Consider the following 115,343-nt stretch of genomic DNA (forward strand, 5'->3'; position numbering starts at 1 on the left):
ATTTCAAACAAGAACTTGAAGATTATATCCATTATTATAATCACCGACGAATCAAAGTGAAATTAAAAGGCATGAGCCCAGTAGATTACCGGGTTTATGCCCTCAAGGTTTCCTAATTAAATAAAGTGTCTAACTTTTTGGGTTCACTTCAAACACCCTTAATGGATGGTTGAGTCTCTTTTTGCATGTACAGAAAAAGGGTGCCCATGTATTTAATGAGCACCCCTTTTCCTGTATTATTTGCTGAATACGTCCGTTAAGACCGGCACGATTTGTTTTTTACGCGATACAACGCCTTCCAAGACGGCGATGTTGTTGTTCAATGAAACGTCGTATGCTTTTTCCACTGCATAAGCCGCTTTACCAAGAGCCAAGGCAACGGAATCATTAGTCAAGATATCCGTTACGACGAATAGGAACAAGTCCAATTCCTTCACAGCAATGACCGCTTCAATCGCGGCTTCCAATTCCGCTTGCTTAGCAAGAACTTCGTTCGGATCAACAGCATTGACCTGTGCTATCTCCACTTTAGCCATTCCCATGGAGAATTCCTTTGCATCAAGAGTGATAAGCTGGGCAATCGTTTTATCGCTCAAGTCAGCTCCCGCCTTCAACATTTCCAAGCCATATGTTTCGGCGTCAACTCCCGCAATGGCAGCCAATTCCATTGCTGCTGCAACGTCTTGCTCCGTGCAAGTCGGTGATTTGAACAATAAAGAATCGGAAATGATGGCAGACAGCATAAGACCTGCGATTGCTTTAGGAACTTCAATGCCGTTTTCTTTATAAATTTTATTTAAAATGGTTGCCGTACAGCCAACTGGTTCCGCACGGTAATATAAAGGATCGCTTGTTTCAAAGTTAGCGATACGGTGATGGTCGATAACTTCCAGCACACGGACTTGGTCAATATCTTCAGCACTTTGCTGGCGTTCGTTATGATCGACCAGGATTACGCCGTCAGCTTCCCCTGCAACTTTTTCCACAAGACGGGGAGCGTCGAATTTGAATTGGTCCAATGCATATTGAGTTTCACCATTCACTTCACCCAGACGAACTGGTTCAGCGTTGATACCTAACTGCTTTTTCAGATCCGCATAAGCGATTGCCGAACAGATTGTGTCTGTATCCGGGTTTTTATGTCCAAAAACTAATACTTTTTCCAAGATTTTATCCCCTTTTTCATAAATATTTTTCCGCGAATCCCCTCACCGCAATAAGGGAGAGCCACCTTTACTAGACACTTTATTTTAACACAAAATCCCGTAAAATCAGCGCTTGAATTATCCTTTCCCCAATAAAATCTTTCATTCCTTGACTCTCTGCCATCACTTTGTCAATAGATAAGGGTTGGTTTTTTTCAAATATATTAGTTGAATTATCATCGTATATGGCTTACGATAATATAAGCAGAAATACTAGATATTGATTACATAAACAATACCAATAACTATATATAGAATTTATTATAATCCAAGGTGCCAGTGATGGCTGAAAAGGGAATCCGGTGCAAACCCGGAACTGTCCCCGCAACTGTAAATGTGACGAAATGAGAAAACCACTGTATAGCTCTTTATACGGGAAGGACTCAAAGTAGGATGATCATGAGTCAGGAGACCTGCCTTGAATTTTTCACGTTTCTTATTCTTCGGGGATTGAGATGATGAAACGATAGTATAACGGCCATTTTTTCATGGCTCTTTTATTCTATCGTTTGATCCGCCTCAATTCTTTGGGCGGTTTTTTTTTATTTTAGCGGAAGTTACCAAGGAGGATTATTAATGACTCAAACATATAACTCTACCATAAGTGAAAATGACACAGAAACGAAATCCATCCAGCTTGAGACGTTATCGAAGGAATTCGAAGGCCGTCTCGATATGGAAAAGTTCAAAAAGCGTTTTACAAAATGGCTTGATCGCAAAAGTGACTCAACCGAAGAACAGGCATCAAAAAAACTGATTCAGCTCGCTCTTGAAGGTGTGGATATCGATGCTCCGGATTGGACGTTCGTTGCTGCAGCAGAACTGTTGAATACAATGTATAGGGATGCACAAGCCAATCGAGGTTATGAAGGCAAGAGTTATGGCCCATTCTATGAGCTGATCACGGAACTTTCCCAGCTTTCGGAAGGTCAGCGTTATCCCATTTATAAACCAGAACTGCTATCTTCATATACGAAAGCGGAAATTGAGGAATTGGGTTCGGTGATCGACCCGGAAAAAGATAAATTATTCTCTTACATAGGCATCTACTTATTGAACGACCGCTATCTAGCCCGCCCAAAAAAGGACAAGGTCTACGAACTTCCACAAGAACGTTTCATGATCATCGCAATGGAAATCATGCGAATGGAAAAAACGGAGCATCGCCTGCAACTTATAAAAGAAGCATACTGGGCCATGTCCAACCTTTATATGACCGTTGCGACTCCTACACTCTCCAATGCAGGTAAAACACATGGGCAGTTAAGCTCTTGCTTTATCGACGCAATTGAAGATTCCATTGACGGAATTTACCTATCAAACTACGATGCGGCAAAAGTATCTAAATTCGGCGGCGGTGTCGGCCTTTACGTTGGTAAGGTCCGCTCACTTGGTTCTGATATCCGGGGTTTCTCTGGAAACAGTTCCGGTACGACGCCCTGGATTCGACTATTCAACCAGACAGCTGTAAGTGTCGATCAATTGGGTCAACGTAAAGGTGCCATCGCGATTTACTTGGATGCCTGGCATAAAGATATCATGAGCTTCCTCGATTTGAAGACACAAAACGGGGATGACAGATTAAAAGCCCATGACATTTTTACAGGTGTTTGCATTCCCGATTTATTCATGGAGGCTGTACGCGACAGAAAAGAATGGTATCTTTTCGATCCGCATACCGTTAAGCAAACCCTTGGATTTTCACTTGAAGATCTTTATGACGAGAAGAAAGGCGAAGGAAGCTTCAGGAATCATTATGCACTTGCAGTCGAGGCCGCAGAAAATGGCACACTTCCAAACTATAGCTTTGAAAAAATCAATGCGATGGACATCATGAAAAGCATCATGATTTCTCAATTAGAAGAAGGCGTACCGTATATGTTCTACCGCGATGAGGTGAATAGGAAGAATCCGAATAAACATAAAGGTATGATTTATTGTTCTAACCTTTGCACGGAGATTGCCCAAAACCTAAGCCCTTCGACGATCACGGATGAATATGAAACAGAAGATGGAGATGTTGTTGTCGTTCGTAAAAGCGGCGATTTCGTTGTCTGCAATCTTTCATCCATTAACTTGCCCCGAGCGGTGGGCAGCGATGTTTTGGAAAGATTGATTCCCATTCAGATCCGTATGCTGGACAATGTCATTGATGTGAATAATCTTCCTGTCAAACAAGCATCCATCTCGAACAAGCGTTACCGGGCAATTGGTTTAGGAACGTTTGGATGGCATCATTTACTTGCCACAGAGAATATTTATTGGGAATCCGATGAGGCTGTTCACTATGCAGATGCTTTATACGAAAAGATCGCTTACTTAACAATCAAGGCATCCAACGAATTGGCCAAGGAAAAAGGATCTTACCCATATTTTGAAGGTTCAGATTGGCATACAGGGGACTATTTCGAACTGCGTGACTATACAGATCAAAAATGGCTGGATTTAAAAGCAGACGTGCAGGAGCACGGGACCCGTAATGGATATTTAATGGCGATTGCCCCCAATTCATCGACAGCCAAAATCGGTAATTCAACGGATGGAATCGATCCTTTGTATGAAATTGAATTTTACGAAGAAAAGAAAAACTTCAAATTCAAGGTGACCGCACCAGGCTTGACGCCAAATACGTATGAATATTATAAAAAGACGCGATTCAATTTGGACCAACTGGAAAGCATCAGGCAAAATGCGGCCCGCCAACGCCATATTGACCAAGCAATCAGCTTTAATCTGTATGTACACAATACAATCAAAGCGAAGGTTCTCTTGGATATCCATTTAACGGCATGGGAAAGCGGGTTGAAATCGACGTATTATGTTCGTTCGACTTCTTCCGAATATGACAATGCCTGCGAAAGCTGTTCAAGTTAACGACAATCATGACCCAGTAATCTATTCTTAAAGGAGTTTTCACGAATGACCAATCATATCAAAAAAATTCGGATGCTCGAACCGACGCATCCAACCAAGGCAACCGGTGTTTTCAAAGGAGAAGCTTCAGGCTTCCTCCTTTGGAACGATATTCAGTATGAAAAATTCTATGATACCTATACACAGCTCATCAATAACTTTTGGAAGCCTTCGAGCGTGAACATGATTCAGGATAAAAAGCAGTGGGGCGAATTGGATGAAGATATCCAGGATGCTTTTCTCGATATCCTTACGATGATTGCTGGAATGGACAGTCTTCAAACGCCCACTTTAGTAGAAATTCTTCGGTACATCAAAGATCCGGCGGCAAAAGCTATCCTGGCCAACATGGCTCAGCAGGAATCGATCCATAATGAGTCTTATTCCTATATCCTTGCTTCCTTGATTCCGGTAGGTAAGCAAAAACAGCTTTTCGACCGCATCAAAGAACATCCTGAAGTGATTAAGCGTAACCAACCGATCGTTGATGCTTATCAAACGTTCGTGGACGATCCCAGCCCTCAGCATTTATTCGAGGCACTGATCCATTCAACGAACCTTGAAGGGATTTATTTCTATCTGGCTTTCGCCTTTTATTATAATTTAGGACGCCAAAATCTAATGACCGGTTCCGCTACGATGATATCCTATATTCATCGCGATGAAATGGTCCATTTCGATTTCATTGGTATGCTCATTCAAATCTTGATGTATGAATATCCTGAGTTAAATAATGAAGATAACACGAAGTTCATCTATACAACGATTGAAAAAGCAGTCGATCTCGAAAAAGAATGGTCTGAATATATGCTCGAAGATATCCAAACGAAAGCCGATCTCGATTTGGAAGAATTCAATGAGTACATTGAATATATCGCCAATAAACGGTTACGTATGCTGGGCCTTGATAATTTGTATAAAGAGTATGGCGAAAACCCGATGCCATGGATCAAAACATTCGATGATGAATCCATCGGTCTTACCAAAACCGATTTCTTCGAACAGAAGTCCAGGACATACAGTCAAGTAAATGCCAGCAATGGGTTCGATGAGCTGTAAAGTTGCCATTGTCTATCATTCTGCCGGCGGCAATACAAAAGCGCTTGCTGAAGCCCTGGCTTCCCTTTTACCTGCAGCAGGACTATATCGAACGAATGAATTCGATTTATGTACATTGCCGGATTACGATGCATTGATCGTCGGCACCTATACATGGGGCAATGGGGAGCTTCCCGCTAAATCAGCAGCCCTTTATAAAGAACTGGAACAGTTGCCTATTGCTCACCTGAAAACGGGAGTCTTCGGCACTGGTGAAACCAACTATAATCATTTTTGTGGGGCGGTCGATCATTTCCGGGACATGTTATTTGCCAAGAGCCAGTTATTGGTTACATTGAAGATAGAACAGATGTATCAAGAATCAGACCTGCCCAGACTTCAAAAGTTCGCCTCGCTATTCCAGAACTGACTGAAAGGGGATATGCGTTTTCGCATATCCCCTTTCAGTACTTTTAATAAAAATTGGCTCCCTCTATCATGGCAGCGGTAAGCATGAAGTATAATGGAAGAAAAAAGGAGATGATATCCAATGACTGAGAATATAACCCAGTTCCTGCCTATCCTTTTTATGCTAGTGCTTGTCGCATTCGTTATATTCATCGTGTTTTTCCTGTCAGGGCATTTTAATCGTTCTAAAAGGATCGAAGAAAAATTGGACAAAGCATTAAAGGAAATCGCCGAAAAAAAAGAAAAATAAAAAGACTCCAAAATAGGAGTCTTTTTTTATATGCGTTCAATTATTTTTGAACGTTAGCAGCTTGTGGTCCACGAGCGCCTTGCTCGATTTCGAAAGAAACTTCTTGGCCTTCTTCAAGCGTTTTGAAGCCTTCACCTTGGATAGCTGAGAAATGTACGAATACATCGTCTTGGCCTTCAACTTCGATGAAACCGAAACCTTTTTCTGCGTTAAACCATTTTACTTTACCTTGTACCATGATAGTTCCTCCTGTGTTTGGAAAAATCCATTTTATTACTATTTTTGGTTCTGGATAATGTTTCAAGAGGAATCCTATTACAGTAAATCCTTCTTTCAAACTTTTCCGAACAAAAATAATTACTCATATTATATCATGGAAAATCCTAAAAAAACAAGATTATCGCAGTAAATCAACCGACAAATTATCCTAAAATTCTACATATTCCTCTTCTTGCTTTGTCGGAAGCCTTCGTCCAATAAGTAGCGCTCCGCCTCTACCGGACTTTCGAAACATTCCTCAAGATTCGACCCTGAATAAACATTCCAAAGCAGGTCTTCCCTTTCAAGTGTAAGCTCTTGCTTTTCAGGGCCAATCCATGCCCCTTCCAACCTAGCGAACTCGTTTACCTCTTCTTCGAATTCAGCCGGAGGTTCAGATAGGTAGTCCACGCTTCTTTGAATCAATTCTTTTAATTCCGCTTCATTATAGTCACGTATATTGATAAACCCTTTACGGTCAGTGTCTTTTTTTCTCATATGCCCTGCATAAACGAATCCATTTCCATTGGGATGCAAGTGCTGAACGACGATTTTTTTCTCCTGGACGCTATCTGGATAATGGAAGTTCACACGTCCCAATGAAACGTCTTTTCGCTGTAATTCCGGAAAAGTTTCAATGATGCTCAATTTTTCTTCAAATGTTAACAAATTTCTTCCTCATTTCATTAGTTCATATTGTTTGTCGATTATAACACAGACTGATTAGAAACAATAATCTCCCTCTTCCATTATTATGTACGGAAAGGGAGAAGCAGCATTCATTTTATGTATGTCACAATAAAAAGCATAATGAATGAAATGACAATGATTACGGCAACCCATAGCCAGGCTAATGTCATATTCCCGGAGTCCATGGCGATATATATCGCGGTCGGTATGGTTTGTGTCTGTCCGGGAATGTTTCCGGCAAACATGAGTGTGGCCCCGAATTCCCCCAATGCACGCGCAGAACTCATAATGGCACCTGTGACGATGGATTTGACCGCCAATGGAAGGGATACAAACAGGAACAATTTCCATTCGCCCGCCCCGTCAACCCTTGCTGCATTTTCAATTTCCTCATCTATACCTTCAAAGCCCGTTTTAGCGGATTGGTACATAAGCGGAAAAGCCACCACGGTAGATGCAATGACTGCCGCCCACCACGTGAACATCAGGGGCTGATCAAAAACCCTTTCAATGAATTGTCCCGGCATTCCATTCTTGCCAAAAATCACAATCAATAAAAAACCAACGACGGACGGCGGCAAAACAAGTGGCAATAAAAACACTGTTTCCAACAGGACTTTTCCCCTGAATTGCTTTTTAGCCATCATTCGCGCCAGGATAATTCCTAAAATGAAAACAAGGAGACCCGATAGTCCCGCCACTTGTATCGATAGCCTGACTGGTGACCAAAAATCCCCTGTCATGATACCACTCTCACATCACTGTTAAATATCGGCATTTGCATGTCCTTATTCGGCATCTTTACCCAAATGGTTTCTTTTTCATTAAAGGCAGATTTCATTTCATTTTCTCCCTTTCTTTTAAAATAACATTTAAGTTTATTTTTCTTGACATCTTGCTGACACAAAGAAACGTTAAAGTAAGAGTATCACAAATATAAAAATAATTTCATTCCAATAAACTTGAAAACTTTGAAGGAGTCGATTTTAATGGTAACAATTTATACTACTCCAAGCAGTTTAGCCTGTCGTAAAGCAAAAGCTTGGCTTAAGAAGAACGAAATTTCCTTTAATGAACGTAACCTATATTCGCAACCTCTTTCTATAGAAGAAATAAAAGAGATTTTACGTAAAACGGAAGGCGGGACAGATGAAATCATCTCAACCCGCTCCAAGAAATTCAAAAGCCTGAATATCGATATAAATAATACACCGCTTAATGATCTTTGCAAGCTTATTCAAGATAACCCGGATTTACTTCGCCGGCCAATCATTTTCGACCATAAGAACTTGCATGCAGGATATAATGAAGAGGAAATGGGACGCTTCCTTCCAAGGAAGGTCCGTCATGTACAATTATGGCGTGCAATCAGCCAATTAGCTTAATTAGTTAGCATTCTGCATAATGAGAGGGTTGTCCATTACAACGGACAACCCTTTAGTTTGTCGACCATGATTAAAATACCCTCGGTCATACTCCATAATTTTTCACTGTTTTATAATTAGGATGAAACTTTTCTTGATTGACACTCCAGGGGACTCGCTTTCTGCGGGCGTTCTCGCGCCTGTGGGGTCTCCCTTGGATACGCTTTTCTTAGCAGGAGTCTCGAACACCCCACCAATCAACTGGATTGTTTTTTCAAATAAAAAACTGTAGGCAAACCGGCTTTTCTCCGAGTTTGCCTACAGTCTGGAGGGTTGTCCATTACATCAGACAACCCTTTTTTATATTTGATCCGCTTTCTCTATGACAATCGTGAAGGTGGTGCCTTGTTCATCACTATCCTTAAGCACAAGATCTCCCTTTTGCGCTTTTGCGAGCATCTTACTGAATGGCAGTCCCAAACCTAAACCACGTACCTTCAACTTTTTGTTTTCGCCTCGATAAAATGGTTCGAACACATATTGTTGTTCATGTTTTGGAATCCCCCGCCCGCTGTCCAGAACATCAATGCAAATTCGTTCTTCATCCTTTTCATAAAGGTGAATCGCTATTTTCCCTTTGCCGTCAAGTGCATGTCTGGCATTATTCAAAAGGTTAATGACGATTTGCTGCATCCGCAAAGAATCAATTTGACCGAAGACTGGTTCATCAGGAACTTTTATCTCAAAAGCGAACGCTTGATCATCATCCTGGGTCACCTGCCAGCGATAGGCGATTTCCTTGATGAATATATTGATATTCTCTTTTTGCACCCGGATTTTAAAAGCGCCTGCCGATATGGCATTATAATTGAGTAAATCCTCTATCATACCTTGTAAACGCTGAGTTTCCTTTAAGGAAATATCGAGGAATTCCTTACTTTGCTCTCCCTTAACGACATCATCCTTCACCGCTTGTATCAGTCCGCTAATGGAAGTGACTGGCGTTTTCAAATCATGGGTTACGCCTGCAAGCAATTCCGCCCGCAACTTCTCCATGACCTTCAATCGATTGGTCATTTCCTTAAATGATTCTATCAATTCATAAATTTCTTCTTCCTTGATTTCCTCTTCCTCTTTGAAATGGATATCATAGTTGCCTTCACGAACCTGGACCGCGGCGTTAGCTACGTCTTGGATGGGGCGCGAAATCTGCCTGGAAAGAAAATAAATGACTCCCGTTCCCAGAATCAGAAGCCCTCCAATCATGATCGCCAACAAGCCATGATCTTGGTTGATTTCCTTTAATGCCCCTTCTTCCTGGGCAATGACCACCCAGCCTCTCGTCTCATCATTGAACGTAATGGGGGATTTGACGACATATACTTTATTGTCGGAGATCTTGACCTTCTGGACCAACTCCGTATTTTTCATGATGACGTCCGGGAGTTTATTTTCATCCGGATCGATATACAACTGTGGCATCGTATATATGATGGTGGCATCGGGATCGACGATATAGATGATTGGCTGTTGATTCAGATGGAGGATTTTCTCCCTTTCCTCAACAATTTCCGAAAGGATCGGGCCAACGACAATCTGGCCATTCTCCTTAATCGCCCGATCGGATGTTTCGTCCGCTAAGTACTTAAGAAGGCTGAGCCTATATTCCAAAGCCGTTTTTTCCATCCACCATAAGGAAAAAACAGACAATAATATCAAACCGGAAATCAAGGTCAATACGTATCTCTTTGTCCAATAGCGTTGTAAAGTGGTTCTTTTTTTAGTTTTCATAGACACTTAATTGATACCCCAATCCACGCAATGTTTTTATTTCCCCTTCAGTTACAGGCCATGCATCTATCGCCTTCCTGATTCGCTTGATCGCCAGGTCCACTGCACGGTCACTGCCGTCATAATCCATGCCCCACACTTGGTCGAGCAGCTGTTCCCTCGTGAAAATTTGATTAGGGTGTTTAGCGAAAAAAACGAGCAGGGACAAATCACGCGGCGTCAAGTTTATCTCTTCGCCATTCAAATGCACCATATAAGAAAGATCATCGATGGTTAAACTCCCAAACTCATGTACATGACCATCTTCCGTAACAACCGATGATGATCTTCTTAAAACGGCATGAACCCGGGCCACGACTTCTTCAGCAACGAAGGGTTTCGAGATGTAATCATCCGCACCTGACTTAAATCCCGATAATCTGTAATCGACATCTGTCAACGCAGTCAACATGATAACCGGACATGTATCGTCATCCCGGATTTCCTTCAATATATCCCAGCCTTCCTTTCCCGGCAGCATGACATCAAGCAGGACAAGGTCTGGCTTCGTTTCTTCAAACACCGGAATGGCCTTTAGCCCATCGTACACTTGGACTACATCAAAACCTTCCCGCTCCAAATATGCTTTCAATACCATCGATATGGCGATTTCATCTTCTACTACAAGAATTTTCTTCATATATGGACTCCTCCTCCCTGAATTATAGTGGAATCATTTTGTATATGCTAACTATTAAAAAACACCAAGCATTTTCCCTCAATCTTACCCTTTTTATGTGTCAGGATTATGTTCGCAGTAAAATTAATCGATGTTTTCACTTAGTAACTTTGTGTAAGTGATCTCGATTCATTTTAACAGGAATGCCGCTACATGATCGTAAAAATCATGCAGAAAAAACTATGATCAGCTTATTACACTCTTAAGAGGCTGGCTCTAAACTGAGCCAGCCCTTTTCAATTACATGTCTCGTGTGGATTGGGACAGCCCGCTTCCTGTCTTTCCACTTGGATCGTGCTATGTTCAATTCCAAACTGATCATGAAGAAGTTTTTGCGCTTCTGCTAAAACGGAATCGTGATCACCACTCTCATCTATAACAACATGGCAGCTCATTGTCAAAAAACCAGAGGTGATCGTCCAGATATGGAGATCATGGACATCGGATACACCGTCCAATTCCAGCATGGATGCTTTCACTTCATCCATATCGACTTGGTCTGGTGTGCCCTCCATCAAGATATGGAAAGAATCCCTCACTACCCTAATACCGCTGATGATAATTAAAATCGCGACTATGACGCTCGCAATCGGATCTGCAATTCCCCAATCGAAAAAATAAATCAAGAGTGCGGCCGCAATGGCACCCACAGATCCAAGCATATCACCGATAACATGTAAAAAAGCACTTCGTACATTCAGATTGTCTTCCTTATCTCCGCTCATTAATATCCAGGCTGCAATGACATTAACAAGTAACCCGATGATTGAAATCATTAGCATTCCCATGCTTTGAACCTCAGGAGGATCCAGGAATCTCTTAATTGCTTCTACGAAAATGAATACGGATATGACGATCAAGGTCATTCCATTCAAACAAGCAGCAATGATCTCAAACCGTTTATATCCAAACGATTTGGATGATGTCGCTTTCCTTTCCCCCAACCTTATCGCTGTATAACTAAGTCCTAAAGCTGCCGCATCGCTAAGCATGTGACCTGCATCCGACAGTAAAGCCAGACTATTTGTCAAGAATCCACCAATGACCTCGACTATCATAAACGTGGAGATTAATAAGAAAGATGCCAACAATGCTTTTTTATTGTTAGAATGATGGTGGTGTCCGTGCCCATGATCATGGGAGTGACCATGATGATGTCCCATGCCATCCCTCCTCTCGTATTGAAACTTATATATAGTATGGGATAAATCCAGAATGGTTTCAAATGATTCACTCCCGGGATTCACTGACTGTAAAAAGTATGATGAAACGGGAAGCACGTGATCTTTTACAAAAAACCAAAATTATGCCTTCAACCATTTCAAAGTAAAAATAAACGCTACAGACATTTCCTGCAGCGTTTTTCCCGTTTATTTCTCCTCTTGCATCGTATCATCGACAATGGCGTACAGATCCTTATTAAACAATTCATCATTACAGACAAGACTGTGCCGTTCCATCTCTTCCTGCTCTTGAAATACCTGTTCATTTTCCTTCATGACCTACCTCCAGCTTCATGATGTTTGCCTATTAGCGTATCCGCAGGCATGTACCTTTATGCTCAACATTTCCCCATACTTCATCTTTTATAAATGTCTTAGGCCTGCTGGCCGCCATGGAAGGCACGTATAATAAATTCATGCTCTGGAACTTGTAAGCTTTGATACGATGACAAGAACGATGTATTATCATAGGCGACTTTTTCAAGCTTTACCTGAATACCCGCATTTTCGATTGAAACAATGGCATAAGGAGCAACTGGTTCACCAGTACAGCCAAGAGAACCAGGGTTCAGGAATATCGTTCGGTCATTTTTAAAAAAGTGGATAGGATGATGATGTCCAAAGCCTATTAAATCGTGATGCTGATCATTGAAAAGCATTTCCAAGTTATTTAAACTCGGTTCAACGATTTTACTATATGGATTTTGGCTTATGTGCTCATCCAATTTCTTCGATTCCATGTGATAATGGGTGAAGTAAACGGAGTGATCATTAATGATATGATGTATGGTTCGAGGCAATTTTCCCAATTCACTTATGAATTTCCGGTGCATCCTTTCAGCTATCCACTCATGATGTTCCTTAACATGAATATGACCGTCCGGATGCGGCTCCCCGTTAATGATGGCCAGGACAGCTTCATCATGATTTCCAGTTATCATCGATAAATCATTTCTTGAAAATAAAAGTTCAAGGACTTCATTTGTATCCGGGCCAATTCCAACCATATCTCCCAAACAATAGAGACGATCTATTTCTTCCCTTTGATCAATATCCCTAAGGACGGCTTTTAGCGCTGAAGCATTACCATGCACATCCGTTATAATGGCAACTTTCATGACTTAGTTCAGCTCCCTTCCTCCACAATCCACATGGTATATTATAACATTTAAAACGAAATCAAAAAAATATTCGGGCTTAATCCCTTGATTTGCCCACGCCCATTTTTTATGAATAAGCAAACACTTCGGCCTAGAATACATAGTATGAAGTATTCCCGGTAAAGATGTTTTGCTAGGTATGTAATTCATAATATATATAAGGAGGAAATCAAATGGGTGGAATTGGTAACGAATGTTGCGGCGGCGGTTTCGATAACGGATTCGCATTGCTGATCGTATTATTCATCTTGTTGATCATCATTGGATGCAGTTGGGGATTCGGCGGCGGCTTCGGCGGATGTTGCTAATAATGATATAAATCAAAAAGGCGCCTAATCATGGCGCCTTTTTTGTTATGGATTGACTTTTATAGTTTTTACTTTTCCAAAAAGGCTTTCCCTTTTCAAACTTTTATTAAAAATGGGGCTTCCAGATTGAATCCATTAAAAAAACGATTTTCAAAACACGCACATTATTCCATGAATCCATATTGTTGTATGAGGAATGATCAAATAATTTGATGTTAACCAAGGGAATACCTTCTTCTTTACTTGAACGGATGGCAAGATTGGTACCTGCCGCACTCAAATCATAAAAGGGGCAGAAAGCCTGCTCAATCCATCCTCCATGTGTTTTTTCGCATCTTTCATCATGCCATCGAGTAATTCCTTTACCGTGGGAATATCGTCAATCAATCCGGCAACCTGGCCGCTGTTCATAAATCCATTGGTAACATCCCCGTTCATCGCCCCATTTATATGATGTACTTCAGAGGTCATTTCACGATAATTCATTGGAGAAAGTCCCTGTTTCTCCAAATCCAGCACTTTCTCCGTATAGGGGTCCTTCAATACCCTTCTGACCTGTCCAAATGATCTGCCCAAAATTACCGTATCATTACCCATCGCTTCGATTAGTTTCTGCTTATATGACGGATGGAACGGTGCTTCTTGTGTAGCAATCAGCCTGGTTCCCAATTGGACTCCTGAAGCCCCCAGCATCAATGCAGCTGCCAACCCCTGCCCATTGCCTATTCCGCCAGCGGCCAAAACGGGAAGCGTCACATGCTTGCTGATTTGCGGAATGAGTGTAAACGTCGTCATTTCCAAGTTCGAGTTAATGCCGGCAGCTTCAAACCCTTCTGCGACCAACACATCTGCCCCTGCATCTTGCGCTTTTTGTGCGTGCTTGACCGACGCAACGATGGCAATCACTTTTATATTCTTTTTTTGCAATAGTGGAATGAAAGGGGCAGGATTTCCTGCAGATAAGGAAACTGCAGGTATATCATGCTTCAGGACAAGATTCACTAACTCATCTGTATATGGACTAACGTTTATTGGAATGTTCAACGCAAAATTGTTATTGGTTTTATCTTTGGTTTCGAGAATGATGGCTTCTACCTGTTCAGGAGTCATGGTACCGCACCCTATTGTTCCCAGGCCTCCTGCATTGGATACTGCAGCCGCAAGACTTGCATTGCTTATATTCCCCATGCCGCCTTGAATAATTGGATATTTTATCGTAAAAAGTTCACAAATATATTTCACTTTCATCCCTCCCTGTCAATTTAATGTTATACTATATTCATTAGAAAAACAATTCAGACTTTTTGAAAAAGGAGCGAGACTATGATTATTCCGTACAATAATAAAAAACCATCCATTGATGATACCGTTTTCGTCGCACCTGGTGCTCATTTAATCGGTGATATTTCGATTGGGAAAGACTCGACCATTTGGTTTAATGCGGTACTGCGCGGTGATGAAGATTCAATTACAATAGGGGAAAAATGCAGTATTCAAGATAACTCCACCATTCATTTATTTGAAGGATGCCCGGTTGTCATTGAAGATGAAGTGACGGTTGGTCACAATGTCATCCTGCATGGTTGTAAAATAGGCAAACGATCCATTATTGGTATGGGTTCCACGATATTGGATAATGTAGAGATCGGCGAAGAATGCATCGTCGGAGCGAACACATTGATTTCCTCTGGCAAAATCATACCTCCACGTTCACTGGTTATTGGTTCCCCGGGGAAAGTCGTTCGCCGATTGAATAATAAAGATCTTGAATTGATCCAACTTTCCATCGATACATATGTTCAAAAAGGGAAAGACTTCAAAGGGATACTTGATTAATTATTGCAAGGAATTTGAAAAGAGCTTCGGCAAGTCGTCATTAACGGCTGGCTGAAGCTCTTTTTCACTTAATGATAAGTGGATGGTCCTTGGCATCATAGGTTTCATCTTTCCGGCATAAATCATTGTTTTCCTGAAATACGCTTTCAAAGAAACGGCTTGCTGGTTCAGCCAAGACTTGATAATACTGGCTAAATAAAAGAGCAGCATGATTCCCATTCCACTTAGAAGGAAGAAGTTCCTTTGGCAGGCCCGGATCGATAAATAAAAATTTACGGTATTCATGCACCAAGTTCGTGCGTTCCACAAAACAATCAGCATCGGACATTTCGCCCCTGCTAATGATGCTTTGATGAACGATGAATTGTTTGCTGTATTTCTCGATGAATTCTTCATATTTATTTTCAATCTCTTCTAAATGCCAGCTCTTCTCTACAAGCGATTGGTTTTCTTTTGGACCTTTGTACTCCGAAATGAAAAAATCGACATATTCATCTATGTCATATTTCTCGATCAAGCGATTGATTTGTTTCTCCAAATCATTGGGGGAAATCCAGCAACCACTAGAAAAACTGCCAAACCCGCTCCATAATAATTCTTTACGGAGATCATCCCGTAATTGCCGCTTATCTTCAGGGATCGTGTACATTAAGATACGCCATTTACCGTCCCATTCATTCGGTTTCATCTTATATATGCGATTGGCCGCTTCATCCATTCTCTGCACACCGCGATCAGTCAAAAAATAATAGCTTTTATTTCCCTGCTTCTCTGACTGAATCCACCCTTGCTTGACCATTCGTGAAACGGCTACACGAACGCCCTGCTCATTATGGCCGAATTCCTTTAACAAACGAATTAAACTGCCTATCCAGATTTTATTTCCATAGTTACGGATATAATCGCCGTATATCGTAAAAATCATGGATTGTGTATTAGTACCTATCTTTCTCACCTCGTCCTAACATTGTTACTATTTTCACACGGAAGACATAATAATTATTATATCTTTTTCAAATGAAAGCGCAATATTATTCACCAATAAATCGTGCTTTTCTCCGTTCACTAAATGCTAGGAGCGCTTCCGATCTATCTTGAGTCGGGATGGTCAATTCATAGGCTTTTCCTTCTATGGCCATTCCGGTTTGCAAGTCCGTATTTATTCCTTGGTTAATCGCATATTTGGCTTGTTTGACTGCAATCGGCCCGTTTTTCATGATATTGGCTGCCAATTCCTCACAGGCTGGCATTAGTTGATCCCTTGGCACGACCTTCAAAAGAATCCCTAATTGACATGCCTCTTCTGCAGTCAATTTTTTAGCGGTGAAAATCAATTCCTTCGCTTTCATTTCCCCAATCAATCTCGGCAGCCGCTGTGTCCCGCCTGCCCCAGGAATAATGGCCCAGCTAGTTTCGGTGAGCCCCAAAGAAACACCTTCCGCAGCAATTGCAAAGTCACATGAAAGCAGCCATTCAAACCCTCCCCCCAATGCATATCCATTGACGGCAGCTATTGTCGGCTGCGGAAGCCCTGCGATACTATTAAAAACATCGCGAATCGCCTTAACGTTCCTTCTTACTTCGGCATCATTCAAAGACTTCCTTTCTTTCAAATCAGCTCCCGCGCTGAATGCTTTTTCCCCTGCACCGGTGAAAATGACGACACGGATATCGCCGTCATAATAAACTGCATCGATGACTTCCTGCAGTTCATATAGTGTCTCATAGTCGAAGCAGTTCAATACGTCGGGCCGATTCACTGTTATATAGCCGATTTGATTTATCACTTTATAAATAACCTTGGACATGAGTCTCCTCCCCTTTTTGAAAAAATGACCCTTATGCAGATAAAATCAATAAGGGCCATGCCCATAATCAATCTTTTTCAATATTTTCTATAATGGCGGATATGCCTTGGCCGACACCCACACACATTGTCGCAAGACCATAACGTACTTTCCGCTTTTTCATTTCGTGGACAAGTGTCGTTAAAATACGCGCCCCGCTTGCACCGAGTGGATGGCCAAACGCTATTGCACCGCCGTTGACATTCACTTTCTCCTGATCCAATTTCAATTGGCGGATGCACTCCAAGGATTGGGAAGCGAATGCTTCATTCAATTCCACTAGCCCGATGTCTTCAATCGTCAGACTTGCCCTTTCCAATGCTTTTTTAGTGGCATGAATCGGACCAAGGCCCATAATGGACGGTTCCAAGCCGGCTACCGCCCCTACAACATATTTGGCCAGAGGCTTCAATCCAAGCTCCCGTGCTTTTTGTGCACTCATCAAAAGTAATGCCGAGGCTCCATCATTTACACCTGAAGCATTACCGGCGGTTACAGTGCCGCCTTTAAAGATTGGTTTGAGTTTTTCCAGCTTTTCGATGGTCGTGTCAGGACGTGGGTGTTCATCTTTATCGAAAATGACCTCATTCCCTTTACGATCCGTATATCGAACAGGTACGATCTCATTAATGAAACGCTCATTTTCCACTGCGTTTTTCGCCTTTTGCTGGCTTTGATACGCGAATTGATCTTGGTCCTCCCTTGAAACCGAAAAACGCCGGGCGACGTTTTCAGCCGTTTGAGGCATGGAATCCGTGCCATACATTTCTTTAAGTTTCTCATTCGTGAAGCGCCATCCGATCGTAGTATCCTGAAGCTCCATTGAACCCCGTGGGAATTCACTCTCAGGTTTGGCCATGACGTACGGCGCCCTTGTCATGCTTTCAGTACCGCCCGCGATATAAATATCGCCTTCACCAACAGCAATGGAGCGTGCAGCATACATAACGGCATCCAGTCCGGATCCACATAAACGATTTATTGTCGTACCAGCTACATTTACCGGAAGACCAGCTAAAAGAGCGGACATCCGGGCCACATCGCGATTATCCTCCCCTGCTTGATTTGCATTCCCGAAAATGACATCCTCAATTTGATCAGCCGGCAGCTCTGGATTGCGATCTATCAGCGCCTTGATTACAATTGCACCGAGGTCATCCGGGCGAACGCTTTTCAATGCGCCTTTATATCTTCCGATTGGTGTTCTCACAGCATCAATGATCACAACATCCTTCATTTCCTCACCAGCTCGCCATCTTTTGTATAATCGTACACACCTTTCCCTGACTTACGGCCGAGCCTGCCAGCTTTAACATACTGTTCAAGAAGGGGAGCAGGGCGGTATTTCTCACCAAGTTTACTATGTAGGTATTTTAAATTATTCAAACGGGCATCCAATCCCACCAAATCGCCTAGCTCAAACGGTCCCATTGGGTAATTCAGCCCTAACTTTATTGCCTTATCGATTTCTTCTGGTGTTCCTAATCCTTCTTGAAGCATAAAGAACGCTTCATTACCTACCAAACAGCTGATCCTGCTGGTTACAAACCCAGGGAATTCATTTATGACTACAGTTTCTTTCCCCATTTTTTGGGCTACCTCTTTTATTATGGCTGCCGTTTCATCGCTTGTTTCAAGACCACGTACAATTTCAACGAGCGGCATCTTTTGTACAGGATTGAAAAAATGCATGGCAATCGTTTTTTCGGGGCGCTTTCCATAAGAAGCAATTTCTGTCGGACTCATCGTGGAAGTATTGGTTGCAAAGTAACAATCTTCTTTTGCATGGACTTCAATCGTTTCAAAGACTGCCCTCTTAATTTCCGCCTTTTCCGGAACTGCCTCTATGATCAAGTCGGCATATGCTGCCGATTCTTTCAAATTGGTAGAATAGGTAAATCTGCTTTTTGCATCTGCCGCTTCTTCTTCGGTGATTTTTTGGTAGCGCACACCCTTCTCAAAAATGGAATCGATCTCGTTTCTTGCACTTTCCAAAGCATCCTGATTTACATCCACCAATACTACATTAAAGCCTCCTATTGCCCCTACATAAGCTATTCCCCTGCCCATGACACCAGATCCGACAATCACTAGATTACTAATCATTCGTTCATTCCTCCTTCAAAAATAAATAGGGCTGGCTGCGGATGAATCAGATCAGCATTCAACCATACCTGAATTACTTTTCCGACATACCGTTCAGCCAGCCGCCTATTTTTTTGTTTTATTGAATTCCAAAGGGATTTAAGGGACGGCTTCCATGATAGGAAATGATGCTTTTCGTTTCTGTATAAAGATCAAGTGTTTCAATGCAAAGTTCCCTGCCGAATCCTGATTGTTTATACCCTCCGAAAGGTGTTCCAGGAAATGCGGAGAATGGGCAATTCACCATGACGATTCCCGCTTCTATTTGATTGGCCACTCTAGTCGCACGCCCGCCATCTTTTGTCCATAGGGCTGAACCCAAACCGAATTCCGTATCATTCGCGAGCCTCACAGCTTCTTTTTCATCTTTGAATTTCATTATGACAACGACCGGCCCGAATATTTCCTCTTTCACTACATCCATTTCATGATTGACATTCGCTATGACCGTCGGCTCATACCAATAACCGTTTTCGAAACCTTCAATGACCGCTGGCTTTCCTCCTGTCAGGATCTTTGCTCCATCAGTAATGGCAGATTGTACATAATTGTCGATGACATCCAATTGACCTTGATCTATGACTGCACCGACGTGAGTTTCTTTGTCGAGCGGATTGCCCAATTTCAATTTTTTCGTTTTTTCTACGAATCTGGCAACGAACTCATCGTATATGTCTTCGTGAACGTATAAACGGGATCTAGCTTCGCAAGACTGCCCAGTATTATAGAAAATTCCATACAATGATCCATCGATGGCCGCTTCAAGGTCTGCATCTTCAAAAACAATATTAGGGGACTTACCGCCAAGCTCCAATGTGACCCTTTTTAATGTCTGTGAAGCCTTGCCCATAAGATCCCTGCCGATTGGCGTAGAACCCGTGAAGGCGACCTTATTCACTTTCGGATGCTGAACAAGGTAATTCCCCACGTCCGATCCAGGACCTGGAATGATATTGACCACGCCTGAAGGGACACCGGCTTCTAAACAGATTTCCCCTAATAGAATGGCCGTCAGCGGCGTTAACGAAGCTGGCTTAACAATGACTGAACAGCCAACTGCGATTGCAGGTGCAATTTTCCACGCTGCCATCATCATAGGGTAATTCCATGGGATGATTTGGGCACAAACACCTACTGGCTCTTTTTCCGTATAGTTATGGAATTGACCAGGCACATTATTTACAGATCCGCGGTGTGCAACTATAGCTCCTGCATAAAACTCGAAATCTTCAATTGCCTGCATGACTTGGCCTTGCGCTGCAGAAATGGATTTGCCGCTGTTCAGTACCTCCAATTCAACCAATTCATTAAAGCGTGAACGCATGATTGCTGCAATTTTGTTCAAAACACGTGAACGTTTATTAATCGGAGTCCTCTTCCATTTCCCATTATCAAATGCTTCACGTGCAGCTTGAACAGCTTTTTCTGCATCTTCCTTGGTCGCCTTTGCTACCTTGGCAATGATTTCACCAGTCGCAGGATTGTACGCATCAATTGTGGAACCATCAGAGCTTTCCACTCTTTCTCCATTTATGATCAGATGATAATAATCCCGCTTCATTTCCGCTTTTTCAAATGCCGCCTCCTGTACTCTAACCATGTAATCCCACTCCCTTTTCTATATTATTTGCCTATGAATTGAGCTTTCCTTTTTTCAGTGAATGCTGCCACACCTTCTGCATAATCCTTCGTTAAGCCAGCAATGCGCTGACCCTCCGCTTCTTCTTTTAAGTATTCTTCCAATGAAAGATGATAGGACGCCTCTAAGTATCTTTTGATTAATCCGATTGCCTTCGTTGGTTTGTTTGCGATATTCTCTGCAAAGGCTTTCAATTGCTCGTTCCATTCATCCACACCGATCACTTTTGTAGCGAGGCCGATATTTTTCGCCTCGCTAGCCGGAACCTTTTCCCCCAATATAGATAATTCCAAGGCCTTCGCATGACCAACGATTCGCGAAAGGTAATACAGATTCCCCGAATCAGGAATCAATCCGATATTGACAAAGGCATTTAAAAAACTGGCTTTTTCAGAAACAAGCCGAAAATCGCATGCCAGCGCCAGGCTGAAACCAGCTCCTGCAGCCACTCCATTGACTGCTGCAATGATCGGTTTTTCACAGTTTGCTAATTGCTCCATCATCGGACCGTAGTCATCAAGCAGCATCTGGCCTAAATTCATGTCCTCGTCAACATCCGATAAATCCTGCCCCGAACAAAAGGCCCTGCCTTCCCCTGTAATGATTATGGCCCGCACTTCATCTGACCCCGCAGATATTTTGATCGCTTTCCGTATTTCCTTATTCATTTGAGACGTAAAGGCATTAAGTTTATCAGGGCGGTTCAAAGTAAGCCAAGCCACTCCATTTTCAACCCTATATTTGATCGTTTCGTACATAGAGCACCCCTTATCGGCCTGTAAATTTCGGCTCCCTTTTTTCAACAAATGCATTCATTCCTTCTTTTTGGTCCTCAGATGCGAAAAGGATATAGAAGTTCTTCCGTTCAAATTGCATGCCCTCATTTAAGGAATAATCAACGGCCTTATTGATGGATTCTTTGATCAGCCTCACTGCCAACGGGGGTTGCATTGCTATCTTTCTAGCAAAATCAATCGATTCTTCCATCAACAATTCAGGTGCCACGATCTTATTGATGAAACCATATTGCAGGGCTGTCTTTGCCTTTATCCTTTCAGCCGTCAATATCCATTCAAGTGCCTTCGTCTTGCCTACCAATTTCGTCAACCTTTGGGTTCCTCCTGCCCCAGGCATGACCCCTAGTGTCACTTCGGGAAAAGAAAACTGGGTATCACTGGCGGCAATCAGGAAATCACAGGATAAAGCAAGTTCAAAACCACCACCGAATACAAAACTTTTAACAGCACCAATCACAGGCTTCTTGACTAGGCTTATTCGGTCCCAATCGGCAAATTGGTTCGTCAACTCCATACTGATTGGGTCATCGTTCACCATCTCGTCAATATCAGCTCCAGCGGAAAATGCTTTTCCATTGCCCGATAGCAAGATCACCTTCACTTGTGGGTCCCGGTCGAACTCTTCCATGGTTGAAACTATTTCCCTAACCATTTTCCTGTTAAGCGCATTCAGTTGCTTCGGCCGATTTAAGAAGATATAGCCAATGCCTTCCGCGATTGACGTTTCAATGAATTGAAGCGCATTCATTTCATTTCTTCGCCGATCATCATCGTTACAAGTTTCCCGGCAAAGCCCATTAGGTCCTTCCCTGATGCTTTTCCTTCCGGCGAACGCATTCCTTGCTGCAATGCTTCGTGGTCTTCATAATACATTTCACAAAGAATGTAATACTCGGAGTCTTTACCCATTGGGGTCCCTACAATTTTAGTGACCTCCATTTTTTGAAGACCTGGAATTTTTTCCGTTATCGGACCATGTACATTGAAATAGTGCTCATCGAACTCTTCCTTGTTTTCAGGTTGTTTGTATAGGGCGATTAACTTTACCATTTTATAACCTCCATTTTATTAGATTATTTTTATCATCGGTTTCATCGCTTCGAACGGATTTTTGCATGCTTTACAATATAAAATGCTGCGGCAGGCAGTAGGACCGAAGATATTTTCCATCGTGACATATGTCGATTCACAATATGGGCAATCCACATGCCATGATCCATCACTTTTCATTTGTCGAGGAGGAGGGGAGATTCCAAAAACCTTCAATCCAGCTTTCCCCTTTTCCGTAATTCGATCGGATGTCCAGGAAGGGGAACGTAAAAATTCCACACTTACATTTTTTACGGCAGGAAGCTGTCGAAGGGCTGATTCCACATTTTTTTGAATGATCGACAATGCCGGGCACCCTAGAAAAGTTGGCAGCATTTTTACCGAGACGTCCTGGCCCGAAACCGTCACGTCTTCAACCATCCCTAAATCCAGAATACTTACTGTATCGATTTCGGGATCTTTAACGTCTTCCAGGAGCTTATATATTTCTTCTGTGTTTAACTGTACGGTCGCCATGGTACCCCTCCCCTTTCTATTGATTCACCATGAAGCTACTTTATCTGTTGCGTACACTTCACTTAACGTTTTTAGCGCCTTTTCCAAATCTTCCGTATGCTGGCCATTACGGCCATCACCTCTTGCCATTCCTATTTCAATAGTTGTTGCCAAGCCTACACTTTCAAAAATTGGGGTGATAGCCTCGATCCATTTTTTCTGTAAGTCAGCTTCGCTCTCTATCAAGCCGAGCTCAATCATTTCCTCCCCATATTGCCCCAGTGAAAATATTCCAGCAAAATCCGGCATTGTTTTCCCAATAGCCGCTTTCATTCTCGAAACCGCTTCCAAGTGGCCAGATCCCAACAATTGGACGAACCATGTTTTCCAGTGCATCAAATGATAGTAAAGTTCCATTTGTACCTTTTGGGCCACTTCAGCAAGCGGTTCATATGAACATGAATGAAGGGATTGAACCTTAATCGCTTTGGCTTGGGTATAAAAATAATTCCGCACTACCGCAAACGCCCAATCATAATCCGGGTCTTTCATATAGTTACCAGGGCCATTGACCAATTCGAGAATGATCGCATTGCGCCGTTCCTTGGCGGGACGGTCGTGAGCCAGCTTATCAGCATCCCCTTCACCGAGTTCTTCAAGTAACTTATAATAAATGGCTGCATGCCCCATCGTGTCTTGAGAGATCGAAGCGGATGCAACATCTTCTTCGATATGCGGTGCGAGTCCAAGCCATTCTGCACCACGGTATGAATGGATGAAGTCATCGTCCGCTAGTTGTAGCAGTAATTCCTTGATTGCGATGTTCTTCAATGATTCATTCTTCATTTTTCACACCTCCAGCCCAAGACATTATCTCTTTTTCATCGAGCATTCCCTGCTCATACTTCCGCCATTTTTTCTTTAAATACCCGTACCCTTTTGTGGTCCTGTAATCTTTATTATCAATACGCTGAAGCGTTTTCTTTTCCTCGACCGTCATTTTCCGTATATTCTGTCTTTTAACGACCCAAATATCATCAACCGCTTCACGTCTCATGAAGTTTTCTTGTGCCATCATGATGGCAATATCCTCATTTGGGGCCAGCAGGCTGAAGTGGTATTGAACGGGTGATGATTGCGTTTTACGGCTGAATACTTCAAATTCTTCAAAGTAATTTCCTTGCCTAGTTTCCATATCGTCCTTCCCCCTCCCTTAGATGACCTTTGGCGCCAATGCCTCACGTACCCATTTATTATTTTCATAAGAAATTCTCCGAAGACTTAAGCGATCCTGCGAACGGGGACCTTCATTCCTTGCGAATACCTTCAATTTCCCCCAATCGGGTTGTTGATAAATCCAGGTTTCAGATGCTTTATCAAACCTAAGCGTTTCATCTGGAATGCTAAATCCGAGTGAAAGGATCCGCTTCACATATTTAGAAAAAAAGGCTTGTCGAAGCTCTTCGTTCGTACTGGTTCTAATTCTGTACTTAATCGTTATATCCTGTTTGGATGTGCCCACTTCATTCTTGCTGGGAGGTCCAAAAAAGAGTAATAAAGATTCCCACCAATAATTGATGGAGTCTTGAACCAATTTCCTTTGTTCTTCCGTCCCTTCAGCCAAAGCCATGATTATCGCTTCACCATGCTGGGCGTGAAAAACTTCCTCCGCGCAAATCCTCTGTAATGCCCGGGCATAAGGTCCGTATGAGGCTCCAAGCATATTCGTCTGGGAAATGATCGCTGCACCATCAACCAACCAGCCAATCAATCCAGCATCGCCCCAGGATTTGGCTTCCATATGGAAAACATTATGAAACTTTAAATCTCCTTTAAATAAATCTTGCATTAGGTCATCCCGTTTTTTACTGTATGGCTTTAGCAAATCCTCGGCGACTCGAAGCAATAATTGTCCATGTCCCATTTCATCCTGCACCTTTGCCATGATTCCAAGTTTTCTGTTTAAGGTCGGGGCTTTAGGTACCCATTCCTTTTCTGGAAGTGCCCCCATGATTTCACTGATTCCATGCATCGATATTAACTTGATTAACGTTCCCCGGTATTCTTCCGGCATCCAATCATCCGCTTCTATCTTTTCTCCTGCTTCGATTCTGGCAATGAATTGATTTAGCTTTTCTTCTCCTGCCATATCATTTAAAAGAACGTTCATTCAAATCACCTCTTTTTATAATGTAACGTTTATATAACGTTATTATATTTTATTGTTATATTTAATGCAAGACTATTCTGTCTTTTTCAAAATAAAAGGAAATTATCAGGGAATTTCACGAATCTTTTAATCCACTAAAACTTTAATGGGCGAAGTTTCCACTTTAATTGAATCTGTCGGACAACCTTCCACTGCATCATCCAGATCATCAAATAAACCTTCCGCGACCTCTGCCGTTCCTTCATTTTCATCCAGGATGACGAATGCCACTCCCTCATCATTGTAATCAAATATTTCCGGCGCAGCGGCACCGCATGCACCGCAAGCACCGCAAGCAATGCAAGTTTCTTGATCCACAACTGTATATTTAGCCATGATGCCTCCTCCTTCTCTATTGCATGATTGGATCCATCTTCTCTTCCTTTAAGAGAAAAAACCATAGTTAACAGCGACCGCATCCTCTTTATGTATCGCGTTTTCTTGTTCGATTTCTTCAACTCCGCTTATTTCAATCGGGACATAAGCAAAAAAAGCTTTGTTCATGGTCACGGAATTTATAAACGAATGACTTCATCCTTCCGCTTATCAACGACACGAATGGCTTTTCCTTCTGAACGAGGAATGCTTTTTGGGATGTTGACAACTATATCCATCGTGACAAGACATGCGGATTTCAAATGATGCTGAATCGTTTTCCTTAATATCTCTACATTCCCATGCGTTAAGTCTTCTTCAATCTCCTTGTAGAAACCGCTTTCAATTTCAATGTGCAGTTCAACACCGTCCATTTTCCCCTTCTTCACGAGATGAATCTGATAATGAGGGACAATTCCCTCCATTTGGAATAACACACGCTCTATTTCCGATGGAAATACATTCACTCCCCTGACTATGATCATATCATCCGTTCTGCCTTTAACACGGGACATTCTAGTTGTGGTACGACCGCATTTACACGGTTCATGGGTAATTGAGGCGATATCACCTGTACGGTAACGAATGATTGGGAGCGCTTCCTTTGTAAGGCTGGTAAAGACAAGTTCCCCATCTACGCCGTCCTCAACTGGTTCCAGCGTGTCCGGGTTAATGACCTCAACAAGAAAATGGTCTTCTGCGATATGCAGTCCATCCTGTGCTTCATGGCATTCTATTGCAACTCCCGGCCCCATGATTTCACTTAAGCCGTAAATATCGATGGCTTTCAATTTCAGTTTTCTCTCAAGTGTTGCCCTCATTGCCTCTGACCATGGCTCAGCTCCGAAAATCCCATACTCAAGCCCGTTATCAGCAGGATCAATTCCCATCTCTTCCATCTTTTCAGCGATATTCAAAATATAGGTAGGCGTTCCACAAATGCCGCGCGGTTTAAAATCATTAATGATCGTAATCTGCCGCTCGGTATTCCCCCCTGAAATGGGTACTGTCGCAACTCCCAGCTTTTCTGCACCGCAATGCAGACCTAGGCCCCCTGTAAATAGACCATATCCATATGCGTTATGGAAAATGTCCGACTTGCGACCTCCTGCAGCTACAATTCCACGTGCGACAATTGTTGCCCAGTTTTCCAAATCATTTTTCGTGTACCCGACAATTGTAGGCTTTCCGCTTGTTCCGGAAGAACCATGAATGCGTGTAACGTCCTCCATCGGAACGGCGAATAAACCGAATGGATACTGATCGCGAAGAGTCTGTTTTTTTGTAAAGGGAAGCTTTATCACATCGTTTAGAGTTTGAATATCTTCTGGTTCCAAGCCCATCTCTCTAAATTTCTCTCTGTAATAAGGTACATTTTCATATACATGGCTTATCGTTTTTTTTAGGCGTGCCATTTGTAAACTCTCCATTTCAGCACGCGAAGCCGTTTCAACTTCCGGATTGTACATTTTTTTCAGTCCCCCTCAATTTTACTATTGTCCCACCGACATACATAACGGTAATAAAACGGATATTAGATTATTGTTATGATTCATTTTAAGATTAATACGTCATTTTTACGTTGTCAATCATGTTTTTATAATTAAGCACAAATGACCGTACAAACAAAATATTAATTTACTAAATTTTCAGACTATGTTAATTTTAAAAATGATATATCACTTTATCAAACATTCGTTTTAAAAACGTACCACATCAACAAGGGGCATACTATGGAATCAACAGCTAAAAGCAGGCATTCATCATCAGGACATGACAGCGGAAATAAGTATCGTAAATTAATTGAAACGGAAGAATTCAAGCATTTGCTTCAAAAGAAAAAGGCTTTCATCGTACCTGTCACTCTCTTCTTTCTTGCTTTTTATTTTGTTCTTCCTATTTTAGCTGCTTATAGCCAAGTGTTGAAAGGTGAAGCTTTTTTCAATATTACTTGGGCTTGGGTATATGCGCTTCTCCAATTCGCCGTCGTTTGGTTAGGGGGAATTGTCTATATTAAAAAAGCAGCGAAGTACGATAAGATGGCTAAAAATATCTTGAATAAATATGAGAAGGAGCTTGGCGAATGAGCATTTTATCCCTCACGCTTTTTTTGGGCATCATTTTATTAACGCTTACAATAACCTATTATTCTTCCAAGAAAACGAAAAATGCCAGTGATTTTTATACTGCCGGCGGTGGATTGACAGCATGGCAGAATGGATTGGCCGTAGCAGGTGACTTTATGTCAGCCGCTTCTTTCCTGGGAATTACGGGTGCAATCGCACTGATTGGTTTTGATGGCTTTTACATGAGCATCGGGAACCTTGTTGCCTTTCTTGTCTTATTGTATCTTGTGTCGGAACCACTTCGCAATCTAGGTAAGTTTACGCTGGCAGACATGATTTCAGCACGCTTCAAATCAAAAAAAGTCCGAGGGATAGCTGCGGCTAACACACTTGTCATTTCAATCTTTTACATGATTGCCCAACTTGTCGGTGCAGGAGGATTAATTAAACTGCTGCTCGGCATCGATTATTGGCTATCCGTTCTTCTTGTCGGTGTACTGATGACGATTTATGTGATTTTCGGCGGGATGAGAGCGACAAGCTGGGTGCAGATCACCAAAGCTGTTCTCTTACTAGGAGGTTCCGCCGTGTTGACGTTCATCGTGTTTTCGTGTTTTCGCGTTTTAATTTCAACATCTCAGAGATGTTCCATCATGTCCAAACTGCAACACCGCTCGGAAGGGGTTTTTTGAATCCTGGAAATAAATACACCGATGGACTTGACATGATTTCATTTAATATGTCGCTTGTCCTCAGGGCAGCAGGCCTCCCGCATTTACTCGTCCGCTTCTTTACAGTAAAGGATGCAGCTACTGCAAGGAAATCCGTCGTTTATTCCACATGGTTTATAGGGATATTTTTCATCATGACGATTTTCCTCGGTTTCGGAGCTGCATCTTTCGTCGGGTTTGAGCGGATCGTCGAAGCAAACCCGGCTGGAAACATGGCCGCACCCCTTCTTGCATTAACCATGGGCGGTGAATTTTTATTCGCCTTCGTTTCTGCTGTGGCATTTGCCACGATTTTAGCGGTTGTATCCGGTCTTGTTTTAACGTCGGCATCCGCTTTTGCACATGATATATACGGTGAAATCATCAAGGATGGAAATATTACGGAAAAACAGCAAGTGCTCGTTGCCCGATTGGCTTCTGTTGGCGTAGCGGTCATTTCGATTCTACTTGCTTTATTTGCACAATCAATGAATGTCGCTTTTCTTTCAGTCCTCGCGCTTGGAATTGCTGCCAGTGCCAATTTACCGATCATCCTTTGCACAATATATTGGAAACGCTTCAACGCAACTGGAGCAATCACAGGAATGTCATTCGGATTACTTAGCTCCATCATACTGGTGATGCTCAGCCCCAATGTATGGAATCCGGAACCTGGAATGGGTATTTTCACAGGCGATCCCCTCTTCACGATGAGCAACCCTACCATTTTCACCGTACCGCTCGGCTTTATTGGAGCTTATTTAGGTACAATCTTGTCAAAGGCAAAAGATGAGGAAAATAGTTTTCCTGAAGTACTGTTCAAATCTAACACCGGATACGGGATAAGTTCCGCAAAAGACCATTAAAGAAGGGGGATTTCCATGACCACACATTTAGATCAGGATATTCACGAATTGCATTATGATCAAATCAAACAAGTACTGGTCGACGAACCATATGCCTCTTTTCTCGGGATGAGATTGACGAAACTCGGTCCCGGCACAGCGGAAGCAGAATTGATTCCAAGTGACCACATGCTAAATAGCCACGGAACGGTTCATGGTGCCATTATCTTTTCACTTGCTGATTACGTGTTCGCAGCAGCCAGCAATTCATATGGCAAAATAGCGGTCGGGGTTTCAAACAACATCAACTTCTTATCAGCTGGCAAACGCGGTGAGACTTTAACTGCCAGAGCGGAAGAGATCAAGAAAAACCATAAACTGGCATGGTATAAAATAGAGGTGTTAAATGAAAGGGAACTGATTGCAACCATGGAAGCGATGGTATTCAGGAAAAATCAATATTTTGTCGACCAAGGTGAATAAGTAACGTTTGAAACCGGACAAGCAATCCACTTGTCCGGTTTCTTTTTTGGCCCATGATACCTACTCAGAGCAGTTAAAGGGGGGGATTTCCGGTCCGGAATCCCCCTCCTTAAAATGAATTCAATTGCTCCAAACCGGATAGGCCTTCTTCTTAGTTATTGACCGCAATACGGGAATCTATCACTTTAACCACTCCCCACGCTCACTTTCACTTATCCCATCAGTCTGATAAACGATTTTCCTCTATGCCTTCCCAATGAGCGCGGTTAGGTTCGCTGAAATGCACATGGACATCAATTAATCAAAGAGATCCTCCTGATGCTACCATTTTCTCCTTCTTTCCTGCATATACATCCAGCGCAGCCTGCAAAGCCTCTCCCCGATTAACTTGGAACCCCAGGCGCAAAAGGACAGCTTCCAAGGAGGCCAATACAAACAGGATGTTTTCTTTCCTGCAACTGAATCCCATGGTCCCAATCCTCCAGATTTTCCCGTGAAGCGGACCAAACGAGGAAGCGATTTCGATACCAAATTCATTCAACAGCATGGCTCTTACAGCTTCTCCATCGATTCCTTTTGGAATTTCGATGCAAGTTACACACGGAAGTTTGTTTTTCCCATCCCCGAATAACGTAAGTCCCATTGCCTTGATCCCTTCAACGAGAGCAGCTTCATGGAGTTCATGACGGGCAAAGCGTGTTTCCAAACCTTCTTCGAGCACAAGGCGCAATCCTTCACGTAACGCATAAATCATGGAAGTAGCTTCTGTATGGTGATTCAAACGGCGCGGTCCCCAATAATCCTGCAGCATGCTTAAATCGAAATAATTACTGGTGATCTGACGGCTGAGCGAAACCTTTTGATTGTCTTCATCCGTCGCAATACCACGTTCCACCTTTTTACGGGACTGGATGATTTCTTCTATTCGCTCATTATACGTAATCGGTGCCATACCGGAAGGAACGGACAAGCATTTTTGTGTCCCTCCTATCAATCCATCAATGCACCATTCATCCACCTTAACATCGGTGCCCCCGATGGAGGCAACCGCATCCACCACAAGCAGGACACCCAATTCACGGCAGGCCCATCCGATTTCCTTCAAAGGCTGCATACAACCAGTGGAGGTTTCCCTATGGACGATTGCTGTTATTTTAGGGGAGACTTTCTTGATTTCCGCAATGACTGCTTGCGGTTCGAACACCTCTCCCCAAGGACATTCCATCGTATGGACTTCAGCTCCGTATCGCTCACAAATTTCCACCAATAAATGACCGAACCTTCCGAATATAGGAACCAGGACCTTATCCCCCGGCTCAATGATGCTGCATAGAATCGCTTCATTACCGGATCTTGAGGTGCCATCAATCGGGAACGCCCATTTATTTTTCGTTTGAAAAACCAATCGCAGCATTTCCATCACTTCATTCATGATAGTGGTGAATGCAGGATCGAATTGCCCTAATATCGGTGTGCTCATCGCCCTTAAAACACGCGGGTCAACTTCGACAGGCCCTGGTGTCATGATCGTTCTCATCGGTGCATTCAATTCTGAATATGCCATTTTAACCAACTCCTTCAATAGGCTAATTTATAAGGTATTTCACTTAAAACTTCGATTCCCTTTTTCATATCCGCAACACTCGTAAACTTCTTAGGTGAATGGCTGATCCCCCCTTACTTGGAACGAACAGCAAGCAAGTCGGACAAAACGAACAAAATACCTGTGCATCATGGCCGGCTCCGCTGACCATATCTTGGTATGGCCAACTGTCGCAACTAAACCCGGTCCATGCCTTTCGCTTTTTTCTTTAAAAAAGAAATGAATTCCGAAGCAGAACCGACAGCATCCTTCTCGTATGACACGGGAGTGGTGCCTGCATGATAACTCTCACCAATGAATTTCACCCTGTAACGTCACTGCCCGACAATATGGCTGACGACCCCATATGCGACGTCATATTCCCCCCATCCTTGACCGTGTCTATATGAATGATTCCACCGGAGGGATCCATTCCCTTATGCCTGCCAAACAAGTTGCCTACACTTTAAAAATATGTATAAGGTTTTCTTTTTCTATCTCAGCTTTCATTGCCTGCTGAGCGCTCATCCATTCCTTGAAATATAATAACCGGGTCACCCCATAACTCTCTGTTGACCCGAAAGCAGTCTATCATCGAACGCAACATCATCCTTTTCATCAATGAATTTTTCGTTTTGATTGACCATCACATCGCTTCCCTCCACAATACCCATTCACGGTAAGAATATTCACAAAATTTTTGTCATCTATTATTTTACTTGCTTTCGCATTTAACTTCATTGACAATTCTGTTAGTATTTCAGTGTTTTTTTGTGCAAAATAACCAACTGAAAGCAAAACAATAATGTGTATAATATACAGATTTCTATGATCAAAAGAAGTGGTACTTATTGTTAAGTTAGCACCTTATCATATTTCACGGCTATTTTTTGATAAATTAAGATACTAGTTCTACTTATGCGATCCAAATTAAATTCTGATGGTCTGCGAACCTAAAAAGGTGAATTAATCTTGTTACATCTAATTCACATATGTATACTTAGCTTCTTTCTTTTTATAAAAAATCAGACCAAAATGGGGAACAAGTAATCTTGATCACTTGTTCCCCATTTTATCGAATAATCACTTATTTTGACCCAAATTTCTTATGTTGACTTTAAAAACATTTTATTATGATTAATGATTCAACATCTTGATTTTAGTTCAGGCTTTATCGTAACTTTATTGCGGGATACCCCAACACTTTAACCTAAAACCCTAACTAAATAAATAGAATGAGACAATTATTTTTTCCTACGCAAAGCTTTATGAATGTAATAACACTGCATCCCGGTTGGTCTGAACGCCCCAGAAATCACTTATTGTTACAACTTGTTTTTCTTCGCTTCAATGCGTCGTCGATGCAGGATAGGCTCAGTATACCCACTTGGTTGGTTATAGCCTTGAAACACTAGGTCGCATGCCGCTTGAAACGCCACTGAGCTGTCGTAGTTTTCCGCGATACATTGATATGCTGAATCTCCAGTGTTTTGTTCATCCACTACTTTAGCCATTCGGTGTAAAGTCTCCAAAACCTGTCCTTTTGTACAAATTCCGTGGTGAAGCCAGTTAGCGATATGCTGACTCGAAATTCTTAGTGTGGCACGATCTTCCATCAAACCTACATTGTTGATATCGGGTACTTTAGAACAACCAATTCCTTGTTCTACCCAACGTACAACATAACCGAGGATACCTTGAGCATTGTTATCTAGCTCTTGCTGAATTTCTTCCGGACTCCATTCGGGCTTTTGAGCCACTGGGATTTCTAAAATATCATCAAGTAAATTTTCTGGATTCTTTTTCAACTCTTCTTGTACCTTTTTTACATCCACTTGATGATAATGAAGAGCATGCAATGTCGCTGCAGTTGGTGAAGGCACCCATGCTGTATTCGCTCCTGCTTTCAGATGGCCAATCTTTTGCGTTAGCATTTCCGCCATCATATCAGGTATTGCCCACATTCCTTTACCAATTTGAGCTCGACCTTGAAAACCGGTTGCTAGACCTACATTGACATTCGATTTTTCATAACCTTGTAGCCATTTTGATCTTTTCATGTTATTTTTGAGAATCATAGGTCCCGCTTCCATAGAAGTATGAATTTCGTCTCCCGTTCGATCTAAGAATCCGGTATTAATAAATGCCACTCTTTCTTTAACTTGGCGGATACAAGCTTTCAAGTTTAATGAAGTTCGGCGTTCTTCGTCCATAACACCAATTTTCAGTGTATTTCGCTGTAGACCAAGCATGTCTTCCACACGATCAAAGAGTTCATTGGCAAAAGCCACCTCTTTGGATCCATGCATTTTTGGCTTAACGATATAGACTGATCCTTTAGATGAATTTTGATATTTACCATTCCCCAACAGGGAATGTTTGGCAAGTAAACTAGTCATGACTGTATCCATAATCCCTTCAGGAATTTCCTCACCATTTGCATCTAGGACAGCGTTTGTAGTCATTAAGTGTCCCACGTTACGGACAAACATAAGTGAACGACCAGGCAAAGAGAATTCTTCTCCATCTGGTGCTCTGTATAAACGATCCGGGTTCATTGTACGTGTCATCTTTTTATTATCCTTTTTGAAAGTTACAGTCAGATCACCCCTCATAAGCCCTAACCAATTTCGATATACCAGGACTTTATCATCGGCATCCACTGCGGCAACAGAATCCTCACAATCCATTATGGTCGTAAGAGTAGATTCCATTAGAATGTCCTTAACGCCTGCTTTATCTACTTTACCGATCAGGTGGCTTCGATCAATCTGAATTTCAAAATGCAACCCATTATTTTTTAATAATATAGCCGATGGCTTTTCATATTCACCTTGAATGCCAACTAGCTTTGATTCCTCTTCTAAACTCGTAATTTCTCCATCTTTGAGTGTAACAGCTAATTTCCCATCTACTACTGCATATTTCACAGCATCTTTATGTGAATGATCCTTTAAAGGAGTTACTTGATCAAGAAAATCCTTTGCAAATGAAATGACTTCTCCACCGCGTACTTCATTGTAGCTCCCTTCTCGGTAGGCTCCTCCTTTTTCGCTAATAACATCTGTTCCATAAAGGGCATTATAAAGGCTTCCCCACCTTGCATTTGAAGCGTTAATAGCATAACGAGCATTATCAACCGGAACAACTAGCTGCGGCCCAGCTTGGAAGGCTATTTCATCATCTACCCCTTCTGTCGTAATATGAAAGTCTTCTACTTCAGGTTCGAGATAGCCAATTTCTTGTAAAAATGATTTATATTTAGCAAAGTCAATCTCTTTATTTTCTCTATGCCATGTATTGATTTTGGTTTGAATTTCATCACGACGAGCTAACAATTTTTTATTTTTTGGAGACATGTCATGCACCAATTTTTCAAAATCAACCCAAAATTGTTCCTGATTCAGTTGGCTTCCAGATAGCCCATCTTTATTGATAAATTCAAAAAGGACCGGAGCCACTTGAAGATTACCAACTTTTACATATTCCCCCATGGTGTATTCCTCCTTTAAAAATTAGTTTGACACCCGGCATACGCCGAGAAGAATTTTCTTAAACCAGGTGATCTCTTCTACATTTGAATGGGTTCAATACTTAATTTGTTATCGATTAATCAAGTTTTCAATTTATCGTTTTGTTTTCTTATAATCAATTTCAAGTTTATCGTTAGAAAGTTAAACATCGCCTTCAACACATGTCCATTTTTTAATAATCACCTTTTGTTGTTGCTCATTATCCATTTTCAGGTAGATAAATCGGTCACTGTCCGACTTCCAATTTATTTGTTAACTTATTCCAATCAATAAGTTTTTCCAAAAAGATCGATAGAATGACACCCATAATGAGACCATTTGTAATGAAAGGCTGCAAGAGGACAGGAATACTGCCGAATAATGCTGGAGGGATATTCATAATGCTAACTCCAACTAGGACTGGTCCAGCTAAACGGAGTATCGTTTCAGAGTTGAATAACGTTCCTTTTAGGCTGTTTAATGCTGTCCCAAACAATTGTAGGTATGCGACAAATAAAACAGCGTTACCTATTGTTAGTGGTATCGTTCCTAAGAATCTCCCTAATGGCGGAATAACTCCAAGGAGAGTAAACAAGAATCCGCTTATAATGAATGGCTCTCGTTTAAATAATTTGGTACTTTGTAAAAACCCTATTGTAGATGTAAATGGTGTAAAAGGGACCAAGCCAAAAATTGAAGTGATAAACGCAAAAATACCTGTTACAAAAATAGATCTCCTGTATTGACTATGTTCCACCTTTTCCTTGTAAACATCTGCAACAGCTTGAATGGAAGCGAAAGAATTCGTTAAATTCAAAAGGACCGCAAAAAAGGAGACAAAAATAATACCAATATTCAAGTTTGGAGTTCCAAGGGGAAAGAAAGTGAATGCCATACCTGAAGAGCTAGCCGTCTGAAGATCTGAAGGGAAAATAATTCGATATAATGACCATCCTACGATAATTCCGATTAGGATTGAGAAATTGCTTAGTATTTTCCCTCCTTTAATCCTTAAAAAGCCAACGAATATGACAATCAAGATTGAAAACAAACTGACAGGGAGATCAAGTGTTCCACTTTCGGTTATTTTAAACATACCTTTGAAGAAAATAAAGATGAGCTGAAAGGTTAGCAAGAATATATAAACACTTATCACCATCGGCTTAATTACTTTCTGTATGATATAAATCAGGTTAAATGCCGCAAGCAGTACGGTTACAGCTCCAGCTAGCAAAATGCCTGTTGCAATTCCTCCTCCTACGGTTGCAAAATCCAATCCGAGTGCAGATGCAGAGATGCCCATATTTATCATCAGACCCCACATTAGCCCCGAATGGCTATCCAATAATGGATAACGATGCCCAATCCATGCCTGCAGAATACAGGCTATTCCTGTAAAGATAAAGGAGCACCTTATCGTCATTTCAATTGTTTCTGCAGGAAGCTGGAATGCTGCCCCTACAGAAATTGGTACGACAACCGTATTGGCAAAAATAAAAAAAAGCCACTGTAAAGAGGACAATAATGTTACAGTAACTCCTTGCTGTGTCATCTTAATCATCACCATTTCCGATTTCTGGATTTTTTATAAAATCTGTTTGCGAGAATTCTTAAAAGTATTGATTTCCTTTGGAATCCATAGTTTCTTCGTAAAAATTACAAATCATCTCTTTTATAAATAAAAATATAAGCGAAGCGCTGTTTTCATTACAATCGCTTCGCCTTAATCACTTTTTTTGTTTTTTGAAAGAAGAAACTTTTATTTTGTAATTATTTAATAACCTTAGCCTTTTTCTAATATCTTGTTATATCCATAGGCAATGCCCCTGCAGCAAAGCCTACAAACATGAATCGACTGTTTCCTGTATTACGCATTCCATGGATTTGATTAGGCTTGGCCAATACTACCATTCCTTTTCTGATCGTAATCTCATTCTCTAGATCAGGAAAGTATGTTCCTTCCCCCTCAATGCAAACCCAAATATCATCAACATTCGAATGAGAATGTAAAAATACTTCCTGCTCAGGTTCAAGACACCAAACTGCCCCAACAGTTTTATCCGTTTCATAGAAATAATTTTTTTGTGGTGCATTAGAATCGAATTTTGCTATTTTATCGATTTCAAAAACTCTTTCCTCTATTATCGACTTTTTGTTCGAAATTACATTCTGGTCCATATCTCAGCACCTCTTTCATATTTAATGGTTTTGAATTACACTTACCAGATCTCCCTAAAATACAATTCTGCCCGCATTAAATCTCTTGAAGTTGGCATTTACGCATTCCTTCTAATTGATGTGACCTTTTACAAGGATGCATCACGATTACAATCTTTAGAGTAAACATATGTTAAATTTTCTCTGCCTACCGCATAGGCTGCTTGATGTACATATGGACCCATAAAAATGTAATCTCCTTTCTTTACAGGAACCCACTGATTATCCAGATTATACATCCCTTCTCCCGAGAGTAAGTAGGCGCCATGTTCTTGCACATGTGTTTCGATGAATGGATGAGATGCAGCAGGATCAAAGGAAAGAATATGAAAATTCATATCAAAATCTATATCAGCAGGCAATAGATCCTTAAGATGGACATTATGCATATCATCATAAATCCTAAATTCAATTTTGTTCGCATGGTTTGAATAAACCCATGGCCTCCGTCCTTCAAGTGGACGATACTTTTGCTTATATAGGAATAGTTTAGAATCTCCATCCAATTGGTTTTCTAAATACATCTTTGTTCCTGGCGGACAGTATAAATAACCGCTTTCATCGAGGACAAACTCTTGTTCACCTGCAGCAGCTTTTATTTTTCCTTCAATAACATAGACAAATGTCTCTACATCTTCTTGTCCACCAAACCCCTCGCTGTTCTTTCCTTCCTTTTGCATTGTCACAATGTAATCGACAAAGCTTGCTCCAAGCTTTGGAGAACCCAAAATGGAAATGATACAATTCTCAAATCCTGGAACAACATTATTAACCAATCCTTCAGGTGCAATTAAAGCATATTTACCGTGCTCAATTATTGATCTGCTTGCTAATAAATCTTTAGGATAACCCATCTTTTAAACTCTCCTTTTAATCGTATTTTGTGAGCTAATTCATATGACACCAATCAACGTTCATAAGCAGGCGCCATTTGAAAATATGTGAATCATGGTGTGCCCTGTCCCCGCTATAGATTAATTATAATTGAAGCTTCTTTTCATATATTATTAGCTTGTGTTAGAAACAATTAAGTCTCTTATATAAATATTAACCGCTTTCATTTAATTAGTCTTTATGCCTAATCGATAAAAACGTTTTATATTTTTGTTTATTATAGATAAAGCATATTATCTTCTTATTTCTTCATCTATGTTTTTCTCTTTTAGGTACTCAGGTCCAAGTTCCTTACAGGCTTCTTTTGCTTTTAAGATTGTGTATGCCTAAAATAAATGACTGAAAGCGACTCATCCATAATAAGCTAATAAAATCAATTAAGATTTTCTCAGTCCTTTATTGCTTAACAATCCTAGATTTTAATTTTTTCCACAGTGGTAATGCTTCCATTTTCAAAAACAATTGCCCCATTGACGATCGTTGTCGTTACTTGCCCTTTGAATGTCCTGCCAACATAAGGCGACTGTTGATGGCGGTAGAACAAATCTTCCTTTTTCAGCTCGAAGCTTCTGTTCAGATCAACTATCGCCAGATCAGCGTCGCTATCAACGGCTATTATCCCTTTATGGGGATAAAGGCCAAATAACTTAGCTGGATTCGTTGATGTTAATTCAACAATTTTCCCCAGAGGAAGATTACGGTTAAAATGCCCCTCTGTCAACATAATATTGAGCGTAGATTGGGCACCGGAAATCCCACCCCAGGCACTGAAAAAGTCTTCATTTATTACTTCTTTCATAGATGCAGGTGCTGGTGAATGGTCGGATGCTATTACGTCAATTTCACCGTTTGCTACAGCTTCCCATAATTGTTCTACTTCTTCATCATCACGCAGTGGAGGGCAGCATTTTGCCAATCCGCCTTTTTCCTCTAAGTCTTTTAATGTCAAAGATAAATAATGAGGGCATGTTTCTACCGTAATATCTAGGCCTCTTTGCTTTGCCTGATTGATGACATCCACTACTTTCCGGCTGCTCGCATGAACAATATGCAGTTTACAACCTGTAGCTTCAGCATATGAAATTATTCTTCTTACCGCTTCAATCTCGGAAATTATCGGTCTTGATTCGACGAAGTCTTTTGCAGTCGTCTTATTTTGTCTTTGTTTTTCTTGTGCAAGCTGTTCACAAATGACTGTACTTTCAGCATGAACGGCTAAAAGTGAACCTACAGAGGCAATTTCTCTCATCCCTTTAAAAATCGTAATATCATCGACATGATTGAAATCGACAATTCCGCTCGGTGACATAAAAGCTTTAAATCCAATTACTCCATTTTCATCAAGTTCCTTAATATTCTCAATATTTTCTGGTATAAGTCCACCCCAAAAGCGGCAATTGACTACCGACTTTTCTTCGGAGCAAGCTCTCTTTAATGCCAAATATTCTTTATTGATTGTTGGCGGTGTACTGTTCAATGGCATATCAAAATAGGTTGTTACCCCACCTGCCGCTAAACTTCTGCTACCAGTTTGAACACCTTCCCACTCAGTTCTGCCTGGCTCGTTGAAATGAACATGAGTATCAATTAATCCTGGGAGGATGTGCTGCCCCTCAGCATTAATTTCTCTTGTTGCTATAGCTTCAATATTTTTTCCGATAGACACTTCTTTAATTTTCCCTTCCTTAATTGCAATATCTCCTTGAACAATCGAATCAAACATTACAAGATTTCCATTTCTAATGAGTAAATCATATGTAGCCATAGGTTCATTCCTTTCTTCAGAAATCAAATTTTATAATTACTATTAATACCAATCCGTTCCATGATGAAGAAACGAACATTTTGCTTTGGGCTGTTGTAATCGTAAAATATTCGGAACAAGATACAACCATTACATTCTGAACATCGTTTTGAGAATTAATAGCTCTCTAAAACTTCTATCAAGCTAATCTGTAATGAACCTTACAATCCATTTCCCCAACTTAATCGCATTTTTTTAGACATCCACCTTTATGGAAACAGGAATCGAGATGCGCAACTTTAGCCTTGGCTGTTATCTTGTTTTGTATGGCATTTTCTCACCAAGACGGTCAATAATGAGTACTTTTCTTCAAAACGTTTATTCATGCTAAAGTGATTTTTGAATATTCACACCATTTAACTTTCCCATCAATTAATTCCCTTTAACCACATCCTCTCGTTTCCACTTTTCTTGAAGTGTATAATACCTGTCCAACCGATAGTCCTAGCGCAAAAAAAAACACCAATTGTAACGTAGGATGGAACATTATGAACAGAACCCATCCCTATAGAAAATAGTTCCCTACTTTCCAATTTCCATCTTCGGGTTTTGTTGCCAATAAGTCTCTGCTAAATTCTGTTTCTGCTCCAATGGAGCTTTAGTTTGTTCCAAAAGGTTTCCTCCTCAGCAGTGATAGCGCTTACTATCCACCGAAATACAAACTGGAAATATATAAAGGTTTAAAAGGTCTGTTAAGATCTTAGGTGTTAAAACCCGGCTTCGCTATAGTAACCATTGCAAAAAAACGTATGATGCTATGCGCTTCTAAATATAAATATAGTTGCTAAATATAATAAAAACTTGAGATTTATGGAATGTAAAAAAAATCTTAAAAACAGTTTCCTTAATTTTCAATCCTCTATACAATTGATTATAAGCGGAGTAATTCACAAAATCATTATGCAATGTAAACAATTCCCATTTAAATTTTTGTCCAAATTTAACAACATTCGTTTGCTTCCCTTTCTAGAAATAAAAACTGACAAAATGCAGAATTAGAAGGTGTATGATGAAAAAAGTAGAAGATTTATTTATCGTTGATGTGTTTCGAGAAGCCAAAATTATTGCTGGACATGCCGGACTTAAAAGGAAAGTGGAATCAATTGAGATTTCAGAAACTCCAGATGCCATCCATTTTTTAGCTGAGAACTCCCTATTATTGACAACAGGATACGCTTTTAAAGACGATCCTCATGCATTATGTAATCTCATTTCCCAAATTAATGAACTTCCATGTGCAGGGATTGCCATTAAACTTAAAAGATTCATTGATAAGATACCGCCGGATGTAATCGAATTAGCTGACTCATTAGAATTTCCAATTATTCAAATTCCAGAGACATTAACATTAGGTGCGGTTGCTCATCAATTATTAAGCTTTATATGGGATAACCAAATTGAAGAGTTATTTTATGCGATGCATATACACAAGGAATTTACCAATATGATGATAAAAGGTTACAGTCTGAATTCTTTAATTGAAAATCTTGGCTCCCTATTAAAATGTCCTGTTCTCCTACTTGATCCTATTGGTGATGTGACATCCTTTTCTCATCATTTTCGTACAGGAAATATGAAAATCGTTATGAAAAATGTTCAGGAATACATTAAAAGTGATATAGAAACATACCTAGAAAAAAACCAGCTCACAATCGACATCCAAAATACTGACATTTCTATAAAATTGTTTCGGGTGAAAACAATGCGTCCCTATCCATATTTACTAATAATTCTTCATCCTGAGAAGCTTTCATACCCCTCTTCCCAATTAGCTATTGAGCAAGCATCAACAGTCATTTCATTCACGCTGCTTAAAAACGAGGCTATTAGAGAAAACAGTCGTTTGTTAGAAAATAACTTTTTTGCATCCCTTGTTGATGGAAAGATTTCTAACAAACAAGAAATTATTCATAGGGGAAAACAGCATGGCTTAATCGACAATATGAAATACGCATGCATTGTATGTAAGATTGATGATGATGAACAAAACGCTTTACAAAAAAGTGCAGAAATAATGAATAGATTATACGACTATTTATATAAATTTTTACATAAATCATTTTTAAAAATAGATACTAACAACATCGTTTTTATGAAAGATGGTTATTTTGTTATTTTGATACAATCTCCTCTGAATATTAATGATTCGATTAAAGGCATAATAGAAGAAAGGCTGAAGGAATTCCAGAATGAGGTATATTCAAATCTAAAAATTTCGTTGTCGTTTGGAGTTGGTAACTTTTCTAATGACCTAACCTATATCAACCTATCATACGAAGAAGCAGTGGAAGCATGGACACATGGGTCTAAACTGTTTCAAAATAAATTTATAAACTTTTACGAGACCAAACAATTAATCGAACTGATTCGGTTAATTCCCGAAAAAGATTTAAAAAAATTTTATGAAAATACATTACGTTCTCTATCCTATCCGAAAAATAAAGATGAAAAAGACTTAGTTAATACCTTATTGGTATATTTGGATAATAATTGTGAACTTGCGATTACATCCAGGAAACTGTTTGTTCACCGTAATACCGTTAAATACCGAATTGCCAAATGTGAGGACATTTTGAATTATTCCGTCCATGATTCAAAAAACTCACTTCATTTACGTATAGCTTTACTCATGGGTTCAATTTTCAGAGATATCAGTGATTAATAAAAATTATAATTACTACTAAAGCAGGTATTGACTGAATGTAAACTGCCCACACAGACAGAGATCAATATGAAGAGTAAATCTCGACTTTATTTTCTGGAAGTGACGGTACAGAATCCTTCGATTATGGAGGAATCCAGGAATTTCAGTGGCTTTTTTATGAACATGTTAAAGAGTCCGACAGAACTCCCTTTGTAACCATTGGATCTGAGTCGATACGCATGACTGTTTCATCGCATGAAGGATACCTGTCTTTAATATACTTTTTATCTAATGAGCTTTTCGAAGGATTCAATCTTATAGAAAAATGCTTCTGATAACAGTTGACTGATTTGTTCAAGAGGTACTAATTGAAATGTATTCATTTTGAAAAAACTCGTGATCCGATACAGGCGGATCACGAGTTTTTTTGTATGTTCTCTTTTAGTCGATAGTCTTATATTCTCTATAAAATCTTTTATGTCACTCAATATTGTTTTGTGGCTATTTTAATTACTGTAGAGTAAAGAACTCTAGCTCCTACACCCATATCTTCTACAGTAACGAATTCATCAGGGTGATGACTAAGACCATCTTTACAACGAACGAAAATCATTGCAACATTCGTTACATCCGCCATAGCCATTGCATCGTGACCAGCACCACTTACAAGACTGATAACGCTACCATCCACTTCGATAATGGACTCTTCGATTACTTTAATCAATTGTTCATCACAGTATACAGGATCGGCTTCCATGACTTGTTCAAAATGAATTTGGAGTCCTCTAGCTTTTGCTACCCTTTCACTTTCAGTTAATATGGCTTCAATAGCTTTTTTCTTACGATCAACATTTAAATCGCGGATATCCAGCGTCCCTGTTACAAGGCCAGGTATTACATTACTAGCACCCGGACTTACAGTAAGTTTACCGATAGTCGCTACTAATGGTTCATTTTGGATAGCGATGTTCTCAATGTAGGAAATAAGATCACTAGCTCCTAAAAGTGCATCTTGTCTAAGGGCAACAGGAACTGTCCCTGCATGTCCAGGTTTCCCGATAATTTCAAAATAAAATCTTGTAGCACCAGCAATCCCACGAACTATTCCGACAGGTTCATTCTCCTTCTCAAGCACTGGCCCCTGTTCGATATGAAGTTCCAAATAGGCGAGAAGTTCTTCTGGAGTTCGACTAGCGTTACTAAAAGCATATGGGTCAGCAATACCAATTCCTTTTAACGCTTCAGCAATTGTTATTCCTTGTTCATCTGCTCTTTCTAAATCTTCAGCAGTAAAAGTTCCTGCAATCGCTTTACTACCGAGGAAAGTTGAGTGAAACCGTACTCCTTCCTCATCACAAAAACCCACCACTTCGATTGGATTATATAATATAATGCCATTATCCTTAAGAGTCTGAACAACTTCTATTCCAGTTATAACTCCTAAAATACCGTCATATTTACCTGCTTCAATCACGCTATCTAAATGTGAACCAATCATTAAAACTGGAGCTGTAGGATCTTTCCCTTCATAACGTCCGATTATATTGTTAAGTGCATCTTTTCTTACCGTCATCCCAGCTGCTTTCATCCACTCTTCAACTAGTCTTTCTGCCTTTAAACTTTCCACTGTGAAAGGTAGTCTAGTGACACCAACAGATGTAGATGAACAAGCAGCAAGTTCTTCGGTTCTAGTGTTGATTCTTATAGCATCAACATCCTTCTGAAGTTTAACCAATCGATCACTTCCTTGCCAATTTAATCTCTAAGAAAATTTGTTATTTATTACAAAATCCAGTTTTTTAATGCAAAGTCATATTAACACCTTATTTAGTCGTTGCTCAATAGGAATCCTGCATGATAAGCTAATTAAATCTTAGATTAAACGGTGACAAGCAAAAGTGCTTGTCACCGTTTAATACTTATAGTTATAGACAGGTTAACCAACTAAACGCCCTTTTTTTGAATGTAATAATGACCATGCATCAATGAGGGTACGTTTTGACTGTGCAATTACAATATCTGATGATTCTGTACCTACAGGTTTCACTTCAAAAGCGACTATATTCTTTATACCTTCACCGATGTAACCAATTTCTAATAAAGATCGTAAATACTCCGCTAATTCAGGAACATCAACTTCACTTCCTGGATATCCGAAACGGGGATGCTGATCTCCGTAAGCAGGATCAGAAGTATCTTTAATATAGCAATTTCCGATATGGGCATGGTTAATATAATCACGAGCAACCGTTAATGCATCAGAAGATGTTTCACGTTGCATTGGTAAATGACTTAAATCAAGCATTAAACCGAAAGTGGGATCTACTTTACGAACTTCTTTTGCAACTTCAACAGCAAGTTTATTCGAACCGATTAGACATTTCTTATCAGTCTCATCATCAAATGTTTCAAGTGAGAGTACTAAATCACCTTTAGATTTTGCATAATCGCATAATTCTTTGATAGAATTCGTGAGTAATTGTAAGGCAACATCTTGTTGAGTATCTGGTTTAGCCCCACTTAAGAAACCAAGTTTAGCAGCATTCACTTCGTAAGCCTGGTCAATTCCGCCTTTAACTAAATCGATAGCCCGTCTACGCTCAGCTTCATCAAAAGAATTAAGGTTTCCCTTGTTTCTTAATAAAATCGGTTGTGCACCAAAACCTACAGTCATTCCACCAGATTGTAAAATTTGACTAGCCTCTTTACGTTCTTCAGGATTGTTAATAGATGTAATTTCAATTCCAGAGAAAAAATCATCTTGTACAATTTTCTTAATTGTTTCAACAGCTGGGCCATCTCCACCCATTGTTTCCGGATAAGCCATAAAGTGAACAATTCCGACTTTCATAGAATTATGAAGATTTGCTGACATTGTTTCGCCGATTATTCGGCTTCCCTCCTTTTATGTTTTTTGAAGCAATAGGTTATATCCCATTGCTTCAAAAAAATCACTTCGATCAAGAGTAGCGATTATTTGGAATAATCAATTTTTTCAGAGTATTTGAAGCCGTTAAGTGCACCGTTATTAGAGAATTCGCATGCGTTCTTTGGATCTGGATCAACTATAACTTCGATTAAATATGGTTTACCTGAGTCAACTGCACGTTGCAGAGCTGGTTTGATATCATCATAATGTGTTACAACCTCACCACGAACACCCATACCTTCAGCCGTTTTAACAAAGTCGATTCCTCGCTCTTCATTATCACATAATTCATTTTTGTAAATTAAGTCCGTAGAAATTTGACGTCCATTATAGAACCAGTTTTGTTGTTGACGAATTAATCCCATTAATGAGTTATTCATACAGAAAATAATGACCGGAATATCATGCTTTGCAGCTGTAGCAATATCTTGCAATGACATCCCTAAGCTTCCATCACCAAGGATGTTTACACTTTGTCTTTCAGGAAATGCAAGTTTCGCTGCCATTGCTGCACCAAGGCCCCAACCCATTGTCCCCGCACCACCAGTTAATAAGTAGGTTCTTGGTACATACGTTTCAAATAATTGAGAGGACCAGATTTGGCTGATACCGCAGTCATGTGATACGAAGGCATCGCGATCCAAGAATTCACGAAGTTCTCGCAATGCACGCTCTTGTCTGATTGGAAGTGTTGTGTAATCGGTTTTACGTGCCCATTTCTTACGCTCTTCAGTTAAGTCAACTTTAGTACCTACTTCGGCAGTTGCAGCTACATGAGCACCAAGTGCTTTATGGGCTTCTGCAAGTTTAACCATGAATGTTTTAACATCAGAAACAATACCTAAAACCGTTGGTACAACTTTACCAATTTCCTTATTATCAAGATTTACATGGATGATTTTCTTACCGTTTTGTGTGAATACCGAAACATTACCAGTTGAACGATCAGCGAAACGTCCGGCTAGGTTGATTACTAAGTCGGCTTCAACAATTGTTTTGTTACCGAATGGAGTATCAAGCATCGTTCCCATACGTCCAGCGAATAAAGGGTGATCATTAGGGAATGTATCCATCCCCATGCCAGAAGTTACTACAGGGATTTGCAGTTCTTCAGCTAACGCTTTCAATTCAGAAGTAGCGTTTGCAATGTTGACCCCTCCACCAGAAAGTAAGACCGGTCTTTTAGCATCTTTTAATAATTCCAATGTTTTCTCTATATCAGCGTCAGAAGCTTGTGGTAAGTTATCGACTGGAGTAGAACCGATAAGCACATCTAAGTCGACTTCTATTTCAACTTTTTGTTGATCAACTGGTAAATCAAGAAGAACTGGACCTTTTCTGCCAGTAGTAGCTGTTACCCATGCTTCATGGATAAATTCAGCAGCTTTCGAACCGTCAGTTAAACGGTATGCAGCTTTCGTTACAGGCTTTGCCATTTCAACGATAGGCGCTTCTTGGAATTGCATGGTTCCAATTAAACTATTTTTTTGTTGACCGGTAATGGCTATCATTGGAATGGAATCCATCCATGCACCGTAAAGTCCAGTTAAGAAATTGGTTCCACCAGGACCTGATGTGGCTGCACATACGCCCACTTCACCAGTTGCTCTTGAATAACCATCAGCCATGAAAGCACCCGTTTGTTCGTGACGAACAATATATGATTCAATTTTAGTTAATTCTTTTACTGCATCATAGAATGGTAAAATTGCAGCACCCGGTACACCATAAACATGTTTCACCCCTCTTTTTTCTAAATACAAGGCAATTAACTCAGCAGCTGTCATTTTTTGTTTAGCCATTTATATCTCTCCCTTTTGATCCTTTTTTATATTTTCAAAGATTTGAGCAATTGAATCTTTATCCCCAACGTTGCCTGGAAATACGATATAAGGTGTATCTTTGAACTTAGCTTCACTTCCGGTTAACCATACTGGGACACCGGCGATCGCTTGCCCTAAAATTTTTGCATATTTTATATCTAAGCCGTCAGTTGCCACATCACTCGAAGTTATACCACCTTTTGCAATGATAAATTTCGGCTTTACTTTTAGTGAGCGAATAACTTTAACTAAAGAACTTGAAACAGTTTGACTAATTTTTAAGTTTTCTTCCTTATCTTTCGCACTAATTAAATCCCTACTTGTATAAACAAGCGTATCGCGATTAGAAGAAATATTATGGTCAACTAATTGACATACTCGTGTTAGCTCTTCATTTCTTGTTTCTTTATTTAGAACTTTCACAACATTCATTTCGATTTGTTCAATCGGGTATTTATTCATTAGTTCCTTAATTTGTTCCGTAGTTTTATTCGTGTGGGAACCTACTATAATAAATCCACCATTGTTTTGGTTTTCATCATTTGAAACAATCTCATTAGCTGATAAATATGGACGATCCTGAATTCCCGCAATCGATTTTACAATAGATGCTGCAGTTCTAAACAAGAATTGCTTGCCAGAATCAATTGCTTTAAGGACAGCTAATGATACGATGTCTAAATCATAGTAAGATTTAGCATTTACTATAATAGGAGTATTATTGTTAGCAGATAGTAAAATCTCATAAACTTTATCAATGCCACCATTATGAATATCTTCAAGTGAAATGATCAAAGCCGACTCTGAAGCTACACTTCCATTTGTCTTCTCTTCAATCCATTTCGGCAAATTAGCAGTATTGAAACCGAAAACGGAATCATTCGCAAATTCTGTTTCATTTACTGGGACAAGCTGACCATCCATACCTAAATAATGAATATTATCTATGGTGTAACGATGTGCTTCAAAAAAAGCCGGTATGATTAAATGACCTGAAATTTGTACATCAGCAGTTTTTAATAATTCATCTTGGAGCACATTAATTTCAAGTGGATAATGCCCTCTTAATGTTGAGTCACTTCTACTGATAATTGAATAATTAATGCCCATTTCCTTAGTAACGCCAACAATGTTTTGGACAATCTCTCTATTGATGTTTTCCGTTTTTTCTGCATTATAACTTCTTGTGTTTGTTAAAATATAAAGTACACTTCTCTCATCAGATAATCCTTTTTTAATCCAGTCTTTTCCCCAGTCCGTGATGACAAAAATATCATGTACCGTTTGGACACCAGTTGGATCATCATCTAAAACGATAAACTTATGTTTTGTTTGTTTTAAATGAGCTTGGATTTTAGCACGAAGGCTATCATCCGATTTAGAGAAGAGGTCTAAAGTATCCTTTAAACTTAGATATTGGGTTGCGTTTGACAAAAACCCTCCCCCTTTCATTATCTAAAAATGTGATTAACTAGTTACTCTATGCCCTAATAATTCATTTGCAGTAGAAACAATACGGTGTGCTCTTAATTCAAATAAATCAAGTAATTCATCCATTTTTCCTGAAACCCCAAAACGGTCATTTGTACCGATTCTTCTTAATTTAGCTGGTTGGCTTTCTGATAATACTTCAGCAACAGCACTACCTAATCCACCTATAATTGAATGCTCCTCAACTGTGATAACATGTTTTGTTTTCGCAGCAGATGCAATAATGGCTTCTTTATCAATAGGTTTAATTGTATGAATGTGTAAAAGTTCAGCGCTAACACCTTGCTTTTCCAATTCACCTACTGCTTTTAGTGATTCATCAAGCATTATTCCAGTACTGATGATTGTAATATCAGACCCTTCACGGTATTTAATTGCTTTACCTATTTTGAATGGTTCTTCTTTTTTTGTAACGATTGGTACTGGTAATTTGCCAACACGCAGGTAAATTGGTCCGTCATGGTAATAAGCAGCTTCTACTGCTTTTTCCATTTCAACCGCATCAGCTGGAACAATTACAGTCATACGTGGAAGTGAGCGCATTAAAGAAATATCTTCAAGCGGTAAATGTGTTGCACCTTCTTGAGCAGCTGATGTACCAGCGTTATGACCGACAATTTTCACATTGTTATTTGAATAACATACAGAAATTCTCATTTGATCAAATGCACGCCCAGTAAGGAAGTTTGCATAAGCATTCGCAAATGGTACTTTACCTGCTACTGCCATACCAGCTGCAGTACCTACTAAATCACATTCAGAAATACCGATGTTGAAAAAGCGTTCTGGAAATCTATTTTTATATAGATTTGTCATATTTGATTTTGCACAGTCCGCGTCAAGTACCACTAAATTATCATGTTTTTCTCCAAGTCTAATTAGTGCATCAGCAAAACCTTTACGTGGTGCTTCTTGATTTGCCATCTTAAGCCAACTCCTTTAAAGCGATTTCTAATTGCTCATCATTCGGAGCCATTCCATGCCAATCATGTGTATCTTCCATAAATGAAACTCCCTTGCCTTTAACCGTATGAGCTAGAATTGCAGTAGGTCTGCCTTTAGTGCGTTTAGCTTCTTTATACGCTTCATTAACTGCATTAATATCATGACCATCAATTTCAACAACGTGCCAACCGAAAGCTCTAAATTTATCACCAAGATTTTTTACACCTTTTACATTTTCAACAAAATCATCAAGTTGAATTTTGTTCCAGTCGATAATCGCACAAACGTTATCAAGATTGTAATGTGCAGTTGTCATTGCTGCTTCCCATACTTGACCTTCTTGTAATTCTCCATCACCAATCATGCAATATGATCTTCTATTGCTACCATCTAGTTTTGCAATTAATCCAACACCATTAGCTACTGATAATCCTTGACCAAGTGATCCTGAAGATATGTCTACACCTGGAATATGCTCTCCACATGGATGTCCATGTAACCTGCCGTCAACATCCCTGAATGTCATTAACTCTTCAACTGGGAAGAAACCTTTTTCAGCTAATACTGAATAAAATACAGGTGTACAATGACCCTTAGATAGGAAGAAACAATCTCGGTCTTGCCAATCTGGGTTTTTAGGATCAACATTCATGTGTTCAAAAAATAGGACGGACATTAGTTCAGTTGCTGATAAAGAACCACCGGGATGACCACTTCCAGCATGGTTCGTCATTTTAACTATGTGCCGGCGAATTGTTTTCGTTAGATTATTATAAAATTTGCTTTTCTCTTTAGAAAAATCCACTATTACTCCTCCTTTTAGTCGCGCAATAAGCAACGTAGTTTCATTAAATAATTAAAAAAATAAGCATTTCGTTGCTTATTAACTAACCTTGTTTCTTATTTTGATATTATCACCGTTTTTTGAATATTTCAAGTATTTTCGCCATTAAATTTTTTATAAATATTTTTGAAGGACAAAATGTCAGAGTGCCTATTCGAAGATAAACTTGAATCAATGAATTTCTACAAAAAAAGAACTGGTCTTATACCAATTCTTTCAGACTGTAGACAATTCGAACGTTGCCTCCAGGCACTGGCTTTCCGAGGGCGGTCCGCCCTCGGCGCCTTCGCGCCTAAGGGGTCTCCCCTGAACTCGCTTTTCCCGCAGGAGTCTCGCACCCTCCGTTCCAAGGCAACTTTGTTTTAACTTTTAGAAACCCTTTTTGCCTAAAGTCTCCATTACTACACATGTGAAAGCGAGTGCGAATAAACGGTAATTAAAAAAGAAAATCGTTCGTAAGGAAACAAGAGCTTATCAAGGACGCCTTCAAGATGAAATAAATCAAGATCGGACAAACCATGGAAAAAAGCCTTTTCCACCTGATAAATTTGATAAGGAAGAAAAATTCCTAACCCCTTTTGTCTACAAAAAAAAGAACTGGCCTTATACCAATTCTTTTTTTCACATTATTTAATTGTCTGTGTAACCAAGCCTTTTGGAAATCTTTTTACCAATATCCATTATAATTGGTTTAATTTCAGTTAATCTTTCTTCAGTCATTCGGATGCTTGGTCCTGATATACTGACAGCAGCTGTAATTTTCTTCCGATTATCAAAAATTGGCGCTGCAATACAGGTGATTCCTTGTTCATTTTCTTCAACTTCCCTACCAATACCTTCGTTCCTGATTTTTCCCAATTCTTTAAAAAAAGATTCCTTATCTATAATCGTATGTTCAGTATGTTTTGGTAAACCATGCTTGTCAATTATATCTACGATCTCATTTAATGGCAGATGGGCTAAGATTACCTTCCCAACTGCCGTACAATGCATTGGGGCCCGTCTTCCTACTTGCGAATGTGTTCTAAGGGTTTCACTTCCCTCAAGTTTTTCAATATAGATTACCTCTCCTTGATCATATACGGTCAAGTGGATCACTTCATTAATATGTGATTCTAACTCTTCCAGAAAAGGTTTAGCCTGAGTTCTCAAGTCAATAGATTCAAGTAGCATCGAACTTAATTCTAAATATTTATAGCCTAATCTATATTTTTTAGTTTCAGGATTTTGTTCGATGAATCCATGATCTACAAGAGTACTTAATAATCTGAATATAGAGCTTTTATTTAAATCTAGGTTGGAGGCCAGCTCAGTAACCCCAATCCCTTCTTTACGCTTGCTCACTAATGAAATAATTGTTAACGCCCTATCTACTGACTTAACCATTTATATTAACCTCCGATTAAATCCTAAATTACTGATCCTGTTTCTTTATCTTACCACAAGAGCAATCCACAGACATAATACCATTCAAAAAATAAAACAAAAAGAAGGTATGACGCCATTAAGAGCAACTTAAGTGCCCTTTTAGGTCAACCTTCTTTAAATAACTTTATGCTTGTACGAAACTACTTTTTGCCGAAATGAACTTCCCGATTGGATGACTTACTATCCCTTGCTCAAAATCAAATACCAGTTGTCCTCTTACAAACGTTTTCGTCACTCGACAGTTAATTTTCCTTCCAACATAAGGGCTTTGTTGATGACGGTAATACAAGTCTTCTGGCTGAATGGTGTATGATTTATTTGGATCAAGGAGAATGATATCAGCGTCATAGGAAACTTTAATGCTTCCTTTATTTCTTAAGTTAAATATTTCTGCAGGTTTTGTCGCAATCATCTTTGAAAATTCACTTACAGAAACCCCACGTTTCTTAACAGCCTCGTCAAACATTAAATCAACATTATTTTGGCAGCCACTAATCCCTCCCCACACATCAAACATATTATTGCTGTTGCTCTGCTTCATTTCTGGAGGACATGGGGAATGGTCTGAGGCCAGGATATCAATTTTCCCCTCCTTAAGAGCTTCCCATAATTTATCTTGTTCTGTTTTAGTACGAAGCGGTGGGGCGCATTTCGCAACAGGTCCTACCCTTTCAAAGGTTTCAATATCTAACGTGAAATAGTGAGGACACGATTCTATCGTAACCTCTTGGCCTAGTTTACGTGCTTTAAGGATTTCTTCAACAGCCTCTTCACTGCTTATATGAACAAAATGTAATTTACATCCAGTCTCTTTACCTAATAACAAAGCACGTTTTACAGCATCAACCTCAGTAAATATGGGGCGGGACTCAGCATAATCTTTTGCTGTTGTCTTCCCTTGTTTTTTCTTTTCAATTGCCAGTTTATCAGTAAGCTCTGCATTCTCAGCATGTATAGATAAAATATGCCCCAATTCCGATAGTTTTTTCATACCTTGATATAGAGTAAAATCATCAACATTTTTAAAATCTCCAATTTCCTCACTACCACATGTTGCCATAAAACATTTGAAGGCCACAACACCTTCGTTAGAAAGGTCTTCTAAATCTTCGAGATTATCAGGAACTAATCCACCATACAAAGCATAATCAACGTACGCCTTATTTTCAGCAGATTTTAATTTTAAATGCAGTGAACTCTTTGTAGTCGTTGCCGGCAAAGCGTTTAATGGCATATCAACAAATGATGTTGTTCCTCCTGCAGCTAGTGCTTGAGTTCCTGTTACAAACCCTTCCCACTCCGTTCTGCCTGGCTCGCAAATATGGACATGGGCATCTATCATCCCAGGCATGACATATTGATGAGAGGCATCTATAATTTCAGCAGATTCCCCGACTATTTCTTTTGAAATTTCTGCAATTTCACCATTAAGTATACCGATATCCAGTTGTTCTACTGTATTTTCAATTACTACATTTCCGTTCTTTATAACTAAATCAAACTTCATTCTCCCAACCCCTTTTTTGAAATTTTCTGTATATTGGCATTACTCAACTGCCTTGTTTATTTCATCCTCAGATTGCATCAATCCATTATAAATAGATCGAGAGAATAACCCCAGGAAACATAGAAATACAGGTTTACTTTTCAAAAATAGTACCCTTTTTGAATTTTGAATTTTTAAATGCAAATTTCATCAAAAGCAAATATGCAATACCTGCCACAACAACGCCGATAATCCATGCCAGCTCCACTTTCACACACGCTGCACCGGCGCCGATAAGCAATGCAAGAACCGCTGCTGGATTATACCCGGCAAATGGACCGTCTTCCTTATACAAGTCTGCAACATTTACCTTTTGCTTTCTTAATATATAATATTCCACTAATAATATAGAAACAATCGGTCCTAGAAATGCGGAATATATAAGAATGAAGATTCCAAGACCCTTTGCCGAAGAATCCTGCACAAGAACCCAAGGGAATGAGCAAAATGCAAGCAGTCCGGTTATGGTAACTGCAGGTTTATATTTCATTTTTGTAAGCAATGTAATAACATAGGTTGGCGGAATAATATTGGCAACCATGTTTACTGCAACCGCACCCAAAACAATAAATGCGGATACAAAGAGTGTAATGTAAGAGTTATCCACCACGACTGCAAACGCTTTCACAGGATTATTGATGCCGGTTGCGGAAGCAAGCATTCCACCGATTGTAAGTGTCAAGCCGTACGCCATTAAAATAGGAAGAAAGTACAAAAACCCGCGTTTTGTGTCGCTAATACCAGACTTTAGCTCTCTTGAATAGTCCGCTGCACTTAAAAAGATAGCCGCATAATTTCCCATAAACATCATGATCAATGCAAAGAAAGGCAAGCCCCATGATCCTTCTGCATGAACCCATGTTTCTGCAATAACATCGCTATAGGAAGTTAGTAGAACGCCAAATACATAGAGAAGCGCTAGTACAATAACAATAGACGCAAGCGTTTCCACCCATTTAATGGCATGGAATCCATACAGCGAAAGCCCAATTTGCACCAACTGTAGCACTACAAAGCAAATGGCAACATTATCAAAGGCGCCGCCCGTAATAATCTTCGCAATTTCATTTAAGGCAGTACCGCCAATCCAACTTTGAAAACCGTACCAAACGATGGCGGGAATACCGCGCATCAGTGATGATATTACGGAACCTTTAAGCCCAAAGGACATTCTAAGCTGTACAACATATGGTATTCCCGTTCTGTATCCGAGCCTGTCATTTAAAGCAAAAACAGTTGAAATGATACCAATTGCCATGATAGCTGCGGCAAATGTCTGAAAGATATTTAACGTAGCGATTCCCGCTACAATCATACTGGCTCCAAGCGTCATATTACCTAGATTAACACCGTCACCAACCCACATGAAAATATAGTCTAACGGACTTACCGTCCTACCCTCCTCGGTTTTTGGATTAAGTGATTCATCCACACCCGTATCATGTTGGATCTGCGTTTCTTGTGGAACGTAATTTTCTAAATTTGTAGACATGATACATCCAACCCCTTTTTTATGGTTTGCCGCATTTTAAAGCATTGGTTAACAGGTTAGGTCTTAGATGTTTGCCGAGGCTATAATATGATACAATCTTTCTTCTAAGTGTTCTTTTCTGTTCTTCATTCAAAGGAAATAAAATGCGAATTTGTTTTGTTAAAAGTACTATTTCCCATCGATCCTCCACCATCTTAATGTGTTTGAATCGAGGTATTGTCGCGCATTAAGCAACAACGTTCCTTAAAAATCACAAAAAAAACAGCATGACAACTACATTTAATTTGGAAAATGATTTCGATGGATTGTATCACCTCCTTAAAACCCCCATCAGTAAGCGCTTTCAGTGAATCGTATATCAATTTACATTAAAGAAATATATCTGACCAGGAAGACGAGATTTGTAATTCCTCATTAAAATGAAGATTCGACTCAATTTCCCTAAGATGAATGAGAGATAAGCGTTCTGCAAGGTCACCATCCCTTTGCTTAATAGCATTAAAAATTTGAAAATGATCTTGATAACCACATGTCCCCATTCCCCCTCTTCCATAGATTGCTATAATCACATAAGTTAGGGAAATTAAGTCTTCGAGATATTGATAAAAATACGAATTTCCTGCGATTTCAGCTATTTTCAAATGAAAATCCCCAGATATTTTTAAAGATTCATAAAAATCCCGACTATCATAAATATGTCGTTCTTCTTCAACTAGAGTCTCTAGTTCTTGTAATTGTTCCTCGTTAAAGAGTCTGCATGCTCTTCGCACTGCTTCCCCTTCTAAGATTCTCCTCATTTCAAATACTTCTTTTGCTTCTTCAATTGTTGAACAAGAGACAAAGGTACCTTTATGCTCTTTAATTTTCACCAATTTTTCATATTCCAATCTGCGCAGAACATTACGGACAGGGGTACGGCTAACGCCAAACGATTCAGCAAGATCCTTTTCTATTAATTGCATATTGGGCCGAAGCCTTTGCTGGATAATAGCTTGCTTGATTTTTTTATAGATATCTATTTCTAAACTATTCAAAACTTTATACCTCCTCTCAATGAAGAATTCAAAATTGAATGCAGTATTGTATACAATACAGGATAAAAAAAATTTGAATGGGATCATTATTTGATACTTAATTTTATACAATCTGGTTCATTTAAATTAAGTTGTTTAAAATACTTCATCTATCTGTTTTCAAATATCATTGCCAAAATTCAAAAAGTTTGTCACTTCTTTAGGTTTCTCAATAAGCAACATTGTTTCTATTAATGAGAAAAATATAACATTTAATCCCATAATTAATAAATTCTTCACATTTTTATAATATCACCCCTAATTTAGTTTTCCAACAAAAAAATATAAAATTCAGAATATTTCTGACACCTTATTAAGAAAAATCAAATATTACTATTATCACCCTATTCCTTTAAGGTAATAAAAACTTTTTTGTCTCAATGTTTGCACCTCACTACCCCATTATTAAAACCATATAGAAGAAGAGGCTGACCTTTTGTGAGGCAGCCTTTTTATTTTGAGATTAGGATATAATAAACTGAGAAAACAAGATTTTAATACGTAATGCGTTCTTTAAAACATAGGTGTATATTGCTTATTTATATCACTTTTTAACTTTTATAAATGACTTAATTGCTTTTATAGCTGCTTCATAATTCGGATGTTCCGTAATTTCCGAAACGTATTCAACATACTGTACGACATCTTTTTCATCCACAACGAATACTGCACGGCATTCTAAACGATGTTCCTTTATATATGTGCCATAAGCTGTTCCAAATGACATCTTAAAATGATCTGAAAGGGTTTGGGCTTGTTCTATTCCTGCTGCTCCACACCATCTTTTTTGTGTAAATGGAAGATCTACACTAATTGTTAACACTTCCACGTCATTTCCTAGATTGCTAGCTAATTGGTTAAATTTCCGTGTTTGTGCGTCACATACCCCTGTATCAAGAGAGGGAACACATGAAATAAGTCGGACTTTCCCTTTTGAATCTTCAAGTGTAACTTTTGAGAGATCATTTGCTAATACTTCAAAATTTGGCGCTTTATCACCAACACGAATTTCACTACCAATCAACGTAACTGGCTTACCAGCAAAGGTTACTATACTAGATCTTTCTAAAGACATATTATTTTCCTCCTATTACCTTAGCAATTCTTCTAAAAATAGTTATCTTCGACGATAAATTGTATAGCCATCTAATATGTGGTTATAGGGTTTATCTTATGTGTCTATAATAAGGCGGTACCCGTTCAAAGTTAGTATAATATTACTTCTTAAACATAATAAGAAGCGCTATCGCTACTTATTAAAAAATTTTCAATTTTTTCTTTTACTACGTTCTGAACTGCGTTTTGGACTAAAGTTAATGTTTCAGTTGGCAGTTCCGACCACTCTTTTTCTGTAACATAATTTTCTCGATTAAGAGTTTTTATCATCATCTGTTCTAAATCTGTTGCAATATTCACTTTACTAATTCCACCATTAGGAATTTGAATTGCATTTTTAATCATCTCTGAAGGAGTGCCGGAACCGCCATGTAACACTAAGGGGACCGATGTTAATGTACGAATTTCTATTAAACGTTCAATATCAATTTTTGGATTTTTAACAAGATAAACCCCATGTGAAGTTCCGACAGAAACCGCTAATGCATCAATACATGTCTCTTCAACAAACTGTTTTGCTTCTTTAGGCTCTGTAAATAGCTCTTCATCAACGTCGGTTTCAATAAAGTCGGTAGTCCCTATCTTGCCTAGTTCAGCTTCAACAGTTACGCCTCTTGAATGTGCATACTCAACAACCTTTTTTGTTATCTCAATATTTTTCTTAAATGGTTGCTCTGATGCATCAATCATAACGGATGTAAAACCAACTTCGATGGCTTCAGCAATTACATTGAAATCCTTCGTATGATCTAAATGTAACACAGCAGGGATCGTAATATTCTCCTCTCGGATCACACGATAAAACTCTCGGCTAAATTCCGCTAAATTGATGCCATATCGTTCCTGCTCCCTCTCAGAAGTTTGGACAATGACCGCAGATTTCTTTTCTTGGGCCGCTCTAAGTATAGGAGCTACCATCTTTGTAGCTCTAGGAGTAAACGAACCGACAGCAAATTGATTTTGCGTAGCTACTGCAAGTACCTTTGTTAATGAACTAACATTGTTTGGTTTTAAATTTACTTTCATTCATTCAAACTCCCTTAAAGATGATTTAACTTATTTCGTTCATTCATACTCTTTCCGTTACCCAATAAGCAACGATGTTCCTTTATAATTCTAATTTATTTTCTGAGAATTACAACACTTTCCCCCGTCTTTCTTACCCACTACTCTAAAAAAGGCGTCTGCATTTCTATGTACGAGGATTCGTTATCTGACAGCCGCTTTTATTACCATGTAAAAACATTCGCATCATTTTTACAATATTACTATTCTCAACAAAGATAAATGAACCCATTTAATTACTGATAAATTTGCAATTCATCTTAAGCTTCTACTATTGCTTCTGAATTTAATAAAATTTTCTTTTTCGGTATTATTGCCAATCGTAAGGGCAATGATTGCTGCTACAATTATTGCTGCAATCATTAATATGAAAATTGAATTGTAAGCATTAAACAAAAACCTCCTGAATGATTTCATCTCTATCATGTAAAGTTTTGCCTTTTCTAAACTAGTTACGATGTTACAGTCTAAAACACAGGACATTACCAACGGATAACTTTTATACAAGCGCTTACATTTCTTCCATTCAAAAAATAAATCATTAGATTTACATCGACATAACTTTTATTGGTGTTTTAAGCTAATTCTTTTAAATATTATTTCCCGTCAAATTTTCTATAGTTTGATTTCAATGACGCGCTTTCAATTCATCTTTCTCACTCCCTTGTAGATAGATTTGAAGAATATTAAAACTGAAGATGTTTAATCAACAACTCAAAGTTTCTTAATAAACAACATTGTTTCTTTCTATTACCAAAAATCTGTATAAAAAGAATGATTAGTTATGTCAATATATATAACAATCATTGTACTGATTTTTGATGTTTTAATGTAATAGGCAAGAAGGCATCGTTTAATGTTTCCAACCCCCGTAGACTTTATTTCCTATATGGATTCTTTAGTCCTTCCTTGCGGTTTTTGTTGCCTATTAAGAAACCGAGTTTCACCAAAATTCCAATATCAGCTTATTTATAATACTCTTTCCTGAAATGAATTTTAACATGTGCATGAATCACTTTCAAGAAAATTCTGAATTTTGTATTTTTACCCACTAAAGTTTTTACACAGCTTTTCTCTTTTACTAGTCATGTAATAGTAAGTGATATTTGATTTTATAAGAGCAGAAGAACTTATTAAACACCAGCATTTTCAAGCTACCTATTTTACAAAGAAATCATAACGGCTTTACCCTATACACGTCCTCGAACAAAAGAGGGGTTCTTTCGCAAACATGACCATGAATACGCTGAACATTTTGATTGTTACCTTTGCCTTCTGGCGAGCCATTAAAGTACTTAACAACAAATAAAGAGGGCTATCGCGAGTATAAATCGCCAAAACACATCCGTGCAACAAGCCGAGTTATCCTATTAATAAAAAATAACCTCTTAAAACACATGACAAAACCCCACCTGTTCCCATAGCAACTGGTGGGGTTTCTAACTGGCTTCTACATCTACATCAACCGGGAGGTCCATCTTGTACAATCACGTCCTTTCGTTTAAACGGCTAATTTACTGTATTCATCCAACTGATCTTTAGTTAAATTTTTGATGAAATGGTCGATGTTTATCGACTCGATTTCATACCTTTCACAAATCTTTAAATAACTTTCATAAGCTTTATCATAAATGTTCATCATCTAGGGTCCCTCCTTCTGTTATATAACAATAAATTTAGCTTATTAATAATATATAACAATCGTATTTTCCCGTCAATGTATTTTGCTGAAAATTCGGTAAGAATTTCATTCTCTTAGTATTTCCCATATTGTTCTTTGCTAACCGTCATATAAAGAAAAAGCTTCCTTAGCGACAGCGCCGATCAAAAGCTAATTCACCCGTTATTTCTCTGAAGCAAGAAATAAAATGCCTGGTTACATTAATGACCATTTGAATAGCGTAAAAAACCAACTTTCCATAATAGGAAAATTGGTTTTTCATTTCAGATGAAACCCTGAATAGATTGAAGAAATTTCCGACACTCCTGCCGATAAACTGGCTAGCCGAGACCCCACAGACACTTTTTGGCGAGGAGGCTTGGCAGACGGTCGGCGGAAAGCTAGTGCCTGGCAATAATGATTTCGGCAAACCCGATCATGATAAGGTTTGTCTATTCCTTTTAATGATTAACTAAACAGCGCTTTGTTTGTTCCCTTTTTTGAAGGGGATGGAGTCGGGAGTATTTCTTTTTGTAATATAGGGCTGTATGTATCGACACGACGGTCTCTAAAGAATTGCAGGATTTTTCTAGTTTCTTCTATTTCTTTTAAATCAATTTCTTGCACAATAATTCCTTCTTCATCATCAAGTGAAGCTAAAATATTCCCGAATGTATCGCTAATGAATGTACCTCCATAAAAATTCATGTCCTTTTCCTGGCCCACTCGATTTGTCGCAGCAACAAATACACCATTAGAAATGCCATGAGCGGAAATTGCCTTTTCCCAGGATGATCTTGTTGATATCTCGGGATGATCTGGCTCTGAACCAATAGCAGAAGGATAGAATAATATTTCTGCCCCTTGTAAGCTCAAAATTCGGGCAACTTCTGGATACCACTCGTCCCAACAAATCCCAACTCCTATTTTTCCATAAGCCGTTTCATAGACAGGATATCCAGTATTGCCTGGAACGAAATAATATTTTTCATGATACTGGGGGCCATCCGGAATATGATTTTTTCTTGTAATCCCTAAACATTCCCCATCAGCATCAAATACAGCTGCACTATTAAAATAAATCCCGGCACCTGCTCTTTCGTAAAAAGGTACAATCAAGACAATGGCTAATTCCTTTGCTAATTCACCCATTTCGGCCAATGTACCGCTATCTACATCTTCAGCTAATTCATAATTTTTCACACTCACCGTTTGTGGAAAATATTGCGAAGAAAATAATTCCTGTAAACAAACGATTTGTGCACCATTATTTACTGTTTCTTTTATTTTCTCTATCGTTTTTTGAATATTTTCCTCAATGAATTCCCCGCAATGAATTTGAATAAGACCAACTTTTACTTTTGACATTTTTTCACTACCTTCCTTTTATATTTATTATCTTATACAGTTTGGACGATCTGGTTTTCATATACTATCTTTCCATCCATAATCGTCATCTTCACTTCTGTTTCAAGAATTTCCTCTGTTGATATGCTGAATAAATTTTTATTTAATACTGCGATATCCGCTATCTTCCCTGCTTCCAATGTGCCTAATTCCTTTTCCCTGAAAGAACCGAATGCCGGTGTAGCCGTGTAATATTTCAACGCTTGTGCCAATGGTACTCCTTCCGACTCTTGCCACGCCTTCCCGGTTAAATCTTTTCTCGTGATTGCCTGGTAAATGCCCATCATGGGATTTAAGGGCACTACAGGAAAATCTGTACCAAAGGCAATTTTTGCACCAGTATCCACTAGTGTTTTGATTGGATAATAGAGAGGTTGTTGTTTTTCACTGATTCTGGCTGTGTATGCCTCACTTTCCATTAATTCGATATGTTTAGGTTGAAATGAGGCGATTACATCTAATTCCTTAAAGCGATGAACATCGTCTGGATGCAATACCTCCACATGTTCAATGACATGTCTGGCATCTCTTACTCCATTTACGTTTCTCGCTTCTTCAAATGCATCCAATGCTAAGCGGACAGCACCGTTACCAATCGCATGGAAACGAATTTGAAATTTTTCCTTATCTGCCTGTTTAACTAATTGTTTAATTGTTTCAGACGGATAAGTGGTTCCGCCTTTTGTTTCAGGACGGTCTTTGTAATGATCCAATAAAAAAGCAGTATGACTTGTCACAACACCATCTATAAATTGTTTTAATCCAGAAAAAGTGAGCTTGTCTGACTGATAATTTTTTTGTAATTCCTTGGCGGCAGCTAAATCCATTTTTAACTCCGGCGAAAAGTGAATTCTGGTTGTTAGTAATCCTTCTCTCTCAAATTCCTTAAAAATTTCAAGATCGTCTAATGGATTCGGGGCAATTTTAGCTCCGTATAAGTCATTAACGGATGTAATTCCCAACCTTTTTGTTTCATTAAGAAAACCTTGGAATAGGTTTACACGTTTTTCTTTCGGTAATTTGTATGCATGTTCTGATGCATACCCAATTGCCTGTTCAAATAGAAGGCCTGTCAGTTCCCCATTTTCATCTTTCCCAATTTCTCCATATTCCGGATCTGGGGTATCCTTCGTTAATTGAATCATTTCCATAGCTTTACTATTGATCCATGCGTAATGCACTTCTGCATTAAATAATAAAACAGGACGATCACAAATATATTTATCTAGTGTTGTTCTATGTGGCAGCACTTTGTTCTTCCAATTGGTATGGTCCCAACCAATACCAAATATCCACTCATCATTTGGTCTCGTTGCTGCAAATTCAGCTACGATTTTGGCTGCAACTTCTTCTGAATCTGCATCAAATAATTTGGCACTATCCTTCTGTAAAATGCTTCCCATCATAATGTGCATATGAAAATCATGAAATCCCGGAATAATCAGTCCCTCTTCGATGTCATACACTTTTGTTTGTTCCCCAAGGAATGACATGATATCTTCTTTAGAACCGATTTTAATAATTTTATTATCTTTAATGGCGATAGCTGCTTTTATTGGCTCATCTTGTAACCCAGTAAAAACATGTTGACCAGAAAGAATGACGTCTGCACTTACCATTTTTATCCTCCTTGATGAATATAGCTTTTATGCTTGAATTTCTTTTTCAATCGCACTATCAATAGAAAGCTCTGGCGGCCGCTTACTAAACATTTTCGTATTTGAAAGCAGCATGATGACACCAATTCCGAACCATCCCAGTCCGAGTAAGAGTGCCTTTGAATCAAGACTGGTCCATAACCAAATTGTGAAACTCGTACCAATCAGCGGCAATATTAGGTATTTTAATGTGTCAATTCCGCTTCGCTGTTTTTCTCTAATAAAATAATGGGAAATAACAGAAAGATTGACAAATGTAAATGCAACAAGCGCCCCAAAGTTAATAAAGGATGATGCTGTCACTAAATCAACAAATAAAGCAGATAAAGCAAAAATACCCACCAAGATGATGTTGTGTGTTGGAGTTTGAAATTTTGGGTGAATATGACCAAATATTTTCTTTGGAAGGACTCCATCTCTCCCCATCGCATACAAAAGCCGCGAAACACTTGCATGAGCTGATAAACCAGATGCCAGTCCCCCGGTAATGTATCCTGCTAGAAAAATAGATTGAAATAAATTACCCCCGATGTACATAGCAATTTCCAAGGAAGCGGAATCTGGATCTTTAAAAGCTTGGAAATTCGGGTAAACAAGGTGACTGATGTATGAGATGGTGACAAACAGACCTCCTCCTATTAATGCGACGAGGAAAATGGCCTTTGGTATTATTTTTTTCGGATTAATGGTCTCTTCCGAGAATGTGGTAACTGCATCAAATCCTAAAAAAGATAAACATAAAACAGAAGATCCTGCTAATACTAAAGATAGCGGTATATCGCCATTAACGAATGGAGAACTCATGAATAGTGTTCCTGAACCCATTCCGTTTAGTAGCCCTTTAATCGAGAGGAATGCAAATATGACTATTATTAAGAATTGAAAGGCAACTAATAATAGATTTATTTTTGTTGCTATTTTCACTCCAATTATATTTACAGCAGTGATTAAAATGACAAAGGCAATTAACCAGACGGAAAAAGGAACGGATGGAAAATATGCGTTTAAGTAAATGGCTATCAATAATCCATTGATCATTGGCAAGAATAAATAGTCCAATAGGATGACCCAGCCCACTAAGAATCCAAGGTGAGGATTAAGGGCCTTTTGAGTAAATGTATATGCTGAACCGGCAACAGGGTAGGCCTTGACCATTTGACCATAACTATAGGCTGTAAACAACATACCAACCAAAGCTATGATATAAGCAGCAGGTACCATCCCTTTCGTTATTTCCGCAACAACCCCATAAGTAGAAAAAACTGTTGTAGGTGCCATATAAGCCAATCCAAATAGCACTAAAGGAAAAACTGTTAACGAACGTCTTAATTTTGCATTCTCCATGTATCACTCCACCCTTATTCGTGATTAATTAACTTATATGCAAATACCATACCAAGCGGAGATTGATTATTTAACGGTTTAATTATCGGTATATTCCTAACAATTAAAATATATGGACTATTTAATGGATCACTAGTTTTATGCAATATTGCATCAATTAATTATGATTGCATAATAGTCGTTGGCTACGAAGATGTCTCACCATGTATCTGGTTCATACGGATATGGTTCGAAAAAAGCTACGTGCCGGAATGGCGTCATCGATAAATTGTATCTGGTATGACACGCAAATCCCGCGATTATTTAAGATGCGATTAATGCATATTGCACATTTTCCTTATAGCCCTAAGAAGGACGATTCGAATTATTAGATTTTAATTTCCCGAATTCCCTTTCCAATCTCCGTTGAAGGTATATTAAATGGCACCCTGCGCTCTTTCAAATAGTTATGATGTTGTCTGCTTTCATGAACAAGCGACAAGTCAATGGATGCTGATAATACTTCTTCTTCACGTCCCGCTTCAGCAATTACCCTTCCATATGGATCAACAATAACGCTCTCTCCACAAAACGCAGCTTCCTCTAGCTGTCCAACTCGATTTGCCATAGCGACAAACATTTGATTCTCTTGAGCTCTGGCTTTAATGGCAAGGCGGTGTACCGGACCATCCCAATTCCCATCTGTCAACACCAATAGCTCTGTTCCCATACCGGCAACTGCACGTGCCGTTTCTGGAAATTCTATATCGTAGCAAATGAGCAGTCCGATTTTTGTTCCTTGCCAGCTGCAGCTCCGGTAATAATTTCCGGCTTCAACGGCTGAAGATTCGCCTGCCCATAAATGGGTTTTACGGTAAGAAAGCAATAATCCTGTCGGTCCAACCAAAACAGTTGTGTTATAAAGGTTTTCTTCCTCCTTTTCGTATAAACCAACAACGATTGAGGTATTAGATTTCTTCGCTTGACGTTCTAAATGCTTAACAATTGGTCCATTTAATGGCTCGGCTAATGTACGGCAAACCTTCGGTGAAAGAAATCCCGTTATAAATGTCTCAGGAAACACAATGAGGTCATGAGAATGCCCATATTCATCAATGACATTATCCAAACGGGTGAGATTGTTCTCAACTCTCCCTTCTTCACAACTGAGTTGTGCCAAAGCGATATTGACCTTTTTCATTATAAAAGCCACCCTTTATTCGATGATTAAAAAACTCACCTAGAATAATACAATTATTGTGCCAATATTGAAAAAATAATTAAGATAGTTCCAATCTATAGCTTCTTTCAAGCCTATGTTCACCCTCACTCTTAACATTTGCTGTCATGTATGTTTACGGCAATACCTGTAAAAGATACTCGATGAAGCTCTGCGTTTAATATAGCGACCCAACAATCTTGCTAAAGCTTTCCCTAAAATATTGTTTAAATCCCCTGATGCCTACGACCATAACCCAAAATGGAAATCGGTGAAGCAGTTCCTTAAAAGATTGAGACTGTGTATTTAGTGGCTTATTCGAATCATCTCTTCCTTTCTTTTTTACCCTAGTATTCAAATTTTTATAGGAACTAAAAAAAAATTTGACATTGAACCATTTAATCCACTTGAAATACTAAAAATTCATTGGCAATTGCTCAGTTGTATTTAGTAAAGAGGTATCTGGTTTCACAAACACCCACAATATAGTTGCAATAAACACAGGGATTACTGTTACTCCTAAAGTGATATTCCAACCAAAGTTTTCTGCTAACCATCCACATAATAACGGTGATACAAATGCTCCTAAATTCCCCCATAAGTTCATCCAACCTGAAACTGATCCAGAAAAGTTTCTCCCTAAGTCTGTAGCTGCGGCCCAAGAACACACTACTGTGAATCCGAGTGAGCCCAAGCATAATGATAACCACAAAACATTCATATATGGTGATTCTGTCATAACAGCCAGGTACATTGAAATAATAAATACTAATAAGCCTGATATTGCTAAAGAGGATCTAGATATTTGTTTTGAAAATCCTTTATGCACTAAGTAGTCAGAAAGAATACCACCAGACATTACAGTTATCAGAATTGCCAACCATGGTAGACTTGCAGCAAATCCCATTTTACTTAATGAGAATCCCCTATCTTCCAATAGATAAGTAGGTAACCAAACTAAAAAGAAAGTAATAATATATAAAACAACAAAATACTGCACTCCTAACGCCCAAAATTGAGAGTTTTTCAGAAAATTACTCCAAGGAGCCCTTACTTTAGCAGTTTCAACAATTTCTCTGTTTTCAAGTATATATTCTTTTTCTTGTTCATTAACTAATTTGTGAATTTCAGGATAGTCCCTGGCTATAACGTACCATACAGCTGCAATCATTATTCCTAAAATTCCAAAAATGTAAAATACAGCTTGCCAGCCAAAGTATTGATAGATATAAACCGTAACGATAGGGGCTATAACTGGTCCAAAATATGAACCTGCCAATAAGGCACTAGAAGCTCTAGCTTTTTCATCTTTTCTAAACCAGTTTGTATTAAATACGGCGTTAGATGGAAACATTGGTCCTTCACCTATTCCAAATAAGAATCTCACTACATACAAAAGACCGTGAGATTTCACTAAACCTGTAAGACCTGTAAATACTGACCACCAAATAAGAGAAAATGCAATCATTTTCCTTGGCCCAAATTTTTCCGCCAATAGTCCAGCTGGAATTTGAACTAACGCGTAACCTAATGAGAATAATGATGCAAGCATACCAAACTGAACTTTATCCAATCCTAAATCATCCATCATAGGCTTTGCTATTATAGAAATATTTGACCTATTCATGTAAGCGATTACACCGATGATAAAGAAAAAAAGTGCAAGTCCCCATCTAACCCTTGTTGGTTTCTTTTTCAAAATCTCCCTCCTTAATTGATAATAGAATCATGATATTTAATTTTTTCTGCTTAACTTCGAGATTTCAATTTCATACTCAAAGTTTTCACCAACGATCTCCCAGTAGAAAACAATCCATCACCCACCTATTGGATTTTCTGAATCCTTTTAGTCGATTGTTCTACTTTCAGAGAGAGGAATACTGTTACTTTGACTATTTCGGACAAATAATACTGAAATAAGAGAGGCGATGCAAAGAAATACTAAAAATAATGCTAGCGGAATCCAAGAATTATTGTAAGCGCCGACTAATATAGTCGCAATTATTGGAGCAGTTCCGCCAAATAATGCAGAGCCAGTTTGATAACCGAGTGTTATTCCTGTATAGCCAACATTCGTACTAAACATTTCAGTAAACATTGTCCCAATAGTCGCCGCAATTGGAGGCCATAGAATTCCTAAGCCTACTATTGAAATAACGTATAACCAAGGAGTGGATTGTAAGGAAAACAAATAAAAGTATGGAAAGGCAAAAAGAGTTATCCCGATTGTCCCCATAAGAAAAACACGCTTACGGCCAATTTTATCAGACAACATTCCCATAAATGGCATGCAAATTGCTGTAACAATTGTTGCTGCAGTAACTACATTTAAAGCTGTAGTCCTTGAAAAACCTTGTGTTTCCGTAGCATATGATATAAAAAATGTGGAAAATAAGTAGAATGGGCCCACTTCAACACATTTTGCACCTAAAGAAATCAATACAGCTTTCCAATGATATCGCAGTGTCTCAATGAGTGGAATTTTTACGACGTTTCCTTTTTCTTTCTCTTCTTGGAATGCCGATGTTTCCTCAATACCTCTCCTTATCCAAATACCGATAACCACCAAAATCGCACTTAGTACAAATGGCACTCTCCATCCCCATGATAGAAATTGGGATTCTGGAAGTAAACTCATTAATGAAATGGAGAATGTCCCAAGTAACATCCCAAGAGGGATACCCATTGCGGGAAAGCTTCCAAAAAAGCCACGCCTTTCTTTAGGTGCAGATTCAACCGCTAGGAGTATTGCTCCTCCCCATTCTCCGCCAAGCCCGATACCTTGAACGAGACGAAAGAAAACAAGGAGGATTGGTGCCCAAAGCCCTATCATGCTATATGTTGGAAGGAGTCCAATACACACAGTAGAAACTCCCATTAATAAAAGTGAAAGCACGAGCGTATTCTTCCTGCCAAACTTGTCTCCCAAATGACTAAATACAAGCCCGCCAAGAGGTCGTATAAAAAAAGTAATGCCAAATGATGCATAAGCAAGCAATAAACTTACAAACGGATCATCATTAGGAAAATACAGTTTATTAAATACAAGTGCAGCAACGGTTCCATAAAGAAAGAAATCATAAAATTCAATAGTACTGCCAAGTAAACTCGCAAACAATATCTTTTTTGATTTCTTGTCCAGTTTCTTTTTCCCACTCAATTTAACACACCTCCGAATTAGTTATATTTCTGGATGTGGTTTCTTAGATGTTGAAGAATTATCAAGATGGCCTTCCGATAATTCTTCCACATTTTCTTTAATAGATGGTAAAAGGTGCAACATCATTAATAACGAACTACTCCCCCGATAAAGAGAGTCTGACTCTTACCTCTCGTATTGCTTTCCCATCCGTAATCATCTTGAACATGCAGTTAATGAGCTTTTAATTCAATATGTATTATGTATAATGCATTGTGTATACACAATATATTATTGAAATACAGTCAATAAAGATAAAAATCGTTCTCGTGAAAAAGCTTAAAGACAATCGCCATTTGTTCTCAAGCGTGGACATATTGATATATCAGCCTAAGCAAAGATGTTTATCGGTATATCCAAAATTCCGTGATATCTCGAGTGCTGCACACTTAACCTTTTTAACCAATGGAGGCAACAACTCCTTTTCGTAGTTCACCTCAAGACCTGCAACACTAATGCCCGCTATGATATAACCTTTATAATCAAAAATAGGAGCGGCTACCGCAGATATATAATTTTCAAGTTCCGAGTGACTGACCGTAAATCCCGTTTTTCGAGACTCTTCTAGAAGAATACGAAGTCTCTCTTTAACAGTAATCGTTCCAGATGCAATCGGCTTCAGTTCGGTTTGTTCTAAGTATTGTTCCTGTTCATACTTCACCTGAAAAGCGAGAATAACACGTGAACACGCTCCGGCATATAGCGGCATTCTCCGGCCAATTGCCGCATTAAGCCTTACACACTGTTTTGTATCCAGTTTTTCGATGCAGATTGCCTCATTGCCATCTTGTACGATGAGATTAACAGCTTCCCCGACCTCATCATGAAGTTTATGCATGACCGGCAAAGCGACCTTCCGAATATCGAGGCGTTCGGCTACTAAATGGCCAAACCGAAGAAATAACAGCCCAAGTGAATACTTTCCATTTCTATCTTTATCGAGAAGACCCATCTCTTCAAGTGACATTACCATTCGAAAAACAGATGTTTTAGGTATCCCTGAAAAATGCACGATTTCATTAAAACTTAGCTTTGAATGCGTTAAGAAAAGAGTAAGGATATCCATTGATCTGACGACTGTCTTATTTTTGCTTTGCATGAGTTTCCCCTCCTTAACCACAACAAAAGCGCTTTTTAGAAAGCTCACACAATTTTAACCATCAAACTTAAACAATAATCCTGCCATAAGTTTAGCTGAGTATTTTACCGTATTTCCCTTCATAGAAGGCTAGTGGTGCCCCTTCGCTAATGACGAGTTCAGTTACTTCTCCAATAAAGAGTGTATGGTCCCCAGCTATTTGTTTACTATGGACCTTACATACGATGTTTGCTAAAGCATTTTTTATTACTGGAAGTTCATTTATCCAGCCAAATTCAATCTGGCGATTATCTTTAATCTGCCCCGCAAAATGCATGGATAACTCTTTTTGGGCATCTGACAATATATTTACAGCAAATTTTCCAGATTCATTAATTTTATCTAGCATTCTGGCATTTTCGCCTATGGATATTAAGACCAACCTTGGGTTAAGGGAAACTGACATAAATGCATTCGCCGTCATACCGTGTGCTTCATCTTCTAAAAGTGTCGTGATCACTGTTACTCCTGTAGCAAATTTCCCCATCGCATTTCTAAAATTTCTATCATCCATCATTTTATAACCTCCTTAAAATTTGTACTGCACTGAGACTTTGACTCAAAAGGTATCTGTTTTAAAAATTTAACCGTCACTTCTTCCACAACACCTCCCTTCAGCATTTCTATAACTTGACCGCTTATTTCATCATTTTTCCTGCTGGACCCATTTCTTATAAATAACCCATGACAAGTTTTGTTCCAGGTTTTGATTTCTACACGATATACACCTGGTGCTGGCAGGATATACTTATTTTCGGTATGGAACTCCATATTTTTCTTTTTCTCGTGTTTATGTCTATTTGAACTATAAACGATCCCTTTAATTTCAAAATGATGTCCCATATAGTAAGGAACAAGGTGGACATCTCCGTCCCTTACTATTTTCCTGATTATGGTTGAACTTATTTTTTCGCCATTATGTACTTGTTTTGAAATGACGGTTACATCAAAAGGGTTGTTTTTGCTCATTTTTTGCAAATAATCAGCAGTCCCCTGAGCTTTATTACCAAAGGTAAAGTCAAATCCCACAACTAAGTGTTTAGCTTGAAGACCTAAAACATATTGTTTAATAAAATCAGATGGCAAAAGGGAAGCAAATGATAAATTAAACTTTATGACAAAAAGTTTATCCACTCCAATGGCAGCCATTCTTTCAATCTTTAAAGCCAGGGGAGTTATATATCTCCAGTCTTTCTCCAATTTGATTACTTCATTTGGATGTGGATCGAAGGTCATCGCCGAGAATTTAAGATTGTTCTTTTCAGCTATTTTCTTGGTTTGCATTAACAGAGATTGATGACCTAAATGAACACCGTCAAAAAAACCTAATGCCATTACGTGAGGCTCCCTTGGATATAGGGATCCCTTTAGTGGATGTGTTAAATGGTAAACTTCCAACTTGCTTCACCTTCTCCGTCATCAAGATAATGACTTTTAAAATGTTTAGTGTAATGCCAAAAACCTGTATCCATTTGGTACTAAGGAGCATGTTTCGTGCCCAGTCGATAATCAACCATTAATGAGGTACATTTTAAGTCAACTTGAACTATGAATATGCACTGCACTCCATTTCTTAAAGATTCCAGGTACAACTGGTAAGCACTTATTTCGGGCAAGGAAAACAAATTCTTATCCTTCAACTCATCTAGACAATTACATCCCTTAACCTTTTCCGTGTAATGAACTCTGTATACACAATTAATTACACAGAAAATTCAGATACTCACTTCCTGAAATCATCCAATCCCATCAATTTGAGCATTCAGCACTTAGTCCCTGTGGAAGAATATATCAGAGATAAAAGGCTCCTCGTTGTTTGATGTCACGAGAAGCCATTTGATGGATTGCCATATTCCTATAGGAAAGCAGGATCTTATTTTTTCAAACATGCCTGTTTATTGTTCCTTGGAGTAGTAACGGACCTCGAAAATCTTACAGCCATCTGGTGATTTCCACGGTCCATGCTCCATCCCAGGAGGACGGCAAGCTACCATTCCTGCTGTAAATTCCTCATTTAGACGTAAATCGATTAAAGATCCTTCGATAATATATAATTCTTCCCAAAAATCATGGACTTGCACGCCATTAGGAGAGGTATCTGTCCCGGGACCGTTATGAAGAATTCTTGTAGCAACTCCTGTAGTAGGGTCAGAAGCAATGATTCTTTCAGAAAGGCTCTTAACCTTACTAAAAGGCTGCGCTTCAAAAGTGGTATGATCGACAAATTCATGTTCTTCTTTTTTCTGATCTGCATAATAGCGAACTTCAAAAATCCTGCAACCATTAGGTGATTTCCATGGTCCATGCTCCATCCCAGGAGGACGGCAAGCAACCATTCCTGCTGTAAATTCCTCATTTAGACGTAAATCAATTAAGGATCCTTCAATAATATATAATTCTTCCCAAAAATCATGCACTTGCACGCCATCTGGGGATGTATCAGTACCTGCCTCCAGTTCAAGAATGCGAGTTGCTACATTAGTATCCGGAATCTGCGCAATAATTCGTTGGGATGCACCTTCAACAGTTTTTGAAGGAACAGCCTCAAAGGTTTTATACTCAATAAATTCAATTTCTGGTTTTCTATCAATTTTAATTTTTGGTTTTCTATCAATTTTAATTTTTGGTTTTTCCATGTCAAACTACCTCCGCATCCGTTAAAATATGAACCTGATAATTCAATTGAATTTTGTTATCTGTTAAACGATCATATAATTCTGCTGAAAATGCTTCCCCATAAATAAATTCACCATTTTTAATCGGTAATGTTCCGCAAAACACAATCATATCCTCACTATCATAGCCGCGTTCCTCGATAATTTTGAGCAATTCTTCTGGATGCAGGAATTCTCCTAGTTTGCCTGTTTGGTACTCTTTTTTCACCCCGTCAACAATCATCCAGCTTCTCATTTCAATGTCATCCCATCGATCTTTTACGTCATCCAAGGACCAAAATTGTGTTGAAATAGGCTTGCTGCATACTTGTTTGGATTTCTGAATAGACACTTTTTCAAGCCCGCGGTCCGTGTGGTCACTGCCTAGTCCTAAATACCATTTCCCTTCAATTTTCATGATGACAACTTCCGCTTCCCCACTGCTGCTTTCTTGAATAACTGAAATTGACTTATTTGTCGTAATAAGATTTGTTGAAAGATCATAAATCATCGGGACTTGTGGAGGCGCTGGAACACCGATCTCCTTCAATTCATCAATATGTTTTTTTACAGATTCCTGGTCTTTTCCCGTATAGCCGGCAATAAGCAATCGTTTTGGGTCTGCGACAATATTTCTTCCACGAACATTAATGTTTATCAACTGAATTCCTCCTGTCTATCTAAGACTCGATGCTTCAAATTAGGGAATACATCGCGAATTTTAGTAACCTGAGATGGATCAATCTCAGTTTTAATAATCGTTTCTTCATCTCCTCCAGCAGCCACAACAATCCCCCATGGATCAACCACTTGACTATGGCCAGCTAAAAGGACGTCATTAGTATTTCCAACACAATTACTCGAAATCAAGAAACACTGGTTTTCCAATGCTCGAACTGAATTGAATAATTTCCAATGCTCAAGCCTTCTATGCGGCCAAGCAGATGTAACAAGAAGTAACTCTGCTCCTAAATCCACTTCTGCACGGTACAATTCAGGGAATCGCAAATCATAACAAGTTGATAAGCCAACTTTCCCGAATTCTGTATCTACTACAGTTGTTTCATTTCCTCTCGTCAATATTTGACCTTCTTTTGAACCATAACGAAATAAATGCATTTTTCGGTAGGTTCCTATAAGTGTCCCATCAGGAGCAAATAGAACACTTGTGTTATAGTATTTTCCATTATTTTTTTCTATAAAACTACCTGCAAAAATATATGAATGAACTTCTTTGGCCTTTGAGGAGAAACGTTGTACAAAATCCCCATTCAATTCTTCCGATTCGTCAATATAACGATCAAAAGAAAAGTACCCCGTTGCCCACGTTTCTGGCAAAACTATTAAATCTTGTCCTTTTAATCCATCAATCATTGACTCCACACGATCTATTCGAGCAGATTTAGATTCACTATCTTTAATCTCCAATTGTATTGAAGCAATTTTCATTTCTGCAACATCCTTTTCTTTATATTTCTTATATGAGTTCTTTCACCTGAGTGGGAAGAGAATAGCTTTCTAAAAATTTATCCACCATTTGAACCGGCTCATCATATCCGTAATTTCTAAATGAAAAGCCTTTCGTGACGAAAGGTGCACCATTATAGAACAATTCATACTGTTGATGTCTACCACCGAATTCTGAACCAATGATATCCCATACTAACTTAAATAGTTTAATTTTCTCCTCAGCCCCAACTCCCGTAGAACGTATATATTGATACATATCATCTTTCGTTTCAGGATTGATGAGCTCTTTATACGAGGATGGTAATTGTAAAACACCTCCACCGCATAACTCCCTTAAAATTTTAATAGTGGAAGAATAAATAGTTTCCTGTTGCCCCACTACACCATAAAGAAAACGTGGATTCGGTCGGGCCACACCATTTTTGTCGATGATACAATTATATTCCGAAGCTAAAAGATTACCTTCTACAGAAGCCGCAATCGAAGCGAGTTCCCCTAACTTCTCTTGGACTGAAGGGATTTTATCGATTCCATTCATAGCAGAAACTTTTCGGGCAGCACCAATCAAAAATTTCAATTTATTGCTAAATCTTATTTGTGCTTGATTATTGCCTAATACGTGAGCTGGTGTTTCATGGAACTGGGCTCTCACGATGTCAATGTTCTTGTAAACAAAGATATCTTGCCAAGGAATAAATACATCGTCAAAAACAACTAATGAATCACTTTCATCAAAACGAGAGGACAATGGGTAATCAAATGTGCTTGGTGATCTTTCAGCATAACCAGGCCTTGCATAAAATTTTAATCCTTTTGCATGAATCGGCAGTACAAAAGACAAAGCATAATCTTCATCACCTGGTCTGAGCGGCGTAAGGCAACTTACGAATAAGTAATCTGAGACGGCTGATGCAGTACCGAGCATCTGGGAACCTCGAACAATAATTCCATCCTCCCTTTCTTCGTACACTCCAACCGGGAGAAATTTATCTTCCTGCTCATGAGCTGCTTTACTTCGATCAATTTGTGGCGGAATAATAACGTATGTAACATATAGATCACCATCTCGCACATGTTTATAAAAATTCAAAACATTATTTCTATAACCTTCTCCTCCACGATCGAACACATCAGGTGAACTGGCAAAAGCAGCCAAAAAGCTGGCGACATGATCAGGGCTTCTACCGACAAATCCACAAGTTGCTTCAGACCATTTAGATATCGCCAATCTTCTCTCTTTAAGTTCTTCCCGACTCCTTGGAATCATATAAATTTTATTTGCTATTGTACCGTCCTCAGTTTTGTATGTCATATTCTGAGATTCATCCGATGCTAAATCGTATAAGCCTGCAATGGTATGTGTAATTCCTGTAAAAGCTGGGTGGGTCGTCACATCCTGTACTCGTTCCCCATTTATGTAGATTGCCCTATCATCTTTCAATGTTTGTAAATATTCTTTACCTGTCCTGACCATACCTGATTCCTCCTATATGTTTGAATAAGTACATGTTTTAAAAACAAGAAACAATTTAAAAGCTTAACGGCGAACCTTAATTGTACTTTGTGTTATGTATTATGTATTGTGTATACATTAGAGGTTTCGCCGTTTCCTATCTGTAATTAAAGTAGATAATGACATTACATATCGAATTTCATGTTTATTCCTTAAACCTACGCTTTCACCTATGAACATTAACAACGGGCTGATGGGTAAACGCTTTCATTTCCAATGAACAATACACTGATCTCTCATAAGTTTCAACAATAGGAATTACAATTTATAGCAAAAACTCAGGTAAAGGCATTCGAAAGAATTTCCCCAAGGCTTTTGCTATAAACGTTACAAAAGACTTGGTTTGACCTTGCAGTATATCTTCTATTTCTTAGGGTGAAGTTGATTTTAACCCTTTATTTTTTGTCCCAGAGATGTAGTAAACCACCTTTTAATAGGGGCAATCCCCCCCTTCAAGCATTTGATAGAAAATCAGGAATTATCTACGATAATTAATGTTTCTTTTGTTTTTTCTAAATGGTTTAAAATCGCCTGTGAAGCTAGTTCGGGATTTTTTTCTTCTAAAGCCTGGATAATCTGACTATGCTCCAGCAAAACTTTCTTCATTCTCCCATGTTTACTGACTGCTTTTAAACCCATTAGCTGAGTAAGGTTATGCAGATTGTTCAAAACTTGCTCTATTATGGTGAAGTTTGCCAGTCTTGTCAGCGAGAGATGAAACTCATGGTCTAGCCTTATAAAACTAATTGCATCATCATTTTGCAACGCTTCTTCTTGTTGCTTCAGAATTAATTTAAGTAACCTCAGTTGTTCAGGTGATGTAATTTCTTCTGTTAGCTTTTTCACCGATTCAACTTCAATAGCACTTCTTAATAAAAAGATTTCATCCTGTTCCTCTGGTGTAATCTTTCTTACCGTTAATCCCTTCCTTGGAATGGAAACAAGTAATCCTTCTTTCACCAAATCTTGAATAGCTGCCCTTACCGGCGTTCTTGAAGTATTTAACCTTTCCGCTAATTGAACTTCTGTAAATATTTCATCACCGGTAATACCACCAAATAAAATTGCTTGTTTAATTTGCTTATAAACTTTATCTTGCGTCGTTCTTTCCTTTTCGATTGGTTTTAAATGGATTCCTGCCATGTTAATCCGTCCTTTTTGATGAGTCTTTTCAATTGAATAATTTGAATCTATATGATTGGATAAAATTTCATGTGTGTTATGTATACATAATACACAACATCCAAAACATAAGTCAATAATATTTTTTATATTTTTCTGAATTTTATAAACCAACCAAAACCTTTGTAATTTTCTAAAACGTAAAGTCGTTTATAAATCATCCTTATGGAAGTCAAAAACATGTAACAAAAGGATAAAAAATTCAAATAAAAAAGCCCCCAGATAATGGGGGATGATTACCAGATGAACTCTTATACTCCAGGCATATGCCCTTTATGCAAAATACGGAGAGGACGACAACAACATCATTCACGCACACTCGATTCTTGGATGCCACTTTCCATAAAAGCCGTTGGTAATGCATCTGTTAACTCAATATATTTATTTATACAAAATATCATCTTTTAATGAAGCAACTTTAGTTAAAGCTGTATCTATGTCAGCTTCATTCACTCCAAAGTGAGCAAGTGCATCATTAAGATGTTTTACAATGGCATTAAAATGGGCAGGTTGCAGATTCAATCCTTGGTGAGCTTTTGCCATGGATTGTCCAGAATATTGTTTTGGACCGCCTAATGCAAAACTAATGAATTTTGTCTGATGACTTCGTTGCTTTTCCATATCCGTTTTTTCAAAAAAATGATTAACTGTCTCATCTTTAAGAACCAATTCGGAGTAAAAGTAGTCCACAACTTTTGCTATTGCTTCTTCTCCGCCGACTTTTTCATAAAGTGTTTGTTCCATATCCACACTCCTATTTTGTAATTAATAGAAGTATTCTCTGTAGAAAATTTGATTTTATTCCTTATCTTTCAATAATATCCCCACTGCTCTAGCACCTTTGCAACTATCCTGTCCCCTTAAACTCCATAAGTGTGCTGCCAAAGCAACTCCGAAAGTGAATTAAAGGACGGTTAGTTCAATTGTTATCCTTTTATCCCCCCATTATTTCAACTTGTTGCCACTAAGATGCTGAAAATGCATAATTGATATAGGTAATTTCATTTATTACATTCACTGTTCACGGTGTTATTTTCATTTTTAAATTGTAATGTGACAAAATTGTAATCTTACTTCCTGTTACATCTATGGTGGGGAAAGGGATGAATTTTATAGTATGTAACATGAGGAGGAGATTTACGTTGAAAAAAGTATTACAAACTAAAAACTTATCTAAATCCTATGGAACGGCACAGGTTTTAAAAAATATTGACCTGACCATAAATTCGGGTGAATTTACAGCTATTATGGGGCCTTCCGGTTCAGGAAAAACAACACTGATGAATGTGTTATCGACAATTGATAAATTTTCTGGCGGGGAAGTCTGGCTTGAAGAACAGGCCCTGTTGGATTTAAACAAAAAAGCGTTGCGCACATTTCGCCAAGAACGAATGGGGTTCATCTTTCAAGATTACAACTTGCTTGATACTTTAACGATTAAAGAGAACATTCTTCTGCCACTTTCACTAAGGAAATTTTCTTCGGATGAGATGGAAAGACGGCTGAGACCAGTCATTCAGGCATTGAATATTGAAGAAATTCAGGATAAATACCCTACAGAAGTTTCAGGTGGTCAGAAACAACGGGCCTCATCTGCGCGCGCCATTATTACAAACCCTGCGATTGTCTTTGCGGATGAACCTACAGGCGCCCTTGATTCGAGATCAGCAACACAATTGTTGGAACAGTTAGCAAGCTTAAATGAAACGTTTCAAACGACGATTCTTATGATTACACACGATTCCTATGCAGCAAGCTTCTGTAAACGAGTTATCTTCTTGCGTGATGGGGGAATCGTTAACGAGCTTTATAAAGGTGACCAAAGTCAAAGTGACTTCTTTGATCGGATCCTTCAAATCCAGAGTGCAATGGGAGGGAATCAAAGGTGAACTTACTGAATATGACGTTCCGGAACGTTCAGCGCAATTTCCGTGTTTATACGATTTATCTGTTTGCCATGATTACAGGTGTGATGGTCCATTTCACCTTCTCATCACTGATGTATAACCAGGATATATTGGATGTACTCAATAATAAAGAGAGTTTTCAAACGGGGGTGTCGATTGCCTCGGTGGTCATCTTCCTCTTTATCATTTTCTTTATTCTTTATGCAAACTCTTTCTTTATGAAGCAAAGAAAAAAGGAATTTGGACTCTATTTGCTTCTAGGTATGAAAGAAAGCCAGATTACACGAATGGTTTTCGTTGAAAATTTGCTTATTGGATCATTCTCGCTTGTAATTGGAATACTCCTTGGCGGTCTGCTGTCCAAGTTTTTCGGTATGGCATTAATGAACTTAATGCAATACGACAATGTCATTACGCTGAATTTCCCTTATCAAGCGATCGGATCGACAATCATCCTGTTTCTTTTGTTAGCGATCATTGCAAGTATCCAAAGTTTCTTCATGATCAGTCGCGTACAACTCGTTGAGTTGTTTCATGCCAAAGAAAAAATGGAAAAACCGATACCTTCTTCGTTCATTATGGCAGCTTTATCGTTAGTATTATTAGCAACGGAATTCTTTCTGATAAGCCGGGGCAAAGAATCAAGCATATGGCAAGAACACTTAACTTTTGCCATGATTGCTGTTACAGTCGGCATGATTGGTGGAACGTATTTGTTCTTCCGTCAGTTCTCCGGCTGGCTGCTGCAAAAGATCCGCCAGAAGCATAATTTCCATGAAGGCAATCGGGTATTGTGGATCTCTTCATTACGCTTCCAAATACGGTCTAATACGTTAAACCTTACCTTCATCTCTTTGTTCAGTGCGACCATCATTTTCTTGATTGGATTCGTTTCGATCAATTACGCTGTCCAGTTTGAAGCTGTCGGCAGGAATTTACCGAATGATATTGCATTCCAGTCATTGGATAAGGAAACTAACGAGAAAATTGATGCTAAGATAAAAAATTCCGACCACTCAATCGAGTATCACAAAACTTTGGAAGCCTTGGTAGGAAAGCCAAATACAAACATGGACCTTGCTTTTGAAAACCCTGAGTATTTTTCAAAGGACGTTTTTCTTTTTCCAGAAAAAGCATATAACGAAATCATCTCATTGCGTGGAAATCAGGAGGAAATCCATTTAGAAGATATGGAAGCTGTAACTCTGTCACAAGGAACAGATTCCCCAAAATCCTTCCCCTCCGATCAGCTGCCACGTTTTAAAGTGAATGTAAATGAAGATATCACTCTAAAACTAATAGAGAAGAAAGATTACGCATTATTAGGCTGGGCCAGCGACCCTGTTCGATCTATGATATTGAAGCCCGCAGTCCTGATTATTTCAGATGAGACTTATCAAAACTTAAAAAGCAAAGCCAAAAGGGTCCCTTTTGAAATTTATGAAATCGAAAATGAGAAGCAGGCTGAATCCTTATCAACTGATATACATGCCATTGTTACGAAGAAGCCCGACACTTACTATTCTTCATTTGCTGATGTGTATTCAAAGCAAATAGAAGGTTCATCTTTAATGTTATTTGCAGCTGCTTTCCTGGCTGTCATTGCCCTGTTTGCATTGGCCAGCGTCATTTACTTTAAACAATTGCGGGAAGCGACGGAAGAACAAAGACAATATTCCATTCTGCGAAAGATAGGTACCGCAGACCGTGAATTGAAAAGCGTGATTCGTAAACAACTACTCTTTGTTTTCTTCCCTCCGCTAGTTTTAGGCATTTTACACAGCTGGCTCATTTTAAAATACTATATCCTGGATTCTGTACAAGATTTTCCGCAGCTCACCTCTATGCTCTGGTTCATCTTTGCTATTTACTTTGTGATCTATGTATTGTTTTATCTGTCTTCTGCGAATCTATACTACAAAATCGTAAATCAGAAGTATTAATTAAAAAACGCAATGGCCTTCATCAAGGTCTCATTGCGTTTTTTTGCATATTGAAATAGGGATCGACATTTTTGGGAAAGTGCATGACAAACTCGGTATACAAACCCGTTTCAGAGGTACAAGTGATATAGTGACCAAGCTTATTCGATAACTGCTGCGCTAAATATAACCCCATCCCTGTGGATTTTGTGTAGGTACGCCCGTTGGATCCTGTAAAACCCCTATTGAATATCCGTGGTAAATCAGTCTTTTCTATACCAATTCCATTATCTCTAATAATCAGCTGCTTTTCTTTTAAATCAGAACCTGTCTCAATCTTAATTTCCCCTTCTTCTTGCGTATATTTCAAGCAATTTGAAATTAATTGATTCAGGATAAATTGCAGCCACTTGGGGTCACTTTGGATGGTGGTTGGTTCAATCTGTAACCGAAGGCGGATTTTCTTGGAAATAAATGTTTTGGAATGCGTTTTTATAACCTCTTTCACCAATTGTTCCAAATCACAATTCTTGATGTCATAATCTTGATTGAAGTTATCCAACTTTGCATAATAAAGTGCCTGATCTACATAATGCTCTATCCTTGATACCTCATCATGAAAACTCTTGACGTCGATTTCTGTCTGCTGCATCAATCGCAGCACTGAGATGGGTGTTTTAATTTCATGAAACCACGATACAATAAAATCATAATACTCGTTTTGCTTCTCATGAATCTCATTGAGAGACCTAATATGTTCCCTTTCCTTCTCTTCAAACAAATACTGTAAAGAGGCTGCCTCCAAAGAAAGGTTATCGTGATCTTCGTCACCCCTTGCCCGGATTGCGCGTAAACTTTGCTGATACCGATACAAAAAGAAAATAATCAATACGAAAAGGGTTAATACCCCTGCATATAGAAAAGTGTTCCAGCTCCATGTCATATTGGGGTCCGTGTAAAACACGGCAGAAACCATGCAAAAGATAAAAACGAATAAAACTATATAAGGCTTCTCGTATTTTAAAAATTTTATGAACCTCATTCGATCAGATACCCCATTCCTTTACGTGTCACAATAAAGTCTTCTAATCCAATTCCCGAGATCTTACGCCTTAATCGATTTACATTAACAGTCAGTGTATTATCGTCGACAAACTGTTCATCATTCCAAAGAGCTTGCATCAAGTCCTCTCTGGATACAATTTTCCCTATTCTGCGCATCATCAACTGCAAAATGATGAACTCATTACGTGAAAGTTCAATGGACTGTTCCTCAAATTGGATAGTTGAGTTTGTTACATGCAAAGACAAGTCCCGATGCGTTAATTTTAGGTTATGTCCATTTTGATATGTATAATTCCTGCGTAGCAATGCACTGATTTTTGCTACAAGAACATCTAAATCAAATGGCTTCTGGATAAAATCATCCCCTCCCATATTAATGGCCATGATGATGTCCATGTTTTGATTTCTAGAGGAAAGGAACAGTATGGGCACACTTGAGATTGCACGGATCTGCTGACACCAATAAAAGCCATCAAAGGTTGGCAAGTTTATATCCAACAGTACCAAATCAGGCTGGGATTTCTCAAAATCATCTAAAATGTGGTCAAATTCCATAATCCCCACAACGTCATATTTCCATTTTGTTAGCGTATCAGCCACAATTTTTCTAATTTTTTCATCATCTTCAACTATCATAATTTTAAACATAACTATCTCCTATTCAGGTTTACATGTTCTTTAATATCATTATGCTAATTATTCCAAACTCCTGTCATTTGTACAATACATCACTCCAGAATATGACCCAATTAAAGAAACTTTAGTGAAGGAATGCGATAGTGACACCCTGCCCCCCCTTTTTAGAGATTGTACAATTTGAAGGTTGCCTCCAGGCACTCGCCGCCTTCCGTTCCGAACAACTTTCTTTTAACTTTAAGATAGAGCCCTTTTGTCTACAAACTGAGCGAAGAGAATAGTGTTAGTCGACAATATTTTTTCAGCAATTAATAACCACTAATGGGTAATGACTTCTCCTATTCTTCGAGTTTGCACTCAAACAGAAGGATACCAAAAAAAACTGAAGACATTAATTTTATGATAAAAAAGTTACCAGCCTGGCCAAAAAATAAGTATAAGAATGTAATAGATTGGATAAACTAATAAAAAAGGAGTGGGAGATTATGGAGACTAAACTTAAAGAAGGAACGAAAGAAATGTGGAGCGAAATTAATGAATGTATAACTCGGAAAATCAATGAAAAACATGATTTATCATTTCAAAAGAAGAGCAATGATAATTATATGAATCTATATATTCAAACAGCCGTATTACACACGTTATTTGAACTATCAGATGAGTTCAGGAAAATCGAAAGAAAATATAACGGATTGTGATGCTTAAATTCAACTTAACGGTGGATTAGGATTAAACTCTTTAAGGGAGCCTATTAATCCTAATCCACCTTTTCTTTCCAGCTTATTACTTACATCATTACCGCTACTGACAATTTGGCCAGCATTATTACTGTACCATTTGTTTCCCTTCCCTATAAATCCCTCTTTTTATTCCAACTAGAATCCATTAACCCAATAGAAACCCCACCAGTTTTTAAGGCAGGGGTTTTTCCTGTGTTTTAAGTTTTAGTATAATACGAATGATCTTAATGGTACGCTAGGTTTAATACGATATTTTGTTGTTTTATTAATCTAAAGTCCTGTATATTTAAATGAGTATGTTTTTTAAATTACTGATGTTTGAAACGAATGATCAGTAGCAGCCCGGAATAGCTTTTTAATTAGCTAAAATCATTGAAAATAAATATTTTTTGAAAGTGAGCTGAAAGCTGATGTTGTGGTCACCACTATTCGAAAATGATGTACCTGCAGTTTTTCTTCCTTAACGGCAGAAAAATTGCATCTCCGTTAAGGACTGGAAATGTTTGGTTAAAACGGAGGGTACAAAATGAAAAACACTATAATAGGTTCTTTATATCTATCACTCGCTGCCAGCATTTGGGGCGGGATGTATGTTGTGGTAAAAGTTGTGGTAGACGTTGTTCCGCCGCTTGAATTAGTATTATTACGATATATAATTGCGATTTTAGCATTGCTGACAATTGGTTTTATAACAAAACAATCTTGGCGGATTGAAAAACGAGACTGGCTTTTGGTTTTCATTATAGGACTTGTTGGAAACACCATTTCCATCGTAACCCAGGAAGTCGGTACGCTGCTATCCACTGCACAAATGGGAGCCATCATCACTTCAACAACACCTGCATTCATGGTGATATTCGCACGTATCGTTTTAAAAGAAAAGATCACTTTTAAAAAATCAATTTCTGTTATTTTAGCGACAATCGGTGTCGGTATCATTGTCGGAAATGCCCATATTGGCTCATCTCACCAACTTGGGGGCGTATCACTGCTTATTGCTGCGTTAACTTGGGCACTTATGTCTGTTCTAGTTAAACGTGTACCTGGGCAATATTCACAAATTGTTATAACGACCTATGCAGTGCTTGTGGCCATTGTCTTTTTAACACCTGTTACGATTAGTCGATTGGATGAGCTTGATTTTCAAGCAATCACGCATCCATCCATATGGGGCGGCCTTCTATACTTAGGCGTTATTTCCACAGCATGTGCCTTTTTACTGTGGAATCGCGGACTGCAAATGCTTACCGCTTCAAGTGGCGGACTATTTTTCTTTTTACAGCCTATAGTCGGTACTTTTTTAGGTTGGTTAATACTAGGTGAACAAATCGGCTTGTCGTTCTGGATCGGTACAATCTTAATTTTTATCGGTGTGTTATTAGTCATTCGGGAAGAATGACCCACATTAAAAATGTTTATTAGAGTTATATAATAAAAAGTACCCTATAGAGCAGTCACTCAGAAAAAGGCTGCCTATAGGGTACTTTTTTGGGTTTGAAAAAGGGGATTGTAGAAAAGTTGTTTTTGTATATAATTTCTCCTCTTATTCCCCTTCAATAAGGCGGGGTCCAAGAACCCACCGCACTAATGGTAATAGCATTATTGCTTGTTTGTCTTATGTAATTCAATTTTCATCCCTTAAGACAAAAAGATATTTTCTTTTGTTTTTTTCAACCTATTTTTATTGAAAATCCCTAAATATACATTCATTACGTAATTATTATCATTGTTTGATGTACATTTCGAAATATTTTTTGTTATCATTAATTCATAATCTTGGAAATGAATGCTGAATTTTATAACAAAGGAGGAATCGTTTTTGAAAAATCCATATACGGAATTGACGATTGGAATGATGAGAACGGGGATATTAGGATTCGGCGGCGGGCCATCTGTCATTCCGCTCATCCGCCACGAAGCAGTTTCCCGTTATCACTGGCTTGACGATGATGAATTCGGGGACACTTTGGCGATTGCCAATACACTCCCAGGACCGATTGCCACGAAGATGGCAGCATATCTTGGTTATAAATTAAAAGGCTGGCCAGGAGCCATCGTAAGTGTGGCCGCTCACGTGTTACCTTCATGCATTGCGATGGTTTTCTTGATTGCGTTCATTAATGTTTTAAGTAATTCGGCGATGATCAGTAATATGATCGCTGCTGTAATGCCGGTTGTCGCTGTCATGCTTGGTCAAATGGCTTATGAGTTTGGCGAAAAGGCGGTAAAAGGGTTGGGAAGGGTGCTCGGAATCACCTTTTTTGCGATTTCCTTTTTGCTTCTGCAGGTCATTTCCCTGCATCCGGGTATTGTCATTATGATATTTCTTTTATATGGGGCGTTTCATTATAAATTAAAGGATAGATTGAAAAATAAAAAGACTGATAGGAAGGAGGAATCCGCTTAATGGGTATTTTTATCCCAATAGGAGTTGCTGTTTTTCTAGCGTTTTTCATTGCCAATATTCTTGGTTACGGCGGAGGCCCAGCCTCGATTCCGCTTATGTATGATCAAATCGTCACCCGTTATGACTGGCTTGATAATACCGAGTTCTCACAAATGCTTGCGTTAGGAAATTCACTCCCAGGACCCATCGCCACGAAAATAGCCGCATATGTCGGATATGATGTATATGGCTGGCCAGGATTCCTGGCTGCATTGGCAGGCACGATCATCCCTTCAGCCGTGGCTTTGATATATTTATTAAAAATCCTGCGAAAATACAAGCAATCGCCTATCGTAAAAGGCATGTCACTGCTTGTACAGCCCGTGATCGCGATCATGATGTTATTGCTCACCTGGAATATGGCCGCGGATGCGGTCGGGTCCATTGGCTACATCCATTCAATCGTCATCGCTGGATTGGCCTTCTTGGCTTTAGGTAAATTCAAGATCCACCCGGCATTCGTAATCATTTTTGCCTTTGCATACGGCGGCTTTATCATCCCGCTCACATCATAATAAAAAATCCTCCCTCCTATATAGGGGGGTTTTTCATTAAAGCTTCATGCCCATCCGGCTTTTATAACGTTTAATGAGAATTTGGCAATCAACGCTGACAACACCGACGACCGCATACAGTTTCTCATTAAGAAAGCATTCCATCTCTTGATTATCAGTAAAGATTCCGTGCATATGCAGTTTACTCGGACCGGTCATATGATATAAACTCGTAACAGCCGGTTCACTTTCTAATTGCTGCGCGACCGATTCCAGATATTTTGGCTCAACCTCAACGTTAAAGAATGCCGAAACATGGATGCCGACCTTAGCTGGATTTATGACTGCAGTGAACCTCTCGATCACACCGTTTTCAACAAGATGATTAATTCTCATCTGAACCGCAACTCTGGACAGCTCCACTTTCTTCGCTAAGTCGGTATACGAAATTCGTGCATCTTCATGTAAAACCGATATGATTTTCTTATCGATCTCATCAACTTTCAAGCTGGGAATCTTAAAGTCCTCTGCCATCCTACGTAACTCCTTTTCAATTTCTTTATTCCATTATCGCAGAGAACACCATCGGATCACAACAATCTTCCTTTTCACTTCTCATAACGCAAGAAATTTTTTTGTATTCCTTTTCAATGAACTCCCTCCTATTTGCCAAGAAATGTCCATCGTATATGTAGTATTTCAAACTAAAGGTGCATCACTTCATCCAGCTGTACGGCTATACTCCAAAATATGGAAATCAATAGGAATCAGAGCCGGACAAATTGACAACATCGCGACACTTCCTTGATTTCCTAATAGACTGCAGTCCCCCTCCTACTTCGAAAATTGAAAGGCGGGGGTTTTACAGCCATTTTAATGCAGGTTAAAAGTTTATGAATATCCAATGGACACTTCCTCAATCCTTTGATTGAAAGGTCTTTGCGATATTTTTGTATTCTTCATCATTGAGAATGCCCATTTTTTTGAATAATGCGGAATAAGCCATTATTTTTTTCTGCGTACGGTTTGTACAATTCATATGGATCAGCTCCTTTTTTACATAGTATTCATTCACGACAAAATGTTTCCTTAAGACAAAACATTTTGTATAAACTAAATCAAAAAAACTGCCTATTTTCCCGGCAGTTTCAATTTATTATAGATTAAATTAAAATAAGAGCAGCTATAAATAATTAATAACAACTTTCAAAAGAAATATGTTAAATGATTCCCTCCTGGAAAATAATATTTTTCTAATGTTGCCGCATAGCAAAGCTAAGTACATGTTTATTGGGAGGAAGTATTCCTCCCCATTTCCCCTATACAAGGCTGAAAAAAATGACAGTTTTGACCCATTAAAAATATAGTCTCTCTTGCAACAAGTCATCATTCGGATTATCGTTGTTTAAAAGGTGCGAAGAAATTGAAAAAAACTGCATACTTTCTTCATACTTTTTCGCTAAACTGACTTTATGCTATAAGAAGGTGAATACTCCTGAAAATATCCTTTAAACTCGGACTATCTATATTTGTTTGCATTTTTTTGATGGAAACCATCTCCATGATTTACCTGCATAATAAAGTGATCCATTCCCGTATCAATCAAGAATTGGAATCACTGAAGGCCCGTGGCAACAGTCATCGTGATGTGTTGGAAATCACGTATTCCGACTCTACCCTTCAGCATATCGGCCTGATGGAATACCATACCGATACAGATGTCGTGATTACGGACACAAGAGGAGATAATCTGATATCTTCCGCAAAGGTTAATGGGGGAATGAAAAAAATCTTGGCAAAAAACATCCCGCAAGTACCCCGAAAAGGTATGGTCATCCAATCAAGTTGGAAGGATGAAAGATATATAGCCACCGTTACGCCATTTATCAGTAATAAAGAAAAAAAAGGCTATGTTTATATGTTCAAAGATACTAGAGATGTTGAGGATTTGATCGCACAATTGAATAGGCATTTCCTTTTTGCGACTGCATTGCTCCTTATATTCATGCTTATCACCATCTATTTTCTATCAAAAGCTTTGACTAGACCGCTAATTTCGATGAAGGAAGCGACAACAAAGCTCAGCAAAGGGAATTTTTCAGTGGCTGTGCCGGTACGATCTCATGATGAACTAGGGGAGCTTGCCCAATCCATTCAAAGCTTGGCTAATGAATTGAACTATTTAAAGAAGGAACGCAATGAATTTTTGGCAAGTATCTCCCATGAACTGCGGACGCCGCTAACTTATATCAAGGGATACGCTGATATAACCCGCCGGAAAGATTTGGATGCATCCGAACGAACACGATACTTAGAGATCATCCATGATGAATCCGAACGATTAAACAGATTATTGGACGAACTATTCAATATGGCCAGAATGGATGTAAATACATTCACCATATCAAAGGAAACAGTCCAGCTCTCTTCATTCCTGCAAAACATACATGAAAAAGTGTTACCGGCTTTTGTAAATGAAAGAATTCAATTGAATCTGGAATGCAAGGATGATTTATTTATAGATGTAGATCCCTCACGGTTTGAGCAAGTCATTCTTAACCTGTTGGATAATGCGCTGAAGTACTCGAACGAATATACAGTCACCACCATCAAAGCCACTGAATGCAATGGCAGGATTTCCATCTCCATAATCGATCAAGGGGTTGGCATTCCCCCTGAAGATATCCCCCATATCTTCGATCGTTTATATCGTGTCGAGAAATCACGCGCCAGAGATACCGGTGGATTCGGGTTGGGGCTCTCCATCGTCAAGCAATTAGTGGAGGTACAAGGAGGAACCATTTCGGTTAAAAGCAACTTGGAGCAAGGAACGTGCTTCACTATCACATTTAAGGAGATAACAAATGATGACAGTAGTTCTGGTTGATGATGAACAGAGAATGCTTGATCTATTAGAGCTATACATTAAACCTCACGGATATACATGCATGAAGATGAAATCTGGACATGAAGCCTTACAGTTCTTAGCGCATGAACATGCGGACATAGTACTTCTTGATGTAATGATGCCTGAAATGGATGGGTGGGAAACGTGCGAAAGGATCCGTGCGTTTTCCAACATTCCCATAATCATGCTCACCGCCCGGGATGGTGCACAAGAAATGGTGAAGGGGTTGAAAAAGGGCGCAGACGATTATATTACGAAACCCTTTCATGAAGAAGTTTTACTTGCCAGAATCGAAGCTGTGACGCGGCGAGTGCATAATCAGGATGATTCTGTGATCTTTAGGGGGCTAAAATTAAATGAATCCGCTTATGAAGCACATTATGATACCAAAACAATCCCATTAACACCGAAAGAGTTCTCACTGCTGTGCTTGTTTTTAAAATCCCCAGATCAAGTGTATTCCAGAGACCACCTGCTTTCGACCATATGGGGATTTAAAACGGATACCGAAGATCGGACAATCGATTCCCATATTCGAAATATTAGAGAGAAATTGCGTCATGCCGGTTTTCCAGCAGATCAACATTTGAAAACGGTCTGGGGCATCGGGTATAAATGGAGTTCTGTGGATTGATATGGATTTCATTACTGAGGCATTACAATCCAGCGGCCCTTTTTCCATTGCTGTAAGTTTAGCATTCAATATATTGATCAGTGTGCTTGGTTTTATTCCAAGCGTATTCATCACGGCCGCCAATATCAGCGTATTTGGATTTGAAAAGGGATTGATCCTTTCTTACATAGGAGAAATTGCCGGTGCAGTGTTCAGCTTTTGGTTATATCGAAAGGGCTTTAAAACATTCAAACCCAAGTTCATGAAGAACCGGTGGATCATGAAGCTGCAAAAGTCACAAGGGTTTCATGCATTTTGGATGATCCTGATGCTTAGGCTCCTTCCCTTTATACCATCCGGCGCGATCAACCTTACAGCAGCACTAAGCAGGACGGGAATGATGATTTTCTTTCTCGCGACATCCATCGGAAAACTGCCTGCCCTCCTTATCGAGGCCTATTCGGTAACACAAGTATTGAAGGCATCGGACGATATAAGAATTGTTTTGGTACTGCTGATTCTGGTAATCTCAGTCGTTTATTACTTTTATAGAAATAAGAAAAAAGGCATGGAGTAAAAACCTTCACTATTTTTTGGTAAATTGCTAGCCATTCATTTACCATTTTACAAACTCCTTTTATTTAAAAGAATCGTTAGCCCTTGGTCTCAAAGGGTTAACGACCATATCCAGAAGGCGACGAGTTCGCTGTTTACTATATCCCTGTGCTGCGAATGGTATCGCAGCCTTTTTTCTGCGCCGCCTTTTCATCAAAACAGGAAAAGAAAGACACCACGATGGATGGATCGAAATGCTTTCCTTTTTGTTCGTTTATGAAAGATAATGCCCGCTCCACTGACCAGGAATCTTTATACGGCCTTCTGCTGGTCAATGCATCAAACACATCCACAATGGCAACGATTCGAGCTTCCAATGGGATTTCCTCACCTTTCAAACGATCGGGATATCCAGTTCCATCCCATTTTTCATGATGATGGAGGATGATGTGATCAGCAACTTCCAGGCTGCTGATCACATCATTGTTTATTTCCCTTGAAATCTTATTCAAAATATCGGATCCCATTAACGGATGCATCTCGATGATTTTTCGTTCATATGGAGATAAGGGGCCAAGTTTGTATAAAATCCCCTCAGGAATCTCCGCTTTCCCGATATCATGCAGAATACTTGAATGGACGATATGATTCATATAGCTTTTAGATAGTTCCAGCTGGCATCTTCGATTATGAACGATAACAAGCTGCTCGGTCAGGTTTTGAACTCTCAATAAATGCGCCTCAATGCCTGGATCACGGATTTCGCATGAAATGGCGAGCACCTTTAACAATTCCCTTTGAGTCTCTGCCCTTTTCTTTTCCGAAAGGTAGATCCCCTCTTTCAATTGTTCCAGTTCACGGAAAACCCCTACGAAATACCACTGATCCCCCAGATGAATAGGGGTAATCGTAATCGAGGAATGCCAAATCTCACCCGATTTTTTTCGATTGGTGAAAACCCCTGACCAAGGTTTCCCCATCCTTAACTCGTTTTTCAAGGATGTGTATGTACATAAAGGTGTTAACCCTGACTTCAAGAATCCAGCTTTGAACCCAATGATGCTGCCCCTGGAATATCCTGTCGTCTGTTCATAATAGGCATTAATATCAAGTATGCGATGATCTTGATCCGTAATGATGACGGCATCCCCCAACTTTAAATACCCTGCCAATTCGCCTGGCAGCCTTGATTTCCCTTTCAAAATCTATACCTCCAATAATCTTCTGGAATTCCAATACTATCTCTTAGTTCACTTTTCTCATTGTCACGGCTCACTCCATTCATGATTTGATCATTTCATTAGATAGGCTAAATGAACTATATAAGGATGATAAGGTATATAATACCATACAATTTTCGTATACAATAGTTACTAAGCATCATTTTGTGAGTAAGAGATTGATTACAAGTTTCTGACTGCCCACCAGGTATCATGCCTTCGCATTCCCATTAAGAATTTTGCATGTCGAAGGGTAAATGGGTTCATTTCCGTGAATGTTACACTTATATAATGAGATAATGCCTATACTATCTTCCTGTTTTCTGGAAAAAAGAATGAATATATTGTGTTTTAATAGGAAATTCCTTTATAATGCGCATTAGATGATTTTTTAGCATTGAATACGAGAGGAGACTGAAATATGAAGAAACTATTGTACCCAATCATCATTGGATTATTGGCAGTTGTTCTGACGGCTTGTGGTTCGAACGATGAAGCTGATAAGAAAAATGACGAGAAAGAAACTAAAACAACTGAGAAAGAAACGGCTAAAGCAACTGAGGAACAGCAAAAACAGATGGAAGAAATGCAAAAGAAACTAGACAAGCAAAAGGTGGATGAAAAGAAAACGGTAGCCATCGTCAATGACGAAAAAATTTCAGGTGCGGAATATAATACCGTGTTGTCCACCACACAAATGCAAATGCAGCAATTCGGACAAGACCCGACAACCAAGGAGGGCGCCAAACAAATTAAAGAACAAACGCTCAACTCTATAGTGGGGCAAACATTGCTGCTTCAAGCAGCTGATAAAAAGGGCTACACAGCTTCCAAGGCCGAAATTGAAGAGCAACTTGCCGAAATCAAAAAGCCATATGAGAATGAAGAGAAATTCAAGGAAGCGATGAAGCAAGCAGGCCTGAATTCGGAAATGCTGAATGCCCAGATCGCAGAGAAAATCCCATATACGAAGTATGTTGAAAAAGAGATTAAAGTGGAAGAAGCAACTGATGAAGAAATCCAAAAGTATTACGAACAGGTTGCTGAGCAAGCTAAAACAAGCGGACAGAAGGTACAGAAACTGGAAGAAATGAAGCCGCAAATCAAGAAACAACTAGAGCTGCAAAAGAAACAGGAAAAGCTTGTGAAGCATGTGGAAGAACTTCAGAAAAATGCCAAGGTCGATATTAAGATTTAATGATGAAAAGAGCTGCCGAATTTTGGCAGCTCTTCTTTATGGCCTTTGGTCCGCCTGCTAACACCCATGGCATTTCAATTTCATTTATTCACCCGTTTTAGAGAAACGTGCAATTCTTTCTTCTATTTCATCACGAACACGTTGGAAGGTAGCCCATTTTTCTTCATCTGTGCCTTCCGCTTTTGCTGGGTCATCAAAGCCCCAGTGTTCACGTTTAACATGCGGTGGCGTCATTGGACATTTGTCTGCTGCATCGCCACATAATGTTACGACAAAATCGGCATTATTCAATATATCAGGGTCGATGATATCCGATGTTTGATTGGAGATGTCCAATCCAACTTCATTCATTGCTTTTATAGCTTTTGGATTTAACCCATGGGCCTCGATTCCCGCACTAAGCACTTGCCATTCGTCACCTAAATATTTCTTCCCCCATGCCTCTGCCATTTGGCTCCTGCAAGAGTTCCCTGTACATAAGAAGTATAGTGTTTTTTTAGCCATGCTGTTTCTCTCCTTTGTTTGTAAGTAAGTGTTTAATGAATGATTTGCAGCCATATATATAAGCCGACCAATGTGATGAACAATGTTGGGATGGTTAAGATGATTCCCGTTTTAAAGTAAGTTCCCCATGAGATTTTCACGCCTTTTAATGAAAGGACATGCAGCCACAATAACGTTGCCAAAGAACCGATCGGTGTGATTTTCGGGCCCAAGTCCGAACCGATGACATTTGCATAAATAAGTGCCTCCCTGATTGCTCCCGTTGTATGGGTGTCGGAAATGGCAAGGGCATCAACCATAACGGTTGGCATGTTATTCATAAGTGATGACAGAATGGCGGCGATGAAGCCCATTCCAATCGTTGCGGCAAATAATCCTTGATCGGCGGTAACTTGGATTAAATCCGTTAATAAATTCGTCAATCCAACATTTCTCAGGCTGTAAACCACTACATACATGCCAATTGAGAAAAAGACGATGGCCCATGGTGCGCCTTTAATAACGGTTTTCGTGTTGATCGCTGGACTCCTTCTTGCCATCATGAGGAAGAAAATGGCGACAATGCCTGCAATGATCGATACAGGAACCCCAATGAATTCACTCGCAAAATAACCAACCAGCAATATTCCTAATACGATCCAGGACAGCCTAAACATCCTTTGGTCTTTAATGGCTTCCGCTGGTTTTTTAAGCTGTGATACATCGTAATTTTTCGGTATGCTTTTTCGGAAAAACAAATATAAAACCAAGATGCTTGCTACAAGTGCAAAGATGTCCGGTACGATCATTCTTGAAGCAAACTCGGCAAAACTGATATTGAAAAAGTCTGCGGATACAATGTTTACAAGATTACTCACCACTAATGGCAGTGAGGTTGTATCAGCAATGAACCCACTTGCGATGATAAACGGGAAAATCATTTTATCACTAAATTTCAGGGCTCGAACCATTGCTAATACAATTGGTGTAAGGATAAGTGCCGCACCGTCATTCGCAAAAAAAGCAGCCACAAGAGCACCAAGGATACTTACATAGACAAACATCCTTACTCCATTTCCCTTGGCGGCTCTCGCCATATGCAGTGCTGCCCATTCAAAAAATCCTATCTCATCCAAAATAAGCGAGATGATGATGATGGCGATGAAGGCGAGTGTCGCGTTCCAGACTATCGCTGTCACGTCTATGACATCAGTAAAATCCACTACTCCAACAAGTAAGGCCAAAACCGCACCGCCACAAGCTGACCATCCGATCGACAATCCCTTCGGCTGCCAGATGACGAGAATGAGTGTTAATAAAAAAATGATAACTGCCAAAATAACTGATCCCACTGAAGTAGTACCTCCTAGTTAGTCACAACAAATCCGTTTTCCTTGTGCTGTTAAGTTTTCTAATTTAAAGTTTTGACTTGGCAAATCCTTGATGACCGTCTGAATAAATGTGTAATGGGAAGAAGACGGGTTTAACGAGTAAAAAACCCATTGTCCCCTCCTCGCTTCATTCACGATCCCGCCATCTTTCAACTTTCGTAAATGCTGGCTGATAGCTGGCTGGCTCATTTCGAATAGGTCCACAAATTCACAGACACAGCATTCATGCTCAGACATGATCTTAATCATGGTCAAACGGGTTTTATCACCTAGTAATTTAAGAATGTTTGCCGTGGTTTCCAAATCCAACGCCTCATTCATTTCATCCCTCCTAGCACATTCGAACAAATAAGAATATGCTTATACGATTATTCAATATCATTGTATAAGCATATTCTTATCTAATCAAGCGTTAAATTTTCAATAAAATGTTTATCCACTCCTAATTTAATACTACATCTCCAAAAAGCATCCATATAAAAACAAGAAAACTGCCGAGTGACCGGCAGTTTTTTTCAGCTTTATAAATATTTCCGGTGAATGCCTTTTCCATCATAGGAAAACAGGACTTCTTTACCTTCTATGACTGATTCCATATGAACGGAGCGGCCCCAGAGCTGATGGATATATGGCATGACTTTTTCGAGATATTTCAGATCCAGTTCAATATCTTCATACCAATGTTTTAGATAAAGTTCCCCATTGCGCATGAAGTCCCCATCGTTCACCGTGATATAGGGGAAACCGCCGTTAACCCTCATACTTACGAGTTGATCACGAACATTTTCCCATGCCTTATCGACGATTTTATAATCCTTTCCCTGTTTTTGAAATAAATACATATCCTCCCGCATGACCAGATCTTTCGTCAAATAATTACGGAGAAAGGAAATATCCGATTCTATTTCCCTTACTTCGAATATCTTTTCCCGGCCAGATCCGGGCTTGACGCCCATCCTGATCATTTCTTCGGTCGGATTATCATAGCGTTCTTCAATATCTTCAATCACTTTCAATCCAAGATAATATGGATTGATGCTGGTCCGTGATGGCTGAACGACACCTGCGTTCAGTTTTGCGAATTCAATGGCTTCCCCTGAGGATAGATCCAATTCACGGATTATGCGCTGATGCCAGTAGGATGCCCAGCCTTCGTTCATGATTTTCGTTTCCAGCTGCGGCCAGAAATATAGCATCTCTTCCCTGATCATCGTCATGATATCCCGTTGCCAATCGGTTAAATCCCTGCTGTACTGTTCTATGAAAAGCATAATATCCTTTTCTGGCCTTGGCGGGAATTTTTTTCTCTTTTTAATGTTCGATTGCTTGGGTTTATCCTTATTATCAAGGTTCCATAAATCATCGTATTGTGTGGCTGTCGGTTTTATTTCCTCTTCTTCTTCCTCATCTTCCATCGTCCAGGCAAGCTTCGGTCTCATCAGCGACGGATCGATATGTTCTTCAATGGCTAAAAGTGCATCCAGGAAGGTTTCCACTTCCTTTTTGCCATGCAGGATTTCATATTCACGGATTCTTTCTGCAGTTGCCGACATACTTTCTACCATATCTCTCTTGGTATTATTGAAACGTATATTATTCTTAAAGAAATCACAATGCGCCAAAACGTGGGCAACAATCAATTTATTTTGCACAAGTGAATTGGAGTCCAGCAGAAAAGCGTAACAAGGATCAGAGTTAATGACCAGTTCATAGATTTTACTTAATCCAAAGTCGTACTGCAGCTTCATTTTATGAAATTGCTTTCCAAAGCTCCAATGAGAAAAACGGGTCGGCATCCCATAGGCACCAAATGTATAAATGATTTCTGAAGGGCAAATTTCATAGCGCATCGGGTAAAAATCCAACCCGAACCCCGTTGCTATTTCTGTAATTTCACTAATGGCATATTCCAGAGCCTTTTGCTCCGCTTCATTCATCCGATATCCCCCTTGTCTTCCGCCTTTAAACTAATGTATGAAAAAAAGGAGGAAAAATGCCGTGATCATGAGTAAAGGTCCTCGCTAACAGAAAAAAAACACCTCCATGAAGAAGATGTCAGGCCAAATGTTTCATGCAGTTCTGCACTCAATCCCTTTGATATTAAAATTTCGCTAATTCCGGATTCACTGCCTCTTTTTTCGTTTTTGAACGGATCCAGGAAATGATTAGCGCTGCAATGATGACAAAACCTAAGTATCCTGTGATTGGGTATACCGTCCCAACCAATTTAATAAAGCCAACGAAACTTGCAAGGAAAGCAAGGATCCCAATCATGATCACGGATAATTTAAAGCGTTTCGTTTCGGCAAGCACCAACCTGGCGGTGAATGCATACAGCATCCCGACAGCGGTATTATAAATCATTCCTAAAAGGATGATTGATAGGATATATCCCAACCATGGAGAAATCTGGTTCGCTAAATGAAGGGTAGGCATACCTGAGCCTTCTATGCCCTTCAAGTCGGACATCATCCCCAAATTGATCAAGAATAACAAGATCCCCAATCCGATACCTCCCAGAATGCCTCCCATACCAGCCTGTTTCTTATTCTTGAAGGTCCCGCCCATTACGGCCAGCATGGCAATTCCGGCAGTCATATTATATGAAACATAAAGTAATGAACCCATCAACCAATTTCCGGTTGCAGCCGCTCCTTCACTTGAAGATGAAATGATTTGATTGAAACTTAGATCGGATGTAAAAAATGAATAACCTGAAATAATGATCATGATAACGAATAAAAACGGTGTGACGGCACTAATGATGGACATTATTTTATTAACATTAAGTAAAAGCGTACCAATCGTAAGCACCGTCATGACGATTGCACCGACCATGCTTGGAATCCCGAATTGTTCCTCAAAAATCGTTCCGGAACCGGCAATCATGATGACTGTAACGCCAAATAAGAAAAATGTGATGATTATATCGACCAACCTGCCTATAAAGCGGCCGCAAATATGATCGATGATGCTTTTATGGGAACGTGTTTGGAGAGTGCTCCCCAACTGGGTAACTTGCATGCCCAAAAACGCGAAAAAAGCTGTAGCAACAACAATTCCCAATACACTGTAGATTCCAAAACTCGTGAAGAACTGTAACACTTCTTGTCCTGAAGCGAAACCTGCTCCAATGATGATTCCAATATATGCTCCTGCAAGATTTATACTGTTTTTCATATTAAATACCACCCTAATTGTATGATTATTCTGATAATTTAGTTTAAAAGAAATACCTTCCCTTTCATCATTATCCTGTTCCTTAATAGCCTCCCAGCTTCAAGTTAACTGGCCGATGCCCATGAAGTTGGGAGGTTCTTTTATTCCAACTCTTATTTATTTGTATATCTTTTACTATAAGAAGTGAATTCATCGACCGCAGCGTAATCGACTTCATAGCCAATACCTGCTGCTTTTGGAACGGTTATGACCCCATCATTCACTGTAACCTCTGGTTGGATGATGTCTTGATGCCAATAATTCGCTGATGCTGCCGTATCACCAGGCATCGTGAAGTTATCAAGTGTTGTCAATGCGATATTATGGGCACGCCCCACACCAGATTCCAACATGCCTCCGCACCAAACCGGTACATTCCTTTCTTTACATAATTCATGTATTTTCATTGCTTCCGTTAAACCGCCAACCCTGCCAATCTTAATATTAATGATTTTACAGCTTCCCAACTCAAGGGCTTTTCTTGCATCTTCGACGGAATGTACACTTTCATCCAAGCAAATCGGTGTTTTGATTTCCGCTTGTAATGTAGCATGATCGACAATATCATCCGATGACAATGGCTGCTCGATCATCATTAAATCAAATTGATCAAGTTGTTTCAGTAATTCGATGTCTTTCAGACGGTAAGCGGAGTTTGCATCTGCCATGATCGGGATATCGGGATATCTATTTCGCACTTCCCTGATTACATCTACATCCCAACCTGGTTGAATTTTCATTTTGATTCTTTTATACCCATCCTTCAACCCAGCTTCTATCTTCGCCAGTAATTCAGGCACCGTTTTTTGGATGCCGATACTGATCCCAACATCGATCTTTTCCAGTTCCCCGCCTAAAGCCATACTTAATGGTATATTCTTTTCTTTTGCGTATAAATCCCAGATGGCTCCCTCGATTGCCGATTTTGCCATATTATTTTTACGAATATGCGAGAACATATCCGATACATCACGAGGATGCTCTATTTCTTTATCCAATACAAGCGGAATCAGGAAATCCTCCAGCATGGTCCAATTGGTTTTTATGGTTTCTTCGTTATACCAAGGTGCTGAAAATGCCACAGATTCAGCCCAGCCTGAAAGCCCCTCTCCATTTTTCACTTCCACAAGAATGAACTCCTTATCCACAAACGTTCCAAAGCTAGTTGTAAAGGGAGCTACCAAATCCATATTTAAATGACGTAAACGCACTTCCGTTATTTTCATCCCGATTCCCCTCTTATTCTTGTTTTTTTAATAAATAGTTTTGAATGTTTTCACCTTGTTCCCGTTCGATCCCGGCTGCAACATATCCTTTGGCAAAAAGAGCTTTGAATAATTCACCGGTTTTTAACCGCCAATCAATCGCAAGGCGGAGATCAGCTTTTTTGATTTTTTGAATATCCGTCGGAATGGGTATGGCGATCACCTCGGCATTGGTTTCGAAATGATAATCCTTGATGTAAGGAAAGCCTTGGTCAGTCATTCCTGTCGTTACGATGTGTATGGCTTTATTTCGAAGCGGAGTCTCTTCCTTTGCTTCCTGCCGTATATTCCATTCCACCATGAATCGATCAGTGGACAATCCTTCATTGAGGGTATCATTCATATTCCCATAACAATCTTCCATATATGTAGAGCAAATAGCTTTTAGCTTACCGATATTCAAGTTTGCATTCACACTTTCCAATGGATCATACGTCCAAGTTATCAAGTCGTAGCCTTTTTTGAGTGCTTCTTCTTTTTGCGCAAGCTTAAGTAATCTGCCGTAGCCCTTCTTTTGATGGGCCGGATGGATGGCTAACATATGTGAACAAAGATATACCCTTCCGTCCTTGAATCCCGGGAAACTGTATTGAAACCCGACTAACCGGCCATTGATGTAGCCGCCTAAAACAAGCCCGCCGTTTTTGACTGCAGTAATCGTCTGATGGATGGGAACGCAATCCATGCCCCATACAAGGACTTCCAGTCGCTGCACTTCTTGTAATTCCTCTAGTGTTGAGAGAGATTTAATGATGAATTCATCAGTCATGTAATTGTCCCTCCTCTCCATACTTCTCGAAAGTGAGTATGATGGCTTTGGCCAGGATTTCAATTCCCGATAACAAAGCTTCTTTGTTGAATGTCATGTCCGGATGATGGAGCCCTGGTGCTAAATCACAGCCCAATCCAAGCATCGTCGCTTTAAGTTCAGGTCTTTTCAACGTATAAAAATGAAAATCCTCTCCTCCTGTTGTAATGACAGGCGCTACCAAATTTTCTTCCCCGAGTGTCTCGGCTATCGCTTCAGACATTATTTCCTGGGCTTGATCGTTCACGGTTGCTGCAGCAACCGTGGTTCCCGGTTCGAGTTTCACTTCGACTCCGTGGACTATGGCCAAAGATTCTGCAACCTTTTCCACCTTTTTGGTGAGCTCTTCCATCACTGCATTATCCTGTGCCCGTAAATCCAATGAAAAAGTGGCTCTCCCCGGGATGATATTGGAACTTTCGCCGCCAGCAAAAAACTGCGTCATTTTTACGGAATAAGGGATGGATGGATTGAGATGGATACCATTTAACAAAGTGATGAATGCCGCCCCTATCTCGATGGCATTTTGACCTTGATGCGGTCTTGCTCCATGTGCATCAGTTCCCGCTATTTCACCTTTAATGAACTGGGCGGCTCCATGGACAATGGCTGGCGCCGCTTGCCCATCCTTCACTTCCTCAACCGGTCTTAAGTGCACTCCATAAAGGAAATCGACATCATCCAATACTTTTTCTTCAATCATCTTCAAGGCGCCCGTACCTTTTTCTTCAGCAGGTTGAAAAATGAATTTCAGCTTGCCTCTTGGACGAAAGTCCATTTCCTTCAATGCCAGGAATACCCCAAGTGCCAAGGTCATATGACCATCATGTCCACAGGAGTGATTGGCTTGAAACGTCCCATGCACCTCCTGCCAAAGTGCATCGATATCCGATCGTAACCCGACCGTGAAATCCCCATCCCCGATTTCCCCAACCACACCTGTACAGTCCTCGAACGTTTTCACTGTACACTGATTCTCCGTTAAAATATTTGAAATGAAAGCTGTCGTATTCACCTCATTCCAACTCGTTTCAGGATTTGCGTGTAAATGGTCAAAAATATCGAGTATACGCGGCCTTAATTTTTCGATAGATTGTGTGATATCCATTTCTGTCTCCTCCTTATATCCCGGTTTAATCGGCATGTTCACCAAACTGATGGAATTTTCATCTCAAAAGAAGTAATCGTCTTGATTGAACGCATCATATATAGCTTTTCTTTCTTTGAAACCTTGTTCATCTTTAATCGATACACCAGCTACTAAACTATTCAATAATGAAAATAACACTGGTGCCGTATCGATAGTGGAAGTCCTTGGCGTTGAAATTGGCAATAAAATGTCAGTGTATTCAGCAATTGGAGCCAGTTCGGAATCCGTAACACCAATTACAAATGCCCCCGCCTTTTTTGCCATCTCCGTTATTTTCACAGTTTCTTTAACATAGCGGTGAAATGAAATGGCTACAAAAACGGAATTTTCAGTCATTTTACTCAACAGTAAAAAAATATCATCTGTATCAGGCTTATATAAATGAACCTCTTCCCTAACAAGCCTAAGCGTAAAGGTTAACCAATGTGCTGCCGAAAATGATAACCGATGTCCGGATATCAAAATATTGTCAGCTGCCGCCAATTTATCAACTGTTTTGGAGAAACTTTCATTTGATAAATTTTTCATTGTCTTTTCGATGCTGATGATATCCTGCCCCATCACTTGAGCCATGAAGTTTGGCTGATTCGCGGCTTCAAGTTTTGAAGAATGATATTCATTCAAACTGCTGCTCTCGTATATCAACTGATTGCGAATAAGTTTTTGAAGCTCTGCATATCCACTTAACCCCAATGAATAGCAAAAGCGGATGATTGTCGTTTCGCTTACCCCTATATCTTTTCCAAGCTTTTGAGCTGAAGTGACTGCAAATGTATGTGAATGCACTAACAAATATTTTGCTACCTTTTTTTGACCAGTTGATAAACCAGGGAATACTTCTTTAACTTTTTGCTGTAAATCCATAAACATCCCCTCTAAAGCAAGATATGAATCCAAAACTTTTTATATGACAATATGAAGTTATAACTTCATCAATAATAGAGAGTATTTTATCACGGGACTTTTAATAAAACAATAATATTCTGAATTTTTAATAATAAAGGGTGGCGGCAATGTCCTCAAGCACAAAAAACAAGAGATGGACCCGGTGGTTTCAGTTTGGCGACAAATGGAGTTCGGAGTACGAATAGAGAGGATAGTTTTTTTACTGTAATCCCATTGGATTGAAGAGATTTGCGAGACTCCTGCGGGAAAAGCGCGTCCAAGGGAGACCCTACAGGCGCAAAGACGCCGAGGGCGGACCGCCCGCGGAAAGCGAGTGCCTGGAGAGGAAATCAACGTCTATCAAAGAAAGGAAGCAGATCTCTGAAATAAATCGAACTTTTCAAATAAAAAAACTGCAGGCAAACTGAGTTTTCATCGAGTTTGTCTACAGTCTGAAACCACGAAGTTGAACTCCGTAATTTTCCTTCATCTATTTTTTATGACGCTTTGCGTAGCCACACCGTTTACATAGTTCTTCAACTGCACATCTTCTTGAGAAACCATCATACATATTTTTAGCCCGTTCACCATTTAAAATGTCTTCAAGTGATGTTTCGAATATATTTCCAAGCGGTATTTTCCCTTCACTATCCAAGCAACAAGGTACGACTGTACCATCCACCAAGATACCTAGCTGATCTCTAAGAGCATAGCAGAAAATATTTTCATCGATAATGTCACGGTCCAATTCCGGCCACTCGAATTTTTCGGCCATGTTTATATAAACCCGGTCCCTCAACTTAATATTATTCTTTTGCTGAAGAGCTTCACTTAAGCGAATGTCCAATGAAAGCTTCTCCTCCAGCATGCTCAGAATATCATCGTTCAGGCCATTACTCGCTTTTAATTCAGCCGTATCCATATTCCATAAACGAATGGCACAAATCACTTCACTTTTTTCGTTTGCTTCATTTATGAAATCGGCAATATTACTGACATAAGAGTCAAGACTATTGCTTGTATCGTTTGCCTCAAAGCTATGAAGTGAAATATTCACCTGCCGAAGGGCTTTTTTGGAGAGCAGCTTGTCTTTGACCTTTTGAATCAAAGTACCGTTCGTTGTAATATTAACCTTCAAGTCATTTTCAGCACTGATATCCAGGAATGTACCCAAATTTTTATTTAAAAACGGTTCACCCATCAAATGAAAATAAATATGATCGGTGTGTGGTTTGATTTTCTTGATAACATCCGTAAACCCTTCAGGATCCATGAATTTCAGGGTTCTTTGCAAGCTGGAACTTGGGCAAAAATTACACTTCAAATTACATATATTCGTAATTTCCACATAAACTTTCTTAAACTTTCTCATTTTCTAATATCCCTACCATCAAGCTTATTGTTTCAATCTGATACTAACTATACTGGTTAGCTGCTCATAAATGCAATGAAAACTTCATGGCAGCTGACCGTATTGGCATCACTTTCCTTTAACACCCATGCCGATATCCCTCATTTTCCGGACAACCTTTTAAAAGAAATCAGAAAAAAACATCTTCTCGAGGTGAAGATGTTCGGTAAGATGCATACCTGGAATTTCCGTTTGTCCCGATCTCACTTTCCTTTTTGCTCCGTGACCTTCAAACTAAGTAATTTTTCATTTTTCAAATCATGTTGTACGGTCACGATGACATTGAACTCCTGACCTTTATCCTCGACCAAAAATCTGAAATCGTCTTCGACGAGATTTTTCGCCACAGTTTTTCTGCCCTTATATTCGTAGTCGGTAATCTCAACTTCAGGATAATCTGCCTGCACTACTGTAATAGCAATCTTTCCGTATTTTTCGTAATCGGGTTTTTGGGCCTGTGCTGAAATGGACCCTGCTTGTATGATTAAAAAAATCCCCATTAGCATAACGATGACTTTTTTCAAAATCTTTCCTCCTCAATACTTTCCGCTTAGTATTATTATGTAAAAATGTTCAGTTGTTATGCAGCTGCTTCGCTTCTTTTACAAGCATGATTCCAACTAATCGATTCCTCTTCCATTCCTCAGGAAACACAGTCAACGGCGGATTGGTTTCATCCACTAAATAACTAAGTTCAATCGTCATTCCCGGGCGGCGGAATTCAGTTATGAACCAATCAGTAAACCCGCTTCCTACCGCTTCTTTTTCCGGGAAGGTCAGTTCATACCCAGTCAATTCGGCAGTCTTTTTGGCAATCCCATAATCCCTTGCCATATTTTTCCGTTTATTTTTGTAATGCCAAAAGATTTCCCTTCCTGAAGTATGATAGGAAACAGCAATAAGCGGATCGATCTCCTTCGTGAAATCCGTAAGCGCTTTTACTTCAGCTGCTTCCAGTGGTTGTCCGCCTTTATAAAATTGATACGTTGGTTTTGTTTCATGACTCATGACTTCTTTCCATCCAGCCGGGTATTGCCTATTTAAATCAATGCCTTTAGCGTTGGCTTTCCACCGTGACCAATTCCTGCTATATCGGTTCATTTTCCATACTGCAGCCTTTTCAAGAACATTTAAGTTGGATAAATCTCCTTGCTGGATGCTCACCCCATCTGGATTCAACATCGGGATGAACCAGATGCTCACTTCATCCAATGATTCCGACGGATATTCTCCAACAGGCTTGCCCGCTCGATAGGCGGCTGCATACTCTTCAAGCATGCGCACTAAAAGTATGGAGCTTAACCATTCCCGTCCATGATGTGATCCCACCAGCAAAATCGACCTTTTTCCTTTTCCTAACTTGACTGCCTTTATTTTTTTCCCTTTTTCAGTTTGCCCGATTATTTCAACATCCAATTTATACTGCTTTTCGATTTCATGCAGATCCATTTCCATCTGTTCAGGGGAATACACTTCTGCCGCCAGCGATGGTTCAGGGAAAAAAAGAAACAACAATATTCCAATTACCATTATTTTTCTCATGTACTCACCTTTTATTTTTATTCAGGTAAAAAGCAACAACCGCGGTTCCAATACATCACCACTTATTGTAAGGAAATGTTCTGTCATATCTGAACAAAATACAAATAGCTCCTTATTAAGGGGGAGAAGAACATGAGGATTGCGGATTATGATCAGGCATTGTTTCACACACACCGTTCTGATTGGGACAGCTTGTTAGTATTGATGGTTCGAACGAAAGATCATTTTCTTTCGAAAAAAATAGAACATTTTTTGCACGCTTACAGATTTGAGCATGATTATCAAGTCGTTCAATCCCAGCTGTATGCACTGCTTCGTTATCTGGATCATGCGGCAGAAAAAACAAGTGATTATTTAAGTGAACTTCCAAGTTAAAATCAATTATAGTTTTTGCAAAACGGGAAAATTTATACAAGGGGATTGTTTATCGGGGATATAACTTTGGCTGGTGAAACCCTATAAAAACAAGGAAGGGTCAGGTATTTAATACCTGACCCTCATTTCATCATTTTTTTATTGTAGCATATGCAGTTGCATACATTTTAAGCTCTTCAATCATTCCTTCTACAAGTACCGCAGACTCTTCAAATAAACCATCCTTTTCGTAATCGAAGCAATGCGGATCCAGAACCAATTGTTTGGCAATCACATTTGCATAAAGGCTTCGACCCACTGTCCTCATGGAATTCAAGGCATTGATCCCGCCTTTTCCTCCGCCGGAGACAGCCAATAGAGCAACTGGTTTATGCGTGAATTGTTCACTGCTTAGAAAATCCAAGGCATTTTTCAAGGCTCCGCTCATGGAACCATGATATTCCGGAGTGGTCAGAATGACGCCATCAGCTTCCTCGATGCTTTTCCGAAGACCTTGAATCACTTCCAATTGATATTGCTCACCTTCACCTGAATATAAAGGGATTTCGCTATTGCTTAAATCAATAAGTTCCGCTCCATATTTCTTGGATATGTAGCGTGAGGCAATCCCCGTACGCCCTTGTTTACGTGGTGAACCATTAATGATTACTAATTTCATGAATATATACCTCCATTATTCCTATATTGCTGCTCACTCTAAATTCAATTAACCGATGTTTTCCGAGATCACTCGCCAATACAGTATACCAAAACCGAAAAGGAATTTCCTAGAATTTTGATTTTTCATGCAACTGAAAATTTGCCATCATAAAAAAACGAAAGACCGAAGAAGTCTTTCGTTTAGCTTTCATACATTTAAACCAACGCTTCGATTTTGCTCATGAAATCTTCCATGACTCCCGATAACTTGGACTCAGCTTCCGGCATTGATTTACCTTGAACGCCGAAATAGAATTTGATTTTGGGTTCAGTGCCTGAAGGACGGAGGCAAACCCATGTACCATCCTCAAGGAAATACTTCAATACATTTGATTTCGGAAGCTCGATCAATTCTTCACCATTTGAAAGTAATGTACGCTTTTTGCCGCTTTGATAATCTTCTTCAGCGACTACCGGAATGCCGGCTATTCGGGAAGGAGGATTTTGACGGAATTGATTCAATATTCCTTGAATCTGTTTTGCTCCCTCAATGCCCTTTAAAGTCAATGAACGCAATCCTTCCAAGTAAAAGCCGTATTTTTCAAACACATTCAGCAACCCTTCATATAGTGTCAATCCCTGCTTTTTATAATGGGCACAGACCTCGACAGCCAGCACTGCCGCTTGAATGGCATCCTTATCTCGTGCAAAGTCTTTAATCAGATATCCGTAGCTTTCTTCATATCCGAACAAAAAGCTATTTTCTCCGCTTTCATGATACTGATTTATTTTCTCGGCGATGAACTTAAACCCTGTTAGTACATCAACCGTCTTCAAGCCATATGACTTGGCAATCGTCCGCCCGATTTCTGATGTGACGATTGTTTTTAAGACGACACCATTTTGAGGAATCATCCCTTTCTCTTTTTTCTGGGACAGCAAGTAGTCCAGGAAAAGAGCACCTGTTTGATTTCCAGTCAGGACAACATATTGACCCATCTCGTTTTTAACGGCAATTCCAAGCCGATCTGCATCTGGGTCCGTTGCAATCAATAAGTCCGCTTCCACCTTGTTTCCAAGCTCGATGGCCATTTCAAATGCAGCTGGTTCCTCTGGATTTGGAGATTTGACCGTCGAAAAATCAGGATCCGGCAATTCCTGCTCCTTAACGATATGCAAATTTTGGTACCCTAAGCTTTGCAGTGCCCGCCTGACGGATTTATTTGCCGTTCCATGAAGCGGCGTAAAGACGATTGACACATCTATTTCCTCGGCAAGCTGCGGATTCTCGGGAACTGTTAGCAGCTCACGATTATATGCGGCATCCAATTCCTCCCCAATCATTTCGATAAGGCCCTGCCCTTTAAGGACTTCAGCTTCTTCAACCTGAATTTCAAGCTCACTTTCAATGGCATTCACGTAGCTGATCACTTGATCCGCTGCTTCCGGTGGCAATTGTGCCCCATCTGACCCATAAACCTTGTAACCATTATATTCAGGCGGATTGTGGCTCGCCGTGATGACGATTCCAGCATAGGCATTCAGCTCGCGAACCGCAAATGACAATTCTGGAGTTGGACGCAATTCATCGAATAAATAAGCCTTCACCCCAAATGTAGCCAAGGTCTTAGCTGCTTCGAGTGCAAATTCCGGGGACTTATGTCTCGAATCATAAGCGATCACAGCCCCTCTTCCTTTTGCTTCTTCCCCAAACGAAGAGATATATTGAGCCAACCCAACCGTTGCCTTCCTTACAGTATAAAGATTCATCCGGTTCGTTCCCGCTCCGATTTCCCCACGCATTCCGCCTGTTCCAAATTCTAAATTTTTATAAAAGGCATCTTCGAGTTGTGCTTCATCGTGCTGCATTTCCTCAAGGAGGACACGTAATTCCCCATTTAAATTCTGGTACCCTGCCCAAGTGGTGTATAAAGATTTCCAGTCCATCTCCAACATCTCCTCCTAAACGCCTTATTTTTTAATTATTATGTATCTGCCTTACATATACAAAATTATCACATTTATTCCAATAAATGAAGTAAAGGCTCGTAATGAAAAGAACCAAATCCAGTGTTCTTCACATCACGAGCTCGTTTTCCTCTTTATTTTTCGCCATCTTTGTAATGCAGATGGTATATATCATGGCGGCGATCTTTCAATTGTTTAACAGTACCGGACTGACGCTCCCGCCTTAAGATCTCCAAATCGACATCTCCAATCAGGACCATCTCAAGGTTCGGGCTGGTTTCCCCGACTATGCCGTCACGCGCAAATTCGAAATCCGAAGGAGAGAAGATTCCCGATTGGGCATATTGGATATCCATATTTTCCGTTTGCGGAAGATTTCCGACCGTTCCGGAAATGACGGTATAAATTTGGTTTTCCACGGCACGGGCCTGGGCACAATAACGAACTCGCAGGTAGCCTTGCCTGTCTTCCGTACAAAACGGAGTGAATATGATTTTCGCTCCCATGTCGGTAGCAATCCGGGCGAGTTCCGGGAACTCAATATCATAACAAATTTGTATCGCGATTTTTCCACAATCCGTATCAAAGACACGAACGCGGTCACCTGCGTTAATACCCCACCATTTTCTTTCATTCGGTGTGATATGAATTTTATATTGCTTTTCAATTGTCCCATCGCGACGGAATAAATAAGCGATATTATAGATATTATCATCATCTTCTTTAACGAAATGGGAACCGCCGATGATATTGACGTTATACCTTACAGCTAAAGTGGTAAACAATTCAATGTACTGCTCCGTGAAATCCGACAGTTTCCTGACAGCCAAGCTTGGTGATCTTTCATTCAAGAAAGACATCAGCTGGGTGGTGAACAATTCCGGGAACACGGCGAAATCCGCATTAGCATCGGAAGCAACGTCGGTGAAATACTCGACTTGGTTAGCGAAATCATCGAATGAATCGATTTTACGCAGCATGTATTGGACGACGCAAATCCGTACCGGTTCTGACGTTTTATAATAACGTTTTGTTTTCGGCTGATAATCAACGTTATTCCACTCCATGAGCGTAGCATACTTATTCGATTGCAGATCATCCGGCAAGTAATTCGGATTGATCCTCATAAGCGTGAACCCATTTAAAAGCTGGAACGAAAGAACCGGATCATATATTTTATGCAATTGAACTTCTTTCACATATTCCCTTGGTAACAGTTCATCCGCATGTTTATGGTAATTGGGGATCCTTCCCCCGATAATGATGCTTTTTAAATTCAAATGGGCAACAAGTTCTTTCCTTGAATCGTATAGTCTCTGACCAATTTTCATCCTGCGGAATTCAGGATGGACCATGACCTCGATTCCATATAAATTATAACCGTCCGGATTATGGTTCGTGATGTACCCATTATCGGTTACATCATCCCATGTATGGCGGTCATCATATTCGTCAAAATTAATAATGAGGCTGGAACATGAGCCAATCACTTTTCCATCATATTCAGCCACAAACTGCCCTTCCGGAAAGATTGCCAGATGGCTCTCAAGCTGATCTCGCTTCCAGGGAACCATTCCCGGAAAGCAACTCGACTGCAAAGCAATTATTTCATCAATGTCTCCTAGCCTCATATTACGTATTTCCATTATTTTTTCATATTTATGCAGGTCCAAATTAGGCATTTTCCTCAGACTCCTTTAATCTCTTCCATAAGAATTATACCCCTTATCCAAAAATTAAAACAACTGAACCTACCTAAGGATTTCAAATTAAAACATTCAGAATGTCCGTTAAAAGAATATATATTTTACAGACGCGGTCCTTACATACTATACTTTTCATGAGAGTAAAAAGAGATGGGGAAGAGGAACCATGAACAATACTAAACGCAGTGTGGAAAACTTATTATTTGCAGCCTGGGCTGTTTCCATCATTGCTATGTTTGGAAGCTTATATTTTTCTGAAATAAAGCAATATGAACCTTGTGCGCTCTGTTGGTATCAGCGGATCATCATGTATCCTTTTACGATCATATTAGGAATTGCAATCATTCGAAAAGATTATTGGATCAGCTTTTATACCATGATATTATCCGCTATCGGTGCATTCATTTCCACGTACCATTACTTGATACAAAAGGTTTCATTCTTTTCTGATCACACCCTTGCATGCGGAAAGGTTCCATGTACAGGACAATATATAAACGTATTTGGTTTCATCACCATCCCGTTCCTAGCCTTGACTGCATTCATCATTATTTTCATATGCAGTTACATCATATGGACAAGATCCAAGGAGGTTGCAGCTTAATGAAGAAAATGGCTATATTTTTAGTGATAATCGTCGCGCTATTTGTCCTGCTGGGCGTTTTTACAAACTTCAAAAAAGAAGAAAAATCAAAAGGGAATCCATACGGTAAGGATAAACTTAAACCCGCTACTGTCGATCAGCTGGATGACCCCAATTATCAAAACTTGATCCTGCCGGAAGAATTGGAGCAGGACCTCCAGGATAATGAAGATGTGACCGTTTATTTCTATAGTCCTGAGTGCACGCATTGTCAAAAAACCACGCCAATCGTGGCTCCTTTGGCAGAAAAGTTGGGAATCGACCTAGTTCAATACAATCTTTTGGAGTTTGAACAAGGATGGAGCGATTATGGCATCAAAAAGACTCCTACCATCGTTCACTATAAAAATGGCAAAGAACAAGAACGGATCGTTAGCTATAATGATGAGGAAACGTTCGAGAAATGGTTCAAGGACCACGATATTAATTAAGGATGGAAAAAATGAGCCGGCCCTAACGGAAATGCTTCTCCCGTTATAGCCGGCTCATTTTTTTTGCCTTATACTAAATATTGATTCGCCACCTGGATGTCCAACATCTGCATATCATTATTCGCTTCATGGTTTATACTTGAAAAATGGTCATAATAAAAGGGGAAGAATATTCCGTATTCATTCAATAGAGTTATGTTATGTTGGAACAATTCTTCAGATTTAGGTTCCATCACTCTCTTTTTATTGTCTAATATCGACATAAGGACTTGAAGACATGTCATTACTTGAAATGCGTCTCTTAATGTTGCCAAGTAAGTAACAGGACTTTGATTGGGCTCTAAAACGCCAATCTTGCGAAAATGAAGGATTTCACTTTCCGTAAAGTATTTTGGAAATACAGATTCGTAGAAACGAGAAACGAGACTCGCTATTTCTTGCTCTTGTTCTTCCGTTGAAGAAAAGACCGTCTTCACTAAAAAAACCACCTTTTTTCAGATCCGTTAGACCTATCTATTATATGTATATTCTAGGACAAGGGATTTCTTTCCCCATAGAATAACATAAATATTGTAAAAAATATGTGGTAATTTCCACCACTGAAAATCTTAGCAATAGGCCCAAGGTTACTTTTTTACACCTTATCCGTAATTATTATATATTTTTTTCATATAAGCACAACCAAACGAGTCGAAAGTAGGAGTTAAATTGGAAAATTTCAAAATAACTAACCAACATTTAATAATCGATGTTCTCCAAAGTTGGAATGGATTAACATTGGAAAAGCTTTTCAGGGAGCGTTGGAAGGCCCCGAAGAAATTAGTGCATGAATGGAGGATGAGTAAAGGAGTGACAGTGAACGGGAATTACATCACCTGGTCAACTCTCCTTAACGAAGGAGATACGATCAGCATCCCCTTATTGGATCACGCTGAAAATGAAACAGTTCAAGCGACAGACTTAGGAATTACCATTTTATATGAAGATGATGTGTTGTTGATAGTCAATAAGCCGGCTGGAATGGATACCCACCCTTCTCAACCGGGTGAAGCACACTCCCTTCTCAATGGAGTCGCACACCATCTTCAAATAACCGGCCAGACCTGTATGATCAAGCATATTCATAGGCTTGATAAAGATACCACCGGTGCGGTCCTTTTTGCCAAAAACCGCCTCATTGGGTCCATGCTGGATAAAATGTTGGAAGAAAGGGAAATCAAGCGGACATACCTAGCTTTAGTCGAAGGAAACATTAAAAAGGATGAAGGCGAAATCAAAGAAAAAATTGGCCGTGACCGCCACCATGCCACGAGACGAAGGGTTTCCCCTACAGGCCAGACGGCAGTCACCCATTATCGGGTGCTCAACCGCGATTCCAAGAAAAACTTGACGCTCGTCAGCTGCACCCTGGAAAGCGGCCGGACCCACCAGATCAGGGTGCATTTCAGTCATTTGAATCACCCCTTGGCCGGAGATACATTGTATGGCGGAAAAAAGACATTTCCACGTCAAGCCCTGCATGCAAGGAAAATCGAATTCATCCACCCGATTTCTGAAGAAAAAATGATCGTTGAAGCTCCTTTCATTGATAGACCTGAAATATTCGATGTCACCATTTAAACAGAAAAACACCGTTCCATTCAGGACGGTGTTCTTATTTCTTCATTATTATCCAAAATTGTTACTCATATTTTTTCAGCATACGGTTTTTCTTCATGTCGGGACGAAATCCACTCATTTTGGCAAAAAAAATAGCTGGCCACTTGGGCCAGCTTTATTTTTGTATTTATGAAGCTTTTCTCATGCCTTTTAAGATAAGGCTTAAGATGAAGACAAATACGATTGCACCAATCAATGCTGGAATTATAGCGAAATCTGCCACTGAAGGTCCCCAGTTCCCAAGAATTAATGAACCTAACCATGCACCAACGAAACCAGCGATAATGTTACCGATAATTCCAAATGGTACGTCACGTCCAACGATCATACCTGCTAACCAACCGATGATACCTCCGATAATTAATGACCATAAAAATCCCATAATATATTTCCTCCTTCAAATTAGTTATTTTTTTCATTTTCTGCAGCAGACTCCAAGAAATCAAATCACTTCCATATTGTCATGCTTTTTTTTCAGTTCTTTTAACCTTTACATTCAAATGGTATGATGCCGATTCGCATAATATCTAATGAATGTGAATGTTTTAGTTATTGGGTAGTGTTAGCTAGCTATAGCCCTTGAGTAACTGATTTGCAATTCTCGTGTTAGTGAATTTTTTCTTTTTGTTTGCTGCTGTACTCATTATTTTCCCCGTTTAATTAATCTAAAACCTAATTTTTTTTAAAAATATTTGGCAACGAAAACAGGATTATCAGACATATTAAACGGGTATACCATAGGTTTAACTTTGTCACATATGTTAGTATAAACAGCAACTGTCCCGATTATGTTCATAAAGGAAAAAGAAAAAGGATGCCCCATTATCGGGACACCCTCCTATGCAGTATTCTTTTTTTAGAACAAAAGTTCATCGGGATTGCTGCCGAACCGTTCATTTTTGTTCAAGGCATCTATTTGATTCATTTCATTTAAACTCAATGAAAAATCAAATACCTGTGCATTTTCCTTGATACGGGACGGCGTAATCGATTTAGGTATTACAACCAGATCATGTTGCAGATGCCATCTAATCAATACTTGTGCTGAACTTTTCCCGTGCTTCTTCGCTATATGATTAATTGTCGGCTCTTCCAAAAGGTTCCCCCTGCCTAGAGGGCTCCAAGATTCTACCTTTATTTCATGTTTTGCACAGTAATCACGAATTTCAACTTGAGTCAAAAGTGGATGCAATTCAATTTGATTGACGACCGGCTTCACTTCACTATTTGCAAGTAAATTTTCCAAATGATGAACATGGAAGTTACTTACACCGATTGATTTCACCTTTCCATCCTTATACAGCTTCTCCAATGCCCTCCAGGTTTCCAGATATTTATCTTTTCCCGGCCAGTGGATCAGGTATAAATCCAAGTAATCCAATCCAAGGCGATTTAAACTATCATCAAATGCCTGGAGCGTTGTTTCATATCCTTGCTCGGTATTCCACACTTTGGATGTAATGAACAATTCTTCACGTGGCACTCCGCATTCCCGAATCGCCTGACCAACACCTTCTTCATTTTCATAAATGGCCGCCGTATCAATAGCACGATAACCAACTTCTATTGCTTTCTTGACGGACTCAACCGTTTCATTGCCGTTTTTCACTTTAAATACACCGAAACCCAACTGTGGCATTTTTACTCCATTATGTAAGGTGATCGTTTCCCCAATATTTGAAATCATTCCATCATTCCCCCTTACTTTTATTTACCAATTATACATCCCTCCACCTTCTATTTCTAACCATAAGCATCGGGATTTATAGAGTCCCTTGAGTGATAACACACCCTTATATTCCATTTATATATATTAAAGGAAACATTTTATCTTTTTAATCATTCATTAGGTTAAATATTTTGTAAAAAAATGACGAAACATCTATCCTTATAGGTATGTAATTCGTTACAATAGTATAGTTCGACTTTAAACCAAGTAAAAAAGAAGGTGCCATCTTTAAAGAATAATCAATAGTAAAACTCCCATTCTAAATATTGAGGAGTGCAAACTGTCCTGCGCCCATTCATTGGTCACAATCTATATACACTTTACATACTTGAAATCAAGGGAGTCCTCCATGTATGAATAGCATACTCATCTTAACCGCGCTAATTATTATTTTTGCTTTGGTCTTTGACTTTATCAATGGTTTCCATGATACGGCTAACGCCATCGCTACAGCAGTATCAACCAAGGCACTTAAACCACGTCATGCAATCATCATGGCTGCGGTCATGAATTTATTGGGAGCACTGACCTTTACCGGTGTAGCGCATACCATTACGAAGGATATCGTCGATCCTTTCACATTGAATAATGGTTCTTATGTAATCCTTGCTGCACTGCTTTCGGCAATAATATGGAATTTAATCACTTGGTATTTTGGCATTCCAAGCAGTTCCTCCCATGCAATCATTGGTTCAATAGCTGGAGCGGCCATCGTGGCTAGTGGATTCGATGCGATTAAATGGAGTGGGTTCACTAAAATTGTACAAGCATTGATCCTATCTCCAATCCTTGCCTTTACGCTTGGATTCATTGTATACAGTATCTTCAAGGTAGTATTCAAAAATAATAATTTAGGAAAAACCAATAAACGATTCAGGAGTATACAAATTCTCACGGCGGCCATCCAGTCTTATACACATGGGACGAATGATGCTCAAAAATCCATGGGAATCATCACGATGGCTTTAATCGCTAACGGATATGCCTCTACATCTGAAGTTCCTTTCTGGGTACAATTATCCTGCGCAATAGCCATGGCGCTCGGAACATCGATCGGAGGTTGGAAGATTATCAAAACCGTTGGCGGTAAAATCATGAAAATCCGCCCGGTTAATGGTGTGGCTGCCGATATGACTGGAGCAGCGATCATTTTCGGTGCAACCTTCCTGCATATGCCGGTCAGCACGACACATGTCATTTCTTCTTCAATACTTGGGGTCGGTTCTGCACACCGCATCAAAGGGGTAAAATGGGGAACCGCAAAAAACATGTTGGTCACTTGGTTCATTACATTGCCAATTTCCGCTTCACTAGCTGGAATCATTTACTATTTGATTGCTTTATTTTTATAGAACCTTTTGCCTTTCCCATATCGGAAAGGCTTTTTTTTTACAAATCCCCCTTATAAATGCAGGGTTTTTCCCTTTTTTTAATTTTCCTTGTTTTTTTATGTAAAGTTTTATTAAGATTTTGTAAATTTTCGTCGAAAAACCTTCCCGTATACTACATGAATTCGTTACAATCAATTTGTTAATACTAAGCGTACGACTAAAGTGCGTAAATTTGCATGACTAATTGGGAGGCTTTAACATGGCTTTTAAATCAAAAAAAGACAAATTCGCGG

At 39.4% G+C, this 115,343-nt stretch carries 108 protein-coding genes, 3 pseudogenes and 1 riboswitch (1 of these 112 running past the window's edge); of the genes and pseudogenes, 29 read left to right on the forward strand and 82 right to left on the reverse strand.

Annotation, left to right across the window (positions count from 1 at the left end; translation table 11 throughout):
- Positions 1-116: IS3 family transposase (locus tag ACIQ0C_RS17060; RefSeq protein ID WP_403062474.1), on the forward strand; the 116-nt coding region annotated here is incomplete at its 5' end.
- A gap of 120 nt (positions 117-236) precedes the next feature.
- On the opposite strand, the gene ACIQ0C_RS17065 is transcribed toward ACIQ0C_RS17060, so the two are convergent.
- Positions 237-1,166 (reverse strand): manganese-dependent inorganic pyrophosphatase, encoded by a 930-nt coding sequence (locus ACIQ0C_RS17065; RefSeq protein ID WP_133348980.1) that lies wholly within the window; start codon positions 1,164-1,166, stop codon positions 237-239.
- Positions 1,167-1,459: 293 nt separating this feature from the next.
- Positions 1,460-1,640: riboswitch (cobalamin riboswitch) on the forward strand.
- A gap of 141 nt (positions 1,641-1,781) precedes the next feature.
- Here ACIQ0C_RS17065 and ACIQ0C_RS17070 point away from each other — a divergent pair.
- The 4 genes from ACIQ0C_RS17070 to ACIQ0C_RS17085 all read left to right on the forward strand — a co-directional run bounded on the left by ACIQ0C_RS17070 (position 1,782) and on the right by ACIQ0C_RS17085 (position 5,874).
- Entirely contained in the window at positions 1,782-4,079 is a 2,298-nt protein-coding gene (locus tag ACIQ0C_RS17070) for a ribonucleoside-diphosphate reductase subunit alpha (RefSeq protein WP_402836736.1), read from the forward strand.
- A gap of 45 nt (positions 4,080-4,124) precedes the next feature.
- Positions 4,125-5,177 carry a ribonucleotide-diphosphate reductase subunit beta gene (locus tag ACIQ0C_RS17075; RefSeq protein WP_402836738.1) on the forward strand — a complete coding sequence of 351 codons (1,053 nt, stop codon included), beginning with the start codon at positions 4,125-4,127 and terminating at the stop codon, positions 5,175-5,177.
- A complete protein-coding gene (locus ACIQ0C_RS17080; protein WP_402836739.1) occupies positions 5,167-5,586 on the forward strand; it encodes a flavodoxin domain-containing protein in 420 nt (139 codons plus the stop codon). Before ACIQ0C_RS17075 ends, ACIQ0C_RS17080 begins: the two co-directional genes overlap by 11 nt.
- A gap of 120 nt (positions 5,587-5,706) precedes the next feature.
- On the forward strand, positions 5,707-5,874 hold the full coding sequence (locus ACIQ0C_RS17085) for a hypothetical protein (protein ID WP_402836740.1): 168 nt from the start codon (positions 5,707-5,709) through the stop codon (positions 5,872-5,874).
- Between the two features lie 40 nt (positions 5,875-5,914).
- On the opposite strand, the gene ACIQ0C_RS17090 is transcribed toward ACIQ0C_RS17085, so the two are convergent.
- The 3 genes from ACIQ0C_RS17090 to modB form a co-directional block, all read right to left on the reverse strand.
- On the reverse strand, positions 5,915-6,112 hold the full coding sequence (locus tag ACIQ0C_RS17090; RefSeq protein WP_028393295.1) for a cold-shock protein: 198 nt from the start codon (positions 6,110-6,112) through the stop codon (positions 5,915-5,917).
- A gap of 197 nt (positions 6,113-6,309) precedes the next feature.
- Positions 6,310-6,801, reverse strand: a complete 492-nt coding sequence (locus ACIQ0C_RS17095; protein ID WP_402836742.1) for a hypothetical protein — start codon at positions 6,799-6,801, stop codon at positions 6,310-6,312.
- A gap of 110 nt (positions 6,802-6,911) precedes the next feature.
- On the reverse strand, positions 6,912-7,565 hold the full coding sequence (gene modB, locus ACIQ0C_RS17100; protein WP_402836744.1) for a molybdate ABC transporter permease subunit: 654 nt from the start codon (positions 7,563-7,565) through the stop codon (positions 6,912-6,914).
- A 246-nt stretch (positions 7,566-7,811) separates the two neighbouring features.
- On the opposite strand from modB, the gene spx reads away from it, so the two are divergent.
- A complete protein-coding gene (spx, locus tag ACIQ0C_RS17105; RefSeq protein ID WP_034314875.1) occupies positions 7,812-8,207 on the forward strand; it encodes a transcriptional regulator Spx in 396 nt (131 codons plus the stop codon).
- A 339-nt stretch (positions 8,208-8,546) separates the two neighbouring features.
- On the opposite strand, the gene ACIQ0C_RS17110 is transcribed toward spx, so the two are convergent.
- The 5 genes from ACIQ0C_RS17110 to ACIQ0C_RS17130 form a co-directional block, all read right to left on the reverse strand.
- On the reverse strand, positions 8,547-9,977 hold the full coding sequence (locus ACIQ0C_RS17110) for a HAMP domain-containing sensor histidine kinase (RefSeq protein ID WP_402837173.1): 1,431 nt from the start codon (positions 9,975-9,977) through the stop codon (positions 8,547-8,549).
- A complete protein-coding gene (locus tag ACIQ0C_RS17115) occupies positions 9,967-10,656 on the reverse strand; it encodes a response regulator transcription factor (protein WP_403062104.1) in 690 nt (229 codons plus the stop codon). Before ACIQ0C_RS17115 ends, ACIQ0C_RS17110 begins: the two co-directional genes overlap by 11 nt.
- 275 nt (positions 10,657-10,931) lie before the next feature.
- Positions 10,932-11,858 (reverse strand): cation diffusion facilitator family transporter, encoded by a 927-nt coding sequence (locus ACIQ0C_RS17120; RefSeq protein WP_403062107.1) that lies wholly within the window; start codon positions 11,856-11,858, stop codon positions 10,932-10,934.
- Between the two features lie 207 nt (positions 11,859-12,065).
- Positions 12,066-12,194 (reverse strand): hypothetical protein, encoded by a 129-nt coding sequence (locus ACIQ0C_RS17125; RefSeq protein WP_402836748.1) that lies wholly within the window; start codon positions 12,192-12,194, stop codon positions 12,066-12,068.
- Between the two features lie 98 nt (positions 12,195-12,292).
- The gene (locus tag ACIQ0C_RS17130; RefSeq protein ID WP_403062110.1) at positions 12,293-13,036 is read right to left on the reverse strand and encodes a metallophosphoesterase family protein; all 744 of its coding nucleotides are present in this window, start codon (positions 13,034-13,036) and stop codon (positions 12,293-12,295) included.
- 215 nt (positions 13,037-13,251) lie between these two features.
- On the opposite strand from ACIQ0C_RS17130, the gene ACIQ0C_RS17135 reads away from it, so the two are divergent.
- Complete coding sequence (locus ACIQ0C_RS17135) at positions 13,252-13,386, forward strand: YjcZ family sporulation protein (RefSeq protein ID WP_402836751.1); 135 nt, start codon at positions 13,252-13,254, stop codon at positions 13,384-13,386.
- A gap of 276 nt (positions 13,387-13,662) precedes the next feature.
- Here the strand turns inward: ACIQ0C_RS17135 and ACIQ0C_RS17140 are convergent, their stop codons facing one another.
- Positions 13,663-14,628: an NAD(P)H-dependent flavin oxidoreductase gene (locus ACIQ0C_RS17140; RefSeq protein ID WP_403062113.1), complete on the reverse strand. Its 966-nt coding sequence runs from the start codon at positions 14,626-14,628 to the stop codon at positions 13,663-13,665.
- An 81-nt stretch (positions 14,629-14,709) separates the two neighbouring features.
- Between ACIQ0C_RS17140 and ACIQ0C_RS17145 the strand changes: the two genes are divergently transcribed.
- Entirely contained in the window at positions 14,710-15,222 is a 513-nt protein-coding gene (locus tag ACIQ0C_RS17145; RefSeq protein WP_402836754.1) for a gamma carbonic anhydrase family protein, read from the forward strand.
- Between the two features lie 64 nt (positions 15,223-15,286).
- Here the strand turns inward: ACIQ0C_RS17145 and paaX are convergent, their stop codons facing one another.
- The 14 genes from paaX to ACIQ0C_RS17215 form a co-directional block, all read right to left on the reverse strand.
- On the reverse strand, positions 15,287-16,168 hold the full coding sequence (gene paaX / locus ACIQ0C_RS17150) for a phenylacetic acid degradation operon negative regulatory protein PaaX (protein WP_403062476.1): 882 nt from the start codon (positions 16,166-16,168) through the stop codon (positions 15,287-15,289).
- A gap of 85 nt (positions 16,169-16,253) precedes the next feature.
- On the reverse strand, positions 16,254-17,030 hold the full coding sequence (locus tag ACIQ0C_RS17155) for an enoyl-CoA hydratase-related protein (protein WP_403062116.1): 777 nt from the start codon (positions 17,028-17,030) through the stop codon (positions 16,254-16,256).
- Between the two features lie 67 nt (positions 17,031-17,097).
- Entirely contained in the window at positions 17,098-18,306 is a 1,209-nt protein-coding gene (locus ACIQ0C_RS17160; RefSeq protein ID WP_403062119.1) for an acetyl-CoA C-acyltransferase, read from the reverse strand.
- A complete protein-coding gene (locus tag ACIQ0C_RS17165; protein WP_402836760.1) occupies positions 18,303-19,175 on the reverse strand; it encodes a 3-hydroxyacyl-CoA dehydrogenase in 873 nt (290 codons plus the stop codon). Before ACIQ0C_RS17165 ends, ACIQ0C_RS17160 begins: the two co-directional genes overlap by 4 nt.
- A gap of 118 nt (positions 19,176-19,293) precedes the next feature.
- Complete coding sequence (locus tag ACIQ0C_RS17170; protein WP_403062122.1) at positions 19,294-20,814, reverse strand: aldehyde dehydrogenase family protein; 1,521 nt, start codon at positions 20,812-20,814, stop codon at positions 19,294-19,296.
- Between the two features lie 23 nt (positions 20,815-20,837).
- A complete protein-coding gene (locus ACIQ0C_RS17175; RefSeq protein WP_402836764.1) occupies positions 20,838-21,611 on the reverse strand; it encodes an enoyl-CoA hydratase-related protein in 774 nt (257 codons plus the stop codon).
- Between the two features lie 10 nt (positions 21,612-21,621).
- Positions 21,622-22,398 carry an enoyl-CoA hydratase/isomerase family protein gene (locus ACIQ0C_RS17180; protein ID WP_403062125.1) on the reverse strand — a complete coding sequence of 259 codons (777 nt, stop codon included), beginning with the start codon at positions 22,396-22,398 and terminating at the stop codon, positions 21,622-21,624.
- On the reverse strand, positions 22,395-22,700 hold the full coding sequence (locus tag ACIQ0C_RS17185; RefSeq protein ID WP_402836767.1) for an EthD family reductase: 306 nt from the start codon (positions 22,698-22,700) through the stop codon (positions 22,395-22,397). The genes ACIQ0C_RS17180 and ACIQ0C_RS17185 overlap by 4 nt, the downstream gene beginning before the upstream one ends.
- Before the next feature lie 18 nt (positions 22,701-22,718).
- Entirely contained in the window at positions 22,719-23,216 is a 498-nt protein-coding gene (gene paaD / locus ACIQ0C_RS17190; RefSeq protein WP_402836769.1) for a 1,2-phenylacetyl-CoA epoxidase subunit PaaD, read from the reverse strand.
- A gap of 24 nt (positions 23,217-23,240) precedes the next feature.
- Entirely contained in the window at positions 23,241-24,041 is an 801-nt protein-coding gene (gene paaC / locus ACIQ0C_RS17195; RefSeq protein WP_402836770.1) for a 1,2-phenylacetyl-CoA epoxidase subunit PaaC, read from the reverse strand.
- Entirely contained in the window at positions 24,031-24,390 is a 360-nt protein-coding gene (gene paaB, locus ACIQ0C_RS17200) for a 1,2-phenylacetyl-CoA epoxidase subunit PaaB (RefSeq protein ID WP_076367474.1), read from the reverse strand. The genes paaC and paaB overlap by 11 nt, the downstream gene beginning before the upstream one ends.
- Positions 24,391-24,408: 18 nt before the next feature.
- The gene (paaA, locus tag ACIQ0C_RS17205; protein WP_402901551.1) at positions 24,409-25,365 is read right to left on the reverse strand and encodes a 1,2-phenylacetyl-CoA epoxidase subunit PaaA; all 957 of its coding nucleotides are present in this window, start codon (positions 25,363-25,365) and stop codon (positions 24,409-24,411) included.
- A 126-nt stretch (positions 25,366-25,491) separates the two neighbouring features.
- The gene (locus ACIQ0C_RS17210) at positions 25,492-25,740 is read right to left on the reverse strand and encodes a ferredoxin (protein WP_403062127.1); all 249 of its coding nucleotides are present in this window, start codon (positions 25,738-25,740) and stop codon (positions 25,492-25,494) included.
- A gap of 179 nt (positions 25,741-25,919) precedes the next feature.
- The gene (locus ACIQ0C_RS17215; protein WP_403062130.1) at positions 25,920-27,248 is read right to left on the reverse strand and encodes a phenylacetate--CoA ligase family protein; all 1,329 of its coding nucleotides are present in this window, start codon (positions 27,246-27,248) and stop codon (positions 25,920-25,922) included.
- A gap of 264 nt (positions 27,249-27,512) precedes the next feature.
- Here ACIQ0C_RS17215 and ACIQ0C_RS17220 point away from each other — a divergent pair, with 264 nt between their 5' ends.
- From ACIQ0C_RS17220 to ACIQ0C_RS17230, 3 genes and pseudogenes are all read left to right on the forward strand, one after another.
- Positions 27,513-27,866 (forward strand): DUF485 domain-containing protein, encoded by a 354-nt coding sequence (locus ACIQ0C_RS17220; RefSeq protein ID WP_402836778.1) that lies wholly within the window; start codon positions 27,513-27,515, stop codon positions 27,864-27,866.
- A pseudogene (locus tag ACIQ0C_RS17225) lies at positions 27,863-29,421 on the forward strand (solute symporter family protein). The gene ACIQ0C_RS17220 and the pseudogene ACIQ0C_RS17225 overlap by 4 nt, the downstream one beginning before the upstream one ends.
- Before the next feature lie 15 nt (positions 29,422-29,436).
- Complete coding sequence (locus ACIQ0C_RS17230) at positions 29,437-29,883, forward strand: PaaI family thioesterase (RefSeq protein ID WP_403062132.1); 447 nt, start codon at positions 29,437-29,439, stop codon at positions 29,881-29,883.
- 301 nt (positions 29,884-30,184) lie between these two features.
- Here ACIQ0C_RS17230 and ACIQ0C_RS17235 read toward each other — a convergent pair whose 3' ends face one another.
- The 8 genes and pseudogenes from ACIQ0C_RS17235 to ACIQ0C_RS17265 all read right to left on the reverse strand — a co-directional run bounded on the left by ACIQ0C_RS17235 (position 30,185) and on the right by ACIQ0C_RS17265 (position 39,853).
- A complete protein-coding gene (locus tag ACIQ0C_RS17235; RefSeq protein ID WP_403062135.1) occupies positions 30,185-31,447 on the reverse strand; it encodes a pyridoxal-phosphate-dependent aminotransferase family protein in 1,263 nt (420 codons plus the stop codon).
- Positions 31,448-31,461: 14 nt separating this feature from the next.
- Positions 31,462-31,646, reverse strand: a pseudogene (locus ACIQ0C_RS27285) (M20/M25/M40 family metallo-hydrolase); the annotation flags it as partial.
- A 16-nt stretch (positions 31,647-31,662) separates the two neighbouring features.
- A complete protein-coding gene (locus tag ACIQ0C_RS17240; protein ID WP_403062138.1) occupies positions 31,663-31,791 on the reverse strand; it encodes a hypothetical protein in 129 nt (42 codons plus the stop codon).
- Positions 31,792-32,790: 999 nt separating this feature from the next.
- Complete coding sequence (locus ACIQ0C_RS17245; RefSeq protein ID WP_403062141.1) at positions 32,791-34,959, reverse strand: malate synthase G; 2,169 nt, start codon at positions 34,957-34,959, stop codon at positions 32,791-32,793.
- 265 nt (positions 34,960-35,224) lie between these two features.
- Positions 35,225-36,529, reverse strand: coding sequence for a uracil/xanthine transporter (locus tag ACIQ0C_RS17250; RefSeq protein ID WP_403062144.1), 1,305 nt, complete (start codon positions 36,527-36,529; stop codon positions 35,225-35,227).
- Between the two features lie 242 nt (positions 36,530-36,771).
- The gene (locus ACIQ0C_RS17255; protein ID WP_402836788.1) at positions 36,772-37,155 is read right to left on the reverse strand and encodes a cupin domain-containing protein; all 384 of its coding nucleotides are present in this window, start codon (positions 37,153-37,155) and stop codon (positions 36,772-36,774) included.
- A 128-nt stretch (positions 37,156-37,283) separates the two neighbouring features.
- Positions 37,284-38,048, reverse strand: a complete 765-nt coding sequence (gene allE / locus ACIQ0C_RS17260) for a (S)-ureidoglycine aminohydrolase (protein WP_402836790.1) — start codon at positions 38,046-38,048, stop codon at positions 37,284-37,286.
- Positions 38,049-38,500: 452 nt separating this feature from the next.
- A complete protein-coding gene (locus ACIQ0C_RS17265) occupies positions 38,501-39,853 on the reverse strand; it encodes an allantoinase (protein WP_403062147.1) in 1,353 nt (450 codons plus the stop codon).
- A gap of 1,048 nt (positions 39,854-40,901) precedes the next feature.
- Between ACIQ0C_RS17265 and ACIQ0C_RS17270 the strand changes: the two genes are divergently transcribed.
- Positions 40,902-42,554 (forward strand): PucR family transcriptional regulator, encoded by a 1,653-nt coding sequence (locus tag ACIQ0C_RS17270; RefSeq protein WP_403062150.1) that lies wholly within the window; start codon positions 40,902-40,904, stop codon positions 42,552-42,554.
- A 466-nt stretch (positions 42,555-43,020) separates the two neighbouring features.
- On the opposite strand, the gene ACIQ0C_RS17275 is transcribed toward ACIQ0C_RS17270, so the two are convergent.
- The 6 genes from ACIQ0C_RS17275 to ACIQ0C_RS17300 all read right to left on the reverse strand — a co-directional run bounded on the left by ACIQ0C_RS17275 (position 43,021) and on the right by ACIQ0C_RS17300 (position 50,529).
- A complete protein-coding gene (locus ACIQ0C_RS17275; protein WP_403062152.1) occupies positions 43,021-44,271 on the reverse strand; it encodes an allantoate amidohydrolase in 1,251 nt (416 codons plus the stop codon).
- Positions 44,272-44,472: 201 nt separating this feature from the next.
- Positions 44,473-45,411, reverse strand: coding sequence for a sugar phosphate isomerase/epimerase family protein (locus ACIQ0C_RS17280; RefSeq protein WP_403062154.1), 939 nt, complete (start codon positions 45,409-45,411; stop codon positions 44,473-44,475).
- 98 nt (positions 45,412-45,509) lie between these two features.
- The gene (locus tag ACIQ0C_RS17285; RefSeq protein WP_403062157.1) at positions 45,510-47,267 is read right to left on the reverse strand and encodes a thiamine pyrophosphate-binding protein; all 1,758 of its coding nucleotides are present in this window, start codon (positions 47,265-47,267) and stop codon (positions 45,510-45,512) included.
- Positions 47,268-48,722, reverse strand: coding sequence for a four-carbon acid sugar kinase family protein (locus tag ACIQ0C_RS17290; protein WP_403062160.1), 1,455 nt, complete (start codon positions 48,720-48,722; stop codon positions 47,268-47,270).
- Positions 48,723-48,755: 33 nt separating this feature from the next.
- Positions 48,756-49,703 (reverse strand): transketolase family protein, encoded by a 948-nt coding sequence (locus ACIQ0C_RS17295; RefSeq protein WP_402836802.1) that lies wholly within the window; start codon positions 49,701-49,703, stop codon positions 48,756-48,758.
- 1 nt (position 49,704) lies between these two features.
- Positions 49,705-50,529, reverse strand: a complete 825-nt coding sequence (locus ACIQ0C_RS17300; RefSeq protein ID WP_402836804.1) for a transketolase — start codon at positions 50,527-50,529, stop codon at positions 49,705-49,707.
- A gap of 439 nt (positions 50,530-50,968) precedes the next feature.
- Between ACIQ0C_RS17300 and ACIQ0C_RS17305 the strand changes: the two are divergent.
- A pseudogene (locus tag ACIQ0C_RS17305) lies at positions 50,969-51,130 on the forward strand (IS5/IS1182 family transposase); the annotation flags it as partial.
- Positions 51,131-51,198: 68 nt separating this feature from the next.
- Here the strand turns inward: ACIQ0C_RS17305 and ACIQ0C_RS17310 are convergent.
- The 22 genes from ACIQ0C_RS17310 to ACIQ0C_RS17415 form a co-directional block, all read right to left on the reverse strand.
- Positions 51,199-51,954: an IclR family transcriptional regulator gene (locus ACIQ0C_RS17310; RefSeq protein WP_402836805.1), complete on the reverse strand. Its 756-nt coding sequence runs from the start codon at positions 51,952-51,954 to the stop codon at positions 51,199-51,201.
- Positions 51,955-52,120: 166 nt separating this feature from the next.
- Positions 52,121-53,503: an allantoinase AllB gene (gene allB / locus ACIQ0C_RS17315; RefSeq protein ID WP_403062163.1), complete on the reverse strand. Its 1,383-nt coding sequence runs from the start codon at positions 53,501-53,503 to the stop codon at positions 52,121-52,123.
- Positions 53,504-53,636: 133 nt separating this feature from the next.
- On the reverse strand, positions 53,637-55,034 hold the full coding sequence (locus ACIQ0C_RS17320; protein ID WP_402836808.1) for an NCS1 family transporter: 1,398 nt from the start codon (positions 55,032-55,034) through the stop codon (positions 53,637-53,639).
- A gap of 368 nt (positions 55,035-55,402) precedes the next feature.
- Positions 55,403-56,068: a GntR family transcriptional regulator gene (locus ACIQ0C_RS17325; RefSeq protein ID WP_403062165.1), complete on the reverse strand. Its 666-nt coding sequence runs from the start codon at positions 56,066-56,068 to the stop codon at positions 55,403-55,405.
- A 583-nt stretch (positions 56,069-56,651) separates the two neighbouring features.
- Positions 56,652-57,182, reverse strand: a complete 531-nt coding sequence (gene tpx / locus ACIQ0C_RS17330) for a thiol peroxidase (RefSeq protein ID WP_403062168.1) — start codon at positions 57,180-57,182, stop codon at positions 56,652-56,654.
- 149 nt (positions 57,183-57,331) lie between these two features.
- Complete coding sequence (locus tag ACIQ0C_RS17335) at positions 57,332-58,249, reverse strand: class II fructose-bisphosphate aldolase (RefSeq protein ID WP_403062171.1); 918 nt, start codon at positions 58,247-58,249, stop codon at positions 57,332-57,334.
- Between the two features lie 1,540 nt (positions 58,250-59,789).
- Positions 59,790-59,930, reverse strand: coding sequence for a hypothetical protein (locus ACIQ0C_RS17340; RefSeq protein WP_153246179.1), 141 nt, complete (start codon positions 59,928-59,930; stop codon positions 59,790-59,792).
- Between the two features lie 486 nt (positions 59,931-60,416).
- Positions 60,417-61,316, reverse strand: coding sequence for a carbon-nitrogen hydrolase (locus ACIQ0C_RS17345; RefSeq protein WP_403062174.1), 900 nt, complete (start codon positions 61,314-61,316; stop codon positions 60,417-60,419).
- Positions 61,317-61,348: 32 nt separating this feature from the next.
- Positions 61,349-62,974, reverse strand: a complete 1,626-nt coding sequence (locus ACIQ0C_RS17350; protein ID WP_403062177.1) for an amidohydrolase — start codon at positions 62,972-62,974, stop codon at positions 61,349-61,351.
- 27 nt (positions 62,975-63,001) lie between these two features.
- The gene (locus ACIQ0C_RS17355; protein ID WP_403062180.1) at positions 63,002-64,357 is read right to left on the reverse strand and encodes an APC family permease; all 1,356 of its coding nucleotides are present in this window, start codon (positions 64,355-64,357) and stop codon (positions 63,002-63,004) included.
- A gap of 367 nt (positions 64,358-64,724) precedes the next feature.
- Positions 64,725-65,537 carry a carbon-nitrogen hydrolase family protein gene (locus ACIQ0C_RS17360; protein WP_403062183.1) on the reverse strand — a complete coding sequence of 271 codons (813 nt, stop codon included), beginning with the start codon at positions 65,535-65,537 and terminating at the stop codon, positions 64,725-64,727.
- Positions 65,538-65,970: 433 nt separating this feature from the next.
- Complete coding sequence (locus tag ACIQ0C_RS17365) at positions 65,971-67,254, reverse strand: MFS transporter (protein ID WP_403062186.1); 1,284 nt, start codon at positions 67,252-67,254, stop codon at positions 65,971-65,973.
- Positions 67,255-67,401: 147 nt separating this feature from the next.
- Positions 67,402-68,715 (reverse strand): MFS transporter, encoded by a 1,314-nt coding sequence (locus ACIQ0C_RS17370; RefSeq protein WP_403062189.1) that lies wholly within the window; start codon positions 68,713-68,715, stop codon positions 67,402-67,404.
- A gap of 364 nt (positions 68,716-69,079) precedes the next feature.
- Positions 69,080-69,853 (reverse strand): IclR family transcriptional regulator, encoded by a 774-nt coding sequence (locus ACIQ0C_RS17375; RefSeq protein ID WP_403062192.1) that lies wholly within the window; start codon positions 69,851-69,853, stop codon positions 69,080-69,082.
- A gap of 91 nt (positions 69,854-69,944) precedes the next feature.
- On the reverse strand, positions 69,945-70,406 hold the full coding sequence (locus tag ACIQ0C_RS17380) for a flavin reductase family protein (protein ID WP_403062479.1): 462 nt from the start codon (positions 70,404-70,406) through the stop codon (positions 69,945-69,947).
- Complete coding sequence (locus ACIQ0C_RS17385; RefSeq protein ID WP_403062195.1) at positions 70,406-71,227, reverse strand: cytidyltransferase; 822 nt, start codon at positions 71,225-71,227, stop codon at positions 70,406-70,408. The genes ACIQ0C_RS17380 and ACIQ0C_RS17385 overlap by 1 nt, the downstream gene beginning before the upstream one ends.
- 560 nt (positions 71,228-71,787) lie before the next feature.
- On the reverse strand, positions 71,788-72,528 hold the full coding sequence (locus ACIQ0C_RS17390) for a cupin domain-containing protein (protein WP_403062198.1): 741 nt from the start codon (positions 72,526-72,528) through the stop codon (positions 71,788-71,790).
- A 1-nt stretch (position 72,529) separates the two neighbouring features.
- Positions 72,530-73,207 carry a DUF2848 family protein gene (locus ACIQ0C_RS17395; RefSeq protein ID WP_402836836.1) on the reverse strand — a complete coding sequence of 226 codons (678 nt, stop codon included), beginning with the start codon at positions 73,205-73,207 and terminating at the stop codon, positions 72,530-72,532.
- Positions 73,204-73,995: a carbon-nitrogen family hydrolase gene (locus ACIQ0C_RS17400; RefSeq protein ID WP_402836838.1), complete on the reverse strand. Its 792-nt coding sequence runs from the start codon at positions 73,993-73,995 to the stop codon at positions 73,204-73,206. Before ACIQ0C_RS17400 ends, ACIQ0C_RS17395 begins: the two co-directional genes overlap by 4 nt.
- Positions 73,996-74,023: 28 nt before the next feature.
- Entirely contained in the window at positions 74,024-75,490 is a 1,467-nt protein-coding gene (locus ACIQ0C_RS17405; protein WP_403062201.1) for a 4-hydroxyphenylacetate 3-hydroxylase family protein, read from the reverse strand.
- Positions 75,491-76,000: 510 nt separating this feature from the next.
- Positions 76,001-76,672 (reverse strand): GntR family transcriptional regulator, encoded by a 672-nt coding sequence (locus ACIQ0C_RS17410; RefSeq protein WP_403062204.1) that lies wholly within the window; start codon positions 76,670-76,672, stop codon positions 76,001-76,003.
- Between the two features lie 420 nt (positions 76,673-77,092).
- Entirely contained in the window at positions 77,093-77,455 is a 363-nt protein-coding gene (locus tag ACIQ0C_RS17415; RefSeq protein WP_034315009.1) for a group I truncated hemoglobin, read from the reverse strand.
- Positions 77,456-77,853: 398 nt separating this feature from the next.
- On the opposite strand from ACIQ0C_RS17415, the gene ACIQ0C_RS17420 reads away from it, so the two are divergent.
- Both ACIQ0C_RS17420 and ACIQ0C_RS17425 read left to right on the forward strand, forming a co-directional pair.
- Positions 77,854-78,600 carry an ABC transporter ATP-binding protein gene (locus tag ACIQ0C_RS17420; RefSeq protein ID WP_403062208.1) on the forward strand — a complete coding sequence of 249 codons (747 nt, stop codon included), beginning with the start codon at positions 77,854-77,856 and terminating at the stop codon, positions 78,598-78,600.
- Entirely contained in the window at positions 78,597-80,561 is a 1,965-nt protein-coding gene (locus ACIQ0C_RS17425) for an ABC transporter permease (protein WP_403062211.1), read from the forward strand. Before ACIQ0C_RS17420 ends, ACIQ0C_RS17425 begins: the two co-directional genes overlap by 4 nt.
- A 22-nt stretch (positions 80,562-80,583) precedes the next feature.
- Here the strand turns inward: ACIQ0C_RS17425 and ACIQ0C_RS17430 are convergent, their stop codons facing one another.
- A complete protein-coding gene (locus ACIQ0C_RS17430) occupies positions 80,584-81,582 on the reverse strand; it encodes a sensor histidine kinase (RefSeq protein WP_402836850.1) in 999 nt (332 codons plus the stop codon).
- The gene (locus ACIQ0C_RS17435) at positions 81,579-82,253 is read right to left on the reverse strand and encodes a response regulator transcription factor (RefSeq protein WP_402836852.1); all 675 of its coding nucleotides are present in this window, start codon (positions 82,251-82,253) and stop codon (positions 81,579-81,581) included. The genes ACIQ0C_RS17430 and ACIQ0C_RS17435 overlap by 4 nt, the downstream gene beginning before the upstream one ends.
- A 473-nt stretch (positions 82,254-82,726) precedes the next feature.
- On the opposite strand from ACIQ0C_RS17435, the gene ACIQ0C_RS17440 reads away from it, so the two are divergent.
- The 4 genes from ACIQ0C_RS17440 (at position 82,727) to chrA (ending at position 85,942) form a co-directional block, all read left to right on the forward strand.
- Positions 82,727-82,939 carry a hypothetical protein gene (locus ACIQ0C_RS17440; protein ID WP_402836854.1) on the forward strand — a complete coding sequence of 71 codons (213 nt, stop codon included), beginning with the start codon at positions 82,727-82,729 and terminating at the stop codon, positions 82,937-82,939.
- A 568-nt stretch (positions 82,940-83,507) separates the two neighbouring features.
- Positions 83,508-84,380, forward strand: coding sequence for a DMT family transporter (locus ACIQ0C_RS17445; protein ID WP_403062214.1), 873 nt, complete (start codon positions 83,508-83,510; stop codon positions 84,378-84,380).
- A gap of 420 nt (positions 84,381-84,800) precedes the next feature.
- Positions 84,801-85,388 carry a chromate efflux transporter ChrB gene (chrB, locus tag ACIQ0C_RS17450; RefSeq protein ID WP_403062217.1) on the forward strand — a complete coding sequence of 196 codons (588 nt, stop codon included), beginning with the start codon at positions 84,801-84,803 and terminating at the stop codon, positions 85,386-85,388.
- Entirely contained in the window at positions 85,388-85,942 is a 555-nt protein-coding gene (gene chrA, locus ACIQ0C_RS17455; RefSeq protein ID WP_403062220.1) for a chromate efflux transporter ChrA, read from the forward strand. The genes chrB and chrA overlap by 1 nt, the downstream gene beginning before the upstream one ends.
- A 36-nt stretch (positions 85,943-85,978) precedes the next feature.
- On the opposite strand, the gene chrS is transcribed toward chrA, so the two are convergent.
- The gene (chrS, locus tag ACIQ0C_RS17460) at positions 85,979-86,455 is read right to left on the reverse strand and encodes a chromate efflux transcriptional regulator ChrS (RefSeq protein ID WP_403062223.1); all 477 of its coding nucleotides are present in this window, start codon (positions 86,453-86,455) and stop codon (positions 85,979-85,981) included.
- A 1,027-nt stretch (positions 86,456-87,482) separates the two neighbouring features.
- Between chrS and ACIQ0C_RS17465 the strand changes: the two genes are divergently transcribed.
- Genes ACIQ0C_RS17465 through ACIQ0C_RS17475 form a run of 3 tightly spaced genes read left to right on the forward strand, consistent with a single transcriptional unit; the run spans position 87,483 to position 90,019 of the window.
- Entirely contained in the window at positions 87,483-88,808 is a 1,326-nt protein-coding gene (locus ACIQ0C_RS17465) for a sensor histidine kinase (protein ID WP_402836863.1), read from the forward strand.
- Entirely contained in the window at positions 88,786-89,463 is a 678-nt protein-coding gene (locus ACIQ0C_RS17470) for a response regulator transcription factor (protein ID WP_403062226.1), read from the forward strand. The genes ACIQ0C_RS17465 and ACIQ0C_RS17470 overlap by 23 nt, the downstream gene beginning before the upstream one ends.
- A 1-nt stretch (position 89,464) precedes the next feature.
- Positions 89,465-90,019, forward strand: coding sequence for a TVP38/TMEM64 family protein (locus tag ACIQ0C_RS17475; RefSeq protein WP_403062229.1), 555 nt, complete (start codon positions 89,465-89,467; stop codon positions 90,017-90,019).
- Positions 90,020-90,155: 136 nt separating this feature from the next.
- Here the strand turns inward: ACIQ0C_RS17475 and ACIQ0C_RS17480 are convergent, their stop codons facing one another.
- Positions 90,156-91,199 carry an HD domain-containing phosphohydrolase gene (locus ACIQ0C_RS17480; RefSeq protein WP_403062232.1) on the reverse strand — a complete coding sequence of 348 codons (1,044 nt, stop codon included), beginning with the start codon at positions 91,197-91,199 and terminating at the stop codon, positions 90,156-90,158.
- 439 nt (positions 91,200-91,638) lie between these two features.
- Here ACIQ0C_RS17480 and ACIQ0C_RS17485 point away from each other — a divergent pair, with 439 nt between their 5' ends.
- Positions 91,639-92,415 (forward strand): SurA N-terminal domain-containing protein, encoded by a 777-nt coding sequence (locus ACIQ0C_RS17485; RefSeq protein ID WP_403062235.1) that lies wholly within the window; start codon positions 91,639-91,641, stop codon positions 92,413-92,415.
- A gap of 84 nt (positions 92,416-92,499) precedes the next feature.
- On the opposite strand, the gene arsC is transcribed toward ACIQ0C_RS17485, so the two are convergent.
- The 12 genes from arsC to ACIQ0C_RS17545 form a co-directional block, all read right to left on the reverse strand.
- The gene (gene arsC, locus ACIQ0C_RS17490; RefSeq protein WP_403062238.1) at positions 92,500-92,919 is read right to left on the reverse strand and encodes an arsenate reductase (thioredoxin); all 420 of its coding nucleotides are present in this window, start codon (positions 92,917-92,919) and stop codon (positions 92,500-92,502) included.
- 32 nt (positions 92,920-92,951) lie between these two features.
- On the reverse strand, positions 92,952-94,250 hold the full coding sequence (locus ACIQ0C_RS17495; protein ID WP_402836876.1) for an arsenic transporter: 1,299 nt from the start codon (positions 94,248-94,250) through the stop codon (positions 92,952-92,954).
- 18 nt (positions 94,251-94,268) lie between these two features.
- A complete protein-coding gene (locus ACIQ0C_RS17500; protein ID WP_402836878.1) occupies positions 94,269-94,610 on the reverse strand; it encodes an ArsR/SmtB family transcription factor in 342 nt (113 codons plus the stop codon).
- A gap of 200 nt (positions 94,611-94,810) precedes the next feature.
- Positions 94,811-96,226: a SpoVR family protein gene (locus tag ACIQ0C_RS17505; protein WP_403062241.1), complete on the reverse strand. Its 1,416-nt coding sequence runs from the start codon at positions 96,224-96,226 to the stop codon at positions 94,811-94,813.
- Between the two features lie 163 nt (positions 96,227-96,389).
- The gene (locus tag ACIQ0C_RS17510; RefSeq protein WP_403062244.1) at positions 96,390-97,469 is read right to left on the reverse strand and encodes a YkvI family membrane protein; all 1,080 of its coding nucleotides are present in this window, start codon (positions 97,467-97,469) and stop codon (positions 96,390-96,392) included.
- A 152-nt stretch (positions 97,470-97,621) separates the two neighbouring features.
- Positions 97,622-98,734 (reverse strand): o-succinylbenzoate synthase, encoded by a 1,113-nt coding sequence (gene menC, locus ACIQ0C_RS17515; protein ID WP_403062247.1) that lies wholly within the window; start codon positions 98,732-98,734, stop codon positions 97,622-97,624.
- 13 nt (positions 98,735-98,747) lie between these two features.
- Complete coding sequence (locus ACIQ0C_RS17520; protein WP_402836885.1) at positions 98,748-99,542, reverse strand: GNAT family N-acetyltransferase; 795 nt, start codon at positions 99,540-99,542, stop codon at positions 98,748-98,750.
- Complete coding sequence (locus tag ACIQ0C_RS17525) at positions 99,535-100,689, reverse strand: M20 peptidase aminoacylase family protein (protein ID WP_402836887.1); 1,155 nt, start codon at positions 100,687-100,689, stop codon at positions 99,535-99,537. Before ACIQ0C_RS17525 ends, ACIQ0C_RS17520 begins: the two co-directional genes overlap by 8 nt.
- Before the next feature lie 63 nt (positions 100,690-100,752).
- On the reverse strand, positions 100,753-101,595 hold the full coding sequence (locus tag ACIQ0C_RS17530; RefSeq protein ID WP_402836889.1) for a MurR/RpiR family transcriptional regulator: 843 nt from the start codon (positions 101,593-101,595) through the stop codon (positions 100,753-100,755).
- 511 nt (positions 101,596-102,106) lie between these two features.
- The gene (locus ACIQ0C_RS17535) at positions 102,107-102,988 is read right to left on the reverse strand and encodes a radical SAM/SPASM domain-containing protein (protein WP_241593573.1); all 882 of its coding nucleotides are present in this window, start codon (positions 102,986-102,988) and stop codon (positions 102,107-102,109) included.
- Positions 102,989-103,230: 242 nt separating this feature from the next.
- Positions 103,231-103,551 carry a DUF3889 domain-containing protein gene (locus ACIQ0C_RS17540; RefSeq protein ID WP_053533939.1) on the reverse strand — a complete coding sequence of 107 codons (321 nt, stop codon included), beginning with the start codon at positions 103,549-103,551 and terminating at the stop codon, positions 103,231-103,233.
- A gap of 49 nt (positions 103,552-103,600) precedes the next feature.
- Complete coding sequence (locus tag ACIQ0C_RS17545) at positions 103,601-104,569, reverse strand: M14 family zinc carboxypeptidase (RefSeq protein WP_403062250.1); 969 nt, start codon at positions 104,567-104,569, stop codon at positions 103,601-103,603.
- A gap of 132 nt (positions 104,570-104,701) precedes the next feature.
- Between ACIQ0C_RS17545 and ACIQ0C_RS17550 the strand changes: the two genes are divergently transcribed.
- Positions 104,702-104,944 carry a YhdB family protein gene (locus ACIQ0C_RS17550; protein ID WP_403062253.1) on the forward strand — a complete coding sequence of 81 codons (243 nt, stop codon included), beginning with the start codon at positions 104,702-104,704 and terminating at the stop codon, positions 104,942-104,944.
- Positions 104,945-105,074: 130 nt separating this feature from the next.
- Here ACIQ0C_RS17550 and ACIQ0C_RS17555 read toward each other — a convergent pair whose 3' ends face one another.
- The 3 genes from ACIQ0C_RS17555 to ACIQ0C_RS17565 form a co-directional block, all read right to left on the reverse strand.
- Positions 105,075-105,602, reverse strand: coding sequence for an NADPH-dependent FMN reductase (locus ACIQ0C_RS17555; RefSeq protein WP_403062256.1), 528 nt, complete (start codon positions 105,600-105,602; stop codon positions 105,075-105,077).
- Between the two features lie 197 nt (positions 105,603-105,799).
- Entirely contained in the window at positions 105,800-107,530 is a 1,731-nt protein-coding gene (locus ACIQ0C_RS17560) for a phospho-sugar mutase (protein ID WP_403062259.1), read from the reverse strand.
- A 155-nt stretch (positions 107,531-107,685) separates the two neighbouring features.
- On the reverse strand, positions 107,686-109,233 hold the full coding sequence (locus ACIQ0C_RS17565) for a GNAT family N-acetyltransferase (protein WP_402836897.1): 1,548 nt from the start codon (positions 109,231-109,233) through the stop codon (positions 107,686-107,688).
- 190 nt (positions 109,234-109,423) lie between these two features.
- Here ACIQ0C_RS17565 and ACIQ0C_RS17570 point away from each other — a divergent pair, with 190 nt between their 5' ends.
- Both ACIQ0C_RS17570 and ACIQ0C_RS17575 read left to right on the forward strand, forming a co-directional pair.
- Entirely contained in the window at positions 109,424-109,861 is a 438-nt protein-coding gene (locus ACIQ0C_RS17570) for a disulfide oxidoreductase (protein ID WP_402836899.1), read from the forward strand.
- Positions 109,861-110,331, forward strand: coding sequence for a thioredoxin family protein (locus ACIQ0C_RS17575; protein ID WP_403062262.1), 471 nt, complete (start codon positions 109,861-109,863; stop codon positions 110,329-110,331). The genes ACIQ0C_RS17570 and ACIQ0C_RS17575 overlap by 1 nt, the downstream gene beginning before the upstream one ends.
- 68 nt (positions 110,332-110,399) lie before the next feature.
- Here ACIQ0C_RS17575 and ACIQ0C_RS17580 read toward each other — a convergent pair whose 3' ends face one another.
- On the reverse strand, positions 110,400-110,807 hold the full coding sequence (locus ACIQ0C_RS17580; protein ID WP_403062265.1) for a DUF5365 family protein: 408 nt from the start codon (positions 110,805-110,807) through the stop codon (positions 110,400-110,402).
- Between the two features lie 232 nt (positions 110,808-111,039).
- Between ACIQ0C_RS17580 and ACIQ0C_RS17585 the strand changes: the two genes are divergently transcribed.
- Positions 111,040-111,951 carry an RluA family pseudouridine synthase gene (locus tag ACIQ0C_RS17585; RefSeq protein ID WP_403062267.1) on the forward strand — a complete coding sequence of 304 codons (912 nt, stop codon included), beginning with the start codon at positions 111,040-111,042 and terminating at the stop codon, positions 111,949-111,951.
- A gap of 166 nt (positions 111,952-112,117) precedes the next feature.
- Here ACIQ0C_RS17585 and ACIQ0C_RS17590 read toward each other — a convergent pair whose 3' ends face one another.
- On the reverse strand, positions 112,118-112,372 hold the full coding sequence (locus tag ACIQ0C_RS17590; RefSeq protein ID WP_170946860.1) for a GlsB/YeaQ/YmgE family stress response membrane protein: 255 nt from the start codon (positions 112,370-112,372) through the stop codon (positions 112,118-112,120).
- 474 nt (positions 112,373-112,846) lie between these two features.
- Entirely contained in the window at positions 112,847-113,677 is an 831-nt protein-coding gene (locus tag ACIQ0C_RS17595) for an aldo/keto reductase (protein WP_402836908.1), read from the reverse strand.
- Between the two features lie 395 nt (positions 113,678-114,072).
- Between ACIQ0C_RS17595 and ACIQ0C_RS17600 the strand changes: the two genes are divergently transcribed.
- Positions 114,073-115,071 (forward strand): inorganic phosphate transporter, encoded by a 999-nt coding sequence (locus ACIQ0C_RS17600; RefSeq protein ID WP_403062270.1) that lies wholly within the window; start codon positions 114,073-114,075, stop codon positions 115,069-115,071.
- A gap of 238 nt (positions 115,072-115,309) precedes the next feature.
- Positions 115,310-115,343: the beginning of a DUF47 domain-containing protein gene (locus tag ACIQ0C_RS17605; protein WP_048689774.1), read on the forward strand. Its footprint extends 587 nt past the window's final position; only the first 34 of its 621 coding nucleotides appear in the window; its start codon is at positions 115,310-115,312; its stop codon lies off the right edge, out of view.

Source organism: Peribacillus sp. NPDC096448 (genome assembly GCF_044762675.1).
In the GTDB taxonomy this organism is placed as follows: Bacteria; Bacillota; Bacilli; order Bacillales; family DSM-1321; genus Peribacillus; species Peribacillus frigoritolerans_B.

What these genes read in the sequence shown, in the direction of transcription:
- ACIQ0C_RS17070 (WP_402836736.1), top strand. Translation starts at nt 1,782, where the DNA reads ATGACTCAAACATATAACTCTACCATAAGTGAAAATGACACAGAAACG.
- ACIQ0C_RS17075 (WP_402836738.1), top strand. Translation starts at nt 4,125, where the DNA reads ATGACCAATCATATCAAAAAAATTCGGATGCTCGAACCGACGCATCCA.
- ACIQ0C_RS17080 (WP_402836739.1), top strand. Translation starts at nt 5,167, where the DNA reads ATGAGCTGTAAAGTTGCCATTGTCTATCATTCTGCCGGCGGCAATACA.
- ACIQ0C_RS17085 (WP_402836740.1), top strand. Translation starts at nt 5,707, where the DNA reads ATGACTGAGAATATAACCCAGTTCCTGCCTATCCTTTTTATGCTAGTG.
- ACIQ0C_RS17090 (WP_028393295.1), bottom strand. Translation starts at nt 6,112, where the DNA reads ATGGTACAAGGTAAAGTAAAATGGTTTAACGCAGAAAAAGGTTTCGGT.
- modB (WP_402836744.1), bottom strand. Translation starts at nt 7,565, where the DNA reads ATGACAGGGGATTTTTGGTCACCAGTCAGGCTATCGATACAAGTGGCG.
- spx (WP_034314875.1), top strand. Translation starts at nt 7,812, where the DNA reads ATGGTAACAATTTATACTACTCCAAGCAGTTTAGCCTGTCGTAAAGCA.
- ACIQ0C_RS17110 (WP_402837173.1), bottom strand. Translation starts at nt 9,977, where the DNA reads ATGAAAACTAAAAAAAGAACCACTTTACAACGCTATTGGACAAAGAGA.
- ACIQ0C_RS17115 (WP_403062104.1), bottom strand. Translation starts at nt 10,656, where the DNA reads ATGAAGAAAATTCTTGTAGTAGAAGATGAAATCGCCATATCGATGGTA.
- ACIQ0C_RS17120 (WP_403062107.1), bottom strand. Translation starts at nt 11,858, where the DNA reads ATGGGACATCATCATGGTCACTCCCATGATCATGGGCACGGACACCAC.
- ACIQ0C_RS17125 (WP_402836748.1), bottom strand. Translation starts at nt 12,194, where the DNA reads ATGAAGGAAAATGAACAGGTATTTCAAGAGCAGGAAGAGATGGAACGG.
- ACIQ0C_RS17130 (WP_403062110.1), bottom strand. Translation starts at nt 13,036, where the DNA reads ATGAAAGTTGCCATTATAACGGATGTGCATGGTAATGCTTCAGCGCTA.
- ACIQ0C_RS17135 (WP_402836751.1), top strand. Translation starts at nt 13,252, where the DNA reads ATGGGTGGAATTGGTAACGAATGTTGCGGCGGCGGTTTCGATAACGGA.
- ACIQ0C_RS17145 (WP_402836754.1), top strand. Translation starts at nt 14,710, where the DNA reads ATGATTATTCCGTACAATAATAAAAAACCATCCATTGATGATACCGTT.
- ACIQ0C_RS17155 (WP_403062116.1), bottom strand. Translation starts at nt 17,030, where the DNA reads ATGTCCAAGGTTATTTATAAAGTGATAAATCAAATCGGCTATATAACA.
- ACIQ0C_RS17160 (WP_403062119.1), bottom strand. Translation starts at nt 18,306, where the DNA reads ATGAAGGATGTTGTGATCATTGATGCTGTGAGAACACCAATCGGAAGA.
- ACIQ0C_RS17165 (WP_402836760.1), bottom strand. Translation starts at nt 19,175, where the DNA reads ATGATTAGTAATCTAGTGATTGTCGGATCTGGTGTCATGGGCAGGGGA.
- ACIQ0C_RS17170 (WP_403062122.1), bottom strand. Translation starts at nt 20,814, where the DNA reads ATGGTTAGAGTACAGGAGGCGGCATTTGAAAAAGCGGAAATGAAGCGG.
- ACIQ0C_RS17175 (WP_402836764.1), bottom strand. Translation starts at nt 21,611, where the DNA reads ATGTACGAAACGATCAAATATAGGGTTGAAAATGGAGTGGCTTGGCTT.
- ACIQ0C_RS17180 (WP_403062125.1), bottom strand. Translation starts at nt 22,398, where the DNA reads ATGAATGCGCTTCAATTCATTGAAACGTCAATCGCGGAAGGCATTGGC.
- ACIQ0C_RS17185 (WP_402836767.1), bottom strand. Translation starts at nt 22,700, where the DNA reads ATGGTAAAGTTAATCGCCCTATACAAACAACCTGAAAACAAGGAAGAG.
- paaD (WP_402836769.1), bottom strand. Translation starts at nt 23,216, where the DNA reads ATGGCGACCGTACAGTTAAACACAGAAGAAATATATAAGCTCCTGGAA.
- paaC (WP_402836770.1), bottom strand. Translation starts at nt 24,041, where the DNA reads ATGAAGAATGAATCATTGAAGAACATCGCAATCAAGGAATTACTGCTA.
- paaB (WP_076367474.1), bottom strand. Translation starts at nt 24,390, where the DNA reads ATGGAAACTAGGCAAGGAAATTACTTTGAAGAATTTGAAGTATTCAGC.
- paaA (WP_402901551.1), bottom strand. Translation starts at nt 25,365, where the DNA reads ATGAACGTTCTTTTAAATGATATGGCAGGAGAAGAAAAGCTAAATCAA.
- ACIQ0C_RS17210 (WP_403062127.1), bottom strand. Translation starts at nt 25,740, where the DNA reads ATGGCTAAATATACAGTTGTGGATCAAGAAACTTGCATTGCTTGCGGT.
- ACIQ0C_RS17215 (WP_403062130.1), bottom strand. Translation starts at nt 27,248, where the DNA reads ATGTACAATCCGGAAGTTGAAACGGCTTCGCGTGCTGAAATGGAGAGT.
- ACIQ0C_RS17220 (WP_402836778.1), top strand. Translation starts at nt 27,513, where the DNA reads ATGGAATCAACAGCTAAAAGCAGGCATTCATCATCAGGACATGACAGC.
- ACIQ0C_RS17230 (WP_403062132.1), top strand. Translation starts at nt 29,437, where the DNA reads ATGACCACACATTTAGATCAGGATATTCACGAATTGCATTATGATCAA.
- ACIQ0C_RS17235 (WP_403062135.1), bottom strand. Translation starts at nt 31,447, where the DNA reads ATGGCATATTCAGAATTGAATGCACCGATGAGAACGATCATGACACCA.
- ACIQ0C_RS17245 (WP_403062141.1), bottom strand. Translation starts at nt 34,959, where the DNA reads ATGGGGGAATATGTAAAAGTTGGTAATCTTCAAGTGGCTCCGGTCCTT.
- ACIQ0C_RS17250 (WP_403062144.1), bottom strand. Translation starts at nt 36,529, where the DNA reads ATGACACAGCAAGGAGTTACTGTAACATTATTGTCCTCTTTACAGTGG.
- ACIQ0C_RS17255 (WP_402836788.1), bottom strand. Translation starts at nt 37,155, where the DNA reads ATGGACCAGAATGTAATTTCGAACAAAAAGTCGATAATAGAGGAAAGA.
- allE (WP_402836790.1), bottom strand. Translation starts at nt 38,048, where the DNA reads ATGGGTTATCCTAAAGATTTATTAGCAAGCAGATCAATAATTGAGCAC.
- ACIQ0C_RS17265 (WP_403062147.1), bottom strand. Translation starts at nt 39,853, where the DNA reads ATGGCTACATATGATTTACTCATTAGAAATGGAAATCTTGTAATGTTT.
- ACIQ0C_RS17270 (WP_403062150.1), top strand. Translation starts at nt 40,902, where the DNA reads ATGAAAAAAGTAGAAGATTTATTTATCGTTGATGTGTTTCGAGAAGCC.
- ACIQ0C_RS17280 (WP_403062154.1), bottom strand. Translation starts at nt 45,411, where the DNA reads ATGTCAGCAAATCTTCATAATTCTATGAAAGTCGGAATTGTTCACTTT.
- ACIQ0C_RS17285 (WP_403062157.1), bottom strand. Translation starts at nt 47,267, where the DNA reads ATGGCTAAACAAAAAATGACAGCTGCTGAGTTAATTGCCTTGTATTTA.
- ACIQ0C_RS17295 (WP_402836802.1), bottom strand. Translation starts at nt 49,703, where the DNA reads ATGGCAAATCAAGAAGCACCACGTAAAGGTTTTGCTGATGCACTAATT.
- ACIQ0C_RS17310 (WP_402836805.1), bottom strand. Translation starts at nt 51,954, where the DNA reads ATGGTTAAGTCAGTAGATAGGGCGTTAACAATTATTTCATTAGTGAGC.
- allB (WP_403062163.1), bottom strand. Translation starts at nt 53,503, where the DNA reads ATGAAGTTTGATTTAGTTATAAAGAACGGAAATGTAGTAATTGAAAAT.
- ACIQ0C_RS17320 (WP_402836808.1), bottom strand. Translation starts at nt 55,034, where the DNA reads ATGTCTACAAATTTAGAAAATTACGTTCCACAAGAAACGCAGATCCAA.
- tpx (WP_403062168.1), bottom strand. Translation starts at nt 57,182, where the DNA reads ATGTCTTTAGAAAGATCTAGTATAGTAACCTTTGCTGGTAAGCCAGTT.
- ACIQ0C_RS17335 (WP_403062171.1), bottom strand. Translation starts at nt 58,249, where the DNA reads ATGAAAGTAAATTTAAAACCAAACAATGTTAGTTCATTAACAAAGGTA.
- ACIQ0C_RS17340 (WP_153246179.1), bottom strand. Translation starts at nt 59,930, where the DNA reads ATGATGAACATTTATGATAAAGCTTATGAAAGTTATTTAAAGATTTGT.
- ACIQ0C_RS17345 (WP_403062174.1), bottom strand. Translation starts at nt 61,316, where the DNA reads ATGTCAAAAGTAAAAGTTGGTCTTATTCAAATTCATTGCGGGGAATTC.
- ACIQ0C_RS17350 (WP_403062177.1), bottom strand. Translation starts at nt 62,974, where the DNA reads ATGGTAAGTGCAGACGTCATTCTTTCTGGTCAACATGTTTTTACTGGG.
- ACIQ0C_RS17355 (WP_403062180.1), bottom strand. Translation starts at nt 64,357, where the DNA reads ATGGAGAATGCAAAATTAAGACGTTCGTTAACAGTTTTTCCTTTAGTG.
- ACIQ0C_RS17360 (WP_403062183.1), bottom strand. Translation starts at nt 65,537, where the DNA reads ATGAAAAAGGTCAATATCGCTTTGGCACAACTCAGTTGTGAAGAAGGG.
- ACIQ0C_RS17375 (WP_403062192.1), bottom strand. Translation starts at nt 69,853, where the DNA reads ATGCAAAGCAAAAATAAGACAGTCGTCAGATCAATGGATATCCTTACT.
- ACIQ0C_RS17380 (WP_403062479.1), bottom strand. Translation starts at nt 70,406, where the DNA reads ATGGATGATAGAAATTTTAGAAATGCGATGGGGAAATTTGCTACAGGA.
- ACIQ0C_RS17385 (WP_403062195.1), bottom strand. Translation starts at nt 71,227, where the DNA reads ATGGCATTAGGTTTTTTTGACGGTGTTCATTTAGGTCATCAATCTCTG.
- ACIQ0C_RS17390 (WP_403062198.1), bottom strand. Translation starts at nt 72,528, where the DNA reads ATGGAAAAACCAAAAATTAAAATTGATAGAAAACCAAAAATTAAAATT.
- ACIQ0C_RS17400 (WP_402836838.1), bottom strand. Translation starts at nt 73,995, where the DNA reads ATGAAAATTGCTTCAATACAATTGGAGATTAAAGATAGTGAATCTAAA.
- ACIQ0C_RS17405 (WP_403062201.1), bottom strand. Translation starts at nt 75,490, where the DNA reads ATGGTCAGGACAGGTAAAGAATATTTACAAACATTGAAAGATGATAGG.
- ACIQ0C_RS17410 (WP_403062204.1), bottom strand. Translation starts at nt 76,672, where the DNA reads ATGGCAGGAATCCATTTAAAACCAATCGAAAAGGAAAGAACGACGCAA.
- ACIQ0C_RS17415 (WP_034315009.1), bottom strand. Translation starts at nt 77,455, where the DNA reads ATGGAACAAACACTTTATGAAAAAGTCGGCGGAGAAGAAGCAATAGCA.
- ACIQ0C_RS17430 (WP_402836850.1), bottom strand. Translation starts at nt 81,582, where the DNA reads ATGAGGTTCATAAAATTTTTAAAATACGAGAAGCCTTATATAGTTTTA.
- ACIQ0C_RS17435 (WP_402836852.1), bottom strand. Translation starts at nt 82,253, where the DNA reads ATGTTTAAAATTATGATAGTTGAAGATGATGAAAAAATTAGAAAAATT.
- ACIQ0C_RS17440 (WP_402836854.1), top strand. Translation starts at nt 82,727, where the DNA reads ATGGAGACTAAACTTAAAGAAGGAACGAAAGAAATGTGGAGCGAAATT.
- ACIQ0C_RS17445 (WP_403062214.1), top strand. Translation starts at nt 83,508, where the DNA reads ATGAAAAACACTATAATAGGTTCTTTATATCTATCACTCGCTGCCAGC.
- chrA (WP_403062220.1), top strand. Translation starts at nt 85,388, where the DNA reads ATGGGTATTTTTATCCCAATAGGAGTTGCTGTTTTTCTAGCGTTTTTC.
- chrS (WP_403062223.1), bottom strand. Translation starts at nt 86,455, where the DNA reads ATGGCAGAGGACTTTAAGATTCCCAGCTTGAAAGTTGATGAGATCGAT.
- ACIQ0C_RS17465 (WP_402836863.1), top strand. Translation starts at nt 87,483, where the DNA reads ATGATTTACCTGCATAATAAAGTGATCCATTCCCGTATCAATCAAGAA.
- ACIQ0C_RS17470 (WP_403062226.1), top strand. Translation starts at nt 88,786, where the DNA reads ATGATGACAGTAGTTCTGGTTGATGATGAACAGAGAATGCTTGATCTA.
- ACIQ0C_RS17475 (WP_403062229.1), top strand. Translation starts at nt 89,465, where the DNA reads ATGGATTTCATTACTGAGGCATTACAATCCAGCGGCCCTTTTTCCATT.
- ACIQ0C_RS17485 (WP_403062235.1), top strand. Translation starts at nt 91,639, where the DNA reads ATGAAGAAACTATTGTACCCAATCATCATTGGATTATTGGCAGTTGTT.
- arsC (WP_403062238.1), bottom strand. Translation starts at nt 92,919, where the DNA reads ATGGCTAAAAAAACACTATACTTCTTATGTACAGGGAACTCTTGCAGG.
- ACIQ0C_RS17500 (WP_402836878.1), bottom strand. Translation starts at nt 94,610, where the DNA reads ATGAATGAGGCGTTGGATTTGGAAACCACGGCAAACATTCTTAAATTA.
- ACIQ0C_RS17505 (WP_403062241.1), bottom strand. Translation starts at nt 96,226, where the DNA reads ATGAATGAAGCGGAGCAAAAGGCTCTGGAATATGCCATTAGTGAAATT.
- ACIQ0C_RS17510 (WP_403062244.1), bottom strand. Translation starts at nt 97,469, where the DNA reads ATGAAAAACAGTATAAATCTTGCAGGAGCATATATTGGAATCATCATT.
- menC (WP_403062247.1), bottom strand. Translation starts at nt 98,734, where the DNA reads ATGAAAATAACGGAAGTGCGTTTACGTCATTTAAATATGGATTTGGTA.
- ACIQ0C_RS17520 (WP_402836885.1), bottom strand. Translation starts at nt 99,542, where the DNA reads ATGACTGATGAATTCATCATTAAATCTCTCTCAACACTAGAGGAATTA.
- ACIQ0C_RS17525 (WP_402836887.1), bottom strand. Translation starts at nt 100,689, where the DNA reads ATGGATATCACACAATCTATCGAAAAATTAAGGCCGCGTATACTCGAT.
- ACIQ0C_RS17530 (WP_402836889.1), bottom strand. Translation starts at nt 101,595, where the DNA reads ATGGATTTACAGCAAAAAGTTAAAGAAGTATTCCCTGGTTTATCAACT.
- ACIQ0C_RS17535 (WP_241593573.1), bottom strand. Translation starts at nt 102,988, where the DNA reads ATGAGAAAGTTTAAGAAAGTTTATGTGGAAATTACGAATATATGTAAT.
- ACIQ0C_RS17545 (WP_403062250.1), bottom strand. Translation starts at nt 104,569, where the DNA reads ATGAGAAAAATAATGGTAATTGGAATATTGTTGTTTCTTTTTTTCCCT.
- ACIQ0C_RS17550 (WP_403062253.1), top strand. Translation starts at nt 104,702, where the DNA reads ATGAGGATTGCGGATTATGATCAGGCATTGTTTCACACACACCGTTCT.
- ACIQ0C_RS17555 (WP_403062256.1), bottom strand. Translation starts at nt 105,602, where the DNA reads ATGAAATTAGTAATCATTAATGGTTCACCACGTAAACAAGGGCGTACG.
- ACIQ0C_RS17560 (WP_403062259.1), bottom strand. Translation starts at nt 107,530, where the DNA reads ATGGACTGGAAATCTTTATACACCACTTGGGCAGGGTACCAGAATTTA.
- ACIQ0C_RS17565 (WP_402836897.1), bottom strand. Translation starts at nt 109,233, where the DNA reads ATGCCTAATTTGGACCTGCATAAATATGAAAAAATAATGGAAATACGT.
- ACIQ0C_RS17570 (WP_402836899.1), top strand. Translation starts at nt 109,424, where the DNA reads ATGAACAATACTAAACGCAGTGTGGAAAACTTATTATTTGCAGCCTGG.
- ACIQ0C_RS17575 (WP_403062262.1), top strand. Translation starts at nt 109,861, where the DNA reads ATGAAGAAAATGGCTATATTTTTAGTGATAATCGTCGCGCTATTTGTC.
- ACIQ0C_RS17590 (WP_170946860.1), bottom strand. Translation starts at nt 112,372, where the DNA reads ATGGGATTTTTATGGTCATTAATTATCGGAGGTATCATCGGTTGGTTA.
- ACIQ0C_RS17595 (WP_402836908.1), bottom strand. Translation starts at nt 113,677, where the DNA reads ATGATTTCAAATATTGGGGAAACGATCACCTTACATAATGGAGTAAAA.
- ACIQ0C_RS17600 (WP_403062270.1), top strand. Translation starts at nt 114,073, where the DNA reads ATGAATAGCATACTCATCTTAACCGCGCTAATTATTATTTTTGCTTTG.